The organism is Tenacibaculum profundicola (assembly GCF_057220795.1).
In genome coordinates this window covers 4,105,659-4,221,001 of the sequence record NZ_CM170137.1, presented here as the reverse complement: position 1 = coordinate 4,221,001, position 115,343 = coordinate 4,105,659, and the positions used below count along the sequence as shown (strand labels likewise).

General features: G+C 32.8%; 83 protein-coding genes and 1 pseudogene (2 of these 84 cut by a window edge). 53 read left to right on the top strand and 31 right to left on the bottom strand.

Features of this window, described 5'->3' with window-relative positions:
* The 10 genes and pseudogenes from trkA to AC2TDS_RS17250 all read left to right on the top strand — a co-directional run.
* Positions 1-1,151, top strand: partial view of a Trk system potassium transporter TrkA gene (trkA, locus tag AC2TDS_RS17295; protein ID WP_484736823.1) — the 3' portion only. It extends 196 nt beyond the left edge of the window; the window shows 1,151 of its 1,347 coding nt (coding positions 197-1,347); its start codon lies beyond the left edge, outside the window; it ends in the stop codon at positions 1,149-1,151.
* A complete protein-coding gene (locus AC2TDS_RS17290; RefSeq protein ID WP_484736822.1) occupies positions 1,151-2,650 on the top strand; it encodes a TrkH family potassium uptake protein in 1,500 nt (499 codons plus the stop codon). Before trkA ends, AC2TDS_RS17290 begins: the two co-directional genes overlap by 1 nt.
* A gap of 710 nt (positions 2,651-3,360) precedes the next feature.
* Complete coding sequence (locus AC2TDS_RS17285; RefSeq protein WP_484736821.1) at positions 3,361-3,915, top strand: phage tail protein; 555 nt, start codon at positions 3,361-3,363, stop codon at positions 3,913-3,915.
* A 181-nt stretch (positions 3,916-4,096) separates the two neighbouring features.
* Positions 4,097-8,815 carry a beta strand repeat-containing protein gene (locus AC2TDS_RS17280; protein WP_484736820.1) on the top strand — a complete coding sequence of 1,573 codons (4,719 nt, stop codon included), beginning with the start codon at positions 4,097-4,099 and terminating at the stop codon, positions 8,813-8,815.
* 17 nt (positions 8,816-8,832) lie between these two features.
* Positions 8,833-8,997 carry a hypothetical protein gene (locus tag AC2TDS_RS17275; RefSeq protein WP_484736813.1) on the top strand — a complete coding sequence of 55 codons (165 nt, stop codon included), beginning with the start codon at positions 8,833-8,835 and terminating at the stop codon, positions 8,995-8,997.
* A 373-nt stretch (positions 8,998-9,370) separates the two neighbouring features.
* Positions 9,371-9,868, top strand: coding sequence for a COG3415 family protein (locus AC2TDS_RS17270; RefSeq protein ID WP_484736819.1), 498 nt, complete (start codon positions 9,371-9,373; stop codon positions 9,866-9,868).
* 13 nt (positions 9,869-9,881) lie between these two features.
* Positions 9,882-10,442 carry a transposase gene (locus tag AC2TDS_RS17265; RefSeq protein ID WP_484738972.1) on the top strand — a complete coding sequence of 187 codons (561 nt, stop codon included), beginning with the start codon at positions 9,882-9,884 and terminating at the stop codon, positions 10,440-10,442.
* 38 nt (positions 10,443-10,480) lie between these two features.
* Positions 10,481-10,963, top strand: a pseudogene (locus AC2TDS_RS17260) (phage tail protein); the annotation flags it as partial.
* A gap of 531 nt (positions 10,964-11,494) precedes the next feature.
* Complete coding sequence (locus AC2TDS_RS17255) at positions 11,495-12,049, top strand: phage tail protein (protein ID WP_484736818.1); 555 nt, start codon at positions 11,495-11,497, stop codon at positions 12,047-12,049.
* A 652-nt stretch (positions 12,050-12,701) separates the two neighbouring features.
* Positions 12,702-13,256 (top strand): phage tail protein, encoded by a 555-nt coding sequence (locus AC2TDS_RS17250; protein WP_484736817.1) that lies wholly within the window; start codon positions 12,702-12,704, stop codon positions 13,254-13,256.
* 487 nt (positions 13,257-13,743) lie between these two features.
* Here AC2TDS_RS17250 and AC2TDS_RS17245 read toward each other — a convergent pair whose 3' ends face one another.
* Entirely contained in the window at positions 13,744-14,733 is a 990-nt protein-coding gene (locus tag AC2TDS_RS17245) for an SAM-dependent methyltransferase (RefSeq protein WP_484736816.1), read from the bottom strand.
* A gap of 440 nt (positions 14,734-15,173) precedes the next feature.
* On the opposite strand from AC2TDS_RS17245, the gene AC2TDS_RS17240 reads away from it, so the two are divergent.
* The 4 genes from AC2TDS_RS17240 to AC2TDS_RS17225 all read left to right on the top strand — a co-directional run bounded on the left by AC2TDS_RS17240 (position 15,174) and on the right by AC2TDS_RS17225 (position 21,477).
* Positions 15,174-15,728 (top strand): phage tail protein, encoded by a 555-nt coding sequence (locus AC2TDS_RS17240; RefSeq protein WP_484736815.1) that lies wholly within the window; start codon positions 15,174-15,176, stop codon positions 15,726-15,728.
* A gap of 182 nt (positions 15,729-15,910) precedes the next feature.
* A complete protein-coding gene (locus AC2TDS_RS17235) occupies positions 15,911-20,842 on the top strand; it encodes a beta strand repeat-containing protein (protein WP_484736814.1) in 4,932 nt (1,643 codons plus the stop codon).
* Between the two features lie 17 nt (positions 20,843-20,859).
* On the top strand, positions 20,860-21,024 hold the full coding sequence (locus tag AC2TDS_RS17230; RefSeq protein WP_484736813.1) for a hypothetical protein: 165 nt from the start codon (positions 20,860-20,862) through the stop codon (positions 21,022-21,024).
* Between the two features lie 234 nt (positions 21,025-21,258).
* Positions 21,259-21,477, top strand: a complete 219-nt coding sequence (locus AC2TDS_RS17225) for a hypothetical protein (RefSeq protein ID WP_484736812.1) — start codon at positions 21,259-21,261, stop codon at positions 21,475-21,477.
* A 524-nt stretch (positions 21,478-22,001) separates the two neighbouring features.
* On the opposite strand, the gene AC2TDS_RS17220 is transcribed toward AC2TDS_RS17225, so the two are convergent.
* From AC2TDS_RS17220 to AC2TDS_RS17180, 9 genes are all read right to left on the bottom strand, one after another.
* Positions 22,002-25,655: an ABC transporter permease/M1 family aminopeptidase gene (locus AC2TDS_RS17220; RefSeq protein ID WP_484736811.1), complete on the bottom strand. Its 3,654-nt coding sequence runs from the start codon at positions 25,653-25,655 to the stop codon at positions 22,002-22,004.
* A 30-nt stretch (positions 25,656-25,685) separates the two neighbouring features.
* Positions 25,686-26,573, bottom strand: coding sequence for an ABC transporter ATP-binding protein (locus AC2TDS_RS17215; protein ID WP_484736810.1), 888 nt, complete (start codon positions 26,571-26,573; stop codon positions 25,686-25,688).
* Positions 26,574-26,947: 374 nt separating this feature from the next.
* Complete coding sequence (locus AC2TDS_RS17210) at positions 26,948-27,478, bottom strand: DUF4136 domain-containing protein (RefSeq protein WP_484736809.1); 531 nt, start codon at positions 27,476-27,478, stop codon at positions 26,948-26,950.
* Positions 27,479-27,922: 444 nt separating this feature from the next.
* Entirely contained in the window at positions 27,923-29,797 is a 1,875-nt protein-coding gene (locus AC2TDS_RS17205; protein WP_484736808.1) for a tetratricopeptide repeat-containing sensor histidine kinase, read from the bottom strand.
* A 5-nt stretch (positions 29,798-29,802) separates the two neighbouring features.
* Positions 29,803-30,438, bottom strand: coding sequence for a DNA-binding response regulator (locus AC2TDS_RS17200; RefSeq protein ID WP_484736807.1), 636 nt, complete (start codon positions 30,436-30,438; stop codon positions 29,803-29,805).
* A gap of 339 nt (positions 30,439-30,777) precedes the next feature.
* The gene (locus AC2TDS_RS17195) at positions 30,778-33,705 is read right to left on the bottom strand and encodes a DUF8740 domain-containing protein (protein WP_484736806.1); all 2,928 of its coding nucleotides are present in this window, start codon (positions 33,703-33,705) and stop codon (positions 30,778-30,780) included.
* A gap of 13 nt (positions 33,706-33,718) precedes the next feature.
* A complete protein-coding gene (locus AC2TDS_RS17190) occupies positions 33,719-34,195 on the bottom strand; it encodes a T9SS type A sorting domain-containing protein (RefSeq protein ID WP_484736805.1) in 477 nt (158 codons plus the stop codon).
* A gap of 63 nt (positions 34,196-34,258) precedes the next feature.
* Positions 34,259-36,115, bottom strand: a complete 1,857-nt coding sequence (locus AC2TDS_RS17185) for a DUF262 domain-containing protein (RefSeq protein ID WP_484736804.1) — start codon at positions 36,113-36,115, stop codon at positions 34,259-34,261.
* Positions 36,116-36,153: 38 nt separating this feature from the next.
* A complete protein-coding gene (locus AC2TDS_RS17180; protein WP_484736803.1) occupies positions 36,154-36,456 on the bottom strand; it encodes a hypothetical protein in 303 nt (100 codons plus the stop codon).
* An 841-nt stretch (positions 36,457-37,297) separates the two neighbouring features.
* Here AC2TDS_RS17180 and AC2TDS_RS17175 point away from each other — a divergent pair.
* Both AC2TDS_RS17175 and AC2TDS_RS17170 read left to right on the top strand, forming a co-directional pair.
* Positions 37,298-37,621: a hypothetical protein gene (locus tag AC2TDS_RS17175; protein WP_484736802.1), complete on the top strand. Its 324-nt coding sequence runs from the start codon at positions 37,298-37,300 to the stop codon at positions 37,619-37,621.
* Positions 37,622-37,691: 70 nt separating this feature from the next.
* Entirely contained in the window at positions 37,692-41,117 is a 3,426-nt protein-coding gene (locus tag AC2TDS_RS17170) for a methylmalonyl-CoA mutase family protein (RefSeq protein WP_484736801.1), read from the top strand.
* Between the two features lie 159 nt (positions 41,118-41,276).
* Here AC2TDS_RS17170 and AC2TDS_RS17165 read toward each other — a convergent pair whose 3' ends face one another.
* Positions 41,277-41,888 carry a TetR/AcrR family transcriptional regulator gene (locus AC2TDS_RS17165; RefSeq protein ID WP_484736800.1) on the bottom strand — a complete coding sequence of 204 codons (612 nt, stop codon included), beginning with the start codon at positions 41,886-41,888 and terminating at the stop codon, positions 41,277-41,279.
* A gap of 91 nt (positions 41,889-41,979) precedes the next feature.
* On the opposite strand from AC2TDS_RS17165, the gene AC2TDS_RS17160 reads away from it, so the two are divergent.
* The 11 genes from AC2TDS_RS17160 (at position 41,980) to AC2TDS_RS17110 (ending at position 57,792) form a co-directional block, all read left to right on the top strand.
* The gene (locus tag AC2TDS_RS17160; protein WP_484736799.1) at positions 41,980-43,095 is read left to right on the top strand and encodes an FAD-dependent monooxygenase; all 1,116 of its coding nucleotides are present in this window, start codon (positions 41,980-41,982) and stop codon (positions 43,093-43,095) included.
* A 54-nt stretch (positions 43,096-43,149) separates the two neighbouring features.
* A complete protein-coding gene (locus AC2TDS_RS17155) occupies positions 43,150-43,290 on the top strand; it encodes a hypothetical protein (RefSeq protein ID WP_484736798.1) in 141 nt (46 codons plus the stop codon).
* 11 nt (positions 43,291-43,301) lie between these two features.
* Complete coding sequence (locus AC2TDS_RS17150; RefSeq protein WP_484736797.1) at positions 43,302-43,718, top strand: DUF4345 domain-containing protein; 417 nt, start codon at positions 43,302-43,304, stop codon at positions 43,716-43,718.
* Positions 43,719-44,274: 556 nt separating this feature from the next.
* Positions 44,275-45,255 carry a TolB-like translocation protein gene (locus AC2TDS_RS17145; protein ID WP_484736796.1) on the top strand — a complete coding sequence of 327 codons (981 nt, stop codon included), beginning with the start codon at positions 44,275-44,277 and terminating at the stop codon, positions 45,253-45,255.
* Positions 45,256-45,913: 658 nt separating this feature from the next.
* On the top strand, positions 45,914-47,395 hold the full coding sequence (locus AC2TDS_RS17140; RefSeq protein ID WP_484736795.1) for a T9SS type A sorting domain-containing protein: 1,482 nt from the start codon (positions 45,914-45,916) through the stop codon (positions 47,393-47,395).
* Positions 47,396-48,007: 612 nt separating this feature from the next.
* Entirely contained in the window at positions 48,008-49,915 is a 1,908-nt protein-coding gene (locus AC2TDS_RS17135; RefSeq protein WP_484736794.1) for a M1 family aminopeptidase, read from the top strand.
* Positions 49,916-50,398: 483 nt separating this feature from the next.
* Positions 50,399-50,908, top strand: coding sequence for a hypothetical protein (locus AC2TDS_RS17130; RefSeq protein ID WP_484736793.1), 510 nt, complete (start codon positions 50,399-50,401; stop codon positions 50,906-50,908).
* A gap of 622 nt (positions 50,909-51,530) precedes the next feature.
* On the top strand, positions 51,531-52,796 hold the full coding sequence (locus AC2TDS_RS17125; RefSeq protein WP_484736792.1) for a glycosyltransferase: 1,266 nt from the start codon (positions 51,531-51,533) through the stop codon (positions 52,794-52,796).
* Positions 52,797-53,764: 968 nt separating this feature from the next.
* Positions 53,765-54,601 (top strand): hypothetical protein, encoded by an 837-nt coding sequence (locus AC2TDS_RS17120; protein ID WP_484736791.1) that lies wholly within the window; start codon positions 53,765-53,767, stop codon positions 54,599-54,601.
* Positions 54,598-56,613, top strand: coding sequence for a serine hydrolase domain-containing protein (locus AC2TDS_RS17115; RefSeq protein ID WP_484736790.1), 2,016 nt, complete (start codon positions 54,598-54,600; stop codon positions 56,611-56,613). The genes AC2TDS_RS17120 and AC2TDS_RS17115 overlap by 4 nt, the downstream gene beginning before the upstream one ends.
* 555 nt (positions 56,614-57,168) lie before the next feature.
* Positions 57,169-57,792, top strand: a complete 624-nt coding sequence (locus AC2TDS_RS17110) for a TonB-dependent receptor plug domain-containing protein (RefSeq protein ID WP_484736789.1) — start codon at positions 57,169-57,171, stop codon at positions 57,790-57,792.
* A 325-nt stretch (positions 57,793-58,117) separates the two neighbouring features.
* Here AC2TDS_RS17110 and AC2TDS_RS17105 read toward each other — a convergent pair whose 3' ends face one another.
* The 6 genes from AC2TDS_RS17105 to recQ all read right to left on the bottom strand — a co-directional run bounded on the left by AC2TDS_RS17105 (position 58,118) and on the right by recQ (position 63,407).
* Positions 58,118-58,276 (bottom strand): hypothetical protein, encoded by a 159-nt coding sequence (locus tag AC2TDS_RS17105; protein ID WP_484736788.1) that lies wholly within the window; start codon positions 58,274-58,276, stop codon positions 58,118-58,120.
* Positions 58,277-58,336: 60 nt separating this feature from the next.
* Positions 58,337-59,335, bottom strand: a complete 999-nt coding sequence (locus AC2TDS_RS17100; RefSeq protein ID WP_484736787.1) for a transposase — start codon at positions 59,333-59,335, stop codon at positions 58,337-58,339.
* A 603-nt stretch (positions 59,336-59,938) separates the two neighbouring features.
* Positions 59,939-60,325, bottom strand: a complete 387-nt coding sequence (locus tag AC2TDS_RS17095) for a hypothetical protein (RefSeq protein WP_484736786.1) — start codon at positions 60,323-60,325, stop codon at positions 59,939-59,941.
* Positions 60,326-60,329: 4 nt separating this feature from the next.
* On the bottom strand, positions 60,330-60,671 hold the full coding sequence (locus AC2TDS_RS17090; RefSeq protein WP_484736785.1) for a hypothetical protein: 342 nt from the start codon (positions 60,669-60,671) through the stop codon (positions 60,330-60,332).
* Positions 60,672-60,736: 65 nt separating this feature from the next.
* On the bottom strand, positions 60,737-61,243 hold the full coding sequence (locus AC2TDS_RS17085) for a GbsR/MarR family transcriptional regulator (protein WP_484736784.1): 507 nt from the start codon (positions 61,241-61,243) through the stop codon (positions 60,737-60,739).
* Positions 61,244-61,298: 55 nt separating this feature from the next.
* Positions 61,299-63,407 (bottom strand): DNA helicase RecQ, encoded by a 2,109-nt coding sequence (gene recQ, locus AC2TDS_RS17080; protein ID WP_484736783.1) that lies wholly within the window; start codon positions 63,405-63,407, stop codon positions 61,299-61,301.
* Positions 63,408-64,055: 648 nt separating this feature from the next.
* Between recQ and AC2TDS_RS17075 the strand changes: the two genes are divergently transcribed.
* A complete protein-coding gene (locus AC2TDS_RS17075) occupies positions 64,056-64,475 on the top strand; it encodes a VOC family protein (RefSeq protein ID WP_484736782.1) in 420 nt (139 codons plus the stop codon).
* A gap of 126 nt (positions 64,476-64,601) precedes the next feature.
* Here AC2TDS_RS17075 and AC2TDS_RS17070 read toward each other — a convergent pair whose 3' ends face one another.
* The 8 genes from AC2TDS_RS17070 to AC2TDS_RS17035 form a co-directional block, all read right to left on the bottom strand.
* Positions 64,602-67,766 (bottom strand): S41 family peptidase, encoded by a 3,165-nt coding sequence (locus AC2TDS_RS17070; protein ID WP_484736781.1) that lies wholly within the window; start codon positions 67,764-67,766, stop codon positions 64,602-64,604.
* 237 nt (positions 67,767-68,003) lie between these two features.
* The gene (gene trpA, locus AC2TDS_RS17065; RefSeq protein ID WP_484736780.1) at positions 68,004-68,783 is read right to left on the bottom strand and encodes a tryptophan synthase subunit alpha; all 780 of its coding nucleotides are present in this window, start codon (positions 68,781-68,783) and stop codon (positions 68,004-68,006) included.
* A gap of 23 nt (positions 68,784-68,806) precedes the next feature.
* The gene (trpB, locus tag AC2TDS_RS17060; protein WP_484738971.1) at positions 68,807-69,988 is read right to left on the bottom strand and encodes a tryptophan synthase subunit beta; all 1,182 of its coding nucleotides are present in this window, start codon (positions 69,986-69,988) and stop codon (positions 68,807-68,809) included.
* 37 nt (positions 69,989-70,025) lie between these two features.
* Positions 70,026-70,655 (bottom strand): phosphoribosylanthranilate isomerase, encoded by a 630-nt coding sequence (locus AC2TDS_RS17055; protein ID WP_484736779.1) that lies wholly within the window; start codon positions 70,653-70,655, stop codon positions 70,026-70,028.
* Between the two features lies 1 nt (position 70,656).
* Positions 70,657-71,445, bottom strand: coding sequence for an indole-3-glycerol phosphate synthase TrpC (gene trpC / locus AC2TDS_RS17050; RefSeq protein ID WP_484736778.1), 789 nt, complete (start codon positions 71,443-71,445; stop codon positions 70,657-70,659).
* Positions 71,446-71,478: 33 nt separating this feature from the next.
* Entirely contained in the window at positions 71,479-72,468 is a 990-nt protein-coding gene (gene trpD / locus AC2TDS_RS17045; RefSeq protein WP_484736777.1) for an anthranilate phosphoribosyltransferase, read from the bottom strand.
* Positions 72,469-72,615: 147 nt separating this feature from the next.
* Positions 72,616-73,212 (bottom strand): anthranilate synthase component II, encoded by a 597-nt coding sequence (locus AC2TDS_RS17040; protein ID WP_484736776.1) that lies wholly within the window; start codon positions 73,210-73,212, stop codon positions 72,616-72,618.
* A 70-nt stretch (positions 73,213-73,282) separates the two neighbouring features.
* A complete protein-coding gene (locus AC2TDS_RS17035) occupies positions 73,283-74,674 on the bottom strand; it encodes an anthranilate synthase component I family protein (RefSeq protein ID WP_484736775.1) in 1,392 nt (463 codons plus the stop codon).
* Positions 74,675-75,229: 555 nt separating this feature from the next.
* On the opposite strand from AC2TDS_RS17035, the gene asnB reads away from it, so the two are divergent.
* Positions 75,230-76,891 (top strand): asparagine synthase B, encoded by a 1,662-nt coding sequence (gene asnB / locus AC2TDS_RS17030; protein WP_484736774.1) that lies wholly within the window; start codon positions 75,230-75,232, stop codon positions 76,889-76,891.
* Between the two features lie 518 nt (positions 76,892-77,409).
* Here the strand turns inward: asnB and AC2TDS_RS17025 are convergent.
* On the bottom strand, positions 77,410-78,585 hold the full coding sequence (locus AC2TDS_RS17025) for a DUF3103 family protein (RefSeq protein ID WP_484736773.1): 1,176 nt from the start codon (positions 78,583-78,585) through the stop codon (positions 77,410-77,412).
* 564 nt (positions 78,586-79,149) lie between these two features.
* Between AC2TDS_RS17025 and gyrB the strand changes: the two genes are divergently transcribed.
* Both gyrB and AC2TDS_RS17015 read left to right on the top strand, forming a co-directional pair.
* A complete protein-coding gene (gene gyrB / locus AC2TDS_RS17020) occupies positions 79,150-81,087 on the top strand; it encodes a DNA topoisomerase (ATP-hydrolyzing) subunit B (protein WP_484736772.1) in 1,938 nt (645 codons plus the stop codon).
* A gap of 148 nt (positions 81,088-81,235) precedes the next feature.
* Complete coding sequence (locus AC2TDS_RS17015) at positions 81,236-82,273, top strand: DUF6588 family protein (RefSeq protein ID WP_484736771.1); 1,038 nt, start codon at positions 81,236-81,238, stop codon at positions 82,271-82,273.
* A 22-nt stretch (positions 82,274-82,295) separates the two neighbouring features.
* Here the strand turns inward: AC2TDS_RS17015 and AC2TDS_RS17010 are convergent, their stop codons facing one another.
* The gene (locus AC2TDS_RS17010; RefSeq protein ID WP_484736770.1) at positions 82,296-82,508 is read right to left on the bottom strand and encodes a hypothetical protein; all 213 of its coding nucleotides are present in this window, start codon (positions 82,506-82,508) and stop codon (positions 82,296-82,298) included.
* A 381-nt stretch (positions 82,509-82,889) separates the two neighbouring features.
* Between AC2TDS_RS17010 and mdh the strand changes: the two genes are divergently transcribed.
* Positions 82,890-83,819: a malate dehydrogenase gene (gene mdh, locus AC2TDS_RS17005; RefSeq protein WP_484736769.1), complete on the top strand. Its 930-nt coding sequence runs from the start codon at positions 82,890-82,892 to the stop codon at positions 83,817-83,819.
* Positions 83,820-84,139: 320 nt separating this feature from the next.
* The gene (gene lepB / locus AC2TDS_RS17000; RefSeq protein WP_484736768.1) at positions 84,140-85,168 is read left to right on the top strand and encodes a signal peptidase I; all 1,029 of its coding nucleotides are present in this window, start codon (positions 84,140-84,142) and stop codon (positions 85,166-85,168) included.
* Here the strand turns inward: lepB and AC2TDS_RS16995 are convergent.
* Entirely contained in the window at positions 85,157-88,315 is a 3,159-nt protein-coding gene (locus AC2TDS_RS16995; protein ID WP_484736767.1) for an efflux RND transporter permease subunit, read from the bottom strand. The genes lepB and AC2TDS_RS16995 overlap by 12 nt on opposite strands.
* A 293-nt stretch (positions 88,316-88,608) precedes the next feature.
* On the opposite strand from AC2TDS_RS16995, the gene AC2TDS_RS16990 reads away from it, so the two are divergent.
* The 13 genes from AC2TDS_RS16990 to AC2TDS_RS16930 all read left to right on the top strand — a co-directional run bounded on the left by AC2TDS_RS16990 (position 88,609) and on the right by AC2TDS_RS16930 (position 102,932).
* Positions 88,609-88,830 carry a hypothetical protein gene (locus AC2TDS_RS16990; protein ID WP_484736766.1) on the top strand — a complete coding sequence of 74 codons (222 nt, stop codon included), beginning with the start codon at positions 88,609-88,611 and terminating at the stop codon, positions 88,828-88,830.
* A 74-nt stretch (positions 88,831-88,904) separates the two neighbouring features.
* A complete protein-coding gene (locus AC2TDS_RS16985; RefSeq protein WP_484736765.1) occupies positions 88,905-90,071 on the top strand; it encodes a hypothetical protein in 1,167 nt (388 codons plus the stop codon).
* A complete protein-coding gene (locus AC2TDS_RS16980) occupies positions 90,064-90,498 on the top strand; it encodes a hypothetical protein (protein ID WP_484736764.1) in 435 nt (144 codons plus the stop codon). Before AC2TDS_RS16985 ends, AC2TDS_RS16980 begins: the two co-directional genes overlap by 8 nt.
* Positions 90,499-91,010: 512 nt before the next feature.
* Positions 91,011-91,331 (top strand): hypothetical protein, encoded by a 321-nt coding sequence (locus AC2TDS_RS16975; RefSeq protein ID WP_484736763.1) that lies wholly within the window; start codon positions 91,011-91,013, stop codon positions 91,329-91,331.
* Between the two features lie 115 nt (positions 91,332-91,446).
* Positions 91,447-92,037 (top strand): hypothetical protein, encoded by a 591-nt coding sequence (locus AC2TDS_RS16970; RefSeq protein ID WP_484736762.1) that lies wholly within the window; start codon positions 91,447-91,449, stop codon positions 92,035-92,037.
* A gap of 31 nt (positions 92,038-92,068) precedes the next feature.
* Complete coding sequence (locus AC2TDS_RS16965) at positions 92,069-93,229, top strand: DUF4934 domain-containing protein (RefSeq protein WP_484736761.1); 1,161 nt, start codon at positions 92,069-92,071, stop codon at positions 93,227-93,229.
* Positions 93,230-94,014: 785 nt separating this feature from the next.
* A complete protein-coding gene (locus AC2TDS_RS16960; RefSeq protein WP_484736760.1) occupies positions 94,015-95,049 on the top strand; it encodes an efflux RND transporter periplasmic adaptor subunit in 1,035 nt (344 codons plus the stop codon).
* A 145-nt stretch (positions 95,050-95,194) separates the two neighbouring features.
* Positions 95,195-95,467: a hypothetical protein gene (locus AC2TDS_RS16955; RefSeq protein ID WP_484736759.1), complete on the top strand. Its 273-nt coding sequence runs from the start codon at positions 95,195-95,197 to the stop codon at positions 95,465-95,467.
* Positions 95,468-95,528: 61 nt separating this feature from the next.
* Positions 95,529-96,698 (top strand): hypothetical protein, encoded by a 1,170-nt coding sequence (locus AC2TDS_RS16950; protein ID WP_484736758.1) that lies wholly within the window; start codon positions 95,529-95,531, stop codon positions 96,696-96,698.
* Positions 96,699-97,106, top strand: a complete 408-nt coding sequence (locus AC2TDS_RS16945) for a DUF1573 domain-containing protein (protein ID WP_484736757.1) — start codon at positions 96,699-96,701, stop codon at positions 97,104-97,106.
* On the top strand, positions 97,099-100,122 hold the full coding sequence (locus tag AC2TDS_RS16940) for an efflux RND transporter permease subunit (RefSeq protein ID WP_484736756.1): 3,024 nt from the start codon (positions 97,099-97,101) through the stop codon (positions 100,120-100,122). The genes AC2TDS_RS16945 and AC2TDS_RS16940 overlap by 8 nt, the downstream gene beginning before the upstream one ends.
* 41 nt (positions 100,123-100,163) lie before the next feature.
* The gene (locus AC2TDS_RS16935) at positions 100,164-101,537 is read left to right on the top strand and encodes a TolC family protein (protein ID WP_484736755.1); all 1,374 of its coding nucleotides are present in this window, start codon (positions 100,164-100,166) and stop codon (positions 101,535-101,537) included.
* A 306-nt stretch (positions 101,538-101,843) separates the two neighbouring features.
* Positions 101,844-102,932 carry a glycosyltransferase gene (locus AC2TDS_RS16930; protein ID WP_484736754.1) on the top strand — a complete coding sequence of 363 codons (1,089 nt, stop codon included), beginning with the start codon at positions 101,844-101,846 and terminating at the stop codon, positions 102,930-102,932.
* On the opposite strand, the gene AC2TDS_RS16925 is transcribed toward AC2TDS_RS16930, so the two are convergent.
* Positions 102,933-103,745 (bottom strand): 2OG-Fe(II) oxygenase, encoded by an 813-nt coding sequence (locus AC2TDS_RS16925; RefSeq protein WP_484736753.1) that lies wholly within the window; start codon positions 103,743-103,745, stop codon positions 102,933-102,935.
* Positions 103,746-103,807: 62 nt separating this feature from the next.
* On the opposite strand from AC2TDS_RS16925, the gene AC2TDS_RS16920 reads away from it, so the two are divergent.
* Positions 103,808-104,923 (top strand): hypothetical protein, encoded by a 1,116-nt coding sequence (locus tag AC2TDS_RS16920; protein ID WP_484736752.1) that lies wholly within the window; start codon positions 103,808-103,810, stop codon positions 104,921-104,923.
* Here the strand turns inward: AC2TDS_RS16920 and AC2TDS_RS16915 are convergent.
* Positions 104,916-105,602 (bottom strand): cell division ATP-binding protein FtsE, encoded by a 687-nt coding sequence (locus AC2TDS_RS16915; RefSeq protein ID WP_484736751.1) that lies wholly within the window; start codon positions 105,600-105,602, stop codon positions 104,916-104,918. The genes AC2TDS_RS16920 and AC2TDS_RS16915 overlap by 8 nt on opposite strands.
* A 127-nt stretch (positions 105,603-105,729) precedes the next feature.
* On the opposite strand from AC2TDS_RS16915, the gene AC2TDS_RS16910 reads away from it, so the two are divergent.
* From AC2TDS_RS16910 to AC2TDS_RS16900, 3 genes are all read left to right on the top strand, one after another.
* A complete protein-coding gene (locus AC2TDS_RS16910; RefSeq protein ID WP_484736750.1) occupies positions 105,730-108,747 on the top strand; it encodes a tetratricopeptide repeat protein in 3,018 nt (1,005 codons plus the stop codon).
* A 35-nt stretch (positions 108,748-108,782) separates the two neighbouring features.
* Entirely contained in the window at positions 108,783-110,555 is a 1,773-nt protein-coding gene (locus tag AC2TDS_RS16905; RefSeq protein WP_484736749.1) for a TonB-dependent receptor, read from the top strand.
* A gap of 398 nt (positions 110,556-110,953) precedes the next feature.
* A complete protein-coding gene (locus tag AC2TDS_RS16900) occupies positions 110,954-111,577 on the top strand; it encodes a hypothetical protein (protein ID WP_484736748.1) in 624 nt (207 codons plus the stop codon).
* Positions 111,578-111,613: 36 nt separating this feature from the next.
* Here the strand turns inward: AC2TDS_RS16900 and AC2TDS_RS16895 are convergent, their stop codons facing one another.
* Complete coding sequence (locus tag AC2TDS_RS16895) at positions 111,614-112,717, bottom strand: serine hydrolase domain-containing protein (protein WP_484736747.1); 1,104 nt, start codon at positions 112,715-112,717, stop codon at positions 111,614-111,616.
* Between the two features lie 394 nt (positions 112,718-113,111).
* Here AC2TDS_RS16895 and AC2TDS_RS16890 point away from each other — a divergent pair, with 394 nt between their 5' ends.
* The 3 genes in view from AC2TDS_RS16890 to AC2TDS_RS16880 are tightly spaced (at most 55 nt apart) and all read left to right on the top strand, a layout consistent with a single transcriptional unit that may run on beyond the window.
* Positions 113,112-114,554, top strand: coding sequence for a M20/M25/M40 family metallo-hydrolase (locus AC2TDS_RS16890; RefSeq protein ID WP_484736746.1), 1,443 nt, complete (start codon positions 113,112-113,114; stop codon positions 114,552-114,554).
* A 55-nt stretch (positions 114,555-114,609) separates the two neighbouring features.
* Entirely contained in the window at positions 114,610-114,978 is a 369-nt protein-coding gene (locus tag AC2TDS_RS16885; protein WP_484736745.1) for a DoxX-related protein, read from the top strand.
* Positions 114,975-115,343 carry the beginning of an amidohydrolase gene (locus tag AC2TDS_RS16880; RefSeq protein WP_484736744.1) on the top strand. Its footprint extends 1,254 nt past the window's final position, so only the first 369 of its 1,623 coding nucleotides appear in the window; its start codon is at positions 114,975-114,977; its stop codon lies off the right edge, out of view. The genes AC2TDS_RS16885 and AC2TDS_RS16880 overlap by 4 nt, the downstream gene beginning before the upstream one ends.

The window sequence follows — 115,343 nt, the reverse complement described above, 5'->3', positions numbered from 1 at the left end:
CCGATTTGTTGCTGGCTGTTACCGAAAGTCAAAACACCAACTTTACGATTTCCGTAATAGGCAAAGCGTTAGGCGTAAAAAAAACAATTGCTAGAATTAATAATCCTGAGTTTTTACAGAACGATACCATTGACTTTAAAGATTACGGAGTAGATTTTATGATTTCACCGGAAGAATTAGCTGCCGAGGAAATAAAACTTCTTTTAAATCAATCTTCTTTCAATGATACCGTGGCTTTTGAAAACGGTGTTTTTAATATTATGGGGACTACTTTAGGTTACAAATCGCCCATTTTAAATTTAACCGTAAAGCAAGCAAAAGACAAATTTTGCATGGTTGATTTTATTACCATAGCGATAAAACGAGAAGGAGTTGCTCAAACCATTATTCCAAGAGGAGATATCGTTTATAAGTTAAATGATCAAGTTTATTTTTCCGTTCCTAGTTACAGCATAGATAAGTTGTACCCCATTATTGGTAAAGAACATATCGACATTAAAAACGTAATGATTCTGGGAGGAAGTAGTATCGGTAGAAAAACTGCTAGAAACTTATGTAAAGCCAATTTTAAAGTAAAATTAGTTGAACGTAATAAAGAAAAAGCCTTAGAACTGGCTGAAGATCTTAGAAATACACTGGTTATTTATGGTGATGGTCGAGATTTAGAATTGCTTGAAGGAGAAAATATTAGAGAAATGGATGCTTTTGTTGCAGTTACTGGCGATTCAGAAACGAATATCATGTCTTGTTTGGTTGCGAAGTCAAAAGGTGTTAAGAAAACAGTTGCGCTCGTTGAAAACATGGACTATATTAATATTTCTCAAACCATTGGTATTGATACCTTAATCAATAAAAAACTAATTGCTGCGAGTAATATTTTTCGACATATACGTAAGGGAGAAATTTTGGCATTAGCCAATTTACATAATATAGATGCCGAAGTTTTTGAATTTGAAGTACAACCAACAGCCAAAGTTACACTTAAAGTAGTTAAAGAATTGCGTTTCCCTAGAGAAGCCGTAATTGGAGGTGTTATTAGAGATGGAAAAGCGTTAATGTCTTTTGGAGATTTTCAATTGCAAAGTGGCGATAAGGCAATCGTATTTTGTTTACCTGAAGCAATACCAATCGTAGAAGATTTATTCAACTAATGGAAAATCTCAATTTTAAACTTGTTTATCGCTTTCTTGGAATTACAGCTACTTTAAATGGCTTATTTATGTGGATGGCCATTCCTTTCAGCCTACATTATAATGAAAATGCGGTTCTAGGGATATTGAATGCTGGTATCATTACGGTGACTCTCGGACTTCTTTTATTCTATTTTAACAAACCAACTACTAAAAATATTCAAAAAAAAGAGGGCTACTTAATTGTTACTTTAGGATGGTTAATCCTTTCTTTTACGGGTATGCTACCTTATTTATTATCTGGAACTATACCCAATTTTTCTGATGCCTTTTTTGAAACTATTTCTGGATACTCAACAACCGGCTCATCTATTTTAACCGATATAGAATCAATGCCAAAAGGAATTTTATTTTGGCGAAGTGCTACGCACTGGATTGGTGGAATGGGAATTATTGTGCTTACCATTGCTATACTTCCGTTATTAGGAATCGGAGGAATGCAATTGTTTATGGCGGAAGCTCCTGGTCCTTCAGCTGATAAATTACATCCCAGAATAACCGATACAGCAAAACGCTTGTGGTTAATTTATGTACTACTTACTTTTGTTGAATTCTTTTTATTAAAATGGGCGGGTATGACTTGGTTTGATGCCATAAACCATGCTATGTCGACTGTTAGTACTGGTGGCTTTTCAACAAAAAATGCCAGTATTGCTCATTGGAATCATATGCCTGCAATTCAATATATCATCATTTCATTTATGTTTATTGCAGGAACCAACTTTGTTTTAACCTATTTTGTTTTAAAAGGAAAAATTCAAAGAGTTTTTCAAAGTGAAGAATTCAAATATTACTTCTTTAGTGTTATCGGAATTTCACTCATTGTTGCGATTGCTATTATTTTCTTTCAAGATGTTAGCTTAACAACCAGTATTGAACATCCAATGGTATTAGGAGGAACAGAAAGCGCGATGCGTCATGCTCTTTTTTCAGTAATCTCAGTGATTACTACCACAGGTTTTGTTACCGCTGATTTTACGATGTGGAACTATTCTATTACCGCCATTTTCTTTGCCCTTTTTTTCTTAGGAGGATCTGCTGGTTCCACCTCTGGAGGCGTGAAAATTGTACGACATATAATCATGCTTAAAAACAGTTTTTTAGAGTTTAAAAAATCGTTGCACCCTAACGCTATTATTCCTGTTAGGTACGATGGTAAAGCTGTAAAGCAAACTATTGTTTTTAATATCCTTTCTTTCTTTGTTTTATACATGCTAATTTTTATACTAGGTACCGTAGTTTTAGCCTTACTAGGGTTAGATATTAAATCTGCTTTAGGAGCATGTGCTTCGTCTTTAGGAAATATAGGTCCAGCGATTGGTAGTGTTAGTCCTGTTGATAATTTTGCCCATTTATCTGTTGGGGCAAAATGGTTTTGTTCTTTTTTAATGTTAATTGGACGTTTAGAATTATTCACTGTTTTAATCTTATTAACTCCTTTTTTCTGGAGAAAAAATTAGCAAACACACCTTATTAAAAACTTTAAATATTCGCATCCAATTACCCTTCCCAGTATAAAAAATCATTAGTTAAATAGTGTTTCTAATACCGCTTCTGATGTTAATTTGCCGACCATAATTGTTTATGGTCAAAGCGTCTATAAATGATACAATTTTAACGTTGAATTTCCTCTATTATACCAGTTATACGATTTACAGATAACTATTTCGCACATCTATTATTTCTTTTGTAGCTATTTTTGCGTTATAAAACTCAACCATAGCTTGGCTATGCTAAAGTTTTATGCCTTAAACTAACTTAAAATAATTCAATACCCACATACGAAATATGTATCTGTAAATCGCACTATTGTTTGAATTTACCTAAGATACGGTATGATTGTGCAACTTAACCTAAAGATCGATATTACTGTTGAAAACACCAATTACAACTAGCATATAGATAACAAAGCACCATATATACCCATGAATTATGGCATTCCTTTGTAAGGAAATTTACCCAAAGACCTTAATAGCTCCATTAAACTTTAGTACGTGATATAAATACAAAATATGGTTTCCTTGTAACATTTAATTTTGGTTAGTTTTTAACGCTTAAGGAATAATTACTAACGCTTAATAAATAAATTAAAACGCTTAAGGAATGTATAATCTTAAAAAAACAGATATTGTGTATTTTGAGCTTCGTTAACCTATATAAACCTACTACTATGGATCCATTTATCGGACAAATTATTTTATTTGCAGGTAATTTCGCCCCAAGAGATTGGGCACTCTGCCAAGGGCAATTACTTGCTATTGCACAAAACTCAGCCTTATTTTCAATTTTAGGAACCACCTATGGTGGCGATGGCAGAACCACTTTTGCTTTACCAGATTTACGCGGTAGAGCACCTATTTGCCCAGGTGCGGGACCAGGTTTATCTTCTTACGCATTAGGTCAAAGAGGTGGAACTGAATACAACATCCTGAACACAAACCAACTACCAAGTCATACACATACCAATGTAGTAAGAGTTAGCTCAGGGAATTCTACGATACAGTCTCCAACTCCTGGATCGTCTATTGCAACCCCTGGACAACCTGGTGGTAGAGGCTTTGACGCTACCTATGGATTTAATGAAAGCACGCCTGATGTCTCTTTAAACTCACAATCACTAACCATTGGAAATACAGGTGGTAATCAATCTGTAGAGAATAGAGCTCCTTACTTGGCGATAAATTATATTATTGCTTTGTTTGGTACTTATCCTTCAAGGAATTAAATCACAAGTCAACCGAAATATTCATAATTCTTAAATTATTACGTGTTTTCAGCTTCTTGCATGGGCACGTTCTGATACTAGAATATATTTTTTAAATACTTATTTAAGTGGGTACCTATAAATGCTTAAAAATAGTGTATCAACTAACAATTAATTACACCATTATTTCAAAAAAAACACCATGAAACAAAACATTACTCGAACTACAAACCTTCGATATTACTGTTTTCTTTGGGCATTTGGTTTTTTAAGTTTATGTAGCTTAAAAACTCATGCGCAAACCACAGAAGCATTCGAAGATGAATCTGGATCTTCCACCACTTTCACAGACAATGGTCAAAACTTTACCATTCTTAACGGACCTGGTGAAACGACGTATGATGTAGAAACCTTTACTGGAGGTGGATGGAATGGAACTACAACAGATAATCAATTTATTGATAATAGTGACGGAACCCCGCCTAAGGGAGATGGTTCTTCTTTTACTATTAAAACAACCGACGGAGCCGATATTACCATTAAAAGTTTGTATCTCTTTGTTTCTAATAGGAATCCTTTATATACACCAGCAGGTATAACACTTACAATCACTGGTAAAAAAGATGGTTTAGTGTCTAGTGAATATACCATAACCAAAACCTCTGGCTTTGCTAATACAGCCACTTTTACCCCGAATAATGGATTTACATTTATCGATTTTTCTTCAGAAGGAGGAAGTGACAATTCAAACACGAGCATTGACGAAATCATAATAACCACAACCGGAGATGCTGACTATCTTGCCCTTGATGCATTTAGATGGGACGTTATTCGTTGCAACGATCCCGATATACCAACTGTAACCGCGAGTAGTCCTACTATTTGTGAAGGAGGAAATACTAACTTAAATATTACAGGTAACCTTAATGATGCCACTAATTGGCATATCTATAAAGGTTCATGTGGAGGTACTGCAATTGGAACTACTTTTACTGGTACTTTTAATGTAAGCCCTACAACAACTACAACCTATTATATCCGAGGAGAGGGTGACTGTGTTACCCCTGGAAGTTGTAGCCCAGTAACGGTTAATGTAACTAACTTAATCGATGCTTCTTTTAACTACAGTGCTTCAACGTATTGCAAAAACGATTCTGATCCAACACCAACTATTACGGAGTATGGAGGATTTTTTACTTCCTCACCTGCTGGTATTGCTATGAATATTACCACAGGAAAAATAAACCTTACTACCTCTGACCCAGGAACCTATACCATGACGTATACCACTACTAATGGATCGTGTTCTGACGCTACCAGTTCAACCATAACCATCAATGACTTAGACGATGCCTCTTTTAGTTATGGAGCTACAGCGTATTGTAGCAATGCTTCTGACCCTTCTCCAACCATTACAGGTTTAACGGGAGGTTCATTCTCATCAACTCCTGGTTTAGTGATTGCTTCGAACGGAACTATTGATGTTTCGGCATCTACTCCTAATACATATACTGTAACCTATACAACAGCTGGAACATGTCCTAATTCATCCACTACGAGTGTTACTATTAATGCTTTAGACGACGCTTCTTTTAGTTATGCTTCTGCAACTTATTGCTCGAATAATTACAGTCCATTCCCGAACAGTATTGCAACTCCTGGTGGAACTTTTTCTTCTTCAGGAGGTTTAAGTATAGATTCAACCACAGGTAGAATTAATACTTACGCTTCTGCACCTGGAACCCATACGGTTACTTATACAACAGCCGGTAACTGCCCTAATTCAGCAACAACATCTGTGACCATGAATACTGCAGAAGACGCTTCTTTTGTCTATCCCGCTTATGCTTACTGCGTAGATGCGCCGGACCCATCGCCTAGTCTTATTGCTTCTCCTGGTGGAACTTTTTCGTCTACTCCTGGGTTGGCGATTGCTGCGAATGGAACTATCGATGTTTCCGCTTCCACTCCTGGAACCTATACTATTACGTATACAAAAACTGGAACATGTCCGAATTCCGCTATAGTTTACATGACTATTAATGCTTTAGACGACGCTTCTTTTAGTTATGGAGCTGCAGCGTATTGTAGTAATGCTTCTGACCCTTCTCCAACCATTACTGGTTTAACAGGAGGTTCATTCTCATCAACTCCTGGTTTAGTGATTGCTTCGAACGGAACTATTGATGTTTCGGCATCTACTCCTAATACATATACTGTAACCTATACAACAGCTGGAACCTGTCCTAATTCATCGACTACAAGTGTAACCATAAATGCTGCAGATGATGCGTCTTTTAGTTATGGAGCTTCAGCGTATTGTAGTAATGCTTCTGACCCTTCTCCAACCATTACAGGTTTAACGGGAGGTTCATTCTCATCAACTCCTGGTTTAGTGATTGCTTCGAACGGAACTATTGATGTTTCGGCATCTACTCCTAATACATATACTGTAACCTATACAACAGCTGGAACATGTCCTAATTCATCCACTACGAGTGTTACTATTAATGCTTTAGACGACGCTTCTTTTAGTTATGCTTCTGCAACTTATTGCTCGAATAATTACAGTCCATTCCCGAACAGTATTGCAACTCCTGGTGGAACTTTTTCTTCTTCAGGAGGTTTAAGTATAGATTCAACCACAGGTAGAATTAATACTTACGCTTCTGCACCTGGAACCCATACGGTTACTTATACAACAGCCGGTAACTGCCCTAATTCAGCAACAACATCTGTGACCATGAATACTGCAGAAGACGCTTCTTTTGTCTATCCCGCTTATGCTTACTGCGTAGATGCGCCGGACCCATCGCCTAGTCTTATTGCTTCTCCTGGTGGAACTTTTTCGTCTACTCCTGGGTTGGCGATTGCTGCGAATGGAACTATCGATGTTTCCGCTTCCACTCCTGGAACCTATACTATTACGTATACAAAAACTGGAACATGTCCGAATTCCGCTATAGTTTACATGACTATTAATGCTTTAGACGACGCTTCTTTTAGCTATCCCGCTTCGGCTTACTGCGTTGATTCGTCTGACCCATCACCAAATAGCATTGTTACTCCTGGTGGAACATTCTCTTCTACCAATGGTTTGGTGATTGCCTCAAACGGAACTATTGATGTGTCTGCTTCAACTCCTGGAACCTATGCTATTACGTATACAACCGCTGGAACATGTCCGAATTCAGCTTCGGCTAATCTTACCATTAATGCTTTAGATGACGCTTCTTTTAACTATGGGGCTTCCTCATACACTACAGAAGACAACGACCCTTCTCCCACCATTACTGGATTAACGGGAGGATCCTTTTCAGCAGCAGGAGGTTTAGATATAAATGCTTCTACAGGACTAATTGATGTTTCGACATCTACACCTGGAAATTATACAGTTACATATACAACTGCCGAAACATGTCCAAATTCGTCTACTTTTAACATAGACATATATTACAACACATATACTTGGACTGGAAATACTGACAATAATTGGAATAATACTTCTAACTGGAACAATAATATTGTTCCTCATAGTGGTGGAAATGTAACTATCCCTAATGGGTTAACCAATTACCCTACAGCTACATCTGGTATAACAGTTAACAGTATAACATTGAATAATGGTGCTTCTTTTATCGCTCAAGCTTCAGTAAATGGAACTATTACTTATAACAGAAACCTACCAACTACCAATTGGCATTTGGTTTCTGCTCCTGTTTATGGAGAAACTCTAGACGATGTAATTGCCAATAATGATCTTGCTTCTGGTACAGGAGGAAATTTAGGATTGGGATATTACTTAAATAATACTGGTCCTGCCTGGATATATGCGCAAGCAAGTTCTAATATTCGTATCGCTAATGGACTTGGTATATCGGTGAAGTTGGCAAATCCTGGTAATTTATCTATCTCAGGAAGTATGAATACTTCTAATATTATTATTCCAATCTCACCTGGGACTCGAACCAATTTTAACTTATTAGGAAATCCATTTACATCGTATGTGAATTCTGCTACCTTTACTTCTAACAACTCAGGAGCATTAACAGAAGAAACACTATGGTTATGGGATGGTAGTCAATATGTAACTTATAATGCTGCTTCTCCTATTGAATTAGCTCCTGGTCAGGGGTTCTTTGTTGAAGCCTCAGGAAACAATAATGTAACTTTTGAAACTTCTAACCAAAGTCATCAAACGACAGATACATTTATGAAAGGCTCTGGAACATCTCATACTACCTTTGAAATATTCGTTGACAGTAAAGACGAGAAAAAATCTACTAAAGTATTTTATATAAATGGAAAAACTACTGATTTCGACAATGGATACGATTCTAAAATTTTTAATGATGCTGGGTCTGATTTAAACATATTTACTGAATTAATCACCAATAATAAGGGTAAAAAATTAGCAATTCAAACATTACCTAATAGTGGTTTTGAAAAAATGGTAGTTCCTGTTGGACTTCAAGCTAAAGCGGGAAAATCAATAGAAATATCTGTCAAGGGTGCTAACTTACCAGAAGGTATTAACATATACTTAGAAGACAGGATAAATAATGTTTTCACTAATTTATCTAAGGAAAACTATACTATTACTCTTGATAAAGATACTAACGGTATAGGTCAATTCTATATTCATACATCTTCTGAAAGATTTAATACGGATAACGTAAATCAATTATTAGAAAATGTAAGTATCTATACATCTTCTAAAAATGAATTAACTGTTGCTGGTTTGCAAACCGAAAAAGCTGAATTAGTAGTGTACTCAATTCTAGGTAAGAAAGCTGTCACTACATCTTTTACATCTAGTGGAGTAACAACCATAAACATTCCTCAATTAGCTTCAGGAGTTTACATTGCAAAAGTTACATCAGACTTAGGTATTATTAGTAAAAAGTTTATTGTTAAATAATTAAAATGACTAGCGACATGAAAAAACAAGATAAGCATACAGATATAACTCGTAAAGAGGCACTAAAAAAAATAGGAAATTACGGTAAATATACGGCCTTAACAGCCATAGGAACTTACCTACTTCTCAATCCTAAAAAAGCACAGGCACAAAGCCCTGAGGATCCAGGAGATGGATTTTAATTTTAAATAAATAATAGCATAAAGCCTCAAGAAAAATCTTGAGGCTTTTTATTTGCTAAAACATCTCAATATCTTTTATGATTTAAAATTCAGGTAAAAAATTAACACCCTTAAAAACTAAATAAATATCACTTAAGTTTTACTAAATTATGTATTTAAAAAATTATTATTATTTTTGATTTAAGGGAAACAAATAACTCACTTTATACTAAACTCATAATATTCATACTTTTTTTATAGATAGTGATTAGCAGGTCATTTTCATGATTTGTCTGTGTGTGTATTACAAATTTAAATTAAATATTAACTTCTAAACTTTATTATTGTGGATCCACTTATACAGGTTATCCATAAATATTTCGTATATTTATGAATGCCAAAAAAATCAACATTAGAAGTTAAAGAAAGTGTTTTAGAGCTTCGATCTCTGCTTCGTAAACAAATTAATTCAAGGAATATTCTTCGCATCCAATCTTTAATTCATATAAAGGAAGAACGGTTTGAAAAACGTTCAGAACTTGCCAATCATTTGGGATATAGTGTTCGAGCTATGGAATTATGGCTTAAGGTTTATAAAGACAAAGGACTAGCACACATGCTTATCGTAAGTAAGTCAAAACAAAAGCGCAAGCGTTACATTACGCAAGATATTCATGAAGGTTTATCAGAAAGGTTAAATGATCCAAGAAAAGGATTCACAAGTTATAGGGAAGCACTTAAATGGGTAAAAGAAACATATAATCCAGATATTCAATATCAAGGGCTACGCAATTACATGATAGAGGTTTTCGGAACTAAAATTAAACAGCCTCGAAAATCTCATGCTAATAAATCGAAGGAAGCCAAAGCTGATTATTTAAAACTTACCTAATCGCCTAAATGAAATTATACTTAGTCTAAATAGAGATAAATATACTTCGGCAACCCTTTATTTTCAAGATGAAGCTAGGTATGGTTTGATGACCTATTTAGGAAGTATGATTACTGTAAAAGGAGTTGCTCCTATTGTTAATTTTAAACAAGCTTTTAAAAACACTTACCTCTATGGAAGTTATTCTCCAATAGATGGTGATTCCTTTGTATACGAAATAGATCATGTGAGTTGTGAGGTTTTTGAAAAATATTTATATGAATTCTCCAAACACAAACCCAATCAATACAAAATAGTAGTCATTGATAATACAGGGTTTCATTCAACAACAAACATAATTCTCCCAGAGAATATATTTCTACTAAGAATACCTCCACACACTCCTGAGCTTAACCCATGCGAACAGGTCGGGAAATATATAAAAGCTCGTTATAAGAATATAGCATTCCAATCTATTAAAGAAGTAAAAAACTGGTTACATAATTTTGTTATAGACATGGATGCCGAAATTATAAAATCAATTACCAGTAACCATCATTATACAAATGCTTTTATGCGAAATTATAATAAATAAACTGTATTATAGGTCAAATCGTTTAATTCGGAGGAAATTTTGCTCCAAGAGGTTGGGCATTATGTCAAGGGCAACTATTGCCAATTGCACAATACTCAGCTTTATTTTGTTTTATGTACAATTTACGTGGTAGAACCGCAGTTAGTTCAGGTCGTGGGCCAGGGCTATCTGATAGAATATTAGGAGAAAGAAGTAGACAGGAATTTCATACGCTAAGTACACTTGAAATACCTTCACATGACCACCAAACACAAAATACTATGAAAGTAAGCTCAGCAAATTCAACACAATCAGCTGCTACTTCTGGATCATCTATAGCTACTCCTAGATCACCTGGTGATAGAGGCTCTGATGCTTCTTTGGGCTTTAATCAAGCAACTCCTGACGTTTCTCTAAACACTGCTTCTACTAGTGTTACCGTTTCAAATAATGGAGGAAATCAGCCTCACAATAATATGCAACCCTACTTAGTAACTAATTATATTATTGCCTTAATAGGTACATATCCTTCTAGAAATTAATCCTCAATAAAAATGCTAGTCTAAATTTTTACAACAATGTACCAGCTATAGGGTGTATAATTTTTATATTTAACTTTATCTCTGGTACTAATTTTGTTCTTACTTATTTTGATTTAAAAGGCAAGGCTCAAAAGGTATTACGAAATGAAGAATTTAGATATTATCTATTCAGTGTACTAGGAATTTCAACAATTATTCCCTTTACCATCATCTTTTTTAAAGACCCTAATTTAAAAACTAACATTGAACAACCAATGTTACTAGGTAGTCCAAACCATATATACCCATGAATTATGGCATTCCTTTGTAAGGAAATTTACCCAAAGACCTTAATAGGTCCATTAAACTTTAGTACGTGATATAAATACAAAATATGGTTTCCTTGTAACATTTAATTTTGGTTAGTTTTTAACGCTTAAGGAATAATTACTAACGCTTAGGGAATAATTACTAACGTTTAGGGAATGTATAATCTTAAAAAAATAGATATTGTGTATTTTGAGCTTCATTAACCAATATAAATCTACTACTATGGAGCCATTTTTAGGACAAATTACAATATTTGCAGGTAATTTCGCCCCAAGAGGTTGGGCACTCTGCCAAGGGCAATTACTCCCTATCTCACAATACTCAGCCTTATTTTCAATTTTAGGAACCATCTATGGAGGAGACGGAAGAACTACTTTTGCTTTACCAGATTTACGCGGTAGAACACCTATTAGCCCAGGTACGGGACCAGGTTTATCTTCTTACCAATTGGGTCAAAGAGGTGGAACTGAATACAACATCCTGAACACAAACCAACTACCAAGTCATACACATACCAATGTAGTAAGAGTTAGCTCAGGGAATTCTACGATACAGTCTCCAACTTCTGGATCGTCTATTGCAACCCCTGGTCAACCAGGTGGTAGAGGCTTTGACGCTACCTATGGTTTTAATGAAAGCACGCCTGACGTTCCTTTAAACTCACAATCAGTTACCATTGGAAACACCGGTGGTAATCAATCTGTAGAGAATAGAGCCCCTTATTTGGCTACGAATTATATTATTGCTTTACAAGGCACTTTTCCTTCTAGGAATTAATCCATACATAAAGCTTTAGTGCATAACAAAAATTCATCAAATCCTTTTTCAACTCGAATTATCCAATAGAACTTCGTCATGAAAGAGGTACCCACAATAAAAGCAAGTGCTTTCTCAATTTTAGCATAGCATTGCTATGCTAAAATTTAAAAGTACAACGAAGTAGTTGATTTTACCGTGATTTCATCTTGTAATAAATTTTCTATTGCATGCTTTGAGTTCAATGCTCAGTCCAGTCTCTATTATCGTGGATGATTTCATTAAAAACAACCGCTCGACTGTGCTTAAGCAAACACAGGGCACAACCCTTAATAATACGATTTACACATTTATTATTGATTTTTGTCATGCATTTAAAATGTAAACAACTACATTCAATACCATTTTTGATGTTAATATACCTATCATTTATGCCCATCTACGCGTAAAACACAGGCATCTAAAAAAATGACTGGATAATTATTTATACCATTTGAATTTACCGTAATAAAACAATAACTGGTATTACAATGTATTTTTGACTTTTCCTTAAACGCTTAGGAAATAATTACTAACGCTTAGGGAATAATTACTAACGTTTAGGGAATGTATAATCTTAAAAAAATAGATATTGTGTATTTTGAGCTTCATTAACCAATATAAACCTACTACTATGGAGCCATTTTTAGGACAAATTACAATATTTGCAGGTAATTTCGCCCCAAGAGGTTGGGCACTCTGCCAAGGGCAATTACTCCCTATCTCACAATACTCAGCCTTATTTTCAATTTTAGGAACCACCTATGGAGGAGACGGAAGAACCACTTTTGCTTTACCAGATTTACGCGGTAGAGCACCTATTTGCCCAGGTACGGGACCAGGTTTATCTTCTTACCAATTGGGTCAAAGAGGTGGAACTGAATACAACATCTTGAACATCACTCAAATACCAAGTCATACACATACCAATGTAGTAAGAGTTAGCTCAGGGAATTCTACGATACAGTCTCCAACTTCTGGATCGTCTATTGCAACCCCTGGTCAACCAGGTGGTAGAGGCTTTGACGCTACCTATGGTTTTAATGAAAGCACGCCTGACGTTCCTTTAAACGCACAATCAGTTACCATTGGAAATACCGGTGGTAATCAATCTGTAGAGAATAGAGCCCCTTATTTGGCTACGAATTATATTATTGCTTTACAAGGCACTTTTCCTTCTAGGAATTAACCCATACATAAAGCTTTAGTGCATAACAAAAATTCATCAAATCCTTTTTCAACTCGAATTATCCAATAGAACTTCGTCATGAAAGAGGTACCCACAATAAAAGCAAGTGCTTTCTCAATTTTAGCATAGCACAGTCTATGCTAAAATTTAAAAGTACAACGAAGTAGTTGATTTTACAGTGTTTTCATCTTGTAATAAATTTTCTATTGCATACTTTGAGTTCAATACTCAGTCAAGAGCAATAGAGTCCCTATTATCACTGATAATTTTGGTAAAAACAACCGCTCGGCTGTACTTCAGGAAACATCATCTACTCGTTTTAATAAGCAAGTGAATTAAAATTGTTTTTAAATAGTATTATTGCTTTTTGCTACGTACTTTCAAATGCAAACAATATAGATTCAATACTATTTTGATGTCAATTTACCCATCATATATGCCCATCTACGCGTAAAATATTAAAATATAAAGAAATAACTGGGCAATTTTACCTACGAATCGCTCTAACATCCCAAGTAGGAACTCCCTCAACGATAGAATAACACAACGTATACGCATTCGAATCTATTGAATGCAATGATTTAACGCAATACGGATTGGTTATTAGCGATTTCCCTTTCTCAATATATACATCTTCAAACACTTTAATTTCTGTATAAATACAAATATCAGGAGTATTTTGAAAATCTTCATTCAAATAAATGTTATCTGACTCGAAACAAAACTCTTCCGCTTGCTCTCCAATCTGTTTTTTTATTGAAAATAAACAGTCGTAGCTGTTATTATTTATATACGCTTCATGGTATTCTTTTTTATTAAAAAAAGATTCTTTCACCCAAAAAGAATTCCTAGTTGTTAATATAATCTCTTCCGGAACCAAAACTCCTCCTTCAATAAGTTGAGCTGCTAAGTTTTGAGTTATTGAAACTTGGGGTTCTTTACTTAAAGCAGTATCCATCGTTTCACTAATCACCATATGCAGTAAATCATTGTGTATGTATGTTGTTGCATCAACTGCACAATACTGTTTAATATATTCTTGATACGTTAAATGGGCTACTATGCTTTTTACAGATGACAATGAAGCCTCGTGTATATCAATTAATGTAACCGAAATATCTTTTGAACTATACAATGAAAGTATAGGTATCATTAAGGTAGCCAAAGGACCGGTACCGGCATACACTATCTCTATAACCTGATTTGGAAATATCTCTTTGGCACGAGTTATAGCCCTATAAACCCCCTTAATAAAACGTGCTGTTCTATGGTAATCAGTCAAACATTCTTTTGCGTGTATAGGCGACAAAGCAATGCCTCCACTTGTTTCCGAGCTTGTTCTATTTAACTCTTGCAGCGAAATTTTTTCTAGTACCTCCTCATAAAAACCTGAAAGCAATTTAACTGCCTCAATCTCTTTATTTTCCGTTTTTGACTCCAATAATTGCTGAGTAATTTTTTGTAAAGACGTTCCCATTTTCTATTATTTATGCTATTGATCTACCTACCCTATTTTTTCTCTATTACTGCGCTGGTATAATGCTGACCTACCAGTGAAACACAAGTATTTTTTGTGTAATTTCACTTAAGTATCCGTGTTCATTATAAAAACTTGCTAAAACTAACACTTTTAAATCAAGTTCTACAAACATTATTATGTCCTTTAACAATATAAAGGATATCCCCATCAAAACAAAAATGACGTTAAACACAAAATATGATAACACTATAGTATCTATAACACTCCATTCTACCAAAAACAGTATCATTTACAGTGTATTTTTGACGTTTCCTTAAACGCTTAGGAAATAAATTCAAACGCTTAAGAAATAAATTCAAACGCTTAAGGAATGTATAATCTTAAAAAAACAGATATTGTGTATTTTGAGCTTAGTTAACCTATATAAATCTACTACTATGGATCCATTTATCGGACAAATTATTTTATTTGCAGGTAATTTCGCCCCAAGAAGTTGGGCACTCTGCCAAGGGCAATTACTTGCTATTGCACAATATCAAGCCTTATTTTCAATTTTAGGAACCATCTATGGAGGCGATGGCAGAACCACTTTTGCTTTACCAGATTTACGCGGTAGAGCACCTATTTGCCCAGGTGCGGGACCAGGTTTATCTTCTTACATCGTAGGTCAAAGAGGTGGAACTGAAAGCAACACATTGAATATCCTTCAACTACCAAGTCATACACATACCAATGTAGTAAGAGTTAGCTCAGGGAATTCTACGATACAGTCTCCAACTTCTGGATCGTCTATTGCAACCCCTGGACAACCTGGTGGTAGAGGCTTTGACGCTACCTATGGATTTAATGAAAGCACGCCTGATGTCTCTTTAAACTCACAATCACTAACCATTGGAAATACAGGTGGTAATCAATCTGTAGAGAATAGAGCTCCTTACTTGGCGATAAATTATATTATTGCTTTGTTTGGTACTTATCCTTCAAGGAATTAAATCACAAGTCAACCGAAATATTCATAATTCTTAAATTATTACGTGTTTTCAGCTTCTTGCATGGGCACGTTCTGATACTAGAATATATTTTTTAAATACTTATTTAAGTGGGTACCTATAAATGCTTAAAAATAGTGTATCAACTAACAATTAATTACACCATTATTTCAAAAAAAAACACCATGAAACAAAACATTACTCGAACTACAAACCTTCGATATTACTGTTTTCTTTGGGTATTTGGTTTTTTAAGTTTATGTAGCTTAAAAACTCATGCGCAAACCACAGAAGCATTCGAAGATGAATCTGGATCTTCCACCACTTTCACAGACAATGGTCAAAACTTTACCATTCTTAACGGACCTGGTGAAACGACGTATGATGTAGAAACCTTTACTGGAGGTGGATGGAATGGAACTACAACAGATAATCAATTTATTGATAATAGTGACGGAACCCCGCCTAAGGGAGATGGTTCTTCTTTTACTATTAAAACAACCGACGGAGCCGATATTACCATTAAAAGTTTGTATCTCTTTGTTTCTAATAGGAATCCTTTATATACACCAGCAGGTATAACACTTACAATCACTGGTAAAAAAGATGGTTTAGTGTCTAGTGAATATACCATAACCAAAACCTCTGGCTTTGCTAATACAGCCACTTTTACCCCGAATAATGGATTTACATTTATCGATTTTTCTTCAGAAGGAGGTAGCGATAATTCTAATATCCAAATAGATGAATTAATTATCCAAACTACAGGTGATGCTGATTATTTAGCTTTAGACGGTTTTACTTGGCAAACTACACCTTTTAACAATCCTGCTTCGGTAACCAGTGTTTCTGTTCCTTCTGACGGAACCTATAATACTGCACAAAACCTAGATTTTACGGTTAATTTTGACGAAAATGTTACCGTAAATACCGCTGGAGGCACACCAAATATAGATATTACCATAGGTACCGAAACACGTCAGGCAACGTATGTAAGCGGTAGCGGAACAAGTGCTTTGTTATTTAGATACACTATACAAGCAGGTGATGCAGATAATGATGGAATTGCCGTAGTTTCGTTACTTACGAATGGCGGTACCATAAGAGATTCTGGAACAGCAACGGCGAATACCACACTAATTAACATAAGTGCCACCACTGCTATCTTAGTAGACACTTCAGCACCTACTGTAACTAGTGTTTCTGTTCCTTCTAATGCCACCTATATTGCTTCAGAAAACTTAGATTTTACGGTTAACTTTAGCACCAACGTAAATGTGGTTATTGTCGGTGGAACACCACAATTAGACATTACTGTTGGCTCACAAACAAGGCAAGCAACGTATGTGAGTGGTCATGGAACAAGTGCTTTATTATTTAGATACACTACACAAGCAGGTGATCTAGATACTGATGGTATTGCTGTTGGAGCTTTAACGGCTAACGGGGGAACTATTAAAGACACGGCTACCAATGCCGACGCTAACTTAACACTCAATAGCATTGGATCAACAACAGCTGTTTTAGTAGATGCTGTCGTTCCTGCCGATCCAGTTCTTACTATACCAGCATCAGCTATAACTGTGAATGCTGCTTCTCAATTAATTTCTGGAACTCATTCTGAAAATGGAGTTACTGTTCATGCCTATGCTGATGATAATAATGATGGTGTGGCTGACAATACAACTTCTCTAGGATCTTCAACAGTTTCTGGAAATGGATGGTCTTTTTCTGTTAATCTAACGGCTGACAGTGCTAATAATTTTGTAATACAAGCTGAAGATACTGCTGGAAACACTTCTAATTACGTTGATGTTCCTACTATTACTGAAGATTCAACCAGCCCTACTGATCCAGTACTTTCTGCTCCAGCATCAGCTATAACTGTGAATGCTGCTTCTCAAGGAATCTCTGGAACTCATTCTGAAGATGGAGTTACTGTTCATGCCTATGCCGATGATAATAATGATGGTGTGGCTGACAATACAACTTCTCTAGGGTCTTCAACAGTAGCTGGAAATGCATGGTCTTTTTCTGTTAATCTAACTGCTGACAGTACTAATAATTTTGTAGTTCAAGCTGAAGATACTGCTGGAAATACTTCTAGTCAAATTGATGTTCCTACTATTACTGAAGACTCGACCAGCCCTACTGATCCAGTTGTTACTGTACCAGCATCAGCTATAACTGTGAATGCTGCTTCTCAATTAATTTCTGGAACTCATTCTGAAAATGGAGTAACTGTTCATGCCTATGCTGATGATAATAATGATGGTGTGGCTGACAATACAACTTCTCTAGGATCTTCAACAGTAGCTGGAAATGCATGGGGATTTTCTGTTAATCTAACTGCTGACAGTGCTAATAATTTTGTAATACAAGCTGAAGATGCTGCTGGAAATACTTCTAATGAAATTGATGTTCCTACTATTACTGAAGACTCGACTAGCCCTACTAATCCAGTAGTTACCACTCCATGGTTCACTATGACTGTGAATGCTACTTCTCAAGTAATCGCTGGAAATCATTCTGAAAATGGAGTAACTATTCATGCCTATGCTGATGATAATAATGATGGTGTGGCTGATAATACAACTTCTCTAGGATCTTCAACAGTAGCTCATAATACATGGTCTTTCCCTGCTAACCTAACTGCTAACAGTGCTAATAATTTTGTAGTACAAGCTGAAGATGCTGCTGGAAACACTTCTAATCAGATTGATGTTCCTACCATTACAGAAGACTCGATCAGTCCTGCTGACCCGGTACTTCTAAACCCAGTAACAGCTATAACTGTGAATGCTGATTCGAGATTAGTAGCTGGAAATCAAGCCGAAAACGGAATAACTATTCATACCTATGCTGATGATAATAATGATGGTGTGGCTGATAACGCAATCTCACTAAGTTCCACAACTGTAGTTGCAAATATTTGGGCACTACTTCCTGCACTGACTGCTAACAGTGCTAATAATTTTGTAGTTCAAGCTGAAGATGCTGCTGGAAATACTTCTAATTATGTTGATGTTTCTACTATTACTGAAGATTCAACCAGCCCTACTGATCCAGTACTTTCTGCTCCAGCATCAGCTATAACTGTGAATGCTGCTTCTCAAGGAATCTCTGGAACTCATTCTGAAGATGGAGTTACTGTTCATGCCTATGCCGATGATAATAATGATGGTGTAGCTGACAATACAACTTCTCTAGGATCTTCAACAGTAGCTGGAAATGCATGGTCTTTTTCTGTTAATCTAACTGCTGACAGTGCTAATAATTTTGTAGTTCAAGCTGAAGATGCTGCTGGAAATACTTCTAGTCAAATTGATGTTCCTACTATTACTGAAGACTCGACCAGCCCTACTGATCCAGTTGTTACTGTACCAGCATCAGCTATAACTGTGAATGCTGCTTCTCAAGGAATCTCTGGAACTCATTCTGAAAATGGAGTAACTGTTCATGCCTATGCTGATGATAATAATGATGGTGTGGCTGATAATACAACTTCTCTAGGATCTTCAACAGTAGCTGGAAATGCATGGTCTTTTTCTGTTAATCTAACTGCTGACAGTGCTAATAATTTTGTAGTTCAAGCTGAAGATGCTGCTGGAAATACTTCTAATGAGATTGATGTTCCTACCATTACTGTATCACCCTTAATATCATGGACAGGAGCAACAAATAGTGACTGGGCAACTGCCTCTAACTGGAATACTAATAATGTTCCTGTAGTTAGTTCTGATGTAACTATCCCTAATGGGTTAACCAATTACCCTACAGCTACATCTGGTATAACAGTTAACAGTATAACATTGAATAATGGTGCTTCTTTTATCGCTCAAGCTTCAGTAAATGGAACTATTACTTATAACAGAAACCTACCAACTACCAATTGGCATTTGGTTTCTGCTCCTGTTTATGGAGAAACTCTAGACGATGTAATTGCCAATAATGATCTTGCTTCTGGTACAGGAGGAAATTTAGGATTGGGATATTACTTAAATAATACTGGTCCTGCCTGGATATATGCGCAAGCAAGTTCTAATATTCGTATCGCTAATGGACTTGGTATATCGGTGAAGTTGGCAAATCCTGGTAATTTATCTATCTCAGGAAGTATGAATACTTCTAATATTATTATTCCAATCTCACCTGGGACTCGAACCAATTTTAACTTATTAGGAAATCCATTTACATCGTATGTGAATTCTGCTACCTTTACTTCTAACAACTCAGGAGCATTAACAGAAGAAACACTATGGTTATGGGATGGTAGTCAATATGTAACTTATAATGCTGCTTCTCCTATTGAATTAGCTCCTGGTCAGGGGTTCTTTGTTGAAGCCTCAGGAAACAATAATGTAACTTTTGAAACTTCTAACCAAAGTCATCAAACGACAGATACATTTATGAAAGGCTCTGGAACATCTCATACTACCTTTGAAATATTCGTTGACAGTAAAGACGAGAAAAAATCTACTAAAGTATTTTATATAAATGGAAAAACTACTGATTTCGACAATGGATACGATTCTAAAATTTTTAATGATGCTGGGTCTGATTTAAACATATTTACTGAATTAATCACCAATAATAAGGGTAAAAAATTAGCAATTCAAACATTACCTAATAGTGGTTTTGAAAAAATGGTAGTTCCTGTTGGACTTCAAGCTAAAGCGGGAAAATCAATAGAAATATCTGTCAAGGGTACTAACTTACCAGAAGGTATTAACATATACTTAGAAGACAGGATAAATAATGTTTTCACTAATTTATCTAAGGAAAACTATACTATTACTCTTGATAAAGATACTAACGGTATAGGTCAATTCTATATTCATACATCTTCTGAAAGATTTAATACGGATAACGTAAATCAATTATTAGAAAATGTAAGTATCTATACATCTTCTAATAATGAATTAACTGTTGCTGGTTTGCAAACCGAAAAAGCTGAATTAGTAGTGTATTCAATTCTAGGTAAGAAAGCTGTCACTACATCTTTTACATCTAGTGGAGTAACAACCATAAACATTCCTCAATTAGCTTCAGGAGTTTACATTGCAAAAGTTACATCAGACTTAGGTATTATTAGTAAAAAGTTTATTGTTAAATAATTAAAATGACTAGCGACATGAAAAAACAAGATAAGCATACAGATATAACTCGTAAAGAGGCACTAAAAAAAATAGGAAATTACGGTAAATATACGGCCTTAACAGCCATAGGAACTTACCTACTTCTCAATCCTAAAAAAGCACAGGCACAAAGCCCTGAGGATCCAGGAGATGGATTTTAAAAAGCAAAGAGGTTATAGAATTTCTATAACCTCTTTTTTTTTATCTATTTCTAAAAGATGATTCGTCTACATTCTACTTGCATTAAACTACATTTTCTAATACTTCAACTAATCTTCATAGAAACACTATTTAATCTCGCCTAATTTTGTACTATGTTTTTTTTGATAACACAAGCATTGGTATACAAATTGCTATAGGAATCAATAATTATTAACTCATAATTCTAGAAATATATGATTACTGATCTCACTCTTAAAAAATTATGTTTTGAATACATATCCTACGATACGCTCCTAAACGGAATTCACTATGCATATAACCATCCAAAGAAAGGGCTGTTTAACGCTTTAATGCCCGATAAATACTCAAAAGTTGAAATTAATTCCATAGACGGCACTACGAATTTAATTTTCAACAACCTAAATGATTTAATGGAGTGGATCAATGGTTAGTACAACTATAATACGATTTACAGATACATATTTCATATATAGGTATTGAATTATTTTAAGTTAGTTTAAGGCATAAAACGTTAGCATAGCCAAGCTATGGTTACGTTTTATAACGCAAAAATAGCTACAAAAGAAATAATAGATATGCGAAATATTTATTTCTAAATCGTATAACTACACCTGTACCGACTCTTAGGTATCTACCATAAAAAATTATGTCATTTATTAATATCAGAAATGATATTGTTCCCTTGCAGTGATACTTGTGTTTTATACCATTTGAAATTTGAAGTTACCTATTGCTATTACTTTCGCTTCACTCATTAAAAAATTCCAAGTCATAAATGATATACTTATCGGCATTATACCAGTGAAGTAATAGATAAAAATAAGCGATAAAGTTATATCACCTATCAGTCAGCATGTGCCATAAATAACTATGGTTTGGAAATTATGATTATAAAAAAAGGAGATGACGATAAAGTCACCTCCTATAACAAAGGAATTTTAATAATTATGTATCCTTATAATTTTCTTCTGTTGTCATTTGATTTCGTGTCAATCAATTTATTATAAGGATCAACACCTACCTCCACTGGCTTTTTATCAACAATAATGGAAATTGTATTGTTTATCTGAGTTATTTTGTGCTTTCTTAAATAAAGTTCTACTTCTTTCTTCTCTCCATTGATCTCTTCTTCTCCAAAAACACCAATATCGATATAATCTCTCAAAGGAACCGAAAGAACAGGCTTTTTCATTTCGGCAGTCTTATAAGAGATGGTATCTCCTATTTGCTCACCATAATACCTTTTTCCTTTATCATCATTTCTATACTTGCTAACGTTAAACTCAATATCTACCTGATATTTTCCATTATCTAACTTTTTAGAAGATACATCAGTTACTCTATTTCTATATAAGGTTACCGTTTCAAACATATCTTTAATGGTATACTGTAAACTATCAGGTACTACCTTTCGGATATAATTTACCATTTCAATAGAAGTTGTATATGGTGCCTCTTGGAACTTTACTTTTTCTACATACTCTTTTAATGCTCCATTCAATTTCTCTTCACCTATGTAATCACTTAAGGCATAAAAAACCAGCGATCCCTTTTGGTAACGAATGTAAGTTTGTCCGTCGTTATACATCAGTGATTTTTCACGTTTTCGTTCTAATGTTCTCCGTGTTAGATAACCATCTAATGCCTTTTTTAAGAATTTACGCATTTCCGATTTTCCTTCTTGATGCTCAAGTACTTTTAAAGCTACATACTCCGACAAACTTTCTGACAACATCGTGGCACCTAGCACGTCTGCCCCTATTACTTGATGAGCCCACCATTGATGTGCTAACTCATGCACTGTTACGGCAAACGGATAATCAACGCCTTCATCAGCTTTATCTACATCCGCAATAAAACCAATAGATTCTGAAAACGGGATCGTATTCGGAAAAGACTGTGCAAATCCACCACTTGTTTTAGGAAATTCAATGATACGAACTTGCTTATGTTGATAAGGGCTAAAGTTCTTGGAATTGTAGTCTAATGACGCTTTTATTCCCTTCATCATTCTATCTAAATTGTATTCATGCCCTTTATGATAATAAATCTCAAGAACTACATCTTTCCATTGATCTTTTTTCACTTCGTATTTAGCTGAATTAAACGCATAAAAATTCAATATTTTACTATCCATTTTATACTGGAAATATTTACGTCCTTTTTCAGTCCATTCTTTCTGTAAATACCCAGGTGCAATTGCTATTTGATCTTCGTCTGTACTCACAGTTGCTTCAAAATCAATCCAATCACTATCTCTAGAGATATAATGATTACCTAATGCTGTACTATCTGAAGGATGCGGTTTTAATTCATTATCAGCTAAGCCATATTTCTTTCTGGTTTTATTATCTGTTAGCTCTCCATTGTCTGAATATCCAAAAGAAGGGTATATAAAATTATTTATAAAAGTCCCATTTCTTCTAACCGGAGAGTTTTTTCTAAAAAAGTTATTAGGTTTATTCTTTATAGTGAATGTCAATTCTAAACTATCTCCTGGTTGTAAAGGTGAATTTAACTGATAAATATCAAAGTTGTGTATCGAATCTTTTGATACCAGAGAAGCTGATTTATCAAATTCAACTGTACTCGGATACCTATTATAATTTAAAAATAAGCTATCAATTACTTCATCTGTTTTGTTTACCATTTTATAGGTTCCTGATGAATTAAAATCATATGTTTTTGGAAAAAGATGCATCGCTACGTTCACCGCAACAATTCTAGGCTGCGCTTTTCCTTGATATTTTTTATATTTCTTTTCCCTTTCTACACTTAATTCTTCTCGCTCCTTTCTTGATATTCTCTTATTATTGATATTATCCTCATAATAGATCCTTGCTCCTAAAGCTAAAAAACCAACCAATAAAATTCCTAAAACCACCACTTGACTAAATGTTAATCGTTGTTTTAGTATAGCTAACCTTTCTTTAAAGGAGTTAGGAATACCACGAACCCAAAATAACCCAGTGAGCCCTAACAATATGAAACCTCCTAAAGCCCAATAGCCCTTATAGGTTAAGTAATCTTTTAAAGACCAACCATAGCCGTTCATATCAGAATAACTAAAATTAGGCCCTTGATTATATTTGAATATATCTTGCTCAATTCCTACAAAAGTCAAAAATGGAAGTCCCCAGTTTATAATAATAAGCACAAATAATCCGACATAAGGATTGCGAATTAAGGTCTGAACGAACAAGGCCAACAGCGCCCAAACAGCAAAATGACTAAATTGTAATACGTATAATTCATATAAATAATGAAGTATCTCAAAATTATAAAAACCTTTATACGTTTGATAAGTAATCCCTGCAAACATTACTACCGTTAATAGCACCAATTGAATCTTTAACAATGCTATTAATTTGGATAGCCATAGTACCCAATTAGGTGTAGGAGTTACATCTATTAAGTGATTCACTTTTGCTATATCTCCTCTATGCACCAACATTCCGGCATATAAAAATGTAATAATATTAATTGACAATGTGAATGCATTTACACCACTCTGGAGCATTTTCCAGGTCACTGGCAACGTTTTGGTTCCTAATACTAGTCCAACGTTTGAGTAGGATATTACAATCAAAATCAATCCCACCAAAATAATTGCAATAAATGGCAATGCAGTTACGATGTATTTAAAATCAACATTCGAAAGTCTCCATGTATTTTTTACATTTTGTAAAAACGAAAAACTATAGTCAACTTCTGGAAGTTTTACTCGTGTTATACCTCCAAAATTCTTTTTAATTACTCTTGCTCCTGTTTCCTTTTTAAAGAAGGAAAAAGAAATAGCGTTTTGACTAAACGAAAACCTTTTGTAGAACACTCCAAAAATTAAGGCAGATACTGCTAACCAAATCAACCTATTATAAATGATAATACTTTTTAAGGGTAGTGCTGCTTCATTTTGCTCTGCAAGGGTCCAATAACGTGTATAATAGTTCAGCGAAGCATTCCCATAGGGATCTACTAAACCAGCGAGTAATCGATTCCCTTCTTCAGATAGCATACTTTCCATCAAGCCTTGTAAAAACATTAAAAGAACCACGGTAATAAAACCAGCAGCAATATTTCTGGTAAACGTAACTACAGCAAAGACAATGGTTCCAAATAACAAGGAATTCGGAATAACATATACCAAATAAGAATGTACATACGCCCCAAAATCGAACGTATTAACAATTTCAGGATTCGTTCCTGGTAACCTGAAACCTAAGGTGATCCCTAAACCAATAACAATTACAATTAACATTACAATTAACAAGCCGCTAAACAACTTAGCAAACAAGTAACTGGCTTTCGTAAACGGGTAGGAATATAAAATAGAGTGCATTTCACTTTTATAATCCCGGTAAATAGTAACCCCAATGATAGAGGGAAATAAAAAGAATATTAATTGTGCGAAACCATTAAACATCCCATGTACACCAATAGGTGAATTGACAATCTTGCTACCTCCAACGATAACTGTAACACCATCAAAAAGCCCAGCAGCGGCCGCCGCAAATAATAGAGGTATTAAGAAAAAAATAGCCAAATAAATATAAAGAGCTGGCTTTTTAAACCAATAATTTATTTCGTGTTTCAATATTGTAAAGAACATATATTCTATATTTTAAATTGATGAAAATAATTAAGCTGTAACAGGCTTATCCTGTCCTAATGTGATAAAATACACATCGTCTAACTGCGGAATTGCCGGAGCAAAGTCTTCTGCAGGTTTTTCATCAGCGTACACACGAATATTTAAGGTATGATCTTGATTGTAATTTGATGATAAAACATGGAAGGTAGCTTCATGTTGTTCCAAATCATCTCTATTGATTATTTTTGTCCACACCTTGCCTTCTATCTCTTTGGTGCTTTCATTGGGTGTAGTGTGCTTTAGAATACGTCCACCATTTAAAATTGCCATTTCATTGCATAGTTCTTTCACGTCATCAACAATATGTGTTGAAAAGATTACGGTTGAATTAGTACCAACTTCTCTAAGCACGTTTAAAAAGCGAACTCGTTCTGCTGGATCTAATCCTGCCGTTGGCTCGTCAACAATGATTAGTTTAGGATTATTTAATAGCAATTGAGCAATTCCGAAGCGTTGTTTCATTCCGCCTGAATACCCAGCTACATACTTTTTTCTAACATCATATAAGTTGGTTATTTCAAGAACCTCTTTTATAATTTTTTGCCTATCAGACTTTGAACCAATACCTTTTAATGTGGCAAAATAATCCAATAAATCTTCTGCCGACATTTTTGGATATACTCCAAATGACTGTGGCAAATACCCCAATATTCTTCTAAAAGTCATTTGATTTTCTAAAACATTAACATCGTCAAAAGTTATAGTCCCCGAATCTGGGCTTTGCAACGTTGCAATCGTTCTCATCAGCGATGATTTTCCTGCCCCGTTAGGTCCTAACAGTCCGAACATACCCGTTCCAATTGTTAAACTTAGATCATCAATAGCTCTTACTCCGTTTTTATATGTTTTGGTTAAATTTTCAATGACTAATCTCATAATTAATTTGGTGTTTTTGATTTATTAGTTTGATTATTAGAAGATTTAACCTCTCTTTTGTTACAAAAAAACACTGTTAATTTCATTTTTAAGTGCAATTAAGCAATTAGATCCTTGTCCATATGTCAATATTTTATATATAAAATATTAGAAAAAATGAAGTTTAAATAGCACTACTTATAAATCGGCATTTACTATATAAAAGCTGTCATCGGTAAATAAGCATCCAGAATAGTATAATTAACCAGAAACCTCCCATTCGTGATTTTAGCAGCAAAACAATGGTAATACCATTTACAAAACCCTTATAAAATCAAAAAGAGGAGTTTGAACTATTTCAAAACTCCTCTCTTATCCCCTTAAAAAAAAACACATTATCTCTGTTGTCTTTCAGGCGGGTATTCAGCCATTATATTTTTCACAAATTCATTAATACGATCTTCTTTACGCTCCATTGTTCCCATTCGTAGCGCACCTGTTCCAACACCCTGCCATATCAATTCCTTCTTATTTGCATCTAGTAAATCAATGAATAATGTTCCTTCAGTATATCTCGAAACAGTTACTGGATTAGGACCGTAATACCAAGGGTACCAATAACCACCAAAACGATTATCATTAATATTTATTCTTTCTTTTGATTTGGTAAATAAGCTTACTAAAACATCTGGAGAAGATGATTTGGTCATTCCTTTAGCCATAAGCTCTCTTTCAACTGCACGCATAATACGTTTCTTATCTAGATCTGAAATAGGAGCTTTATCGATTCCTGTTTTATAGAAGGCAAAAGTTGTATACTGAGAAAAATCTACTTCGGTATCATAATCTGTAACTACTCTCACAGAGGTACACGAAGTAATAAGTAGTATTGCAATTGGTAAGAATAGTAATTTCAATAGTTTCATTTTATATAGATTTAAAGTCGCAAGGATTGCTTGTACACTTTACAACAACCAACTCTTGAAACAATTTCACATTCAACAATTAAATATGTTTACTTTCCAAACTCATTCAATAGCTCACTTCCTCCTAAAAACCTATGAATCTCATTTTTAAAATTTTAGACTATCATTTGTAAACATCATTTGCTAAAACTGCAACAATAAGTATGCCAAATAACTTGATATTTTTTAAAACTTCCTATCTAGAATCATTTCCTAACATTCATTGCTTTAATTTTATCATTCCCGTGGTATGTACATACTTGCCTCAGGTATTGGCTGTTAAAAAAAAATGATTCTTGACCAAATATACTTTCGTGCCTCAAAAAAGTTAACCACCCTAATACTCATGAACTTGATCTTCACTTCTTAAACCAATTCTTAGGTAAGTGAACACCAACCATAGTATTATTTTCTACTAGGAAAGGTTATTTTATAGTGAGTTCCATTGTTTACATAACAGCTGAAAGTACCCTTTATTTGGGTGGTGAAATCTTTTGCTAATTGCAATCCAATACTGTTTTTTCTGCTTTTATCAAGATCGATTCCCGAGCCATTATCACTGATTAAAAGCGTAATGTCTTCTCCTTCTGACTGAAGTGCAATAATTATTCGCCCCTCTTTCACAACAGTGAACGCATACTTAAAAGCATTGGTAATCAATTCATTTAAAATCATACCCAAAGGAAGCGCAATACTTAAATTCAGTTCAATATCATCCATATTAATATCGACGGCAATATTTTTATCAACGTTTTGCTGAGAACTTGTAATGGAATCAATAATATCATTGAAATAACTATGTGCATCAATTGTTTCATTACTATCATCGGTATACAATTGTTCATGCACCAAGGCCATAGAAAATATCCTATCGATACTCGATTGCAATTTTTCTTTCAGATTTAAACTTCCACTAGCATCTATTTGCATTTCAAGAATGCTACAAATAATTTGTAAATTATTTTTTACCCTATGATGTACCTCTTTCAATAAAACATTCTTGTAATTAACGGTTTCCTCTAAGGTTACATTTATATTTTGAATTTCTTCTTTTTTCATGAAAAGCATCTTATTGCTTTTTCGAAGTTTTAATTGATAGATAATTAAAACAACAATTAAAACTAGAAATATAAGTAAGAAAACAACAATTAAATTTCGTTGTTTTTGGGCCGTAATTTTCTCTTTTTCAGTTTGAATTAACGCATTGTTTTTCTTCTCTACCTCATGCTTAGCTTCCATTTCTGCACTGTAAAGGTTCCGTTCTTTCTGCTGCACTTCATTGTCCACTTCTCTGTACGACTTATAAAACTCAAGTGCACTCTCGTATAGCCCTAGTTTTTCATCTATTTTTGATGAAATAAGATAGGCCATTCTAATTTTTATTTTATGTCCATACGAAAGGGCCATTGACAAGCCTTTCTTAGCATATTCCTTAGCCAAAGTATACTTTTTGTCTTTATAAGACATTTTAGCCAATAAAATATTGCCATAAGCAATGCCGTCTAAAATATTCTTCTTTTGCACGATTTTAAGCGCTCTTTTAAAAATGGTATCACGCTTCGCTAAGTGAACACTATCTATGTATAGCTTACCAACTTCAAAAAGAATGTAGGCTTCCTGTCTAGTAGAATGCACTTTTTCTTCATTTAAATGTAGTGCTTTGTTAAAATTAGTTAATCCTTTTTGATGCTTTCCTTGAAAAACAAAAATTTCGCCTATATTAGAAACACACGAAACTACGAAATTCCAGTTTTTTTCTTTGGTATAAAGAGCTATTGCTCGCTCATAATGGCTTTTCGATAATTCATAGTTCTTTTGATCGAGTAATAAATCACCTATTCGATGTAAACAGGTAGCTCTTTTGTTATTGTTATTTAATTGACGGTAGAGCTTTTCGGCTTGGTTATAGTTTTTGGAGGCAATAATTACATTTTGAAGAAAACGCCCAGCGTCTCCTATGCCTTCATAGCACCTTGCTCTTTCTAAAACATGTGTTGGTTTCGAGATTTTCAACCCTTTTTTAAAAAAACTGATAGCCTTGTTATAATCACTGTACACAGAGTTCCTATCGTTATAAAAAGTTCCTATAGCAATATAGGCTTCAATGAGTTCAGTAATATTGGTACTTTTCTCAGCAAGTTGAATCGCATTAAGGTGAATTTTATGCTTGTTATTCCATAAAATTTGCTCTTGATCTACAACTTTTCTTTGCCCCAAAGCGACTGTAAAGCAAAAAACGCTATAGAAGAGTATCATTGCATTTTTAAGGATGCGTTTCATTTTTTTTAAAATTTATTAAAATAAGCCCTATTTTTGATAGACCAAATAAGCAGTGAGTTATTGGTATTAGGGAGTTCTAATTTTTTCACAATATTACTTCTGTGATTCAATACTGTTTTCGAAGATTTTTTCAATTCTAAAGCAATTGACTTTGACGATAGCCCGAGGCTTACCAAATGTAAAATCTTCTTTTCTTCTGAGGTCAATTTATTTAGATATACATCGATAAAAGCGATTTTATCCTCTTCCCTTTCTGCTAGTTGCATAATAATTAGTTTGACCGCAATTTCTATCTGTGATTTTTTAAAAGGCTTCACAATGTAATTTAAAGGATTTACATTACTCGCATTTGAAAAAGTAGCCCCATCAAAATAAGCAGTAATAAAGATCACTTCAAACTGGTATTCTTCTTTATGTGCTAAGGCGAAATCAATACCATTTTTTTCACTGTCTTCCAAATTGATATCTAGCAATACCAAAGAAGGTTTAAAGGTAGCCAAGCTATTCACTGCTGTCTCATAATCGTGTACAATCTTAGTATAAGCATATTGCGTAACAATACTCTCTAACGTTTTAGCAATAATAACTTCGTCTTCTACAATTAAGACATTAAAAAGGTTCGTTTCTTTGGTTAGATTCATAAATTCTCTTCAAACTTATTATAAATTACTAATATCTCCAAGTATTAAAAAGTAAAATTTCACTATTTAAGTACATAACAAAAAACAACACCTTGGAAAAAGAACTCATAAAAACAATATCCTCACAAGTGCAATCGAGAGGATATTTTTATCAAAATCATCGTAAAAAATGGGCTATACTCTGCCTAATATTCAAAATAGATTTGACGAGTTTTTGTCAGGCACTAAAAACACATTGAATAATTACCCCTCACAATCAACCTAATGGAGTAAAAAAAAGGAGGGTTTACACCCTCCCCAAACTAAAGGGCGCTTCTTTGTAGTTTAAGCAGAATAAAATTAAAAAGAACGAACAGCCCTAACCCGATGTAACATATTTTTTGTTGAACTTCCACTAGAAGGAGAAGACAAGCTCCATATGTAACTACCTCTATCATTGATTTCTCTAGAAGACCAATAAAAGTCATTTGAAAATGCAGTGCCTCCATTAGCTACCGCTGTTGCGTTTATTACTGTTCTATTCGAATACATTTCTATTAACTCATCATTACTAGGTAAATACCAATCTCCATAAAATTTACTTCCTACTCGAATCCTTAACTCGTTACAAAGGCGTGCAGCGTACGTATTATTATCATCTCCAATAGCTACATGAGCCGCAATTATAATAGATGTATTTGCTTTTCCTGCATATATCCCATCTCCTTTAGCTCTAGTATGACCACTTGTTCCAGCATACCAACGAATTCCTGAGCTTTGATCCAATATTGCACAAACTAACCCATGTTGCCCTGTTTCATCAACATAAAAAACAACACCTCCTTGCGCATAGTCGCCAACACTATACTTTTTACCTATTGGATCAACCCATTCGTAGCTACCTGAGTCATCTATTTTTAACACCTGACCGGCGGTTCCTCCTGTAGGTAATTCTATCTCGTTAGTCGGGTCAAAATCTCCATCTTTCGGATCCGTGATATAGCCGTTATTCGATACCATAGTATCAACCTCTGTTTCCGTAAGCTGAGTATTGGTATCCGTATCCACCGTTTGATCAACCCATTCGTAGCTACCCAAACCATCTGTTTTTAACACCTGACCATCAGTTCCTCCTGTGGGTAATTCTATCTCGTTAGTCGCGTCAAAATCTCCATCTTTCGGATCCGTGATATAGCCGTTATTCGATACCATAGTATCAACCTCTGTTTCCGTAAGCTGAGTATTGGTGTCCGTATCCACCGTTTGATCAACCCATTCGTAGCTACCCAAACCATCTGTTTTTAACACCTGACCATCAGTTCCTCCTGTGGGTAATTCTATCTCGTTAGTCGCGTCAAAATCTCCATCTTTCGGATCCATGATATAGCCGTTATTCGATACCATAGTATCAACCTCTGTTTCCGTAAGCTGAGTATTGGTGTCCGTATCCACCGTTTGATCAACCCATTCGTAGCTACCCAAACCATCTGTTTTTAACACCTGACCATCAGTTCCTCCTGTGGGTAATTCTATCTCGTTAGTCGCGTCAAAATCTCCATCTTTCGGATCCGTGATATAGCCGTTATTCGATACCATAGTATCAACCTCTGTTTCCGTAAGCTGAGTATTGGTATCCGTATCCACCGTTTGATCAACCCATTCGTAGCTACCCAAACCATCTGTTTTTAACACCTGACCATCAGTTCCTCCTGTAGGTAATTCTATCTCGTTAGTCGCGTCATAATCTCCATCTTTCGGATCTGTGATATAGCCGTTATTCGATACCATAGCATCAACCTCTGTTTCCGTAAGCTGAGTGTTTGCATCCGTATCCACCGTTTGATCAACCCATTCGTAGCTACCCAAACCATCTGTTTTTAATACTTGTCCGTTAGTTCCTCCCCTGGGTAATTCTATCTCGTTAGTCGGATCAAAATCTCCATCTTTCGGATCCGTGATATAGCCGTTATTCGATACCATAGCATCAACCTCTGTTTCCGTAAGCTGAGTGTTTACATCCGTATCCACCGTTTGATCAACCCAAACGTAGTTACCCAAACCATCTGTTTTTAACACCTGACCATCAGTTCCTCCTGTAGGTAATTCTATCTCGTTGGTCGCGTCAAAATCTCCATCTTTCGGATCCGTGATATAGCCGTTATTCGATACCATAGCATCAACCTCTGTTTCCGTAAGCTGAGTATTGGTATCCGTATCCACCGTTTGATCAACCCAAACGTAGTTACCCAAACCATCTGTTTTTAACACCTGACCGGCTGTTCCTCCTGTAGGTAATTCTATCTCGTTAGTCGCGTCAAAATCTCCATCTTTCGGATCCGTGATATAGCCGTTATTCGATACCATAGCATCAACCTCTGTTTCCGTAAGCTGAGTATTGGTATCCGTATCCACCGTTTGATCAACCCAAACGTAGTTACCCAAACCATCTGTTTTTAACACCTGACCGGCTGTTCCTCCTGTAGGTAATTCTATCTCGTTAGTCGCGTCAAAATCTCCATCTTTCGGATCCGTGATATAGCCGTTATTCGATACCATAGCATCAACCTCTGTTTCCGTAAGCTGAGTATTGGTATCCGTATCCACCGTTTGATCAACCCAAACGTAGTTACCCAAACCATCTGTTTTTAACACCTGACCGGCTGTTCCTCCTGTAGGTAATTCTATCTCGTTAGTCGGATCAAAATCTCCATCTTTCGGATCCGTGATATAGCCGTTATTCGATACCATAGCATCAACTTGCGTTTCCGTTAAATTGGTATCTTGTGTTAATGTTAAATCAGTAATTTGACTTTGGGTAATGTTAATTCCTGTACTTTTATCCCATGCCAAAAAGGTAGGATCGGTTTCAGTGATGCCCCCCGTGATATTTTCTGCTGTTTTAGCATGAAGAGCGTAGGGAACACTTAAGAGTTGACTCGTGCCGCTAATGCTATAATTAGAACCACCATTGGGGTCAGTTTCTATCAGTATAAAAAATGGTCCGTTTGCCCAATTGATAGAAGAAAAATCATCACTTGACGTTCCTGTACCAATCTCTAGTGTTAACAAACCATTGGCATTGGTTGTAAGGGTATGAGTTTCCGTATAGACAGCGTTATTAGTAGTACTTCCTTGTAAAACACTAATTTGTGTACCAACATTTTGACTGACTAATAACTCATTGCTTGTATCTCGAATAACAGCTTGATAGCCAATTTTCCCTGGACTTTGTGCCCATGTAGTCATCGCTACAAGAAAAAGTGAGAGAAGAATAATTAATTGTTTCATAATCAATGTATATTTATTTCTTTATAATTTTAAACTGTTTAATTTTTTCTTGTTCAGACGATATTTGGAGAATGTAAATCGCTTGAGGCAATTCACCGACATTAATCGTAGTAAGTTCAGGCAAAACTTCATTTGTTTTGATAAGCGACCCTTTGTAATCATACAAATGGTAACGTAATTTCTCATTTGTGTTTTCTACAGTAAGTTGAAGTGCCTCTGAAGCAGGATTTGGGTAAACGCTCAAATTAATATCCATATTGGTTTTACCATTAGAGAACGCAATGATCTCATACGCTTGCTGCACCCCAGCAGAAACTTCCCCGGTACTTCCAACATTTGTAGTGTACACAGGTTCCCCTATAGTGTAACTTGTTAAACCTCCAGAACCAGAGGCTTCACCTCCAGCAGGAATTGATGCTTGTTGGGCATAACTGACTGTTAAGGTCAGCATACCTATTGCACAATGCAACAGTAGTTTTTGTTTATTCATATCTATATTCTATATATTTAAGGCCGTTCTTTGATAATACCCTGCAAAAAAATTACTTAACCGCTAAATAAAATGAGCTTTACCCTCCATAAATTCCAGGTACTTTGATACACGGACTTCTATATTGTGCATAGTTGCCCCGCAATTTGGTAGTGCGTCATTTACCTTTATTTCTGTTTTATCACTTAGCTCTTCCGTTACTTCTTTTTCAAGGTAAAAAGTATCCACATTGTCAAAACTCCATTTTTGGGAAGCGAAATCAACTAATACCTTATGTCGTTTCTCAATTGATGGTGTTTTCCAAACATTCAATTCATTTTCAGAAATCGCAAAATCTTTGATTTCTGCTTGTTGATTCAGAAGGGGGTTTGCTTTATATGAACTAAGTTTTTTGTTAAATGCTTTATTACCAATTGACGCATTATGAGAACCAGAAATGAGCATAAGGTTTCCAAGACTATTTAAATGTTTTGCAATAAAATCTTCTGAATACTCATTACTTTCATCAACGTCATATCCTGTTGATATTAACTCTCCGTCTGTTGGCGTTTGTGGTGAAATATGTTCTATTTGTTCATTTTCAAGACTAAAGTTTTTTATACTATATCCTTTATTTTGAATTGAATTTTCATATTCCCACAGTAAATAATTTAACACTTTGTTACCATACATTCCGCCGTTGAGATAGTTTTTTGTATTGGTATCGCTCCAATACCAAGACTCATTTAACTTGTTTCTGATATCAATTTTTAGTTTTAGTAAATCACCTTGAAAATTCAGAAGTATTGAATTTAAACGTTCTTGAATATTAGCTCTACTGTTTATTAATCTGGCTCTAAAGCTTACTACTTCTAATAAATTAAATAACGTATTTAATTGAGCTTGATCATCTCCAAAATATTTATACCCTTTAATGACAAAGGGATAGATAAAGGCAGGGGCATTTATCTTGGCTAGTTTTTTTGCATAAAAGTTATCAGAATTCTCAAACTTCTTCATATTTGAAAACGAAGTGTGTAATTCAGAAATATATCTTTTTATCCAATGAATTTTATCTTCTGATTTTTTAAAAACTTCTTTAACATCTTCTAAGGTTCTGTAATTATACCCTTTAACATATGCATTGTTGTGGTAAATAAGTACGCTATCTTCATTAAGCTTCTTAAAATCATTGATTATTAAATAGATTAATTTAAAAATGTTTGAGACATTTTCAATATTTGATTCTGTTTCTTCTGGATCACTGTACACATACATTTGATACATAAAATAAGATTTGATTTTCTCCATATTTGTCAAATCTTTGCCTCTGTTATTTTCTAATTCAAACATTAATGCTGAATCTTTCTTTCCTTCTAGCTCAATGATAGTTAAATCTGTTGTTTCAATCTTGGTTAATACTCTCAGTAAAATATCCGTTGATCGTTTCGCCAATTCAGTTGTGAAAAATGTTCTAGCTCCTTTTATTCTTTCCTGTGAAAGTGTGTTTGTTTCGAATTTCTCCTGATTATCAATAATCAAAGAATCAAAACAAGCTCTATCATATTCAACTGGGCGCAGTTTTATATTTCCACCATTCTTTAAGAAAATACTTTCTTTTGTTTGAAAATCGAAATTTTTAAGTTCAACTTCCTTTTCTCGTTCTTTAAGAACGTTTATCATTGATCTAATGAAAATTACCAATGTAGTTAATCGTTGTTGCCCATCTATTATTTCATATTTAACATCTTTCTTAACGGTTTCTAAAAGTACATTTCCGTAGAAGTAATTGTTTTCTCCTTCAATTTGCTCTAACAAATCATTAAGGAACGTTTGCCATTCGCCTTTCTCCCAAGAATAGGCTCTTTGATACACAGGAATTTCAAATGATTTTTGAGAACTATCAAAAAGACCTAATGTTGTTTTTCTGTAAAAGTCCATATTTAGTATTGTCTCGCTTTTTTTAAACTTAATCCTATTTAATTTTTAGTAATCCAGTTTACTAATCTCTTTATACTCTTGAAAGGCATTACTATTATATTCGTGTATGCCACGATCTTGTTTGAACCTGAAAATTTAGATTTATTTTCTAAATTTTGAACATTTATTTTTGTTGGATTAACTTTTACTCCGGGATAATGAAAAGCAAGTATTTCAGTAATGACTTCGTACTTTTCAGGGCCCAATAAGCCTTGTACTATCATGTCATCAAGATGTATTTCTTTATCAATTACTACAGGCCCGTTCGATTGTCCTATTCCCCTTACTTTTATTTTTTTCACCCCTCTTTTAAAATTATAATTATCTTTTTTACCTTATTCTAACATAATTCGTGCATAGTAACATGGTTACTAATAAACCTAATGTCACTTACAATTCTCTTTTGTCAAAGTTGTCACTTCCGCTTCTACAGAAACTTCAATTTCTATACTTACAACTTTTCATAATAACGCAAACAAACCCCTTAGCTATAAAACCCCCTGTTTTATCAAAAATAAAATTTGGCCCTGCTTTTAAACAATGTAAATTTATTAACTCAAAAGAATACGAGTCAATAGGATCCAGACCCTATTGACTCGTATTCTTTTTTTCACTATGTACAACCTAGACAAAAGCAGTCTAAAAACGACCTAAACCCTTTATTTAAAAGGTACACAAGGGTGTTTCTGTCTATTTTGAAAAGCTCAAAAAATGAGTTTTTCTAAAAAGGGGGTATTTTTATACTTTACACGAAAATGCATATTTTACTTTCTACTACTTCGAACACCCTCGAATACCGGTTATCATTTAAAATTACGATTGAATTGGTAAAACTTAATGGAAATTATCATACGATAAGAATAGGATAATTATAGACGTTTCATAAATAAAAGCTGTTTTAAAAAAGAAACCAAATCTCTATTTATATTAACTCACTTGTTTCTACGAAACAAGACTGATTATCAGTAAAATATATTTTAATTTCACCCCTAGTTAGTAAAAGACTGAAACCAATTTATTTTTCATTTTTTAAAAACCTACTAACTAAAAGTGAATATACTTGTGTTATGAATAGGTGCATACCCTAACATTTTACGTATTAAAAGGAATAACTATTTAGGTAAAAATGATTATTTTTGAACTGTGATACTCGTTTCAAAATATATAATTCCGAAAGGATTTGCTGGCTTAGCACTTTATCCTTTCATTTTTTTAAAAAGAAAAGACTTAAAAGACGATATTTTTCTCATAAACCATGAAAAAATTCATTTAAAACAACAGCAAGAAATGTTGATTATTTTTTTCTATCTTTTTTATGGTATTGAGTGGTTTATCAAGCTTTTAAAATATCAAAACACGTCATTAGCCTATAGCAATTTAAGCTTTGAAAAAGAAGCATACTTAAATGAAGGGAATATCAATTACCTTAATAACAGGGAATTTTGGGCTTTTTTAAACTATATATAATTTTTAAAAAATCTCGATTTTTTTTAAGATTTCCGTAAATTGCAAACCAATAATTCAAGTTAAATTACGAATGGAACAAATAACTCCTTATAAACCTACATATAAAGTACGAATTGTAACTGCTGCATCTTTATTCGATGGACATGATGCTGCGATTAATATTATGAGAAGAATTATTCAATCTACTGGGGTTGAAGTAATTCACTTGGGTCACGATCGAAGTGTTGAAGAAGTAGTGAACTGTGCTATCCAAGAAGATGCCAATGCTATTGCAATGACTTCTTACCAAGGTGGACATAATGAGTATTTCAAATACATGTACGATTTACTTAAAGAAAAGGGAGCTACTCATATCAAAATTTTTGGTGGCGGTGGCGGTGTCATCCTTCCTGAAGAGATTAAAGATTTGATGGATTATGGAATCACCCGTATTTATTCTCCTGATGATGGTCGTGAATTGGGATTACAAGGAATGATTAATGACTTAGTTCAACAAGCTGATTTTGCTATAGGAAATACCTTAAATGGTGAGGTAGATAGACTCGCAGATAAAGAAATTGGCAGTATCGCCCGCCTTATTTCTTCCGCTGAAAACTTCCCAGAAATAGCCAAAGAGCCCCTTGAAATAATCCATAAAAAAAATAAAACCTCTAAAACCCCTGTTTTAGGAATTACTGGTACTGGTGGAGCTGGTAAATCAAGTTTAGTTGATGAGCTGGTAAGGCGCTTTTTAGTTGATTTTCCTGAAAAGACAATTGGGTTAATTTCGGTTGATCCTTCCAAGCGTAAAACAGGAGGAGCTTTATTAGGTGACCGTATTCGTATGAATGCCATCAATAATGAACGTGTGTATATGCGTTCATTAGCTACTCGTCAATCTAATTTAGCGTTATCAAAATACGTAAATCAGGCTGTTGAAGTTTTAAAGGCAGCTGAGTTTGATTTAATCATATTAGAAACTTCAGGAATAGGACAATCTGATACCGAAATCATAGAACACTCTGATACATCTTTGTATGTCATGACTCCCGAATTTGGTGCTGCTACGCAATTAGAAAAAATTGATATGCTCGATTTTGCCGATTTAGTAGCTATTAACAAATTTGACAAACGCGGTTCTTTAGACGCTCTAAGAGATGTAAAGAAACAATATATGCGTAACAATAACTTGTGGGATATTCCTCAAGACAAGTTACCTGTATTCGGTACCATTGCATCACAATTCAACGATCCAGGCATGAATTCATTATACAAAGCTATCATGGATAAATTAGTTGAAAAAACAGGAGTTGATTTGCAATCTACTTTCGAAATTACAAAAGAAATGTCTGAAAAGATTTTTGTAATCCCTCCTGCTAGAACTCGCTATTTATCAGAGATCGCTGAAAATAACAGAGCGTATGATAAAAAGGTGGATGACCAAGAAATAGTAGCGCAAAAACTGTACGGAATTTATAAAACAATTGAAAGTGTTTCCGAATCAGAAATTCAAATAGATAAATCTGGAATTACCAGCGAATCAATAAATGTTACCGATGAGAACAAAGATTTCTTAAGGCTTTTACTCGCCGAGTTTGACCGCTTAAAAATGGATCTAGATCCTTACAATTGGGAAATTATTCTAAGTTGGAACACTAAAGTTCAAAAATATAAAAATCCTATTTATAGCTTTAAGGTACGCGATAAAGAAATTAAAATTGCCACTCATACTGAATCATTATCTCATTCTCAAATTCCTAAAGTAGCCTTACCAAAGTACAAAGCATGGGGCGATCTATTGCGTTGGAATTTACAAGAAAATGTTCCTGGTGAATTCCCTTATGCTTCAGGATTGTATCCTTTTAAACGTACTGGTGAAGACCCTACTCGTATGTTCGCTGGAGAAGGCGGCCCTGAACGTACCAATCGTCGCTTCCATTATGTAAGTTTAGGTATGCCAGCAAAACGACTTTCAACGGCATTTGATAGTGTTACGCTTTACGGAAATGACCCTGGGCACAGACCTGATATTTATGGTAAAATTGGAAATGCAGGTGTTTCTATTTGCTGTTTAGATGATGCTAAAAAATTATATTCTGGTTTCGATTTGAGTCACGCCATGACTTCTGTTTCTATGACGATCAATGGTCCTGCTCCAATGTTACTTGGTTTCTTTATGAACGCTGCTATTGATCAAAATTGTGAAAAATATATTAGAGAGCACGGTTTAGAAGCTAAGGTGGAAGCAAAACTAAAAGAATTATATGATGACAAGGAACTGGAACGTCCTAGCTATAATGGCGATTTACCAGAAGGAAACGATGGTTTAGGTTTATTGTTATTAGGAGTTACTGGTGATCAAATCTTACCTGCCGATGCGTATGCAGAGATTAAAGCCAGTACTTTAGCGCAAGTACGTGGTACGGTTCAAGCAGATATTTTAAAAGAAGATCAGGCGCAAAACACCTGTATATTCTCTACCGAATTTGCCTTGCGTTTAATGGGAGATGTTCAAGAATATTTTATCAATAAAAATGTTAGAAATTTCTACTCAGTATCTATTTCTGGGTACCATATCGCTGAAGCAGGAGCCAATCCTATTACCCAACTTGCACTAACATTAGCTAATGGTTTTACATATGTAGAGTATTACCTATCAAGAGGTATGGATATTAATAAGTTCGGACCTAACTTATCATTCTTCTTCTCGAATGGTATAGATCCGGAATATGCGGTTATTGGACGCGTTGCTCGTAAAATTTGGGCCAAAGCTTTAAAGTATAAATATGCTGCTAACCCTCGTGCTCAAATGTTAAAGTACCATATTCAAACATCAGGTCGTTCATTACATGCTCAGGAAATCGATTTTAATGATATCCGTACTACTTTACAAGCTCTTTATGCCATTTATGACAATTGTAATTCACTGCATACAAACGCCTATGATGAAGCAATAACCACACCAACGGAAGAAAGTGTGCGTAGAGCTATGGCTATCCAGTTAATTATAAATAAGGAATTAGGTTTAGCTAAAAATGAAAATCCTATTCAAGGGTCATTTATCATTGAAGAGTTAACCGACTTAGTTGAAGAAGCTGTATTAACTGAATTTGACCGAATTACAGAACGTGGCGGTGTTTTAGGTGCCATGGAAACGATGTATCAACGCTCTAAAATTCAAGAAGAAAGTTTATACTATGAAACCTTAAAGCACACTGGAGAATTTCCTATTATTGGAGTAAACACCTTTTTAAGTTCTAAAGGGTCACCTACGGTTACACCTCAAGAAGTTATTCGTGCAACAGAAGAAGAAAAGCAATTCCAAATCAACACAAAAGAAACGCTCACTCAAGCTCATAAAGAAAAGGTACTCGAAGAACTTGGTAAAATTCAGAATGCCGCTGTTCAAAATGATAATATCTTTGAAAAATTAATGGAGGCAACCAAAGTATGCTCTTTGGGTCAAATTACCTCAGCATTGTTTGAAGTTGGTGGTCAATACAGACGAAATATGTAGATAACTATTTTACGGCTACATAACATAAAACCTCGCAATACTATGCGAGGTTTTACTTTTTTATATTCCTTTTATATTCTCTTTTGGAAAATAGAGAAATCCTATCACATAATTTGAGCCGCACGATTACCAGCTTTAGTTGTTTTCAGCCTATGAAACTTAACATATCATTTTGTATTCTTCTTTACCTTTTTCCGTTAGGTATGGAAAAATAGATTGGGATATCATTTCTGTATATTTTAGAACCGTTTGTTCACTTAAAGCACCTTCTATATACGCAGAAGAAATCCAAAAATCTCCTACTATTTGCAATCGTTTATATAAAAAAAGATATTCATTCGGTAAGCTTTCTTGAACCATAAGGTCACTTTCTATTAAACTGTTAAATATTAAAAAAAACTGTTCTTCTCTTTGAATCATGAGGTTTCTATAATGCTCCTTAATCTTATCATTCTCTCTCATTATCTGAGTAAAGTCAAGCATAAAAAAACGAAACTCAAATAAACTCTTCATGACGGCTTTATTTACCTCTACTAATAATTTAATTCTTACTTCTTCATTAAGTACTTTCCATACTTCTTGATTTATTTTCTCCACTAAATTGAAGTACAGTTTTTCTATTAAATCATCTCTTTTTTTATAATGATAGTTTAAATTCCCCTGACTAATCCCCATCTCGTTAGCTATAGTTCTCAATGTTACTTTAGCTAATCCAAAATTATTAAATAATGATAAGGCAGTTTCTAAAATTCTGTCTTTCGTTTTCTTCATGCCGCAAAATAAAAAAACTAGTACAATTGACCTAATTTAAAATTAGAATTAGTACATTTGACCTAATTACGAATTTCACATGAGTTTACCTATGAATATAACCATTATTGGTGCAGGTATTGGTGGATTATCTGCTGCCTTAGCGCTGTCTAAAAAAGGATTTAAAATTGATATTTACGAACAGGCGGAGCGTATACGCCCTATAGGTGCGGGAATCATCTTGGCAAACAATGCAATGGAAGTGTATGACCAATTAGGGTTAAAAAAGGATTTAGAGCAAGTAGGTAATAAAATTGGATCCATGAATATCACAACGCCAAACTTAACTCCCATTTCAAAAATAGACGTAAACCATTCTAGTAACAAAAACACTCTTGCGATTCATAGAGGAAAATTACAGCAAATTTTAATTGACCATCTACAAAACACACAAATCCATCTAAATCATCAGTTAAAAGAGATCTCCAACATTGATGAAGAATACATTTTAAAATTCGAAAACGGAAACGTTGTTACCAGCAAAATTATCATTGCCGCCGATGGTATTCATTCAAAGGTTAGAGAATCACTATTTAAACCTACCACCATTAGAAAAGCTAATCAGATATGTTGGAGAGGTATTGTTAACTTCCATTTACCGATAAAACATCAACATGTATTGAATGAAGCCTGGGGTAAAGGAAATCGTTTTGGTTTTGTTCCGATTAGTAAGAACCACGTTTATTGGTATGCCCTGGCATCAACTAACCATGAAACTTCTAAGCTCCATAAAAGCGATATTAGTAACTATTTCGAAAACTATGATCCAATGGTTACATCTTTACTTTCAGATACCCCAACAAATAATATACACAGGGCTGAAATATACGATTTACAACCTATCAAGAATTGGTACCAAAAAAACCTATGTTTACTTGGTGATGCCGCTCATGCTACTACACCTAATATGGGCCAAGGAGCATGTCAGGCCATAGAAGATGCTTATGTACTTGCCGAATGCCTAAGTCAATATCCAGTTCAAACTGCTTTTAAAAAATACCAACAATTGCGAATACGAAAAGCACGTCAGGTTGTTCGATTTAGTTGGCTTATTGGAAAAATAGCTCATGTATCCAATCCAATTAGTGTTTTTATACGAAATTCAATTCTATGGTTAACCCCTACGACTATAAGTCAAAAACGATCTAAACGAATATCTACTTTGTAACTAGGTATACCACGGTATTGGTAGTATGAAAAAAACATAAACAATTCAATCATAATGAAAAAAGTAAAACAAGAGAATATTACATTGGCAACACGCCATATCGAAACACTAAGCACGATTGATTATACCGATACATTTTCTACAACAAACCATACCACAAAACGTTACCTTCAAGCACAAAAAAACTCAAACTAAACTATTAAAAAGTGGAAATCGGAACGAAAAATATGACGGATAAAATAAATTGGATTTTTAAGAACCTACATCTACTTATTTCTATATTAATTGTATTACCAACAGGAATAATTTACGGTTCACCATCGATTCTGCCCGAACAACTGGACATTCAAGTCAACACAATTGACCTTGCAAATATGTTGAAAGCTAATATGTGTCAATATATCGGAATTTCTGTAATATGGATTTTAGGGGTTTGGAAAACCGAATATTGGAAACGTGCCACCGAACTGAATATATTATTTATGTTAACTCTTGCTACAGGACGTGGGTTGAGTATGATAATGGACGGATTACCGACAGGAGGTTATATTTTCGGAATAATAGCGGAATTTGCTCTCGGAATTTATTCGATTTATCAACTTAAAAAATATAATACAAAGTGAATAGAATCGTAGAGAAAGCCAGACAGGTAATCGAGTAGACGGCTCTCCTCGTTAAAGAAGAGAGTGCGCCTCTCACACCACCGTACATACAAATCTCGTATACGACGGTTCATTATATCAAAACTTTGCTTTATGGTAATACCCTAACAAAACATATAATTCAACTTACCACAAAGCACCTTTTTTTAAGGTGTTTTTTTATGTCTAAGATTTACGTAAACGAATTATAAAATAAGAGTAGGATTTTAGATCTTAAAAATGGACAAATTCTTTGACATAATTGTGGTAAGTAAATTACAAAAACCGTTTTGTAAACATATTATCATCTTTTAACATGATACATTCTTTTGGATTATACTCATGTTTATTTCATATAGAAGCATAAGCACTGGGGAAATCAATGAAATTTCAGTAATTTAGATGTTATACTTAAAACTAGATATACAACCAACCTTAAAAATACTTTTAATCTCAGCCCTATTTATTTATATTTGAAAGGTAAATATGCGCAATTGCGCATACACACTAGTTGTGCAACATTATTTAAAAAAAACAAATGAAACTTAATATCCTATATTTCTTAGTGTTACTATTTTCTGCGGCTGGTTGTCAATCTAATAAAAGCCATACAAACACAAGTTATGTTGTTGATATTGAATCAACCTCTGACAGTTTAATTCTATTTGAGGAAAATTTGATTTCAACACCACTGTATGAAAGAGATTTAGCAATTAACCCACAGGGCAATGAAATAATCTATACTCTTGGCGACTACAAGCAATCAAGAAGAGCATTGGTAATATTGAGAAAAATCAATGAGGTATGGAGAAGGCCTGAAATAATGAATATCTCGGGTATATATCAGGATATTGAACCATTTTTTGCAAATAAAGGAAATAGATTGTTTTTTGCTTCGAATAGGCCTATTAATAAAGACAGCACAAGAAATGATTACAACATATGGTATAGTGACAAGATTCAAAATTTATGGACAGAACCCATAGCTTTAGACACGGTAATCAATACCCGAGGAAATGAATTTTTCCCTTCTTTAAGTGAAAAAGGAAACCTATTCTTTACCGCAACGAGGGAAAATGGAATAGGCAGAGAAGACATATTTATGTCTAAATTTAAAGGAGGGCAATTTGAATCACCAAAACCATTGCCAAAAGAAATCAACTCAACATTGTTTGAATTTAATGCCTATATAAGTCCCAAAGAGGATTTTATCGTTTTTAGTTCTTTTGGAAGAAATGATGGTTATGGTGGTGGAGACTTATATTTCAGTTACAAAGACAAAGCAGGTAACTGGAGCCCTTCTAAAAATATGGGGGAGCTAATTAATTCGAACAAATTGGATTACTGTCCCTTTATAGATTGGAAAAACCATAACTTCTACTTTTCGAGTGAACGTATAATTCAAAATAATAGCGAACTGAAAAGTATAGATGGAATAAAACACATAGCAAATGATGCAATGAATGGCTTTGGTAATATTTATAAAATCAGATTAGATAAAATACAAAATATGAACTAGGACGTTGCACAATCGAGTAGACAGCTCTCCTCGTTAAAGAAGAGAGTGCGCCTCTCACACCACCGTACATACGGTTCTCGTATACGGCGGTTCGTATATCAGAACTTTACTTTATGGTCATACCCTTTCTTGTGGACCTTAGTATGATGTGCTACCTTATCCAAATACTACTACCAATTTAATTTTTTGATAACGTAAAATTAAATTGAGTTATTTTTTTCAAGATTAAGGCAAAATAGTTTAGCATAGCCTTAGTTATGGTCAACTATTTTAACAAAAAGATGGAGAAAAAGAAACAATTTAATGCGTCATTAGAAAGTTAAATTGGTAGTAGCCTCTGTATACAATTTCTGTTCGTCAATACCGAGTTTTGCAGTTTCGCTTCCTTCAGATAAACCCTCACGGATTCCACCCTTGCAATTTGCTAATGGTTATGGGCGTTACCCCAACCCATAAGGGACTTGCACACCCTCTAGATTAATATTTTATTTTACGATAAAATAAAGATGCCCATGCTGGGCATACACGAGGGTATAGCTCATTGCGGTTTATGTACTTTTTTGAAAGTAATTACTTAAACAAAGTTTGAGCTTTATTTACTAACTTAGAGCCAAAATACCACAACAAACCATACCCCAAACGTTAGCACCAATTTGAAATGAAAAACAACAACTTATTTTTTTATTTACTACTTTTAAACTCTTACTTGATTTTTTCTCAAACACAAATAGGACAAGATATTGACGGAGTTTCTAACAATGAATTTTTTGGGTCATCATTATCAATATCATCAAATGGGAACATTACAGCTGTTGGAACTCCTTATAATAACGAAGTTGATTACGGTGCTGGACAAGTAAGAGTTTATACTTTTAATGGAAACCAATGGGTACAATTAGGGCAAGACATTAATGGAGCTGAAACAGGTGATAATTTTGGAGTATCCGTATCCTTATCTGCGAATGGAAATCGTTTAGCTATTGGAGCAATCGGTAATTTAGGAGCTCCAACAAATAAAAAGGGTAAAATAAGAGTATATGACTTAATAAATGGAATTTGGACGCAAGCTGGGATGGATATTTCAGGAAAGGCTGATGGTGACCGATTAGGAATCTCTGTCTCTTTATCAGAGAATGGCAATCGATTAACTGCAGGTGCTCAAAAAAATGATGATAATGGTCAAGATTCTGGACATGTCAGAACATATGAATTTATAAATGGTAACTGGTCTCAAATTGGCCAAGATTTAAATGGAGAAGATGCTTTTAATGATTTTGGATATTCAGTTTCACTATCTGGAAATGGAAATCGTTTAGCTGTAGGAGCTTTACATAACGATGATAATGGAATTGATGCGGGGCATGTTAAAGTCTTTGAATATAGCGGGAGTAATTGGGTACAAATAGGAGCTAATCTTGTAGGTCAAGGTAATTATGACTTTTTTGGAGTATCAGTTTCATTAAACAACGATGGGTCAAGATTAATTATAGGAGCTGATGAAGTTAATAATGGTTATGGTTATGCTAACGTTTATGACTATAGTGGCGACACTTGGGCTCAAGTTGGGAGTTCTATTATTGCTGAAAATGACCTAGACAGGTTTGGGCATTCTGTTTCTATAAATAGTAGTGGATCCAATATTGTAATTGGAGCTCCATGGAATGATGGAAATGGAAATAGTTCAGGACATACAAGAATATATTCTTACGATAATACTGATTGGATCCAATTAGGTAGCGATATTGATGGAGAATATGAAGGCGATTGGTCAGGACGCCATATATCACTCTCTAAAAATGCTAATATAGTTGTAATTTCAGGAGATTGGAATGACGATAATGGAAATAATTCTGGGCATGTTAGAGTTTATGATTTTAGTACAGTTTTATCAATTGATGATGCAAACAATAAGGTCATTAGCTTTTTTCCTAACCCTGTTAAAGAAAAGCTGAATATTAATTCATCGTTTTTTCAAATAGATCGAATTGAATTCCAAATTTTCGATGTTACTGGCAGAGTCATTAAAAAAGGACGCATGAAAGAAGATTACATTAATTTCTCAGACATTCCCATTGGTATATATATACTTAAAATATCAGTAAACAGTAAAAACATGACAAAATCTATAATAAAAATATAAACTGGTGCTAACAACTTAGTATATGGCGTGCCGATAAGCTAACGCTATATGCCCTGTTGACTGATCGGTTGATAGTAAGGGGTAAATTTTGTGTTGCTTTTGTATATTTGGTAAAACAGTAAAACAAAAATATAGAGATAGCTATCAGGCTCTACTCTACTGTATGACCGCTCCGATTGACTGTGAAAACAAATAAAGACAAGTTGTGGCGGATAAAATTGCTTACTCGGGCGAAAAGAAGATTGACTATGATAGCGAAAGCAACACGGTGATGGGTTTTTATAAAACCAACCTAAATAAAAATAATTCACTATCTTCGAGACGCTAAAGCCTTACATTTTAACATTTTAGACTTAACACAGTGTAGAGTTTTAATTGCAAATAAAAAGAAATTGACGTGTGTATTTACAGCAAAGTAGAACGTGTTGCTTTACATACATAACAACGTATAAAATTAATTACTAAATCCATTTTCTATTGCAGTTTTATGTTGTTTATATTAGATTAGTGATAACGCAACTAATACTATACGAAACGTTATAGCTAATTACTTTAGTGGTAGGGAAGGGAAAATAAAGAAAGATTAGTCTGAATTGAACAAAACATAAATTTATGAAAACTTTAAGTACATTTTTGTGTCTTTTACTTATTATATTATTAGGCGCTTGTAATAATCTCAAAGAGAAGGAAAGTAATAATTCAATCATGGACTATAAGCTATCATGGGATGGTACTTCCAATTTGCTAGACGTTAATCTTAGTTACACTTGTCAAAGCAAAGATCGTTCAATTTTTATTTATGGAAGACCCGATTTCGGAGGGCAAGAGGATATTTTTAATATCCTTAAAAACATTACTGTTGGTGCTGAAGATAGTTTAGAATTATATCCAGAGGAGCGCAAACTTGTAATTAGACACTATGGAAAGAGTAAGAATAAAAGCCTAAATTATTCAATAGATGGCACTTTGGTCTATGGCAAGGATAAAGCACAACCTTCTTGGGAAGTGGCCAAAGAGAGATTTCGACCTACCATAGTGCCAAATCATCTTTATGTATATGGAGGAAGTTATTTAATGCAATATCAATCTGATAAAGAGATACAACATCTGATACAGTGGAAAAACTACCCTAAAAACATGACTTCCTTTGACTCCTATGACCTAGATCAAGACCCTAGTACTATCTCAGAAACAACATATAACGAATTAGCTAATTCTATAAGCATTATTAGTAATGATATAAATATCAATATCAAAGTTATAGAAGGTATCCCACATTATTTTGTTACATCTAAACATAATAAAACTATTTCAGAAGCTTTTAATGAAGAGACATTTCAATATTTTTCAGATATCATGGGGTTTTGGGAAGACTATGAGCATAAGTACTATTGGGCTGCTATTCTTCCTATGCAAGGTAAGGTTATTGAAGGCCATTCTAGTAGTGGTGGGTATGCTTTAAATGATGGGTTTTATATGAATTACTCAGGCAACTTGGATACTAAAAGAGCAGTTTTTACAATTTGTCACGAGACTGTTCATAGGTGGATTGGTAATGATGTCAATATAGGGAATTCTAGTTTTGACCATCAATGGTTTGGAGAAGGTTTTACAGAGTATATAACCATGTATACAGCTATAAATTCTGATTTAATGAATCTAGATGAATTCTATAAGGAAATTAATATTTCTAAACTTGCAAATCATTATCAAAGTAGTGTTAAAGAAGTTCATAATGATTCTATTGGGAAACTATTTTGGACCAATAACCAAATACAAAAGATGCCTTACAGAAGAGGGTTCATTTTTGGTTTTTATTTAGATAATCAGATTCGACTGGCATCGAATAATACTAAAACAATTCGTGATTTCTTATTAGATTTAAAGGCCAAGGCTGATGCTAAAGAAAATGCATTGCTCGAAGTTGAAGGACCATTGACATTAGAAGAATTTATAGAAGTTGGAGGTCAGTATTTGAGTAAAGAGAAGTTGAAGATGGATGTAGAAAAATATATCATTAATGGAAAATTAATTGATTTTAATCAGGTAGAACTTTTGGATGCTTTCCAACTAAAGTATGATAGCCCTTATGCTGATGATAAATGCTCTACCATTAAAGAGGCTTTTGGAAGAGAGGGGTTTGTTAATGCAATAGGAAAAGAAGGTGCTGCAAAACAGGAAAAAGTATTTAATATTTTAAAAAAACTATTGCTAACCAAAGATATTACTCCCTTTGTAAAAAATACTGCAGATGGTTTTACCTTTTTGAATAGCCCTTTAGAATCATTGCAAATGGAAGTCAATAAAATTCAGGCAACCTCCATTTGTGTTAAAACTATATCCAGTAGCTCTGAAGGATGGAAAGTGATTTTTAATTGCAATGAATCAGATAAGAGTAGTCAAGAGATGGCACTTCTTTTAGATAACGATTACAGGTATGTTAAAGTCAGTAATGTTGAGAAAATTCCATCTATAAAACTAAAAGAAAATGTTAAACTTAAGGACATATATTCTTGGTAGAGAATAAAAAACTAGCTACAATCGAGTAGACGGCTCTTCCTCGTTAAAGAAGAGAGTGCGCCTTTCACACCACCGTACATACGGTTCTCGTATACGGCGGTTCATTATATCAGAACTGTACTTTATGGTAATACCCTTTCTTGTGGACATTAGTATAATGTGCTACCTTATCCTAATACTACTAGCCTCTGTATACGATTTCTGTTCGTCAGTACCGAGTTTTGCAGTCTCGCTTCCTTCAGATAAATCCTCACGGATTCCACCCTTGCGACTTGCTAATGGTTATGGTCGTTACCCCAACCCATAAGGGACTTGCACCCTCTAGGTTAATATTTTATCTTGCGATAAAATAAAGATGCCCATGCTGGGCACACACAACATGTAAAACCAATGCCTGCCTTTGCGCGCTAAGTTCCAGCCGCATTTTACGGCACTGTTATTACACAAACGTTGTGTTTAATAAAAAAACTTATCTCGAAAAAGATGATTAATCTAATTCTGTTTATTGTAACAAATATAATTCTTGCATTAGTAATCTGGTATTCTGAGAGGAAATCAAATGAAAAATTAAAAAAAGCGATTAGTGGAAGATATATACTAAAAGCTAATCTCAATTATAAAATTTTAGGAATTATTTTAATTATTATTGCCATTTTACTTACATATGCAATGATTCTAAATTGGAATCAAGAGATTCAGTTAATTGCTCCTATAGTATCTTCCTTATTTTTAATTCCTGGGATTTTTATGATGATGTATTATTATAACTACAGTGTTGAGTTTGATGATTCAAAAATTATTATTACAAATTGGAAAGGGACAAAAAAAGTTATTGGATGGAGTGATATAATCAAAATTAAATTTATTGATTCTATAAAATACCTCTATATTAAGTCTAATTCTGGTAAAACTCTAATTAATCAAGACTGCGTTGGATTCATTACTTTGATAGAAATGATAGAGTTAAAAACTGATTATAAATTTAAAAACTAAGCACAATCGAGTAGACGGCTCTCCTCGTTAAAGAAGAGAGTGCTCCTCTCACACCACCGTGCATACGAATCTCGTATACGGCGGTTCATTATATCAGAACTGTACTCTATGATAATACCCTTTCTTGTGGACATTAGTATAATGTGCTACCTTATCCAAATACTACTACCAATTTAATTTTTTGATAACGTAAAATTAAATTGAGTTATTTTTTTCAAGATTAAGGCAAAATAGTTTAGCATAGCCTTAGTTATGGTCAACTATTTTAACAAAAAGATGGAGAAAAAGAAACAATTTAATGCGTCATTAGAAAGTTAAATTGGTAGTAGCCTCTGTATACGATTCCTGTTCGTCAGTACCGAGTTTTACAGTCTCGCTTCCTTCAGGTAAACCCTCACGGATTCCATCCTTGCGACTTGCTAATGGTTATGGGCGTTACCCCAACCCATAAGGGACTTGCACCCTCTAGATTAATATTTTATCTTGCGATAAAATAAAGATGCCCATGCTGGGCACACACAATGTTTATAGTGCATAGCACCCTGCGGGATGCTACGTCACCGTACACGGAACGTTGGCATTCATTAAAAACCAATACTAAGATTTAGTAAGAGAAAAAAATATGAAAGCAGTACTATTTTCTTTGGGCAGTCGGGGAGATGTTGAACCTTTTTTAGCTTTAGGAGAAATACTTAAAGAAAAAAAATGGAACGTTGTTTATGTCTTTCCAGAGCAGTTTAGAGAACTTGTGGGAAATAATAATTTTTATGGCTTTACTGAAGAATTTATAGCTGTTTTACTTGCAGGCGAGCAATCAAAAATAATAACAAGTAGAAGCGGTTCAGTTCTTAAAAGATTAAAAACACTTTTTATACTCGCAAAAAAGTCAATTAGAATTAATAAAGAAGTTACTTTCAAACAAAAAGAAATCATTGATAAAGAACAACCTGACTATATTTTTTACAATCAAAAATGTGTTTATCCAATAATGTGGGAGTTTATAAATCCTAATAAAGGAATTTTAGTACACCCTTTCCCTTGTTTTCTTCATAAAGTTAATAATCATTCTATCATTGGGTTTGGAGGTGGCGGAAATTATGGTGAATTTATAAATAGATTAAGTTATTCATTTCAAAATGTGGCATTATCCTTAGCCACTTATTTTACTACAAAAAGATATCACAAAGAATTAATTGGAAAAACAATAAATCCACTACGGATTCGAGAAAGATTACTGAATAAAGCAAAATCATTTTATACTATCTCACCTACTCTCTTTCCACAACCAAAAGACTGGAAAAATAATGCAAATGTTGTAGGGTATTTTGAACGAAAAAAAACTAATAGTTGGGAAGCTGATAAAGATTTAGAACAATTTATTAAAAAATATGACAAAATTGTTTTTATCACTTTTGGGAGTATTTCAAATACAAATCCTACTCAAAAAACAGAAGCAATACTTAGTGTATTATCTAAACATAAAATACCTGCAATAATCAACACTTCTTGGGGAGGGTTGATAAAACCAGAAAAGTATTCTGAGCATATTTATTTTGTAAACACCATTCCATACGACTGGATTTTCCCTAAAATGTATGCCGTTATTCATCACGGAGGTTCAGGAACTACACATTTAGCGTTAAAATATGGATGTGCAAGTTTAATCATTCCGCACTTCATTGACCAATTCTATTGGAATACCATAATCCATAAATTGAAAGTGGGTAAAAAGGGAGTGTCAATAAAAAAATTGAATAAAAGTAATTTTGAAACACCTATTTTAGACTTATTAAGTAATGAAAATTACAAAAAGAATGCAGAGCAGATTGCAAAACAAATGCAAAAAGAAAACAATACAGAAAAATTAATGAAACTAATATTAGAATAACGAAATCCCAATCGAGTAAACGACCCTCCTCGTTAAAGAAGAGAGTGCGCCTCTCACACCACCGTACATACGGTTCTCGTATACGGCGGTTCGCATATCATCACATTAAAGCTCTTTTCACCTTTAACGTTATCCTTTAATGTAAGCATAGACTACACAAGATGGTCCTATGCGAATTTCAAGGAAATATACGTTCCGTCCTTCCTTATACCGATTCTTAGGTAAAATTACACAACCGTTTCCTTCCAGTCATGCTTGTGTTTTTCCGATAGATCGGCATTTACTATAAAAGTTTTAGTGAATAAATTAACATCAGAAGTGGTATAACTTCTGAGACCTCTTTGTTTTTATCAAAGCTCATTTGCTGTAAGTACTATGACTTCTGCTGACTTCTCCATAGAGTCACACGTGACTTTGGAGACCTCCCCAGGTAATGGCATCTTCTTTCCCTCAACTCCTGCCGTATCTACTAATAATACCCTTTCTTGTGGACGTTAGTGATGTGCTACCTTATCCAAATACTACTACCAATTTAATTTTTTGATAACGTAAAATTAAATTGAGTTAATCTTTTCAAGATTAAGGCAAAATAGTTTAGCATAGCCTTAGTTATGGTCAACTATTTTAACAAAAAGATGGAGAAAAAGAAACAATTTAATGCGTCATTAGAAAGTTAAATTGGTAGTAGCCTCTGTATACGATTTCTGTTCGTCAGTACCGAGTTTTGTCGTCTCGTTTCCTTCAGGTAAATCATCACGGATTCCACCCTTGCGACTTGCTAATGGTTATGGGCGTTACCCCAACCCATAAGGGACTTGCACCCTCTAGATTAATATTTTATCTTGCGATAAAATAAAGATGCCCATGCTGGGCACATACAATATGTAAAACCAATGCCTGCCTTTGCGCGCTAAGTTCCAGCCGCATTTCACGGCACTGTTATTACACAAACGTTACCACACATTTGAATGAACATAAGAAATCACATAATAATTTTAGCTTTAATTTTGGGAATTTACTCTTGCAAAGAGGAGAGAAAAATCAATGTTAACACTAATGAAAGTGTTGAATATATCTCGTTTGATTTAAAGGTCGACCATTTCAATATTTGGATTGAAAATCCTAAAAAAGCAAAAGAAAAATTAATTGATATTGGATTCACTTCCGTACCCGACTCACTTTCTGAAATTCATAAAGGACAAGGAACATCAGGCAGGTATTTCCGTTTTTTAAACAGTTATCTCGAATTGATTTTTGTTTTTGATCAAGAAGAATTTGATAAGAACAATGAAATCAATAAAAATTTAGATTTTTCGGAAAGAGCCAACTTTGAAAATAATGAAGCTTCCCCTTTTAGCATAGCTCTTAAAGTAAAAGATTACAATATAGGAAAAATTCCATTTGAAACTATAAGTTACCATCAAGACTGGATGGAGCAAGATGCGAATATATATTCAGCTAAAAATTCAAAAACATACCTAAAAGAGCCTTCAATTTTTATTGTTTATCCCGAGATTGAATCAGGAACATTTGAATCATTATCTGAACTGGAGAACTTTCCTGCCGAAGATGATTATTGGAAGGCGTTTTTCAAACATCCAAACGGAGCAAAAAAGATTACAAATATTATTATTACATCAACTGATTTAGATTTAAAAACCGAAACCATTAAAGCTGTAAATAGTATTGAAAATGTTGAAATCAAAAATGGCTCTGAACATTTAATGGAATTATATTTTGATAATAATATCCAGAAAAAACATTTTGATTTAAGACCAGAATTACCGCTAATTATTTACTTATGATAAAAGTTAACAACAAGCAGTTATTATATTTTCTAATTGGCTTTCTATTCTTTAGTTGTAAAAATCCTAAAGAAACAAAAACGATTGCTGAAGGAAGCCCCAAAATTGAAGTTCAACAATTTCAAAAGATTATCGATTCAATATATAAAGCAAATCCACAATCGATAGGAATCATAGCACATATCGAATCGCCAAAAAACGGAATATCTTGGAGCGGAAGTGCAGGCTACTCAAATAAAGATACTAAAGCAAAGTTATGGCCAGACCAACCTGCATTAATCGCTAGTAATGTCAAGACGTATGTTTCAGCTGCAATATTAAGATTACAAGAAGAAGGAAAATTAAATATTGAAGACCCGATTGGACAGCATTTATCTTTAAAAACTGCCGAACTTTTTAAAAACGATGGTTACGATATCAATCAAATTAAAATCAAACATTTATTGTCGCATACCAGCGGAATTGCCGATTATGTAAATACCGATTACTTTGAATTTATCAATAAAAACCAAAAACATAGATGGACGAGAGATGAGCAATTACAAGTTGCTGTAAATGTTGGCGACCCTTTAGCTAAACCACAAGAAGCTTTCAAATATGCAGATGTCAACTATTTACTTGCCACAGAAATCATAGAACAAAAAACGCAAAAACCTTTTTACACATCGATTAGAGAGTTGCTTAAATATGACGATTTAGGCCTAACCAATACTTGGTTTCCAACCTTGGAAGAAAAACCCAAGCAAACAAAAAAACTTATACACCAATACTGGAAGGAAGAAAATTGGGGTGAACATAAATTAAATTTCGATTGGGATTCTTACGACCACGATATTTCTTGGGACTTATATGGTGGAGGCGGAATTGCAACAAATATGAAAGAATTAGCCCAATTTTCATATCATCTATTCAATGAAAGAATTATTCAGGACAAGGACGTTTTTACTCTAATCAAAACCGATATAAAAACAACAGACGGAATACCAAAAACATACAGGCTTGGTGTTGCAGATGCAACCATAAAGGGGTTACAAAGTTTAGGTCACGGCGGTTTTTGGGGAACCCAAGTATTTCATTTACCGCAATTGGATGCTTCAATCTCCGTTTGTGTATTAGAGCGAAATGGTAAGATGAAGATTATTAAAGATGTACTAAACACCGTAATAACTGAATTAACCAATCAATTATATCCCATTGAACCGATCGTTCACGAGAATTATGAGTTATATAAGGCAAAAGATTCAAAGGCAACTTTAATTCTTTTCCCGGGCGGAGCTTCGTCTGCAAAAGAAACAAAAGAAGAATTTGACATAATTACAACAGTAACTGCCAATAACGTTTCTATTCTGTTTATGAATTTTAATCGACATCTATGGGTTGATGAAACGACTACTAAACAATTATCAAAAGAACTTGAAACCATCTTTACTGAAAACGACCTCAAAACTGCAAATGTGTACATTGGCGGAATGTCGATTGGTGGAAATGTAGCTCTTACCTTATCTGACTATTTAACAAAAAAGAAATCCATTATTGCACCAATTGGAGTTTTTATAGTTGATTCGCCAATAGACCTTTATGCACTTTATGAAAGCTCTATCAAAGATACTAAAAACCCGAATTTCGATGAAGAAAGACTTGCCGAACCAGAGTGGATTATTAACTATTTTGAAGAAAATTTTAGCAAAAATTCGCTATTAGAAAACATACAAAAGGTTTCACCATTTACTTTGGTGAATAAATATACGAGTGTCTCTAATTTGAAAAACACCAAGTTAAGGTTTTATACAGAACCCGACAGTCTATGGTGGAGAGAAAATAGACAAACTGACTTTGAAAGCACCAATGCTTATTCAATAGAGAAAATTGCAAAAGACTTAAAAGCCAAAAACTGGAATCAATTTGAATTAATTGAAACAGAAAACAAAGGATATCGAGCTAATGGAGAAAGACATCCACACAGTTGGTCTATTGTTGATTCAAGAAAACTGATGGATTGGATGAAGGAATAAAAACGTGTGGTAATCGAGTAGACGGCTCCCCTCGTTAAAGAAGAGAGTGCGCCTCTCACACCACCATACATACGGATCTCGTATACGGCGGTTCATTATATCAGAACTTTACTTTATGGTAATACCCTTTCTTCTGGACGTTAGTATGATGTACTACCTTATCAAATAGTAATACCAATTTAATACGTCATTTGAAAGATAATTGATACTAGCCTCTGTATACGATTCCTGTTCGTCAGTACCGAGTTTTGCAATCTCGCTTCCTTCAGATAAATCCTCACGGATTCCACCCTTGCGACTTGCTAATGGTTATGGGCGTTACCCCAACCCTTAAGGGACTTGCACCCTCTAGATTAATATTTTATCTTGCGATAAAATAAAGATGCCCATGCTGGGCAAACATAAAAACAGCATCATCTATTTGTGTAAAAGAAAATTCAAACAATAACTGGTATTACTCAGAAAGAAACAACTTTACTAAGGTGTTGCACAGCCATACAGATAACAAGAAATAATTATTTTGTATCTTAGTAACTTACTAAAACCATTATTATTATGAAAAAGTACTTCTTACTACTAGTTCTTTTAACATTTACTTTTAATATCAGCATTTCGCAAGCACAGGCTACAGAAGACCTAAAAATTTCAATATTAGTCAAGGGTTCTGACAACAAACCTATTCCCAAAGCAATTATTCTTTTTGACAATGTGAAGCAAAAAAGATGGACTAATTCCAAAGGGGTATTCAAAACCAAAGTAGCAAAAGCACCAAAAGAAATAAGTGCTTTTTACCCAGGTATCGGGATTCAAAAAGTTACCTACAATGGTAAAAAAAACATCACTATAATAATTAAAGAAAGAAATGATTTATACCTAGAGAGTACAGGAATGAAAAAAACAATCAGTACCATTCAATACAGGAATATCTATGATTACTTGCGAGGAAAAGTTCCAGGTGTCAATATAAGTCCTGGTAATAATATCAATATACGAGGATTTAATAGTGTAAATGGAAGTACCACTCCGTTATTTGTTGTGAATAATACAGCTGTGGATCAATCTGTCTTCGGCGATATTGTTCCTTCTACTATAAAATCTATAACGGTTCTTAAAGGTCCGGAATCAGCTCAATATGGTTCCAGAGGTGCGAACGGTGTTATTATAGTCAAAACATTATAAGAATACTTTACTTTTTTTTAAACTTTTATTCAATTCCTATTGCATAGGAATGCCGCAAGTTATATTGGTTGTTAGATAAAAGTTTGCAATCATTAACTGGTACTTGCGTTTACTAATAGCTCGGCATTGACCATAAATAGGTTAGGTAGGTCTAAATGAGTAATAGACGTAGTTCATATGAAGTATTTTAATCCATGAGGCGAAATTAACGGATAATTCCAGATCAAAAATCATATAAAAATAGTGCTCGATATTTTAAAATATACATCTAAAAAAGAGGGGTATAAACTACAGTCATGGTCGGAAGAAATTCCGGCCATTTTTTTTAAGTTTCAAAATGGTCTAAATTTCCTTCACAGTCTACAACAATCATAGCTATAGCTAAATTTCTGAGTTCCATTTTAAATCTTCTTTTAGCAGTTTTATAACCTATTTGGTTTGCTTTTTTATAGATTAAAATTAACATGGCTACGATTAGAGTCATATATAGCATAACTTCTATTCCATTTTTATTCAATGAGACCAGATGACTTACATTGAGTTCTTATTTTATAAAACGAAAAAACACCTCAATATCCCATCGTCTTCGATAGGCTTGTGCTATTTGTTTAGCCGATAAATCAAAATCATTGGTAATAAACCAAAAGTCCTTTGGGGCTTCTGTTTTTGTTTTCGCTACAATTAAACGAAAAGGAGTTTCTATTAATTCTTCTCTATAATGTACATTTCCTTTTTTGTTATGGATTGGTTTTCCTGTGTAAAGTTGTACTTTACTATCTTTGACAAGGGTTAATTCTCCTAAATCTAAATCTTGAGCTTGCTTAACTAAAGATTGTAGTTCTACATGTTTTCGGTTTTCTTTTGCTCTAACAATAATAGTAACAGCCTCATTAGTAAATGAGTTCATTGTTCTTGTAGACTGAAGCCCTCTATCAATAACATAGATGTTTTGATGATGTGTTTCTTGCTTTACATGATTGCGTATAGCCTTGGGTAAAGCCATATCTTCACTAGCATACTTCGCCTTGGTAAACACCTCTGAATGACAAGGTAATAAACCATCAAAAGCCATACTGTATTTAACAGATTTCTTCCCATTTTTATGATCAATACCTTTTAATAGTTTGACAGAAGCCTCACTAACCATAGAACTATCTACATGTATTAAATGATGTTTTTCCTTATCCTTGTTAGGGTAGGCATCGTGAAATTGCTGGTAAACACATTGGTATATTTGACGGAAGTAATCAGAATCGATTTTAGATAACCTTTCTGAGATAGAACTTCGTCTTATAGTTTCGGATTTGTCTAAATCAAAAAGCGTTTTAAACAGAAAATCATTAAAAGTATCTTCTAAAGTACGCTGACTTAGCTTTTCATTCTCTAAAATACCATAGAGTAGCAAATAAAACATTTTTTTTCCATGAAGAACCTTTGCATAATAATCGACTTTGGTAGTTATCGATAATTTGGATAATAGTGCCTCTGGAATAACGCTTAATAATTGACTTACTGAAATTTTGTGATCTTTAAATACTGACATAATAGATTGATTATCAGGTATTAATACACGAGAATTACATCACAAAAACAAGATAACACCTTGACAACCAAATGATTAAACCAATGTTTTATACTCTATAAAACAAAAAAAAGTCGGAAGAAAAATCTTCCGACCATGACTGTAGTTTATACCCCTCTTTTTTAATAATCAGTTACTATACTGATCTTTACAATTTCAATTAACAGCGACATTTAATACCATTTGAATTTACCGTAATAAATTCAAACAATTACTGGTATTATATTCTAACAAAGAACTTAGTAATCACCAAAGGAAATCGGATAACCATCATGCATGATTTTTAATGTTGCTACTATTTAATATCAATTTTTAAGTAAAGTACACTATCTTTTCATTATACTCATATTTTCTATTTTGATAGGTATTCACCCTAGACAAATAATAACAGTACCTATCTCAAAATTCATCTAAGACCATTGTACACTTACACATTCTTCCTAAATCAATGAACGTCTTCCTTATTTAATTTAGGTTTTCTAATACAACCGTAATTTTCTTTTTCTTTTATAACTAATGTATACGCAAATTTCCCTACTATCCATTTCCTTTGGCAATGACTATTTATATGGCTATATTTTGTTTTTGCTTTCTATGGTACTCTATTTTACTAGCTCTCCTTCCTTTCAGAAAAAAGATGATAAAAAATATCATTACCACCCCTAAGTAAATTGAAAACCCACCAATTTTTGCACTTAAAACTTCTATCAAATCTTTGTAACTAGCTATGCTATATATTTCAATTATTCTCAACGCAAACCCAAGGTTCAGCAGATAAAAGCCAATCTTAAAAAGTTTATTAGTAGCAAATGCAATTTCTTCTTTCTGATTAAAAATATCAAGCATAAAAATCTTGCTATTTTTAAACAAATGCTCAGATACAAATGTTGTTAAACCAATACTAATTGGTAAATAAATTAAATACGCGATCAATTCTAAATTTCCATTCATAATGTTACTTTTTTAAATGTTTGTGAATTAAATGAATTAAATAAATATTAACAAAGTGTAAACAACCAACTATCAATAAGATATTGCTAAACCTATGGCAAACCTCAACTAGAGAAGCCTCTATTGTCTGAATCTTTTCAATTGATTTCAGACTCCATACAGACAAACCAATATTCAAACAATAATAAGCCACTAATAATGAATTGTTAATTGCATTACCTATATTGCTGTTTTCTGAAAAATAACTCAGTATGTATATCTTTCCGTTTTGATAACATTCTTTTCCTACGTATAAAACTACCAAAGTAGACAGAATGAGATAAGTACTATATGTTAGCTGTATCATAATTAATTAGTTAATAAAACTTCCAGTATTTTCAATAATTTTTGAAAGTTTAGTTTCAAATTTTTTTACTTCTTCATCATTTTAGTGATATTCGATAACAACCAATGCTCATCTGCCTTAATTGCTTTGTCTAAAATTCCATTTACAGTATTTGTCACAGAAGATAAATCACTCATTAATTTTTTAAATACCTCAGCCTCTTCAGATGGGTCATCAACTTCATTTTCTAATTCTTCTAATACCTTAAGTACAGGTTCAATCTCCCTTTTCTTTCGCTCCTTAGTTACTTGCTTGAACAATTCCCAGATATCTTTGTCAGCAACAAAAAACTCCTTTCTTTCTCCTATAACAAATTCCTTACGTACAATTCCCCAATCAATAAGCGCACGTACATTCATATTCACATTGCCTCTCGAAATTTTTAATGCCTCCATAATTTCATCTGCCGATAGTGGTTTTACTGAGCTTAATAAGAGCGCGTGCACTTGTGCCATTGTCTTATTGATTCCCCAACTAGTAGCCAAACTACCCCAAGTATGAATATATTTTATTTTAGCGTCTTCTAATTTCATAGGACAAATATACGATATATTTTTTAAACTTTCAAAAGTTTCTGAAAGTTAAATACTATAGGTTTTTCTTTTGAAGAATAGTCAATCCAATTCGGATTTGTTCATACGGAATTTTTTCTCCTAAAAATTCAAAATAGGGTTTTAAGGTTGTTTCATTTTTCAATACTTTTTTGGCGTTTGCGATAAGTTTTAACACATCAGGTGTAATGAACTCATCTAAACTGACGTCTTTTCCTTCCAGGTACAGCTTGGACACATGCGAAAAAATAGTTGTGCTTTTTAACCCACGATGATCTGCAATTTCTTCAATCGAAAATCCCTCTTTATACAATTTATAGGTTTCTAGGGTAGTATCTTTCTTATGCCTCTTTTTTTCTTTTAAAAAGGTTCTGATTTCTTCCATAAACTCCCCTCCATATACCTCTAGTTTTCTCTTCCCTACTCCACTAATCGCCAAAAACTCTTCGTCAGTTTCTGGTCTAAGTTTTTCTATTTCTCTTAACGTAGCATCATTGAACACCAAATAGGCAGCAATATTTTCTTCTTTAGCTATTTGGTATCGCAATTTCCTCAATCGTTCAAACAAAGAATCTTGGGTTGATTTTTTCTTGGTCTTTTCAGCTACCTTTTTCTCTTCTTTTTTGACCTCGACAGGTGCAGTTAACAGTACCTTTTCACCTTTAAAAAGTACCTTATTAGAGAAATCTGTTAGTTGCAACGCATTATTTAAATGAAAGGCTATTTGACAATAACCTTGATTTACCAATTGAATCATATAATGTTGCCAGTCTCTCCACGAAATATCGCTTCCCACCCCATAGGTTTTTAAGTTTTGGTAATTTTTATCAAGTACTCTGACATTTTTGGCTCCTCTTAACACATCAATCACTGTTCCCATAGCTTCCTTTCCGTCTAGTCTATAAATAGCGGATAACACTTTCTGAGCAATTACTGTACCTTCGAAAAATTGCGGTGGATTTTTGCAAACATCACAATTGCCACAATTTTCTTCAATTAATTCGCCAAAGTAACTCAGTAATATTTTTCGTCTACAAACAGTGGCTTCCGCAAACTGTTTCATCCGTTCTAACTTGGCTTCTTGAACTTCTTTATTTCCAGTTTTTTCAATAAACTGGCGTAATTGAATCACGTCTGCATAACTATGGAATAACAGTGCCTTAGCAGGCAACCCGTCACGCCCAGATCGTCCTATTTCCTGATAATATCCTTCTATATTTTTGGGCATATTATAATGAATTACCCAACGAACATTTGATTTGTCAATCCCCATTCCAAACGCTATCGTGGCACATACCACATCACAATCATCTTTAATAAACGCTTCTTGTGTTTGACTTCTTTCTTCAAAAGATAGTCCGGCGTGATACGCTTTCGCATTTATATTGTTTTGTTGTAATTTACTTGCTAATTGTTCGGTTGCTTTTCTACTTAAGCAATAAATTATACCCGCTTCATTGGGTCTTTTATCAATAAACTTGATAATTTGCTTTACTCGTTCATTCGCTGGTCTTACTTCTAAGGAGATATTTTCTCTGTTAAAAGAGCTAATAAAGCTAGTAGCATGCGGTATCGCTAACTGCTCTACTATATCTTTTTGAGTTGCCTTATCAGCAGTAGCTGTTAACGCTACAATCGGCACTTCTGGAAGTGATTTTTTTAAAAAAGCTAGTTGTTTATAAGATGGTCTAAAATCATGACCCCATGCAGAAATACAATGTGCTTCATCAATAGCGATGCAACTCACATAAGACTGATTGAGTATATTTTGTAATAGAGATAAGCTTTCAGGAGCCACATATAACAGTTTAATACTTTTAGTTGCTATCTGATCGAAAACCTTTGCCTGTTCTTCTGCAGATTGACTACTATTATAAAAAGTAGCAGGTATACCGTTCGCTTTTAAACTATCCACTTGATCTTTCATCAAAGCTATTAATGGAGAAATCACTAAAGTAATTCCTTCAAATAATAACGCGGGTAGTTGATAACATATAGATTTACCTCCACCAGTTGGCATTATTACTAAAGTATCGTTCTTTCTAAGTAAGTTTTCAATAATTTCTCGTTGTTCTAATCGAAAACTATCATACCCAAAATTAGTTTTTAATTTCTGCAATAAGTCTTTTTCTGCTATCTGTTCCATAAGACAAAAATAGGCATAAAAAAAAAGAAGGTTTCATTTCTTATACCATTATGATTTGAAATTACTCTAAAACAAAATGATGATTTTTTATACAAAATAGAAAAAGAAGCTATACCCTTCGTTTAAGGATAAAGGGTCTTCTATCTTTCTTATCTCCTAGCATGCAATCTTTAAGATGCCAATTTTATTAACAATTACAAGACTTTATTATCATTGATATCCCAAACCATATAAGTCATAGTTGAAGTAATTTAAAAGTCGATCTGTAAGTTATACGATTTACAAATACATATTTCGCATATCTATTATTTCTTTTGTAGCTGTTTTTACGTTATAAAACGTAACCATAGCTTGGTTATGCTAAAGTTTTATGCCTTAAACTAACTTAAAATAATTTAATACTTATATACGAAATATGTATCTGCAAATCGGATTAGAAAGGAAGAGACATTGCTAAAAACGCAATACTCTACTTGTAGACGCAACGAGTTGGGGCATACTTATTTTCATTATAAAGCAAAGAAAAACTCTGAACAATTTACTATTTTTGATGTTATTTGAGTTTGGAATATTAGCTCTTGGAATTCTATTACCTACTAGAAAAATATACAAAGACAACATACTAACGTAAAATAAAAATTAACAATTATGAATCCTTTTCATCTCGCAATACCCGTAAAAGATCTTAATCTCTGCAGAAAGTTTTATACGGAAATACTAGAATGTACAGAAGGTCGAAGCTCCGAAAAATGGGTTGATTTGAATTTCTTTGGTCATCAATTGGTAATTCATCAAAAACCTAACGATCCTGCGACAATTAAACCAATTCATAATGCTGTAGACGGACATAGTGTGCCCGTTCCTCATTTCGGTGTAGTATTAGACTGGGACAAATGGATTAAATTATCCAACAACTTACAACAGAAAAATATAAACTTCATTATTGAACCGCATATTAGGTTTGAAGGGGAAGTTGGAGAACAAGCAACCCTATTCTTTTTAGACCCAGAGAACAATGCGCTTGAATTCAAAGCGTTTAAAAACATAACTCAACTTTTCGAAAAATAACTGGTATAAATCAGCATTTACCATCAATAATTATGGTAGGAAAATTAACATCTGAAATAGCACTACAGCCACTATACAAAAAAACGAGAATCATAAATTCTCGTTTTCTATGGTGAGTAAATACAGTTATCGTATTTCTTCTAATAATATATCAACTGCCTTTTTTAATTGGGCATCTTCTTTTTTGTTTTTCCAACCGGGTTCATTTTTCACCAAATAATCTGGAGTAGCTGGTGCTTCGTTTTCCATATTTTTTCCTGAGTCTTTAACATACCAAGCCCTAAAAGGCATCCTTATAAAACCATTTTGCAGTCTTCTTCCTCCTGTTGAAATCACGGCTCCAAAAGTAGGTTGCCCCACCAATTTTCCGAGTCCCAAATTTTTAAATGCATGCGAAAATATTTCTGCATTTGAGTAACTATATTCATTACACAAAGCAACTACAGGTTTTGTATTGACAGATAAAATTGCGCGTTCATTAAAAGGATAATATCCTTTAAACTGTTGATGATTCTTTAAACTATTGGTGGCGCCTCTTGGAATTGTATACGCATGTTGTTTCACGTTTAACACAGCCATCAGTCTATCGGTGGTCCAACCTCCTCCATTATATCGCACATCAATAACAATACCTTTTTTACCATACCCACTTGCCTTTAATTCACGCTCAAAACGCTCAAAGCTAGGCATGTTCATACCCTGAATATGTATATACCCTAATTGTCCGTTTGAAAATTTTTCTACTAGATTTTTCCGCGAGTTTACCCATTCTTCATATTGTAATTTTTTCAATGACCTTTGTGGCCTAAAAACTATTTCTTTCGAGCTATCAAGTGTTAACAACAGCTCTTTATTTATACTATTTTTTAAAAGACTATAAAAATTAGTATTCTTTTTAATCTTTTGATTGTTCACTGCCACGATAACATCTCCTACTTCTAATTTACTTTTTGATTTATCTGCCACTGAATTTGGCAATATATAATCAACTCTCAACCCGAGCTTACTATTTGAAACTTCAAGTCCTAATAATCCGACGTCATCACTTTGTACCATTTCAGGGGTTCCTGATCGATACCCCATGTGGCTAGCGTTAAGTTGCCCCAAAAGCACATTAAACATGTATGAGAAATCTTGTTGCGTCGACGCAGCTAGAGCCCATGGTTTATATTTTTTGACTAATTTCTCCCAATTATACCCATGAAATTCTGGATCGTAAAAACCAGCTGTTAGTGCTCTAACTCCTTCATCAAACACCTGTTCTCTTTGTTCGTTGCGGTTTATCACATACTCTGCGGAATGCGGCAGATCACTAATTTTATCAGATTTTGTTTTTAGCTCTTTTAATCTACCTGATGCTGTAAAATAAATCTTCCCTTGAGCTTCAGAAAAATTATTAGCTCGTGACATTCCTTTTATTTCTTTAGGATCACTTCCATCCCATTTTACTTTATACAAGCTTCTTTTTGGTTTTCCTGTATTGCTTGTAGAAAAATAAATGAATTTACTATCGGGACTAAATATCACTCCATATTCATCATCTGATAACGACGTTACTTGTACCAAACGATCGTATATTTTGTCTTCATCTATGCTAACAACAACATTACTTTTCTTTCCCTTTTTCCTTTCTTTCTTAGTCTCTTTTTTCTCTTCTTTTTGGTTATAGTATGCACCTTCTTCGTGATCTGTTTTTGTCTTTTCCCAATCTTCTTTTTGTAACCATACCATCCAAACATCCGAATTGATTCCGCTACGATTTGATAAGAAGCTTAATTTTTTCCCATCTCCACTCCATACTGGATTGGTATCACTTCTCGGGTGCATGCTCACATTCATTTTTTTCGATTTGTCTGCTACTGATTGAATATAAATCTCGCTATCGAAATTTAAATCTTCCTGAGCGTAAGCAATATACTGACTATCTGGACTCCAAGACAATTCATCGGCTGCAGACCAAGAATCAGCATACACTTGAGGGTTTTCTATACGACCCTCCTTTATATCTGCTATCATTAAAACACCTCGACCTATTTGATAAGCTATTTTTTTTCTGTCGGGAGAAACATTAATATTATCAATATCATTTTTACTATGGGTTAATTGGGTTAGTTCAATTTTCAAACTTCTGTCCAAACCTACTAAGGTATCTACCGATGTTGCGCTATATATTTCAAATTGACCATCTCTATCAGAAATAAAACACACTGTTTTATCATCAATCCATTGTGGTTGTTTATCTCTAGATGCTTGTTTACTTATATTATTAGATCGTTTTTTTTCTTTATCATTTTGTTTTACAAAGATTTCTCCATGTATTTCCAAAGCTATGCGTTTCCCATCTGGTGAGATCGCATAATTTCTAATATCTGTGGTTATTTTTTTGGTTTCTTCAACATCAAAACGTTGATCTACTGCAATTTCCAGTGTTAGTTTTTTACTAGTATTTTCCTTTAGCAAATAGGTATCTATCCCTGACGCATACACGATATCGCTAGTATCACTTACCGAAAAATAACGAACTCCATCAATTTTGTGTTTTGTAAGCTGTTTTTGCGGACCACTATTTTTCCCGTCTTCTGATATTGCTTGTTTATAGATATTGTATCTACCACTTTCTGCCCCTATATAATATAGATTTCCATAAGTATCCCAAGCAGGTGAATGATCATTTTTACTACTTGTTGTTATTTGATGATATTTTTTAGTTTGGGTATTGTATATCCAAATATCTTTTTGTGCCGATCCATTATAATCTTCTCTTGAAATTCGACATGCTCCCTTAACAAAAGCGACCAACTTTCCATTCGGCGAAATTGAAGCCATACTACCGTATGCCGTTAATAAACGCTGAGGAGTTCCGCCATTTTCATTGACAGTATATATTTGAGGGTCCCATTCTGGTCCTTTATAGACTCTATTGGTTGTGAATATAATTGATTCATTATTCCAGCTTGTAGGAATATTTGATGTTGGATAATAGGTTAATTGATGTGGTATACCACCTGAAACAGGTATGGTAAAAACATTTTTATTTCCTTTTCTATTCGATGAGAAAGCCAATTCTGAACCATCAAATTTCCATACAGGATTACTTTCATAAGCTTGGTGGATTGTTAATCTCCTCACCTCTTTATTCAAAAATTTGTACACCCAAATATCACCTTGATAACTAAAAGCCATTTGAGATCCATCTGGACTAATTTTTGGTTCACGAATAAATGTTGTTTGTCCGAATATAAAAGCACTCATTAATAACGCTATCAGAGCAATAATTCTTTTTGTACGCATATGTTGAATTTTATAGAACTAAGTTACCTATTTGTTAATTGAGTACGCAATTTTTTTAAAAAATTTAACAATTTAACAAATCTACTAAATGATTAAACGGAATTTGGTGTTTTTTGGTACTAATAGACTATAAAGCCGACAGCGTACATCAATACTTTTTATACCATCCTTGAAATTATAAATCATATTATACCAGTTATTGTTTGAATTTACTGTAAAAGAAAATGATAAATGGTATTACTCCTGATCAACTGGTTTAATTGAATGAATAAAAGTCTTTATGCCATCTATTCCACTTTTTTCTAACTCTTTAATAAAAGCCGAACCTATAATAGCTCCATGTACATGTTCACAGGCAGCGGTAAAAGTTTGATAGTCCGAAATTCCAAACCCAGCAATTAATGTACTTTCTAACTTCATTGCTTTTATTCGATTAAAATAATCAATTTGTTCCTTTGATATCTCACCTTTAGCGCCTGTTATGGATGCAGATGCAACCACATAAATAAAGCTATTCGTTAAGCTGTCTATCTTTCTAATACGTTCTTCGGAAGTATGTGGTGTAATTAAAAACACATTTGTAATTCCATGTTTCTCAAATACCATTTGATACCTGTTTTCGTATTCTATCATGGGTAAATCAGGAATGATGATGGTATCAATACCGCTATCTATAACTCTTTTACAAAAAGACTCTTCTCCGTATTTAATAATCTGATTTACATACCCCATTAAAACCAGCGGTGTTCTGATATTCTGTTTAATAGCTTTTAACTGTTCAAAGACCACATCGAGATTCATTCCGTTTTTTAAGGCCACCGAACTACTATGCTGAATCGTAGGTCCGTCAGCTAACGGATCAGAGTACGGCAATCCTACTTCAATAAAGTCTGCACCATACGTGTCTAGCTCAGTTATAATTTTTGTTGTATCGTGTAAATTTGGAAACCCCGCAGTAAAAAAGATAGATAACAAATCATGTTTCTTTTTGTTGAAAATATTTTTTATTGAATTCATTTTTGTTTGTTTTAAAAAGGCATCTATTTTAAATGCTTTATATAAGTATCCAAATCTTTGTCTCCTCTTCCGGATAAGTTTATTACGATTGTTTGATTTTTATTGAGCTCTAATTTTGGCAAAACTGCCAACGCATGTGCTGATTCCAAGGCGGGTATTATCCCTTCTATTTTGGTTAGTTCATATGCTGCATCTAGAGCTTCTTGATCTGTAGCATTCATAAATTTAGCTCTTTTGCTTTCATGTAAAAAAGCATGTAAAGGTCCAACTCCTGGATAGTCTAAGCCTGCAGAAATAGAGTACGGTTCTGCTATTTGCCCATATTTATCTTGCATTAAAATGGTTTTACTTCCGTGAATCACCCCTACTTCTCCAAGTTGTGACGTTGCTGCACTTTCACCAGAATCCACTCCCAAACCCGCTGCTTCAACCGCTATTAACTCAACCTCATCATCATTTAAATAATGATAAAACGCCCCTGCTGCATTGCTACCTCCTCCAACACAAGCAATAATAGTATCTGGATTTTCTTTCCCTGTTTGTTCTTTCAATTGAATTTTCATCTCTTCAGAAATGACCGCCTGCAAACGTGCAACCATATCTGGATACGGGTGAGGTCCTACTACAGAACCAATAAGATAATATGTGTCTGGGTTTTGAATCCAGTACCGTATAGCTTCATTCGTTGCGTCTTTTAGCGTTTTACTACCACTAGTTGCTGGAACAACTTGGGCTCCTAACATTTTCATTCTAGCCACATTAGGTGCCTGGCGCTCTATATCTGTTTCTCCCATAAAGACCACACATTCAAGCCCCTTTAAGGCACAAACTGTTGCCGTTGCTACACCGTGCTGACCTGCTCCTGTTTCGGCAATAATTTTGGTTTTTCCAAGTTTTTTGGCTATCAATATTTGCCCTATAGTATTATTAATTTTATGCGCTCCCGTATGGTTTAGATCTTCTCTTTTCAAATAAATAGTAGCTCCATATTTTTTTGACAATCGCTTGGCCAAATATAATGGACTCGGTCTTCCTACGTAATCCTTTAATAAATCTTTATATTCTTTTTGAAATGCTTCAGAATTAATAATTTCAATATAATTATCTTCTAACTCTTTAACATTAGGATATAACAACTCTGGAATAAAAGCTCCTCCAAACTGTCCATAATATCCATTTTTATCTGGTTTAAACTCCATATTCATTGCGTTCTTTACGTTTATAGTTATTGGCACCTTATCACTAAACCTTTGATAAGGCATTTTTAAACTTCTCTAATTTTTCCACCGATTTTAACCCTGACTTCAATTCAAATTTACTGTTCACATCTATCGCTACGCAATATTTTCCTTGACGTGTTTTTAAAAATGATTTTATGAATTCAACTTCTTCCAATCCAATTCCTCCGCTCAGAAAAAAAGGCTTTGTAGAGTTATAGTTTTTTAACACTTCCCAATTAAACACAACACCATTCCCTCCCCTATTTTTTCCTTTAGTATCAAACAAAAAATAGTCCGCAACTTCTTCAAAAGGTTGCAATACGGTAAAATCAAACTCTTTTTCAATTCCAAAAACTTTAATAATTTCTACCGTAGGTAAATGTATTTTTAATTGCTGTATATAATCTGCTGTTTCATCACCGTGTAACTGAATTAATTTTAATTGGTATTCTTCCGCTAAGGAAACTACTATTTCTAAAAACTCATTAACAAAAACACCAACTTTTTTAATATTCTTAGAAACATCAGGTATGATTCCTTCAAAATTTCGTTTTGACTTTTCATAGAATATAAACCCTAAATAGTCGGGTTGCAAAGCAGCTATTTGTCGTATATTTTCGACCTGTTGCATGCCACAGATTTTTAACTTCATATTATCTAATTTGATTGATAAATTCTTGACAGGCTAATCCTGGATTTTGAGTTTTCATAAAATTTTCTCCAATTAAAAAACCTCGAAAACCATATTCCTTCAACCCGGTAACAATTCTAGGGTCCGAAATTCCACTTTCAGAAACTTTTACCGCGCTGCTTGGTATTTGATTGGCCAGTTCAATAGAGTTCTCCAAGTCTACTTCAAAAGTTTTTAAATTTCTATTGTTAATTCCTATAATCTTATCTTCTAAATCATTGATCTTATCTAAATCTTCTTGGGTATGCACTTCGTACAAAACTTCTAAACCTAAATCATTGGCTAGCTGGCCATAATTTTTTATTTCTTGTGTTGTTAGGCAGGTAGCTATTAACAAAATGGCGTCTGCTCCAATAGCTTTTGCTTCGACAATCTGAAATCCATCCACCACAAAATCTTTTCGTAAAATAGGTTTTTGTTGGTTAATGATTCTGGCCTCCATTAAATCTGCCATGGTTCCCCCAAAAAATGAGGTGTCTGTCAAAATAGACTGCGCAGCAACATCTGCCTCTAAATATCCTTCGGTTACTTCCGATACCGATACTTTATCATTAATTATACCTTTTGAAGGTGACTGACGCTTAAACTCAGCTATAATTCCAGTAGAAAATGGTTCGTTTAATGCGTTTTTTAACGAAAAGGGCTCGTTTTTAAAATTAGGGCTTTGAATCAACTTTTTTACAGGAACTTCTGCTTTTATTTTTGCGATTTCCTTCTTTTTAAATGCTACTATTTTATCTAATATGGTCATATTACTAGTACTTATTTTTAATATGAATTACTCTTAATTACTAACTAACTTATAAAAACACTTCTTTGCTTTTAATCCAAACAATGAAGTTTTTGCTTCTTCAAAAGCATCTTCAAATGACTTTGTTTCCTCTATAATGGTTAAGGCAAAGGCCGCATTGGTTAACACTACACTATTTTGTGCTTCTGTTCCTTCTCCATTTAAAATAGTCTTAAATATTTTTGCGGCAGCTTTTACTGAATCACCACCGTAAATATCTGATCTCAAAAACGTTTTTTGATGTAACTCTTGTGGTGTTATCAATTGCTCTCCTTGCTTCGTAAAAAACTTAAAACCACCTGTTAACGATATTTCATCGTATCCATCTAAGGCATGAACAATTCCATAATTGGCTTCTTCTTCCTGCAGTATATAATTATATAATCTAGCCACCTCCAAATTAAATGTTCCTAGCAGTTGATTTTGAGGAAAACTTGGGTTTACCAAAGGGCCTAACATATTAAAAAAAGTTTTCATTTTTAATGCTTTTCTCACGGGGCCAACTGCCTTCATTGCTGGATGAAACTTTGGGGCATGTAAAAAGCAAATATTGGCTTTTTCTAACTGTGATTTTAAAATAGATTCATCATTGGTAAACTGATATCCGAAACTTTCTAACATATCGGAAGAACCGGATTTTGAAGATACCGAATAATTTCCATGTTTGGCTACTTTTTGTCCTGTACCAGCGACTATAAAAGAAGTCAGTGTTGAGATATTAAATGTATCTTTTCCATCACCTCCCGTTCCAACGATATCTATGGTCTCATAATCAGACAGGTCCACTTTTATGGCTAGCTCCAATAATGCTTCTCTAAACCCAGCTAATTCATGGACTGTAATAGGACGCATCATAAATACTGTCAAAAAAGAGGTCAAATGCGCTTCGTTATATTTTTCTTGGGTAATCATTGTCAACATCTGTTTGGCTTCCTCTTTCGTTAACCTCTTATGTTGATATAGTTTTTCCAGTATTATTTTCATGTTTTTTCTATTAACTACGTTGTCTATCTTAACTTATAACAATTCTTAGGTTAGTTACTCAATCATCTCCTTTTACTATTGCTTGTGTTTATCTATCAGCATTCACAATAAGCCACTATGATCGGTACATTAATTCTTGAAATACTATTATCTGGTAACCATTTTCTTCTTAGACACACTATTAATAAAATTTCTTACCAATTGCTCTCCCACATCGGTCAAAATACTCTCTGGATGAAATTGCACGGCACTTATATGGTGTTCTTTATGACGAATTGCCATAATACCCCCATCTTCATCCACTGCTGTTACTTCTAAACTACTAGGAAAATCTTCATTTGTGGCGATCCATGAATGATATCTCGCTGCCAAAAAAGTAGCTGGAATATCTTTAAAAATTACAGCCTCTTTTTGTATAACTTTCATCTCAGTTGCGACCCCATGAAAAACTTCACTCATATTACTTATTTTGCCTCCAAAAACTTCTGTTATCGCTTGTAAGCCCAAACATACCCCGAAAATAGGTAGTTTGCCGGCATACATTTTAATTACCTCTTTTAAAATCCCTGCTTCATCTGGTATTCCAGGCCCTGGAGACAACATAATTAAATCATATTTACCGATGTCATCAATGTCTATTTCATCATTTCTAAACACATCAGGATGGTTCCCTGTAATCTTTTCAACCATGTGAACCAGATTATATGTAAATGAATCGTAATTATCAAATATTAAAATGTTCATGTCTGTAATCTTTTTACTTTTAATTTAGTGTATTTACCTCACATTAAAGCTTCCAAAACGATAGTCTGTTTTAAATATTCTCTGCTAGAATGAGTGCTTTTTTTAAAGCTGCTAATTTGTTATTCACTTCTTGTAGTTCATTTTCTTCACTTGAATGAATTACAATCCCTGCTCCTGCCTGATAGTATAATACATTTTTCTTACTCACAAATGAACGAATCGCTATGGCTAAATTAACAGACCCATCCAATCCGATAATCCCTACTGCTCCTCCATAAAACCCCCTCGATTGATTCTCGTAAGCATCTATTAAATGCATGGCTTTATATTTAGGTGCACCACTTAACGTTCCTGCTGGAAACGTATCTCCAACAATTTTGATGGGGGCTTCTTTTATTTCACCTTGAACCGTTGATACTAAATGAATAACATGACTAAAATATTGCACCTCCTTAAACACCTCTACATTGACATTATCGGCATGTTTACTAAGATCATTTCGCGCTAAATCAACCAACATCACATGTTCTGCTGTTTCTTTTTGATCTTCAGATAATTTTTTACCTAATTTAATATCTTCTGCCATATCTCCGGTTCTTCTAAAAGTTCCTGCGATTGGGTTAATAATAGCTTTCCCATTATTTATTTTTATTTGTGCTTCGGGCGATGATCCCATTAATTTAAAACTCCCATAATCAAAATAGAACAAATAAGGTGATGGATTAATTGATCTCAGGGCTCTATAAACATTAAATTCATCTCCTTTAAATTTCTGTTGGAACTGGCGTGATAATACCAATTGAAAAACATCTCCTCTTTTACAATGGGCTTTTGCTTTTCTCACATACCCTTTAAAATCTTCATTCGTACAATTCGAAGTTTCCTCTTCAACAATAGAGAATTTTTGGGTATTAAAAGTTTGTGCTTTTATAATGGTTTCTATTTCTTCTATCCTTGAATCTTCATCTTCTTCTATATTTTCTATTACTATCATTTCGTCATTGAAATGATTGATGGCAATAATAAACTTATAAAAACTGTACTGCATCATTGGTATTGCAGAAGGCGCTTCTTTTACTTGGAGTTTAATTGTTTCAAAATATTGCACACTATCATACGTTGTATAACCATATAACCCATTAAATGATTTGATATTCGGATCGCAATTCAAATCAATGGTTTCTGTAAACTCAGTGAACAGTTCATTAAAATTGGTAGTAATAGTCTGTTTACCCACCTCTTTTCCTTTCATCAAAATTGTGAACTCCTCTTTATCCGCTTTCATACTAATCAAAGGTTCAATACATATAAAAGAAAAACTTTCTTCTTTACTGTGATAATCAGAACTCTCTAACAACAACGTATTTGGGTATGTATCTCTTAACCTTAAATACAAACCTACCGGGGTAACAGTATCTGCTAATTGATTTTTTACAATAGTATTAAACGTAGTTTTTTTCATTTTTAGTTATATTATTGAAAACAAAAAAGGCTTATCGTGAGATAAGCCTTTTCTAAATTTATGTTTTTACATATACAGGATCTGCCCACTTAATTCGAGTTAAGAGAGTTCCACCACCATATGTTGTTTTGTATTGTCATGATATGGCAAATTTATAACAGATTTTTAATTAACCAAACTTTTAATTGTATTTATTTCAAAAAATAAATAAAACATGTACGTTATTTTACAAAATATGAACCCACTGATTATAACAATATTACTAAAGTTGTCTATTTTCATGAATATATTAGCTCTAGAACTATGGAAACTTTCATGTTTCTTGCTCCGCTACTTTCTGTAAATTACGATTTCATCAAATAGCCCCTATTTTAACCATCAATGGTATCAATAAACAACTAATATCTAATTTTTAGTTACAAACAACAATCAATATAGCTACATTGCATTAAATATATAAATAAAACCACGTTGTTTGTATCATCAATTAAAACAGTACTTTTTTAAAGTTACTTTATAAATTAAGAAAGATAATAACGTAAAAAATATAAGGATATGTGTGGAATTGTTTGTGCTTTTGACTTAAAAGAAAAATCTAAAACTTTAAGACCTCAGTTATTAGAAATGGCTAAAAAAGTGAGGCACCGTGGCCCAGATTGGAGTGGTATTTATAGTGATAATAAAGCGATAATGATGCATGAACGCTTGGCTATTATCGACCCAACCTCTGGTCAACAACCCTTGTTCAGTAGAGATCGAAGATTTGTTTTGGCTGCAAATGGCGAAATATATAACCATCAAGAAATTAGAAAACAATTAAAAGAGAACCATGAGTTTTTAACCCAATCTGACTGTGAAGTTATTCTCGCGCTGTACAAGGAAAAAGGCGAGCACTTTTTGGACGATTTGAACGGTATCTTTGGTTTTGCTGTATACGATACTGCAACCGATGAATATTTAATTGCTCGTGACCATATGGGAATAATCCCTCTATATATGGGCTGGGACAAAAAAGGAACCTTCTACGTAGCCTCAGAACTAAAGGCTTTAGAAGGATACTGCAACAAAATTGAAGTTTTCCCTCCGGGGCATTATCTCACTAAAGAAGGAGGACTGCAACGCTGGTATTCGCGTGATTGGATGGAATATCAAGCTGTAAAAGATAACCAAACAAGTATTGATGAACTTCGAGATGCCCTTGAAGCTGCCGTGCACAGACAACTTATGAGCGATGTTCCTTATGGGGTTTTACTTTCTGGCGGACTGGATTCTTCAATTACTTCTGCGATTGCGAAAAAATACGCCTCAAAACGAGTAGAATCTAATGACAAAGACGAAGCTTGGTACCCTCAATTACATTCTTTTTCGATTGGCCTAGAAGGATCACCAGACTTAATAGCTGCGAAAAAAGTATCAGAACATATCAGCACGATTCATCATGAAATTACTTTTACAATTCAAGAAGGCTTAGACGCCATTAAAGATGTTATATACAATCTTGAAACCTATGATATTACCACTATACGAGCCTCAACACCTATGTATTTAATGGCCAGAGTAATCAAATCAATGGGCATTAAAATGGTGCTTTCTGGAGAAGGCGCAGATGAAATTTTTGGAGGCTATTTATATTTCCATAAGGCACCTAATAGCGAAGAATTCCATAAAGAAACAGTTCGCAAGCTTGAAAAGCTATATCAATACGATTGTTTACGAGCGAACAAAAGTTTAATGGCCTGGGGAATTGAAGGAAGAGTTCCATTTCTAGATAAAGAATTTATGGATATCGCAATGAGAATTAATCCGGAAGATAAAATGATTAATGGTGAACGAATGGAAAAGTGGGTATTACGCAAAGCTTTTGAAAGTTACTTACCAGAAAGTGTTGCCTGGCGACAAAAAGAGCAGTTTTCAGATGGCGTAGGTTATAGCTGGATAGATACATTAAAGGAGGTTGTAGAAGAAGCTGTAACAGATGCTATGATGGAAAACGCTACCCATCGTTTCCCTACCCAAACCCCAAGAGCGAAAGAAGAATATTATTATCGATCAATTTTTGAAGAGCATTTCCCTAGCGAAACAGCTGCATTAACGGTACCTTCCGTTCCATCGATAGCCTGTAGCACACCAACTGCTTTAGCCTGGGACAAAAGCTTTCAAAATGTAAACGAACCAAGTGGTAGAGCTATCAAAGCAATACATGAAGATGCGTATTAAGAGCATTTTTTTAATTTTTAGTTGTGTAAAAAACCTCACTCATGTGAGGTTTTTGTTTTGAACGCTAATACATCATTGAATACTACTTTACAGTAATATTGATATAGATTGTATTACAACCTAAATTCGATTTATTTTACTTCCACAGAAGCCTTAGAAATAGTGAGGTTTGATTAAAAAAAAACGCAGTTAAAGTCTATAATCCACGACTTTTCCGAGTAAAAATCGCTGTTTATCCAGTTTTGTTCCATTAATTTTGTTTTCTCAATGACCTTTCTACAAGTAGAATACGATTTACAAATAAATATTTCGCATATCTATTATTTCTTTTGCAGCTATTTTTGCGTTATAAAACTTAGCCATAGCTTGGCTATGCTAAAGTTTTATACCTTAAACTAACTTAAAATATTTTAATACCTATACACGATATATATATCTGTAAATCGTATAAGTGAATAATCCATAAAAAAAACTCTCTAATAAATTAGAGAGTTTATTCTTTTTAATGCTTAGTCAGACTAATTAGTCGGCACATAGTATGGTGCTAAATTCACCTTTGCATTTCCTCTTGCTCCGTAATAGTTTGAATAACTCTTATTTTTTTCAATGGTATAAAAAGAATCCACATAATCATCACTATTAGAGTACCAATGACTTGGCATAGCTTCAAGAATTGCGTTTGCTACCTCTCCTAAAACAACGATCATTGGATCTTGATTAGCAACAGCAATTATTCTGAAAACACCATTAACAATAGTAGTAACTAGCTCTCTATAATTATGACTGTCGTCTTTTTCAAATAACTGAATATTCGCAGCTTGATAATTATAATCATCCCAAAAAAGTAAAATCTGATTAGGATAGTAATCTTTACCATCGTGATCTAAATAATACATAGGAATCACCTTAATCTCAATATCATTGTTTGAATCTTTAATACCCGATGTTACAGCATACACTTCAGCTGACCCACTTATCCACGGCTCTTCATCATCTTTTAATCTAATCTTATCTAATTTAGTTGTTTCTAAACCAGCATTTCTAGGAGAATAAGCATCTAAATCTAAACCAGATTTAACGAATCTGTTATTTTGAGCACCTTCTTGTCTTAGGTATTTATTCATATAGACAACCTCTTTCTTAAGCGCTTCAAAACCATCAGTTTCAATAACGATAACTGGGCGGTTTGGTACTATTTTCGGATCTAAATAAACCTCTTCTTTATCAATTGTATAGGCTTTAATTGAAGACCATTCTTTTTCATCTCCTTTAGGAGCATACGAAAATAAAAGATTAGAAAAATCCTCATTATTTTTAGGATTATGGATCCAAGCTTCTAAAATTTCTATTTTTTCAGGAGCATCCTCTAGGCTAGCCACTCTTTCTAGTTCCTGACTCATCTGGAAAAGGCTTTTAAACGACTCATGATGTCCTGCTACCTGAGAAGTATTCTCTAAAATTTCAGACATTGCTACACTTGGTATTTGTTTTTCCAATAAGCCAAGGGTAATTTCTTTGAATTGTTCATTTTTCATCAAATCAATAAACTGCAGCACTACCTTATTCTTGTCTACTGAGTTTACTTCAATTTGTTCAGGAGTCTCTTGTTGCACATCTAATTCTTCCGAATTATTACAGCCAATAAGAAATAAGGATACCAGAAGGGTTTTTAATAGAATTTTGGGGGTTCTCATTTGTTAAATTTTTTAAATTTTTAATTATTATTAATTCAGGCCAAACATACGAAAAATACATTTTTAATCATAAAAAATGTTAATTTATTAAACTATGTTAACAAAAACCATCAAAAGATAAAATTTTATTATTTTTTTTAACATTTTATTATAAAATTTCGTAATTGCATTTTTTTTTGACTTTTCCAACAAAAATCTGAGTTATTTTTAACTTCCAAAAGCTTAAAACTTCTTATTTAAGACACCTTTCCTTTTTACCAAAATTCAGAACATATTTCAAAAACTCATTTTTAAATTTAAAGCACTTTTTAAGCTCTTTAAGAGCTTTATGTCGATTAAATATTTTTTCCGTTTTTTTAAACAAAACCTCTTAAAAACTTTATTTTAAGGTTAAAAAACTGTAAATTTGTTAGAAGAGATAGTCGCTTGAGGCGATTATTTTTTTGGGGTTAGTTGATTAAAGTATTCGAATTAAAAAGAGCTTCTGTTTTTTTTAAAAAAAACGCGTTCATTTACTACTCCTAAAAACAATACATAACGTAATTAGAAACAATACTCAATAATATGAGCGAAGAAAAAAAGCACAATTATTCAGCCGATAGTATTCAGGCTTTAGAAGGTATGGAGCATGTTCGTATGCGTCCGTCAATGTATATTGGTGATATTGGTATTCGTGGTTTGCACCATCTAGTATACGAAGTTGTCGACAACTCTATTGATGAGGCCTTAGCAGGACACTGTGATGTAATTTCAGTAGACATTAACGAAGATAATTCTGTTACCGTTCGTGATAACGGACGTGGAATACCTGTAGACCTGCACAAGAAAGAAGGGGTATCTGCACTCGAAGTGGTTATGACCAAGATTGGTGCTGGAGGAAAATTTGACAAAGATTCATATAAAGTATCCGGAGGTCTCCATGGTGTTGGTGTATCGTGTGTGAACGCTCTTTCTGATCATTTAGTAGCCACTGTTTATAGAGACGGTAAAATTTGGCAACAAGAATATGAGCGTGGTAAAACGATGTACCCTGTTAAAACTATAGGAGAAACAGATAAAACAGGAACCGAAGTTACTTTTAGACCAGACACTTCTATCTTTATACAAACAATAGAGTACAATTACGATACCTTGGCTACACGAATGCGTGAATTAGCCTATCTTAACAAAGGAATTACAATTACCTTAAAAGATAAACGGAACAAAGATGATGAAGGAAACGATATTTCTGAAATATTTCACAGTACAGAGGGCTTATCTGAATTTGTACGATATCTAGACAATACTCGAGAGCAATTAATCGCTGGAGTAATTGCCATGGAAGGAGAAAAAAATGGAATACCTGTTGAAGTAGCAATGGTCTATAACACTTCTTATGCAGAAAACTTACATTCATATGTAAACAATATTAACACCCATGAAGGAGGTACACATTTATCTGGTTTTCGTCGTGGATTAACGCATACCTTAAAAAAATACGCCGACGAATCTGGCTTATTGAAAAATGTAAAATTCGAAATTTCTGGAGATGATTTTCGTGAAGGGCTAACAGCAATCATTTCTGTAAAAGTCGCTGAACCTCAATTTGAAGGACAAACCAAAACTAAACTAGGAAATCGAGATGTAACATCAGCTGTTTCGCAAGCAGTTGCTGAAATGCTAACCGATTACTTGGAAGAAAACCCAAATGATGCTAAAATAATCGTTCAAAAAGTTATTTTAGCTGCCCAAGCACGCCATGCTGCTCGTAAAGCACGTGAAATGGTGCAACGTAAAACAGTTATGAGTATTGGCGGTTTACCTGGTAAACTATCTGATTGCTCTGAAACCGATCCGGCGGTATGCGAAATATTCTTAGTAGAGGGTGATTCGGCAGGAGGTACTGCAAAACAGGGTAGAGATCGAAACTTCCAAGCAATTTTACCTTTACGTGGAAAAATTTTGAATGTTGAAAAGGCAATGCAGCACAAAGTTTTTGAGAATGAAGAAATTAAAAACATGTTTACCGCCTTGGGAATCTCTATTGGTACAGAAGAAGACCCAAGAGCTTTAAATTTATCCAAATTGCGTTATCACAAAGTAGTTATTATGTGTGATGCCGACGTAGATGGTTCTCACATTGCAACATTAATATTAACTTTCTTCTTCCGTTATATGAGAGAAATGGTTGAGCAAGGATATATTTATATTGCTACTCCACCTTTATACCTCGTTAAAAAAGGACAAAAGAGAGAATATGCATGGGATGATAATCAACGTGATTTAATCGTTCAAAAAATGGGTGGCGCTGCTAATATACAGCGCTATAAGGGTCTTGGAGAGATGAATGCAGAACAATTATGGGACACTACCATGAATCCTGAATTCAGAACGCTACGACAAGTTACTATTGACAATTTAACTGAAGCGGATAGAGTTTTCTCTATGTTAATGGGAGACGATGTTCCTCCTCGTAGAGAGTTTATCGAGAAGAACGCAAAATATGCGAATATAGACGCATAAAAAACTATAATTAAAAAATCCTTAACCTAGTTAAGGATTTTTTTTTAAGTGTTTATCCTTAGTTTTATGACATAAAAAACTTTTATATTTAGAGGTATAATTAAATGTGCAAAACAATTGTTCTGGTGCATTTCAAATGTAACTAAATATGAGAAAAACAAAATCTATTCTACTATTATTATCCATCTTTTACTTAACAAAAGTCAACTCTCAAGAACTAGAAACCATACTTTTAGCTAAAGAAGATGCTGAGAAAATAACCAACGCATATCTAGACCCTGCTTTTAAGGGGCTTATATACAGCATGAATAATGGATGGTATCATACCGCCAAAGTGCACAAGAAATTCGGATTTGACATTACCATCGGAGCTAGTGGATCTTTTATTCCTTCGAAAGACGAAATCTTTAACTTAGCTGCCATCAACTTATCTAGCAATACCACTATAACAAGCTCAAACACTAACACTCCCACTATCGGAGGAAGTAACTCAGTTACTCCTGCTGATGTTTCGTATACAACAACGATCTCTGGTCAATCAGTAACTGCCGATTTCACATTACCCGAAGGCATTCAAGAAGACCTCCCCGTTAGTTTAATACCGGCACCAGCCGTTCAAGTTGGTATAGGATTACCATTCAAGTTAGATGCCATAGTACGCTTCACACCAGAAATTGGTTCGGACGATGTAAAAGCAAAACTTTTTGGTATTGGATTAAAGAAAGAAATTACTAGCTGGTTTGGTCCTTTAGACAAAACACCATTACATGTATCACTCTTAGCTGGGTACTCAAATATGAATGTTGATTACACCATCGGTGATGTTACCGGTGCTGTTACCACACAAAATGCGCATACTGAATTCAAGTTATCCACCTATACTTTTCAAGCTATTGCTTCTTTGAACTTCCCTATCATCAACGTCTATGGAGGTGTTGGATATATAGGAGGTAGTTCAAAACTAAACATGCTCGGAAACTATACATTAACTTATGAATCAGGTATTCCTGCTACACCAACGATACAAGAATCGGTGTCTGATCCTTTATCAATGAAAACCAATGCTGGTGGTGTAAATGCTACCCTAGGTGCTCGTTTAAGCTTAGGGTTCTTTAAAATTTTTGGAAGTTATACATTACAAGAATACAATACCGTAAATGCCGGGATTGCATTTAGCTTTAGATAATATTTACTTTTCTGATAACACGTTAATCCCATTGAAATCTTTTCTCAGTGGGATTTCGTTTTATACTAGATTTATGATCAATATACATATTATACCATTTACCACTTGAATCTTCCATAATAAAACGTCCTTTTTCGTTTTCTATTTCAATACAAAAAGATATCATAGCTACTGCTGTTATTGATTTTTTTATCTTATATAAAACAGCACTCATTTTCTTTTCTAGTAAATTCAAACAATAACTGGTATTATTTTGACTAATAACAACCACTCGCCTTCGCTATAATACTCAACATTACTTTACTAATTCAATCACCTACTTACCGCTTATCATTATACCCCTGTAAGACAGTCAGTAAAAATCAAACAGCTACAAATTCATTAATTATTAGCATAACGCAACGATTTTAGAATAACAAAAAACATCATTTAAAAAGATCAAAAATGGCGGTATTTTAATAACACAGCATTAGCTCACCTAAAAACACTATTGACAAAGCATTAATTTTCAAACTTTATGCTTCTTAAAATTTCAATAGGTTTTTACTTTTTTATCCATAGGCAAATCGCTATTTTTGTGCATCTTATTAATAATTATCAAAAACATATATATAAAATGAAAGTAACAGTTGTAGGAGCAGGTGCCGTGGGCGCTAGTTGTGCTGAGTACATTGCAATAAAAGATTTCGCTTCAGAAGTTGTTTTAGTAGATATTAAAGAAGGCTTTGCTGAAGGGAAAGCTATGGATTTAATGCAAACTGCTTCTCTAAACGGTTTCGATACTAAAATTACAGGAACTACAGGAGACTACAGTAAGACTGCTGATTCTGACATTTGTGTTATTACCTCAGGTATAGCTCGTAAACCAGGTATGTCTCGAGACGAGTTATTAGGAATAAACGCAGGCATTGTTAAATCAGTTTCTACTAGTTTAATCGAACACTCTCCTAATACTATTATCATCGTAGTATCTAACCCAATGGACACGATGACCTATTTAGTACACAAAACTACTGGATTACCTAAAAACAGAATCATTGGTATGGGTGGAGCTCTAGACTCAGCTCGTTTTAAATATCGTTTAGCAGAGGCTTTAGAAGCACCTATTTCTGATGTTGATGGAATGGTGATTGGTGGACACTCAGACAAAGGAATGGTTCCATTAACACGTTTAGCAACGAGAAACTCAGTTCCTGTATCAGAATTTTTATCGGAAGAGAGACTAAATCAAGTAAAGGAAGACACTAAAGTTGGTGGTGCTACTTTAACCAAATTATTAGGCACTTCTGCTTGGTATGCACCAGGCGCTGCTGTATCAGGATTGGTACAAGCGATTGCTTGTGATCAAAAGAAAATATTCCCATGTTCAACTTTATTAGATGGAGAATATGGCTTAGCTGATTTATGTATCGGTGTACCTGTTGTTTTAGGTAGAAACGGTATCGAAAAAGTAGTTGAAATTAACTTAAGCGATGCGGAAAAAGAACATTTAACTGCCTCAGCAGAAGCAGTAATGAAAAACAATGAAGCATTGTTGTCATTCTAGTTTTCACCTCTATAAAACATAACATAAAAACCTGAGTAATAGAAACTACTCAGGTTTTTTTTATTTAAAACATTAAACATGATTCTTTAGTATATCATACCGCTTCTTTGGTAAAGGTACACAAGCATTCTATTGCAATCATTCTTATGTATTACCTATAGATCGGCGTTTACCATAAATAGTTGAGACCGGCAAACTTAACATTAGAAATGGTATCATCACTATGAACAACATTTATCCTGACGGAATTACACAAAAGTATTTTTGAAAAAAATTGTGGTTTTATCTAGTAACAATGATTAAAATTCTATTTTTATCCAATGAAAAAGTTACTTTTCACCATTGGATTAGCTGCCATTTTATCTTTTTATGTGTGGTCAAAATTAATAGCGGTTTCAATTGCATTATTTTTAATTTTAGATAGTTTTTCTACTAAAAAGATCCCAAACAAATTAAAAAAAGCACTACCCCAAAACATACACACAACACTAAAGTATAGTTACGTAGCCACACTCCCTATTGTATTCACAATCTTTTTTAGAACATTTTTTTTTGATATTTATTTTGTTCCTTCAAGCTCAATGAAAAAAACGCTTTTCCCAAATGATTATGTTATAATTAATAAAATAAGTTATGGTGTAAAAGTGCCAAAACATTTACGCAACATTCCAGTAATTGGCAGCTTTTTCAACCCTCCAGAAAATGAATACAACTTATATAAATCATTAGAGCCATTTAAAAAATTACAACGAAAGGACATTGTGGTATTTAAGGCGGTGGATAATTCCGATAAAATTTTAATTAAGCGTATTATTGGAATGCCAAACGACACAATATTACTAAAACAAAGTAAGGTTTTTATTAACTCTAAAGAGCTAAAGGAACTGAAAAGCTACTCCTATAACTACATCCACAAACAACAACACGCTATTGCTTTATTAGAAAACTATTCTAACAAAGAGTTTTCAGCGTTTTCTGAAGGCAAAAAAAAGAAATATGTAAAAGATATTAAAGAGAAGGCAAACTATAATTATTTCTTATATCCATTTACCAAACAAGCGATATGGACAAGGGATAATTATGGAAACTTGATCATTCCAAAAAAAGGAATGACAATACCATTAACCGAAGAAAATATAGACACCTACAAAAATGTTGTGTTAAAATTTGAAAATACAGATTTAAAAAAATCGTCAGAGAAATTGTACACATTCAAAAACAGTTACTATTTTATGCTAGGTGATAATCGACATAATTCAATAGATTCTCGAAGTTTTGGTTTTGTACCTGAAAACTACATTCTTGGAAAAATGGTACGTGTATTTTCTAAACAAAGGTTACTCAACTAATTCATTCTTCTTTAAAGTAAACAAGGGTAAATAAATCAAAATCCCTAAAAGAGAAAACAATAAACCACCAATTGTTCCAGCACCTAGCGCAAACCAAAACACTTCGTTTTGCCCATCCTTTACAAAGGGAATAAACCCAAGAATAGTAGATATTATTGTTAAAGTAATTGGAAATATCTTTTGCCTAAAGGCTTCTATGTAAAGATTTAAATAATTATTTTTTGGAAATTCTTTTCTCAACTTATTAAAGCCGTTAATAATAAAAATAGACGCATTTACCGTAATACCACTCAATAACACAAAACTAGCCAATCCACCTTGATCAAAGTTAAAATCAAACCAGTAAAAAGTTAAGAAAACACCAATAAAGGAAATAGGTATTACACTTAAAATAATAAATGGTTGTTTCAGACTTTCAAATAGGATAGAACAAATAAAATAAATAATACCCAATACCAAAATCAGTAAGAAAGCATAATTGTTATTCTTATCTTCATTTAAAAACCAGCGATTTTGAGAGTTTTCGAATTGATACCCAAGCGGTAATTTTGTTTTTAACTCTGCTAGCTTTTCTTTTAAATATTTTGTTCCAAACTTTGCTGAACCTGTATATTGAAACTGCACCAACCTTATATACTGTTGGTTCTCTTTGTAAATACTTTCTTCTTCACGTTCTTTATAAGTTGAAGCAATGTTTTTTAATACAATAGGAGCGTGCAAGCTATCCAAAGGCGTATTCGTTATACTCCACAAATCAAACTGTTTTGAATCGTTAGATTCTAAACGTACTGGTGAATATTTTCCTTTAATCTTTAATGAAACATCCGATTGTTTCGAAAGCGTCAAAGATTTTAATTCTTCAAAAATTTTAGACGGATTACTTTTACGCAAAGCCAATTGTTCTTTATCTAATACAAATCTATATTCGTAGGATGGTTTTCTTGACCAATAAGAATTTTCTTTAACCAATACATTTTGTATTCTAGGATGTTTTACTAAAGCTATTCTTAAAGTATCTGCCCAAGCATTTAAGTCATCATAATTATAACCTTTGGCTTCTACTGTGAAATTTATAGGCTCATTATTACCTCCACCATTACTAAAACCATTTCCTACTCCATAAATATCCCAGTCAATTCCTCCTAAATCGAATGCTTTTCTAACCAAACGAGCTTTTAACACAAACGGAAAAGAAGAGTCTTGAAACTCATCTTTAAAGTTAATTTCAATTCTTGCATAATCTCCACTATTCACCGTAGTTGTGTATTGTTTGATTTCTGAAAACTGTTGTAAGTAATTTTCAATTTCTAAAAATGCTTCGTTCATTTGATGTACGGTTGCTCCTTTTTGCATTGAGGCAACTACATATAATTTAGTCTCTTCATTTCTGCTGTAATACGCATTTTCAAAAACATACTCATTAAACAAACGGAAACTACCTCCAAGATATCTATCAATATAAGACCGCACATTTTCCCGGTACCATTCATTTCCAAGAGTAGTATTATACGTTCTTTCAAAAAAAGTTTCATTCTTTTCTAATTTCTGTGGAAGCATAAAAAATGGAATTCCAAAAATTAAAATAACACTAACAATAGCCAATTTTTTAAAACGTAATAAAGTTTTAAGTAACGCTTCATAAAAACCATAAAATTTAGTTTGAATCAATAACCCTATTTTTTTTGGCGTTGCTTTCTGTAAAGAAATCTTTTCCAATAAAGCAGGAATTAAAAATAACGCAACAAATAATGAAACACTTAAATTGATAATAACTACCAAAGCAAAATCAATTAAGTTTACCCTGTATTTTTCATCTAACAAATAAATGATTGTCAATGCACCAATCGTAGTTAAAGTAGACGCTAAAATGGGAATAAAAACATTAGTGTTTCCTTGTTTTTTAATGTGGTCAATCATTACGATACTACTGTCTATAATTAACCCAAACGAAATGGTAATACCAGCCAAAGAATATAATTGTATTTCTATTCCAAAAAGGTAATAGAGTAAAAAAGCTACACCTAAATTACAAGTTAAACTAATAACAGTTACCCATAAATAGTTAAAACTACCACTCACTAATACTATAAAAAGTAGTAAAATAGCAATTGTATATCCAGTTCTTTCATATATTTTATTAAGCTCGGTTTCTAAATATTCCGTGGCATTATAGGTTTCAATAATGGAATAATCGTTAGGCAACTGTTGTTGTATTTCTTGTAATTTGTTTGCTATTACTTTTGCTAAAACAATGGTATTCGCATTTTGAGTTGCAAATACTGAAAGTGTGATAGCATTTTTGCCATTTACCCTAAAATAACTTTGAGCTTCTTGTGCTTGTTCTTTAACCCGCGAAATGTCGTCTAAATAGATAAGTCTATCCTTAACTTTCTTTATAGGAATATGCCAATTAATTTCTTTATTTGAGTTAATAGCCAACGTAATAAATTCTTTTCTATAAAAGACACTTCCTAAACTTTCATTTGAGAAATTTTGTTGTAATGCTTTGACAATATCCTCCTTACTAATTAAAAGCTGTTTGAGTGTATTAAAATTATAACTAATAACATACTCTTTAGGTGTAGATCCGTAAACATTCGTTTTATCCACACCTTGTATAGCTCCAACAATAGGTTCTATTCGGTTCTTAACCGTTTCTTGTATTTCAAAAGGAGTTTGTGGTGCGTTTATTGTATATGATAAAAACGCACGTTGACTTTGCTTCTCATTGGTTTTATTTACATTTATAACAGGATAACTAACGTTCTCTGGAAGTTTTTTATAAAGTTGACGGATAATAGTAGCAATTTCAAAACGCACTTGGTCTATATCTGTGTATTTATCAAACTCTAAAGTAATACCTCCATTACCTTTTGAGGATTTCGAACTTAAACTGGTTAATCCTTTTACGGTACTAAATCCTCCTTCTAAAATACTAGTCACCTCTCTTTCCAAAGCATAAGGTGAGGCATTACTCCAACCATATCTTACAGAAACTGAAGGTAAAGAATCACTTGGGTTTAAGCGAACTGAGAGTTTAGGTATGATAAAAAAACCTAAAAAACCAAGTAGTACAAAAACAATTAGAACTTTAAATGACGATATGGTTGTATAACTTTTAATAGCAACATGTTTTATGAAGACCAAACTTAATAAGTAATATTTAAAGTACTACGTTTTTTTATGATTATCTCAGTTAAAGAAAAAGAGTTTTTACTTTTATATTAAAAATAAAAACTTGATATACTGTGAGTTATATTTTTTTATATACTTTTATACCGTTTTTAAAAAAGAATAGCTAACTTTTTTAAAAAAATTGTCCACAAAGAAAAAGGGTGTTTATAAAAAATTGCGCACCACTCTTTTTTAAATTTTACTATAAAAATTATACCTCATTTTTTATTAATACGGTATTATTTAACAATTTAAATTTAAAAAAAATGAAAAAAAGAATCATTGTACTAGCGGCTATAGGTGTATTTACTGTTTCTAATAGTTTCGCAGGCTATCATTGTACTGTAAGTTCTGACTCTTCTGAAAATGGAGGTAAATGTAGAGCATTATCTTCAGGTAATGGCGATATGTGTTTTACTTTTGGAGAAGGAACAGCTTGCAGTGGAACTGGAGGTAGTGCTTCGTTTACACATGAATATGACATTTAATAGAGATTAATTATCAAAACGAATAAACAGGTGTAAAAAAGAATTACACCTGTTTCATTATAATATACTGATAAATGAAAAATTATTTATTACTCATTCTTTTAATCTTTCTTGCGGCATCTTGTGAATTTGGCTTAAAAAAAGAAAAAGCCTCGAAAATCTTTTACGAATCTGAAATACAATCTTTCCCTATAGATAAAAAGACCTCTTTTTGGCACTTTTCTTGTCAATTTACTGAAAATAATAATGGAGAATTCTTTTCTTTCATAAATAATTATGACAACTCGATTAAATTTTACACTCTTTTGAACGGGAAAGTAAAAAGTAGTCAAAGTATTATTTTTTTAAAAGAAGGGGAGGACGGTATTGGAGCTCTTGATAATAACACTTCACACTGTTTTGTAAATAAAGATAGTATATTTATTTACAATTTAATGGCAGGAAGACTCTATTTAGTTAATAGTAAAAGTAAACTACTTAACAAATATGATATTGTAGACTATAAAACAAAAAAAGATGTCCCTTTTCCCGAGCCTACAATTCTTTCTCCTATTATAAAAATTAAAGACAAATTGTATTTCTCCTCAAGTATAAACCAGTTTCAAGAAAATTTCTCAAATTACCCTATGGTACTTGAATACGACATACAAAAAAAAATGAGCAGGTACTTATTTCCATTATCTAAAAAATATGATCAACGGTTTTGGGGTTCGCAATTTAAATATGTACCCTCTTTAACTTTTAATGAAAATAAAAACAAGTTCTACATTAACTATCCAGTAGATGACTATTTATATGAAGGAGATAAAAAAAACGGAAAAATAAAACATAAGAAGCAGGTTAAATCTGTTTTTTTTAATACTGTAAATTACATGTACTCTGATATTAAATATGGATTACGAAAAAATAGAGATTACAGAAAGGAGGATATTTTTAGTTTGTCAAATTCTGATTATGCCTCAATAATATATGATAAATATAGAGATGTATATTATAGAATAGTGTACATAAGACCCAAAAAAAATGAAGTGCTTAAAGGTAATAGACTTGCAAATTTTTCTATAATTGCTTTGGATTCTAATTTTAATATTTTAGGAGAGCAATATTTTAGTTCGAAGAAGTATAATAATTACATGATTTTGGTAAATAAAACAGGTTTAGCTATAGCTAGAAATGACTTATATGATAAGGATGATAATAAAATTCAATTTAGTGTTTTTAAATTAATTAATAATGAATAACAAATATTTCATGTTAATTTTATTAACTACTTTTTTCTCATGTAATTCAAAAGAAAAGAGTAAGGAGGCTTTATATAATTTAAGAATTCAACAATTATACGGAAAGGAAATAGATATAAATGTTAAATATATTATAGTTATACCAAATGCTGGTTGTGGAGGCTGTATTAGTGATGCAACAATTTTTGCAAAAGAAAATATAAATAAATTTAATTTTCAATTAATCTTTACAGGAGTTAAGGATAAAAAATTATTAAAACTAGAAGCAGGCGAGAATCTTTTAAATAATAAAAATGTTTTTATTGATAGTGATAACCTATTCAATAGTTATGATACTTCGGTAGCATACCCATTAATATTAAGGATCCAAAACAAAAAAGTAGTTAGTATTTCTGAATTTAATGAGTTTTTTTTTATTGATAATTAACTCTTTAAACCTTAAAAACTGTAAAACTTAGGGTTCTATACCGTAAAGGGTTAAGATAATGTAAAACAGCATTAAATGCAGTTCAATGTGATGGCGCAAACTAATTTTGTAAAACACAAATTAATTATAAACTAGCTACATCTAAAAACATAAGATGTAGCTTTAAATTTTAAGATAAAATGAGGAAATATATAATATTTTCAATATTAGAGTAACTACTTTTGTTGGTAGAGATTTAATAGAGGCTTATGCCTAAATTAAATATTATGTCAAGACCAAACTTAATAAGTAATATTTAAAGTACTACGTTTTTTTATCATTATCTCAGTTAAAGCAAGGAGTTTTTACTTTTATATTAAAAATAAAAACTTGATATATTGTGAGTTATATTTTTTTATATACTTTTATACCGTTTTTAAAAAAGAATAGCTAACTTTTTTAAAAAAATTGTCCACAAAGAAAAAGGGTGTTTATAAAAAATTGCGCACCACTCTTTTTTAAATTTTAAAAAGATGAAAAAATTAAGAATTTTGATTCCGGTGTTTTGTTTATGTTTTTTTAACACCATAATGACTTATCCTCAAGCAGCTTCTACTCAAGCAGTTTTCACTCATGTTCCACCCCAAACTGGTGGTGCTAATGGAGATGCACCTACATGCGAAAGTGGTGGGCCAGGCTCAACAACATGTACGGTAGAAATTACATTTGAAGCTCATGGTACTGTTATCACAAAGAAAGCCACAACCTCATGTGGTGAAGGATATTATGCGTGCTGCAATACTAAACAAGTAATATTACATATAGAAGCTACCGCAAAATGTTATTCCTATTAATAATTTAAAATGACTTTTATCTATGTACTACAAAACACTCTTTATTTTCTGTATTATTTTACCTCTTAATATTTTTTGTCAAAAAAATGAAAATTATATTAAATTGGAGATTGAAATGGCGGATAAAAGTCATAATTTATCTAAATCATCAGCTTCTGGTGAAAAACTCATCGAGTTCAATAATTATCGTTTTCTAGATGTTGTTTCTGATATTACAAACATTTCTTTAAACCATTTTTCATTAAAAGGTAACGCGATAAATCCAATAATAAATTTTAAAGCTACAGCAAAGAATAAAATAAAGAAAAAAGAATTGATAAATGTTTTTTTTCAGAAACTCAAAAGAGATTTTAATATTAATATTAATTTTCTCAAAGAAAACAAAATAGTGAAAGTACTAACTTGCAATGATATCGGAAAATTGTCTAAATGTTCTAAAAAAAACTCTTCAACCATAATAAGCACAGTAAATAGAACATTTAAAGGAGAATGTATACTTGGAGAAACCCTAGTGAAAAAAATTAATAACTGGTATGACATTGAGATACACAATGGCTTAGACAAAAATTACAAATATAATTTCAATATGCATCGTGCAAATAAACCCCAAGAACTCTTTGAAGAACTGGAATTTTATTATTCACTAAAATTAAAGGAAGAAAAGAAAGAAATAAAAACATTAATTATAGAATATAATGAAAACTAGGTTTATAGTGCACAAAGTTTATATATTACTTTTGATCATAGCTTTTAGTTGCAACAAAGAAAACCCTGATAAATTTAATAGTACTACTGAAATCCCAATAGATTCGAATTTAGAAATCGAGAAAAACATCTTTAACCTAATCGATGATATTGAAATTAAAGAAATCCACCCAAAAAAAAACTCAGAAGTACTGATTAATAAAATAATTAAAGCAGTACCTCTAGGAGAAAAAATATATTTTAGCACAAAAGATGATCAAATTTATCTAATCAACGATTCGGGATTAATAATTAATAAATTAAATTCAAAAGGGTATGGTCCAAACGAATACAGAGAAATTGAAGACTTTGATATACATCCTAGCAATAAAGAAGTGTTCATATATGATTTTAGCAAACAACGATTTATTGTTTACAGTTCTGATTTTAAATACATAAGAACCGACGATGTTGGGCTAAATTTTACTGCTTTTAAACTCTTCAATGATTTTATCGTATTATTTACGGCAAAACATAGAAATATGATAAACAATAAGTTTTTTGATTATGATTTATTTATAGTAGATAATAACTATAACATCATCAATAAATTTATCCCCTTTGATCATAGGAAATTTGAAACTGTTCGACTTTTAAATAAACACCCCTTTTTCTCTAGTCGGAATGAGAATTTATTTAACGACTTAATTTCGGATACAATTTACAAGATAACAAAAGATAAAATTTATAATTATAAAAATTTCAATTATCTTAATAAAACTGTCAGTCAAGATTTCAAATCACTTAGTCATGATAAAATATTAAATGAAATGCAATCATACCCTGAGAATTTTAAAAATATTGATTTTTTGGCAAACCTTAGTGGTGTAAACAAAGACGTATTTATATCAAACTTTTCAAATAATGAAGAGAATATTGTCACATTTTATTTTAAAACTGAACGAAAATTTAAAAACTATAAATTCCCAAAAGAATTTAATGATATTGATCACAAAGAAATATTCAGACCGTTTTTCAGTAATAAATCAAAATACATTACTTTTATATACCCCTATGTATTAAAATTTATTAAAAAAGAATATTTAATTAATAATAAAGAAGACTCGTTTATTAAAAAAATAGATAGTATTTTAAATAATTCATTTTTAGACGGGAATCAAGTAATGCTTACATATAGACTGAAAAAAATTTAAATACCCATCCCATTGCCACCTTAACTTTTAATCTGGTTTTATATAGATGAATTTTAGTACAATTAACTTGATAGTTCGCCTTTTCTCATTTGGCTTATAACAGGGAGACTTCTATAAAAAAACAATCGTAATTATAATAGTTATCAAGAGAGGAAAAACTATTGCATAGTAAAAAGGATTTGAAAAAGAGACCAAAGTGGCTAAAGAAAATGAGTGTTTTTTTTATATAAGATATAAAAATCAATAATAGCAGTAGCTATGATTTCTTTTCATCATATTGAAATAGACAGGAAAAAAGGACGTTTTATTACGGTAAATTCAAATGGTAAGTGGTAAGTGGTAATTAATAAGATCTCATATAGCTAATGAAAACTAACCACTATATTATTCTTTTGGAATAATTAGTTGTTTATTTAGTTACTTTTGCATGGAAAGTAAAAATAACAAAGAAGAAAAAGTTAGATACTGTTCTTGTTTATAAACAAAAAGATCAAATCTCACTTTTGGAGAATAGACAACTAAATTGCTTAAATCAAAAAAAACAGTTTCACTCTCATTTAAAACAAACACGTTATACTATTGGCAATCAAACCAATTACTATCAATAAAAAATGGAAAACAACTATTTTAATTATATATTTAATGACAAAAAAGAATTAAAATATGTATCAGATAATTTAAATATTATCAACTAATTGTTGAATTAGAGTTCCTCAATGTAAACGTGATTGTAATATAACTAGATCTTTAAAGGAGTTATTTAAAAAATAAAATGTCAAAAAATAATGTTTAAAAAAATTTGTATTTGTCTATTCTTATTATCCTACGCTTGTGAAAGGAAAAAACAGGTCTTTAGTAACCAAAATTTACAGTCAGATATTGATCTGAAGTCAATTTCTGTTACAGCTCAAATTCTAAAAACTACTATTTTTAATAATCAGTTAATTGTTAATGGTAAAGTCAATAGTGTCCAAAAAGCTGACTTAATCTTTAAAACATCTAATCAATTATTTTCTATAACAGTAAAAAATGGAGATTACGTTAAGCAAAATCACGTAATTGGTGTTTTGGAAAACGGTTTGCTAAAAAATAATATTCAAAAAACAACGATAGCACTTCAAAAAGCTAAAACCAAATTAGCTGAAGAAAAAATCAACTATGGTCAAGAAAATATTACAGCGCTCATACTCAAAAACTTGGAAATAAAAAGCGGTATTTTAGAAGCCAAAAACAATCTAAAAAGAACGCAAATAGAATACGAACAAACGTTATTAAAAGCCCCTTTTGCTGGTGTTATTGCTAATTTAGAAAAAAAACAAGGAGATTTTATTACTACATCCGATGTATTTTGTACCATCATTAACCCAAATGCTCTAGAAGTTTCTTTTTCAGTATTAGAAAATGAATTCGCTTTTGTTAGTAAAGGACAAGAAATAGAGATAAAGTCTTTTGCTAATACAGACAAAAAGCTTAAAGGAGTTATCACTGAAATAAACCCTATTGTAGACAAAAATGGCCTTATAAAAATTAAAGCAAAAGTTGCTTCAAAAAATACTGGCTTGCTAGATGGTATGAATGTAAAAGTGTTTATTAACAAACCACTAAAAGATGTTTTGATTATTCCAAAGACAGCATTGATATTACGTTCTAACCGAGAAGTAGTATTCACAGTAGAAAACGGTTTAGCTAAGTGGAATTACGTAGAAGTTGTTGGAGAAAACAATGACTGTTATGCCATTAAAAAAGGATTAAAGGCAACAGACACCATAATTATATCAGGTAATTTAAATTTAGCGCATGACACAAAAGTAAAGCTTTAGTTTTAAAAGTTTTAATTTTTCATTAACTTAGCCGATGTTATGAAAGAAGTGTTTTTAAAAAAAATTGCATACCATTTCTTCCTTTCTTATTATAATTACTATTAATTTATGTATTTGTATGCAGTACATGTTAACTAAACATATTATGAAAAAAGTTTTATTTACTGCTGTATTGATAACTAGTTTTGTTATTAGTGCCCTTACCATTCAAAATTCTGAAGCCCAAGAGCAAGTATTTACACATGTTCCACCTGAAACCGGAGGAGCCGGTAACGAGGTAATTAAATGTTATTGTAAACGTATAGTCCGAAATGGAAGTTGGATAGACGTTTGTAAAGTGAGTTCTAGTGGAACACTTTGCGCACAAAGCCAACCTGGTGAGAATGTGCAATGTTCTCAATATGATGGTAATTGTTAAAATAAAAAACAATCCCCTATTTTAAGTGATATTAAAATAGGGGATATTAATATATGTACAAATGAAAAAAATACTTTTGTTATTAACACTAGTGATTGTTAACTGCAGTAAAAAGAAATTTACAGAAAAAAATACTGACTTATTTAATAGTAAGAATGTTTCAAAAAAGAGCATTCTTATAAATTCAATAAAAATAGACACACTCATTTTTGATCCTATTGAATCTTCGTATGACGGATTTTTTGATGTTTATAAAGACAAGATAAATTTTATAGATAGACGTTTTGGCTGGTTTTTTACCTTTGACAAAAACGGAAAATTAATTTCTAAAAACTTAGGGCAAGGTGGTGGTCCTGAAGAGATAAATACCGGTTATATTGATGCTTATAAAAGGTTACCTAATGGAAAACATCTATTTATCGGCTCAACTTATGACGTACATATCCATAAGGATGATTTTGAAAGAGAAAAAACTTTTATTATGAAATGGGATTTGGCAACCAAAGAACATGAAATAAAACCCGATAATTTAGACCCTCTAAATCACAGACTTTATTCACCGCATTATTGGAATTTTAAACTTCAATCTCCAACGAGTAATGAAATCTATTTCCCCATTGAAGCGGAGCATCAGCTTTTCAACAGATTAAATTCAAGAAAATACTACGAAGAGGGCAGGATTTTAGCTAGGCTAAACCTAAAAAACGGTAAGATTGAAAATTTGTTTGGAAAAAAATCTAGAGAGTATTTAAAGTATAAATATTTAGGGTTTTATGATACTTTTGATTATGTAATTGACTCTAAGGATCAGTTTTATGTTAGTTTTGAAGCCGATTCGTTAATTTATCTTTATGATAAAAATTATGTTAATCTTCATACATTTGGTAATTCAGGTAGATTTAAAACTAAGTTTGTTGAATTTAATAGCAAAAAAAGGAAAGAGTTCACAAAGGAAATAAACAAAGAAAAAAATAAGACAGGATACTATACAAAAATTAAACTATTTGAAAATCAAGGATTATTATTTAGGGGCTATAACAAACCTAATTCTAAAGTTATTGATGGTTTACAAATTTATAAAGGGACTACACTTATCGCCGATGTAGACGTACCAAAATGGTTTGAAGTGGTTGGTTATATTAAACCTTATTTCTATTCTCAAGCTGTTTTATCAGAAGATAAATTATCTTTAAAAAGTTATAGATTTACTTTACCTAATTTATTAGAATAAATGAAAAACAGTATAATTTTATTACCTTTATTTTGGGCTTTCACCATAATAACCTCTTGTGAAGCAAAAAAAAAGACAATAGATAAAGACATTACATATCCAGAATTAAAGCTATCTTCCAGAATAGTTGATTTTAAAGATGTAAAACAAGGAGAAGTACTAAATGCTAAATACGAATTTGTAAATCCCAGCAAGGACACCTTAAAGATTAAATATGTTAACCCTGATTGTGTTTGCACTGGTTATAATATTAGTTCAAAAATCATCCCTCCAAAGGAGAAAGGTGTAATAATGTTAACTCTTGACACAAAAGAAAAATCGGGTAAAAACATTTTACATGCTGTGATTAAAGCTAATACAGAAACTAAATTTTATAAAATTACATTAAAAGCTAATATTATTGATTAAATTCATAATCAAAAGACCAATAGCTGTTTTTATGGCCTCTATGGCATTAATGCTTCTAGGTACTGTGGCTTCTACCCGAATACCTACTTCTTTAATGCCCGATATTCCTATACCAGAAATCACGGTACAAGTTAGCTACCCTAACAATACGGCAAGAGAATTAGAAACCAATGTGATTCGTCCTTTACGAAATCAATTACTACAGGTTGGGAATTTAAAAGATATTTCTTCAAAAACCAGAGACGGTTTTGCTACCTTAAAACTCTCTTTTGAATATGGTACCAACACCAATTTAGCTTTTGTAGAAACTAATGAAAAAGTAGATGCCTCATTAAATTATTTACCAAGAGATTTAGAGCGCCCAAAAGTTATTAAAGCATCCGCCACTGACATTCCCATTGTAAACTTAACAGTTTCTTTAAAAGAAGGTTTTTCATCAGAAAATTTTTTAGAGTTAAGTGATTTTACTGAAACTGTTTTAAAAAAACGTATAGAGCAATTACCAGATATTGCATTAGCAGACATTAGCGGGCTCACCAAACCCGAAATTGTGGTAACACCCAATATCCAAAAATTGCAAAGCATTGGAATAAGTGGTAACGAACTCATAAGTGCCATAAGGCAAAACAACTTTGAATTAGGTAATTTATTGGTACAAAACGGAGTTTATCAATATAACTTTAAGTTTGCCAATCCTTTAAAAAACAAAAAAGATATTGAAAATATTTATCTGAATATTCATGATAAATTATTTCAATTAAAAGATTTAGCAGAAGTTAAATTACAATCAGAACAAGATAGAGGTTCGGTCTATCTAAATGGTAAAAGAGCCATTGTATTGGCTATTATTAAACAAGCAGATGCACGGGTATATGAATTGAAAGAATCACTTGAAAAAGTTACGCAATCTTTTGTAAAAGACTATCCTAATCTAGAGTTTTCTACCAATCAAGATCAAACAAAGCTATTAAAACTATCCATTGATAATTTAAAATCAAGTTTATGGATAGGAAGTTTTCTCGCAATCTTAATAATGTTCTTCTTTTTACAAGACATAAAATCACCCTTAATTATTGCCATTAGTATTCCTGTCTCTTTGATAGTAAGTCTATTGTTTATGTATTTGTTTGGATTATCCATCAATATTATCTCACTTTCAGGCCTTATTTTGGGTGTTGGTATGATGATAGACAATGCCATTATTGTTATTGATAATATCACTCAAAAATTAGAAGCAGGAAACAATGTAATCAGTGCTTGTGTAAAAGGAACCAATGAAATTATTACACCACTCATAAGTTCGGTTTTAACAACATGTTCAGTATTTTTACCGTTACTATTTTTAAGCGGAATTACAGGCGCATTATTTTATGATCAAGCATTGGCAGTTGCTATTGGTTTGTTTTCTTCGTTGTTAGTTTCAATTTTGTTAATTCCCGTTATTTATAAACAACTAAACAATAAAAACTTTAAAATTGAAAAATGGTTACAGTTTGATGTGAAAACACAACATATCGAAAACTGGTATGGAAAAGGATATGATTTTTTCTTTAAAAGAAAAGGAATTGTATTTGGTATATCAATTCTTTTTACAATTTTAGCTATTTTTCTATTAATGATAATGCCATACTCTCAACTACCAAAAATCAATCAAAATGAAGTGATTTTAAGTATTGATTGGAACGAGAACATAACGGTTGATGAAAATCAAAAAAGGCTAGAAACTTTATTCAATAAACAGGCTAGAGTAGAAACAGTTTTTTCACAGATAGGAGAACAACAATTTTTACTACAACAAGAGAATGCTAAAAGTTTTTCGGAAGCCTCTATTTATCTTAAAACGAATACAGTTGATGGAATTAAAAATTTAAAAAACACGACTCAAAACAACCTTCAAAACACATTCCCAAACGCTACTTATACTCTTAAAGAGCCCAAAAATATTTTCCAATATCTATTTGGAAATCAAAAGAATGAATTAATTACCCAAATATTCTCAAAAAGTTCTTTAGAAGTGCCTTCAGAAAAAAAATTATCTAGCATTCAGAATTTATTAAAAGATTACTCACCAACTGAAATCCCATTAAAACAAACAGCCTTTATAGAAGTATTACAAGAAAAAGTGCTGTTGTATGATGTTTCTTATGATGATTTGTTAAATGAATTAAAATCAGCATTTAATCAAAATTTTATCGATAATTTAAAAACTGCACAAAAATTTATTCCTATCAAACTCAATTATCATAAAGAATCCTTTGAAACAATGATTACTGAACTGTTTGTAAAAAACAAGAACAACGAATTAATAGCTGTTCGTAATTTAATTAAAACTTATCCTGCGCAACGATATAAAACTATAACTGCAAACCGAAGTGGAGAGTATTTAGCATTTGATATAAAAACAAATAACAATGTTGAAAAAAAACTAAATGAAATTCAAAACACTTTTAACAATCAACAACATTATAACATCCGTTTTGATGGTAGTTTCTTTGATGTAAAGACATTGGGTAATGAATTATTGATTGTCATTTTAGTTGCCGTACTACTACTCTACTTTATAATGGCTGCTCAATTTGAATCATTATGGCAACCTTTAATAATATTATTGGAAATTCCAATTGACGTAGGAGGTGCATTGTTATTGCTGTGGCTTTTTGGAGGAACAATTAATGTAATGTCTGCTATCGGTATTGTAGTGATGAGTGGAGTTATTATTAACGATAGTATTTTAAAATTGCATACCATTAACTTATTGCGAAAAGAAGGAAAACCAATAGAAAAAGCCATTAAGCTAGGTGGTAAATTACGCTTAAAACCCATTTTAATGACCTCTTTAACTACTATTTTAGCTTTATTACCATTTCTTTTTATAGACGGTTTAGGAGCTAAATTACAAAAGCCATTAGCTTTAACAGTTATTGGAGGAATGTTAATAGGGACTTTTATAAGTTTGTATTTTATACCTTTAATGTACGCACTATTAAGTAAAAAAGAAACAAATGAACCCTCATAGAGGGTTTTCGGTTAACAAACTAAATACCTCAACAAAAGAAAATGATTAAATTAAAGCAATTAACTAAGCTTAAACCTGTGATCACTAAATTTAAACCTTTAGTACTTGTAGTTTTTTGTTTTTCAGCGGCTAGTTTATTTTCACAAAAAAAATGGTCATTAGAAGATTGTATCGAACATGCTAAACAACATAATATTGATATAATAAAACAAAAAATACAAACAGAGGTACTTAATAGTGATATTAGAATTGCGAAAGGAAATTATTTGCCTGATGCCAATTTTAATGCTTCACAAAGCTTTTCTTTGGGTAATTCATTCAATATTTCTACGGGTGTTGGTCAGCTTGAAAGTAGTTCAAATAATTTCAGTTTGTCTTCGTCTTTAATTGTCTTTAATGGTTTTAAGAATAGATATGCGCTTCAAAAATCTAAATTATCAAAAGAGAAATCAGAATCAGATATAAATAGAATACAATTTGATTTGGCTCTAAATATTACTAATAACTATTTACAAGTTTTATTCAATAAGGAAATCTTAAAACTTGCAAAAGTACAGGTAGAAATAAGTAAACAGAACTACAATCGTCTTAAAAAACTATATACTAATGCACTAACTGGGAAAAGAGAGTTACTAGAACTTGAGTCAACTTTAGCTTATGATACTAAAGAAAAAGTGGTTGCTGAAAATAATGTGGAAAATAGCCTAATTGAATTACAGGAACTATTAGATATTAAACACATTGAAAATTTTGATGTCAAAGAAATTTCTGTCGATAATTTCTCGTTAATACCCAATGAAATTACTGAAGAAGTTATTGAAAACAATCCGCAAATAAACAGTTCAAAATTAGATATTGAACTTAAGAATAAAGATATGCAACTTTTAAAAGTTAATTTTTATCCTAGAGTGACTTTAAACTACTCCTACGGTAGTAATTATTTCCATATATTAGGGCAAAAAGATGTTGTTTTTAATCAGCAAACACAACAAAACGAACCTAATGGATTCTGGACACAATTAAACAATAACAGAACTCATTTTATTAGTCTTTCCACAACAATTCCAATATTCAATAGGTTTCTAACTAAAGAAAATTATAAAAAAGCTCAAGAACAATTAAAAACATCAGCAGTAACCTTAGAAAACAACAAACAGGTTTTACGAAATAAAATTAAGATAGCGACAAATGATATGATAACCTCTAAAGAATCTTTAGAGGCTTCGAAAATAGCTTTAGACACCCAAAAACAAGCCTTTGAAATTCTACAAAACCAATATAACAAGGGAAATGTCGGTAATTATGAGTTTTTGGAAAGCAAAAGTAAATTTATCAGAAATTCTTCTGAATACATTAAGACCAAATATGAATATTATTTCAAATCAAAGATCTTAGCTTACTATATTAATCCATAATATCAGAAAGTGAAGCTTACACAATAGCACGGTAGTCGCTTTTGTTTATTTCTAGGAAACTAAAAGCTGTGGCTATTAGGAACCATTTTCCTTTATATCTTTTTCATAGTTTATCATGGCAACTTCAACTATATTCTGAAATTGGGTTTTCTTTGCTATCTTTCCAGCAATTAATTTTCTTAACAATAAATGTATATACAGATTCTATAGGAACCTCCTCTAACTGCTTCATGGAAAACGTAAATAATAATGTATTTTAGCGGGTTTTATTAGTCATCTAGTATTAAATAATTTAATCCAATTTAAATGAAAAAAATAATCGTATCCGTCACAAACGACATCACTACAGATCAAAGAGTGAGTAAAGTATGTAACACATTACTTAACAACGGATATGAAGTTTTATTAGTAGGAAGAAAACTTAGGAATAGTACTGAATTAAATAGAGCATATAAAACTAAACGATTTAAGCTGTTATTCAATGAAGGTTTTTTGTTTTATGCGGAATACAATATCCGTTTATTTTTCTTTATTTTGTTCTCCCGAAAAAAATATCTATTAGCGAATGACCTTGATACATTATTCCCTAATTTTATTGTTAGTAAACTACAAGGTATTCCTTTAATTTATGACAGTCACGAACTATTTCCTGAAATTCCTGAATTGATCCATCGACCTGTTATCAAAAGAATCTGGGAGCTAATGGAACGAATCACTCTTACCAAATTACAAAACTGTTATACAGTTAGTGAAAGCATCGCCGATTTTTATAATCATAAATACAAATCACAGTTTAAAACCATTAGAAACCTTCCTCACAAAACAGCAATTGAAAAAGGGATATTACCTTTTGAAACCGGTAATCAAAAAATAATACTATATCAAGGAGCTGTTAATATTGGTAGAGGTTTAGAGTTAATGATTAATACCATTAAGCTTCTTGACAACACTATTTTTATTATCCTTGGAAGTGGTGACATTATTGATTCTTTAAAAGAAAAAGTAATTCACGAACAATTAGAACGTAAAGTTCATTTCTTAGGAAAACTAAGTCCAGCAGATTTAAAAAAAATAACTCCCTTAGCAAATATTGGCATCAGTTTAGAAGAAGACTTAGGATTAAGTTATCGATACGCTCTTCCAAACAAACTATTTGATTATATACAAGCTGAAATTCCTGTTATTGTGTCAAACCTACCTGAAATGAAAAAAATTATCACCCAATTTTCGGTAGGAGAAATCCTAATAAAAAGAACTCCACAAGAACTGGCAAATCTTATACATTTGACATTAAAAAAGAAGTATCTCAACCAATTAAAAAAAGCTAAAGAGGAATTAACATGGGAAAACGAAGAAACTCGTTTAGTTGAAATTTTAGATAAGGTAACTCGATAGCTACTCATAATAATGAGGATTTTCACGTATTCCTTTTTTAAATACTTTTCGAATACGTCCTCTTATAAACGAATCTAATTTCAAAACACAATTAAGAACGTACTTATCAGGGCTTGACCGGAATGACGTCACATGAAATTTATCATCTGATAATAAAGGGGTCTTACTAAAATAGTAGTTAGAAATACAACACCTAACTTTATCCACTTTTACTGTACTCACAGAATGCCATGATGTATTATGTGTTGACATAATCACCAATCTATTGAATTTACTTATAATAGTAAGTGGGTTTCCTTGCACTCCATCTGGCCAAAGCTCTAGGTTACCACCATTTTCAGACATCCAATCAGGGGTTACATAATACAACAGATTGAATACTCTCCAACGCTCTATATCTTTATCATGCGAATTATCGAGATGAGGGCGTAAATAATTTCCTTTTTTCATAAAAGATAAACCTCCTGCATAAAGCTGCTTGTCTCCTTCAAGAGACATCTTTCCACATATTTCTCCAATTTTATTTACAACACATTCTTCCTGAAATGCATAAATAACCTCTTCTAATAATTCATCATAGGCATTCATCTTAAAGGCAACAAACTTATGTTCTCGTATATTCTTTCTTAAAACAACATTTTTATTTGAAACAGGAAATTTTTTGTAAATATCATTAGCTAAACCTAGGGGTAGTAGGTCATCTAAAACAAAATAACCTATACTTTGTTTTGTTGAATTAAACTGTTCAGTCAAAATGATTTCAGCTTCTTCTAATCTTTGGCATATGAGCAATGCGATATTTTTTCTATTCAAAACACAGGCTTTAAAAAGTAAATATATTTTTTTTTCGTTAATTAAAACTTACTTTTGTTTAATTGGTTAAAAAAAATCTACATATTGTTTCTTTTGACACCCCTTTCCCTCCAAAATATGGAGGAGTTATAGATGTCTATTTTAAAATCAAAGAACTATTTCATTTAGGTGTAGATATCCATTTGCATATATTTGATGAGGAATCTAACTTCTCTGATATAGAATTGAAAAAAATCTGTTCTAAAATAACGTATTACAAAAGAAACTCAACCTTACAATCTCTATTTTCCTTTTTACCGTTTCGTGTAAAAACACGTTCTAACAAAAGCTTGGTGAAATCACTATCAGCCACGAAATATCCAATACTATTTGAAGGGCTACACTCTTGTTTTCCCCTCACTAAATTAAGAAATAAAAACATGTATGTTAGAGCTCATAACATAGAGCATATCTACTTCTTTTATTTGGCGAAAAGTGAAAAAAACATCTTTAAGAAACTCTCCTTTTATCTAGAAAGTTATAAACTATCAAAATTCGAAAAAAACCTCAAATACGCTTCAGGAATCTTTTCTATTTCTCCTTTTGAGCAAAAATATTTTGCAAATAAGTATGGGGAAAAAGCCACATACATTCCTGTTTTTCATGATACCCATACCCAATCTACTAATACTGACAAAGAAAAATTTGTTCTCTATCATGGAGACTTAAGAGTTTCAGATAATATAAAATCAGCTCTATTTTTAATAAACACCTATAAAAATTCACCTTTTAAATTAGTCGTTGCAAGTAGTTGTAAAAACAAATCAATTCTAGAAAGTATCGGCAAATATAATAATATCAGTTTTAACGAAATACCTACGCAAAAGTCTCTAGACATATTACTATCTAAAGCTCATATTAATACGCTTTTTAGTTTCCAAAAAACAGGAATTAAACTAAAGCTACTAAATGCTTTATATAAAGGAAAATTTGTTATCGCTAACGATTTGATGCTGGAGGATACAGGACTAGAAACTACATGTACTCAAGCCAATACTACAGAGGAAATATTGGCTACAACTAAAATACTATTTTCAAAAGAATTTACTCTTAATAATGTAACTTTACGCAACAAGAAACTGACTTCTTTTTCCCCAAAAATATCGGCTCAAAAATTAATTAATGAAGTCTTTAATTAGTTTTCTGTTGCACAACTTCAAACAATTCACCTCCTTCACATTTAACAGTATTCTGTTTGAACTTAACTATCAATTGGTAATCGTGAGTTGCCATAAGAATAGTTTTCCCACTTTGGTGAATATCATTAAGTAATTCCATAACTTCTAACGAGGTTTTAGGATCTAAATTACCGGTTGGTTCATCTGCCAGAATTAATTCAGGATCGTTCAACAAAGCTCGTGCAATGGCTACACGTTGTTGTTCACCACCCGAAAGTTCAAATGTTTGTTTATAATATTTCTCTTTCATCCCAACTTTATCTAACACCTCATAAATTTTATCTTTCATTTCAACTTTGTTTTTCCACCCTGTGGCCTTTAAAACAAACTCTAAATTTTCAAAAACATTTCTGTCATTTAACAATTTAAAATCTTGAAAAACAATCCCGAGTTTTCTTCTTAAAAATGGAATATCCTTTTCTTTCATTTTCTTCAAATCAAACCCCACAATGCTCCCTAAGCCGCGCTGTAACCTTAAATCTCCATACAAAGTTTTCAACAAACTACTCTTACCACTACCTGTTTTTCCTATTAGATAATAGAAATCTCCTTTGTTTAAGGTAAAATTGATTTTAGATAACACTAAGTTATCTCTTTGATAAATATCAGCTTTTTCAAGATGTAAAACAGGTGTGCTCATATGTAAAAATTGTTTTTACAAAACTAAAATTTTTATTACGTAATTCTATAACATTTGTTACTTTTGATTATTATCTCTCCAACAAAAACAAAAAACTAACGTTATAGTTTTTAGATAACTAAAAAATATGAGGATTATTTATTTTAAAAAGAAGGTTTTCTTTTTAGTTTTTTTTACTTACACAGCTACTACCATTGCTCAAAAAACAGACTTAAACGCGAGTAATAATTCCGATTATTATAAGGGCATTGAACTGTATAATAACAAATCGTATGCTGCCGCTCAAAAGCTATTTATTGAAACTGCAAATACAGCTCAACCGCACAAAAATGTAAAAGCTGATGCCAGATATTACGATGCCATGTGTGCAATTAAGCTTAATCAAGACAACGCTAATACTAAAGTAATAGCTTTTGTTAAGGATCATCCATACAGTAACAAAAAAGAAAAAGCCTTTTTAAATGTAGGTAATTATTACTTTTCTAATAGGAAAGCCTCTCATGCATTAAGATGGTATCAAAAAGTGAATGAAAAGCTATTAAACCAAGAAGAAAAGAATGAGTTAAACTACAAAATGGGATACTCTCTTTTAGTTTCCAACTACTTAAAAGATGCGAAATCTCGTTTTAACATGCTCCTTGGTAATCCTATTTATGGTAATGATGCACGTTACTATTATGGCTACATCGCTTATAAACAAGAAAACTTTGGTGAAGCTGAAGACAACCTAAGTCAATTGGCTAACGACGCTACTTACCAAGCTAAAGCCAACTATTATATTTTAGATATTAGTTTCAAAGCAGGGCGCTTTGATAAATCAATACTAATTGGAGAAAAATTATTGGCAGATTCGAAAGATAAAAAGAAGACCTCACAAATATCTAAAATCATAGGAGAGAGTTATTTCTATCTTAAACAATACGATAAAGCAATTCCTTACCTAACCGCTTACAAAGGTAAAAACGGTAAGTGGAATAATACTGATTATTATTATTTGGGATATGCCTATTACCAACAAAAAAACTTCGAAGAAGCCATTAATAATTTCAATAAGATTATTGGGGGCACCAATAAAGTAGCTCAAAATGCATATTATCATTTAGGTGAATGTTATTTGGAACTTGATAAAAAGGTGGAAGCGTTAAATGCTTTTAAAAATGCAAGTGAGATGGACTTTGATTCAAAGATAACAGAAGGATCATGGTTAAATTACGCCAAATTAAGTTACGAACAGGGAAACCCTTATCAAAGTGTTCCGGAGGTATTAAAAGAATACCTAACAAAATACCCACTTTCTCCTGAAAGTACACAAATAAGTGAACTACTAATCACCTCATATTTACACCAACAAGATTATGTGGGAGCGCTTGATTTTTTAAATAGTAAAAAAGTAAATCCAGAAAATGTAAAATTGGTTAATGAGATTTCCTTGTATAGAGGGATTCAACTATTTAACGAACAAAAATTAAAGGAGGCAAAACCTTATTTTTTAAATGCCACTAAAGCAGCCAATATCATTGTTGTGAATAAGGCGAATTATTGGCTCGGTGAAATAGAATATTTACACCGTAATTACGCTAGCGCCTTGACTCACTTTCTGGAGGTAAATGACGATAAAACACAAGAATTCAATCAACTTGGTTACAACCTAGCTTACACATATTTTAAATTGAAAAAATATAACGAGGCAGCTAAGCATTTCCAGCAGTTTATTGAAAAGAAATTTGACGATACTGATTTAAATGATGATGCTTCTAATAGATTAGGAGATTCGTACTACGCAACCAAAAAATACAACAACGCTATTACCGCCTATAAAAAAGTAACTCAAGAAGGAGGCACAGGATCAGATTATGCGCAATATCAAACTGCTATGAGTTTTGGTTTTTTAGGAAAGAACAATGCTAAAATTGAAAACTTAAAAATTGTGGTAAATGATTATGCAGATTCTAAATTAAAAGACGATGCGTTATTTCAATTAGCAAACACCTATGCTACTGAAGATAATATTAATAGCGCACAAGCAGCATACAACCGCCTACTTACCAAATACCCTGAAAGCAATTATGCTTCAAGTGTTTTACTACGTCAAGGTTTGTTATTTTATAATAAGAACACGAACGATAAAGCGATAGAAAAATACAAAGAGGTAGTAACGAAATTTCCGAATTCAAATGAGGCTAGACAAGCGGTTACCAATCTTAAAAATGTATATATCGATATTGGTAAAGTAGATGAATACGCGGCATGGGTGAAAAATGTAAAGTTTGTGAACGTATCAAACGCTGAACTCGATAATGCCACCTATCAATCTGCAGAGAATAAATTCTTAGAAAACAATACCATCAAGGCCATTGACGGTTTTAAAAACTATTTACAGCGTTTTCCTAACGGAATTAACGCCTTAAAAGCTCATTTTTACCTAGCACAATCGTTGCCTAAAGCAACCAATGCAGAAGAAGCCGCTATGCATTATGAATTTGTAACTAAGCAATCTAAAAACGAATTTACTGAAGAGTCACTTGCTAAATTAGCTCAGATTTATTTAGATAAAGATGACTGGAATCTTGGAATCCCTATATTACTACAATTGGAAAAAGAAGCAAATTATCCCCAAAATTTAGTTTTTGCTCAGAGTAATTTGATGAAAGGCTATTATAACAAAGAAGAATACGAAAAAGCCATCTTATACGCAGAAAAGGTTTTAAGTACTGGTAAAGTTGATAGTATTCTAGCAGAAGATGCTAAAATCATCATAGCACGTTCTTCTTTTAACAAAGGCAATTATGAAACCGCTGAAGAATATTTTAACGAAGCAACGATAAAGGCGACAGGTAAACTTAAAGCCGAATGTCTTTATTATAATGCATTCTTTTTACACGATCATAAAGAATACTCCGAATCAAATAAAGCTATTCAAGATTTAATAGCCAATTATTCTAACTATAAATATTGGGGTGTAAAAAGCTATATTATCATGGCTAAAAATTACTATGCCTTAAAAGATGCTTATCAAGCGACTTACATTTTAGAAAACATCATTGAAAATTTTTCTGAATATGAAGATGTAAGTGAAGAAGCTCGCAATGAATTGCGCAGTATTAAAAATAAAGAAGCAAAAACCAACGAATCTGTAACAAAATAAACCGGTTACAAACTAAAGTTAAATACTTGAAAACAATGAAAAATCACGTATGGTTACTTGTTTTGTTCACAATGTCAATTGTAAACGCTCAAGAGAAAACAAAAAAAGCTAACGACTCAATAAAGACAGAAGTAGTAAAGGTAATTACTTCTTATGTTCCTAAAATCACAGATGCTTTTAAAATAAAGCAAAAGCCATCTATCACACACACCAAAGAAACCGAAAAGAAAAAGCTAGAATATCAGATATTTTCGGTTCCGGTAGCTTCTACTTTTATCCCCAAAAGCGGAACACTTAAAAAAATTGACTTAGGGAAACGTGAGCGCTTATACGCCAATTATATTTCTGTCGGTTTTGGTAATATCATTACCCCTTCCGTTGAAGGTTATTTTAGGCAGAGTATGAATCGCTATAGTGAACTTGGAATACATGCCAATTTTCTATTATCACTCGATCCAGTTCAAGACACCAAATTGAGCAGTACCTACTACAATCTGGACTTAGACGTTTACCACCGCCAAACAGAGCGCTATTTTACTTGGGAAGCAGGAATAAACCTAGAACGAAATAAATATAATTGGTACGGTTTACCAAGCCCTATTACTTTTACGGATAACGTCATTGGCGCTATTGAAGAAGGCCAAACATATGGCTACTATAACCTTTTTGGGAAAATTGATTTTGACGACTCTTATATTGATACGTCGGATCTATCTATCTCTTTTTTCTCTGATGCTTTTAGTAGTAGTGAATTTAATATCGCTCTAAAAGCAAAGTTTGATTTTCCATTAGATCGAATTCACAGAAATTTAAATGATGTATCACTCAACACCTCTATTAACTTTTTAGGTGGTAAGTTTTCTAATTCTTACGAAGATCAAAATGATTTTAAGTATAGTTTCTTTACTCTTAGAGCGAACCCGTATTACAATTTTAATGTAAGTAACATCGCCATAAAATTAGGAGGAAAAATCCATGTTGCACTAGATATTCAAAACAGTATCAACCATTTTTTGTTCTACCCTGATGTAGAAATCTCTTATCCTATTGTAAAAGACTTTGCCAATGTTTTTATTGGAGCAAGTGGGGGACTAAAAAACAATACTTACAGAAATTTTAGCGATGTAAATCCGTATGTCTCTCCAACATTAAACATAACCCAAACCAACGAAAAATACGATGTTTTTGCTGGTGTTAGAGGTAAAATGGGACAACAGTTTAGCTATAACCTAAAAGGAAGTTACACAGACATAGAAGACCAGCCTTTTTTTACCTTAAACTACTCCAAGTCAGACGGTAGCAAAACCACCGGAGACAATGGTTTTATTTTGTTTGGTTATGAGTTTGGCAACTCTTTTAGAACTGTATACGACGATGTAAAATTAGTGTCTGTTTTTGGTGAAGTTGCCTTTGAAGGGATCAAAAACTTAACGATAGGTGCCTCTGGAGAATTTAAAAATTTCACATTGAAAAACGAGCTACATCCATGGAATATACCTCAACTTAAAGGAGAATTATTTGGAGAATATAAAGTTGATAAATGGTATGCAGGGGCTAATTTTTTCTTGGTCGGAGAACGACAAGGAATACAATACGACGGCCCTAATCCTTCGCCTTATTCAGCAGTGCCTCTAGAAGCTTATGTAGACCTTAACTTTAATGCGGGATATCACTTTCACGATGACCTTTCTGTATTTTTAAACTTAAAAAACATAATGAATAACAACTACCAACGTTATACCAATTATAACGTACAAGGCTTTCAAGCCCTAGCGGGAGTTACGTGGAAATTTGACACGCTGTTTTAAGCAATATGACGTATTGAAACTTCGAAATAATACTCGAAATACCAAGAAAATATTTCGTTTTATTGGTATACCAATTCTTAGGTAAAGTTACACAACTATTTCCTTGCTAACATCCTTGTGTTTTACCTATAGCTCGGTAATTAGGTTAAACAATTATAGTCGGTAAATTAACATTATAAATGGTATCATTTAAGAACACATTAGATTTTCTAAGACATAATTCGGGTTTAATCGTAAAAATTGGTGTTCACTTAATTATATGTATTGCTCTTACAATAACTACACAGGTTGGCGGTATTGTTTATATTCTGACCTCTTTTTTGTGTAATCACTCCAACCATAAAAGGTTAAAAAAGTGTTTAGTTTTTACGGCGATTTATTTCTTAACTACATTTTTAGTGATACCTAAAATAGCTCCTATTTTCGGTAGAGAAAAAATCACTAACTCAAATTTCGTAGCACCCCGAAATGTCCTAACCGTCCTTCTTAATAGAAATTATGTAAAGCCATCTTTAAACATTACTTTACAAAACATAGGTACATCACTAAAAAACAAATATCCTACTTTAAAATTAATATACCTAGACGCTAATTTCCCCTTTTTAACCTACTTTCCATTATTACCACATTTAAGTCATCATGATGGTAAAAAAATTGATATTTCTTTTATTTATCGCGATTCAGAAGGTATGCTGACAAATGATAAACCCTCCAATTCTGGTTATGGCGTTTTCGAACAACCAAAAAACAACATGTTTAATACAACTCAACATTGTAAATCTAAAGGGTACTGGCAATATGATTTCACCAAATACCTAACCTTTGGTTCAACTCAAGAATTAAAATTTTCTATCATGGAAAATACTTTTCTCATCCAACAAATACTTCTTGAAAAAAGTGTAGAAAAAGTATTTATTGAACCACATTTAAAAAAAAGACTTTCATTGCATTCTAACAAAATTCGATTTCACGGATGCAAAGCGGTTCGCCATGATGATCATATTCATGTTCAAATTGAATAATTGTGCGATAAGATTAATTTGAATCGTATCGTTTCTTTATTCATTCATTACGAAGTTTAACTTTTCCCAAATTTCATTATGAAATTCAACAGGTACCAGCGAAGCATCAGGTCCTTCTCCCATTCTAACCATTACTAAATTTTTACTTGGAACGACAGCCACATACTGACCATTTTTTCCCATTCCACTAAATAGATCACTTGGAGCATGAGTGGATAACTCGATATTAAATGAAGTAGGCAGCCCTGGTAGAATAATAGCGTTTTTTCCATTCAACCACCATAAATACCCATAAGATGGATTGATTTCTTGGGAGGTATTTATCATTTCATTATAATAATTTTCATCTTGTAATACTTGGGTGCCATTCCAATTCCCTTTATTCAGAATAAACAAACCAAATCTTGCCATATCTCTAGCCGTACTCCAATAAACGTTGTTATACCCCATGGGTGCCCAATGCCCCTTCATTCCTACTATAGATTCTATTTTTTGATCGGTATATAAGTTGTAATCAATACCCGTGGCATTCCTTATCACTTGATCAAGTAACGTATAAGGTGCATTGTGATAATACCATTGTGTTCCTGCATCACTCGCATACTCCAAGCACGAGGGATCAGTACAATCTAAATCAGACACTTGATACTTCAACCCACTCGTCATCGTCAGTTGATTTTTAATAGTAATAAGATTCTCTTTTTCAGCACCTATAGACGTCCAGCCAACACCTAAATAATCTGAACTTTCATCATCTATTTTTAAGTAACCTTCTTGTTGCGCTATTCCAATAAGTGTAGCCGTTATCGTCTTTCCTGCAGAAGCCCAATACCATGAACTATTCTCATCAAATTCGGCTGTATTTAATAGGTTATTCCCCCAGTATTTTTCTATCGCTATTTTTCCGTTTTTAAGAACAATAAAAGCCCTTGTATTGTTATCTCTTAAGAAATTATACAAGTTTTCCTGTTTAGTTTCATCCCAATCCATTGCATCAAAACTAACGGTTTCCCATTGATTTGTATTGCTTGGTGGAAAATAGGTTCGATTCTCTACTGGTATAAATTCCAATTGCTCATCTTTACCACTACACGATAAAAACAAAACAAGACAGAGTAACGCTGAATGTACTAGTTTCATACTTCTACTTATGTTATACCATTTAAAATTGGCGCAAAAATGATGCTTTTTTAATATGCAAATTGAGCGTAGTATTAATTATGGTTTCTTTTCTTAATGAAGAAGAAAGGAAAAAAGGGCGATTTACTTCGGTAATTTTAATTTGTAAATGGCATTATTACAGTTGTTAGACCCTTTCTATCTTAAAAGGTTTAACGGTCCATAAATTCAAAAAAACCTAACACCAACTAAAAGCACACCTATAATCAATTTTACGCCTATAATTTTTATAGACCCCAAGGTTTAGGGCACCAGTATAAAACCCTAACAATGAATACCTCTCTAACGAATATTTTATTTTAATCAAATTATCTTAATTGTATTTTGTAGTTTTATAAGCTACAAAAACACAGAAATGAAAAAATCAACTATACTAATGCTTACAGTAATTACTGCTTTTGCATTAGCTTGTAAGAAAGATAAAAAAGAACCTCTAACATCTATTCATACACTTTCTAAAGAAGAAAAAAAAGATTCTACCCATATTAAACATCTTTTCAATACTGCTTTGACGGAAGGAAAATCCTATGAGTGGTTACGTGACTTAACAACGAACATCGGAGGAAGGCTGTCTGGTTCAAAGGAAGCAGCACAAGCTGTTCTATGGGGAGAGAAAGTGATGAAAGAAGTTGGGTTAGATAGTGTTTGGTTACAACCGATAATGGTGCCACACTGGGTTCGTGGCAAAAAAGAAGAAGCGAATTACATGATCCATGGAGAAAAAATTGAAGTTCCAATTTGTGCTTTGGGTTTTTCTATTGCTACGCCCTCAAACGGTATTACCGCTGAAGTTATTGAAGTAAAAAGTTTAAAAGAAGCTAAAAGTTTAGGAGAAAAAGCAAAAGGTAAAATCGTGTTTTACAATGGCGCTTTTGACAATACGTTAATCAATACCTTTAAAGCATATGGTGGCTGCGTGGGCCAACGTTTTGCCGGTGCCGCAGCTGTAGGCAAGTTCGGCGCAAAGGGAGTAATCGTACGCTCTATGACCAACGGTATAAACGATTATCCACATACCGGATCAATGGGATATGGTGACCTACCAAAACAACACTATATTCCTGCAGCGGCTATTAGCTCAAGAGCAGCAGAAAACCTGAGTAAACACTTAAAAGAAAACCCAGCATTAAAATTCCATTTTAAACAACACTGTAAAACACTACCTGATGCACCATCATTTAATGTTGTTGGTGAAATTAAAGGAAGTGAAAATCCTGAAAAAATAATGGTTGTTGGCGGTCATTTAGATTCTTGGGATTTAGGTGATGGCGCTCATGATGATGGTGCTGGAGTCGTACAGTCATTAGAAGTTGCTTATTTATTTAAAAAAAATGGTATCCAACCTAAAAACACCTTACGTATTGTTTTCTTTATGAATGAAGAGAATGGAACTAGAGGTGCCAAAGAATACGCACGTTTGGCGAAAATAAACGGTGAATTACATATTGGAGCACTTGAATCGGACGCTGGCGGACACACCCCTAGAGGGTTCTCTATTGATGCCAATAAAGAAAATTTGCATTTACTAAAAAGTTGGAAAAAATTATTGACTCCTTATGGACTTCACGACATTGTAAAAGGTGGCAGCGGCGCAGATATCGGCCCATTAAAAGACGAACATGTTACCTTAGTTGGATATAGACCCGACTCTCAACGTTATTTTGATTATCATCACACGGTAACAGACACCTTTGATAAAGTGAATAAACGTGAACTAGAATTAGGAAGTGCTTCTATGGCCAGTATCATTTATTTAATGGATACTTATTTATATAACGATGAAACATTAAAACCATAAACCCTTAAAAACGGAATAAAAAATGTAAATTTATTCCGTTTTTTAGTATTCTACTATGAAATATCTACCCCTATTCTCAAAAATATTATTAGCAATATTGTTAATTCTTGGAGGTTATAACCATTTCTACCAACCTTCTTTTTATCATAATTTTATTCCCAATTTCCTTCCTAACCTTCTGGTAAACTACAGTATTGGAATTATAGAGATTTTGTTGGGCTTAGGCCTATTTATTAAGGGTTTTCAAAAAAAATCAGCATACGGTATTTTTTTACTCATGATTGCGTTCCTTCCTGTCCATATTTGGGATGCTTGCAAAGACAACCCGGCCATAGGATCTACATCTGCTGCCTATGTAAGAATAGCGGTACAATTTATTTTTATTGCTTGGGCTTATTATACGTACAAAAAAGAATCAAAATGAAACAACCAACAAACTTAGTATTTCCGTTACTTATCGCACTATTACTAACCTCTTGTAAAAAACAGGAACCAGTAGATTTAATCATTACCAACGCCATTGCTTATACGGTAAACGCCAAGTTTGATACGGTAGAAAGTTTTGCCATTAAAGATGGAAAATTTGTAGCAATTGGAAACACAAAAGAAATTCAAGAAAAATACACTGCTTCACACATTATAGATGCAGATAACAAACCTATATACCCCGGGTTTATTGATGCTCATTGTCACTTTTATGGTTTAGGGCTACAACAACAAAAGGTAAATTTGGTAGGCACCAAAAGTTATGAGGAAGTTTTAGAAAAACTAATCGAATTCCAAAAGCAA

Coding starts and splice junctions, on each gene's coding strand:
- AC2TDS_RS16955 (WP_484736759.1), top strand. CDS start 95,195: ATGAAAAAAGTTTTATTTACTGCTGTATTGATAACTAGTTTTGTTATT.
- AC2TDS_RS16915 (WP_484736751.1), bottom strand. CDS start 105,602: ATGAGCACACCTGTTTTACATCTTGAAAAAGCTGATATTTATCAAAGA.
- AC2TDS_RS17140 (WP_484736795.1), top strand. CDS start 45,914: ATGAAAAACAACAACTTATTTTTTTATTTACTACTTTTAAACTCTTAC.
- mdh (WP_484736769.1), top strand. CDS start 82,890: ATGAAAGTAACAGTTGTAGGAGCAGGTGCCGTGGGCGCTAGTTGTGCT.
- AC2TDS_RS17075 (WP_484736782.1), top strand. CDS start 64,056: ATGAATCCTTTTCATCTCGCAATACCCGTAAAAGATCTTAATCTCTGC.
- AC2TDS_RS17290 (WP_484736822.1), top strand. CDS start 1,151: ATGGAAAATCTCAATTTTAAACTTGTTTATCGCTTTCTTGGAATTACA.
- AC2TDS_RS17215 (WP_484736810.1), bottom strand. CDS start 26,573: ATGAGATTAGTCATTGAAAATTTAACCAAAACATATAAAAACGGAGTA.
- AC2TDS_RS16960 (WP_484736760.1), top strand. CDS start 94,015: ATGTTTAAAAAAATTTGTATTTGTCTATTCTTATTATCCTACGCTTGT.
- AC2TDS_RS17095 (WP_484736786.1), bottom strand. CDS start 60,325: ATGAATGGAAATTTAGAATTGATCGCGTATTTAATTTATTTACCAATT.
- AC2TDS_RS17170 (WP_484736801.1), top strand. CDS start 37,692: ATGGAACAAATAACTCCTTATAAACCTACATATAAAGTACGAATTGTA.
- AC2TDS_RS17280 (WP_484736820.1), top strand. CDS start 4,097: ATGAAACAAAACATTACTCGAACTACAAACCTTCGATATTACTGTTTT.
- AC2TDS_RS17100 (WP_484736787.1), bottom strand. CDS start 59,335: ATGTCAGTATTTAAAGATCACAAAATTTCAGTAAGTCAATTATTAAGC.
- AC2TDS_RS16990 (WP_484736766.1), top strand. CDS start 88,609: ATGAAAAAAAGAATCATTGTACTAGCGGCTATAGGTGTATTTACTGTT.
- AC2TDS_RS17210 (WP_484736809.1), bottom strand. CDS start 27,478: ATGAAACTATTGAAATTACTATTCTTACCAATTGCAATACTACTTATT.
- AC2TDS_RS17270 (WP_484736819.1), top strand. CDS start 9,371: ATGCCAAAAAAATCAACATTAGAAGTTAAAGAAAGTGTTTTAGAGCTT.
- AC2TDS_RS17090 (WP_484736785.1), bottom strand. CDS start 60,671: ATGATACAGCTAACATATAGTACTTATCTCATTCTGTCTACTTTGGTA.
- AC2TDS_RS17155 (WP_484736798.1), top strand. CDS start 43,150: ATGAAAAAAGTAAAACAAGAGAATATTACATTGGCAACACGCCATATC.
- AC2TDS_RS16945 (WP_484736757.1), top strand. CDS start 96,699: ATGAAAAACAGTATAATTTTATTACCTTTATTTTGGGCTTTCACCATA.
- AC2TDS_RS17130 (WP_484736793.1), top strand. CDS start 50,399: ATGATTAATCTAATTCTGTTTATTGTAACAAATATAATTCTTGCATTA.
- AC2TDS_RS17235 (WP_484736814.1), top strand. CDS start 15,911: ATGAAACAAAACATTACTCGAACTACAAACCTTCGATATTACTGTTTT.
- AC2TDS_RS16970 (WP_484736762.1), top strand. CDS start 91,447: ATGGCGGATAAAAGTCATAATTTATCTAAATCATCAGCTTCTGGTGAA.
- AC2TDS_RS16885 (WP_484736745.1), top strand. CDS start 114,610: ATGAAATATCTACCCCTATTCTCAAAAATATTATTAGCAATATTGTTA.
- AC2TDS_RS16930 (WP_484736754.1), top strand. CDS start 101,844: ATGAAAAAAATAATCGTATCCGTCACAAACGACATCACTACAGATCAA.
- AC2TDS_RS17015 (WP_484736771.1), top strand. CDS start 81,236: ATGAGAAAAACAAAATCTATTCTACTATTATTATCCATCTTTTACTTA.
- AC2TDS_RS17185 (WP_484736804.1), bottom strand. CDS start 36,115: ATGGACTTTTACAGAAAAACAACATTAGGTCTTTTTGATAGTTCTCAA.
- AC2TDS_RS17115 (WP_484736790.1), top strand. CDS start 54,598: ATGATAAAAGTTAACAACAAGCAGTTATTATATTTTCTAATTGGCTTT.
- AC2TDS_RS17085 (WP_484736784.1), bottom strand. CDS start 61,243: ATGAAATTAGAAGACGCTAAAATAAAATATATTCATACTTGGGGTAGT.
- AC2TDS_RS17135 (WP_484736794.1), top strand. CDS start 48,008: ATGAAAACTTTAAGTACATTTTTGTGTCTTTTACTTATTATATTATTA.
- AC2TDS_RS17165 (WP_484736800.1), bottom strand. CDS start 41,888: ATGAAGAAAACGAAAGACAGAATTTTAGAAACTGCCTTATCATTATTT.
- AC2TDS_RS17275 (WP_484736813.1), top strand. CDS start 8,833: ATGAAAAAACAAGATAAGCATACAGATATAACTCGTAAAGAGGCACTA.
- AC2TDS_RS16895 (WP_484736747.1), bottom strand. CDS start 112,717: ATGAAACTAGTACATTCAGCGTTACTCTGTCTTGTTTTGTTTTTATCG.
- AC2TDS_RS17225 (WP_484736812.1), top strand. CDS start 21,259: ATGATTACTGATCTCACTCTTAAAAAATTATGTTTTGAATACATATCC.
- AC2TDS_RS17035 (WP_484736775.1), bottom strand. CDS start 74,674: ATGAAAAAAACTACGTTTAATACTATTGTAAAAAATCAATTAGCAGAT.
- trpA (WP_484736780.1), bottom strand. CDS start 68,783: ATGAATTCAATAAAAAATATTTTCAACAAAAAGAAACATGATTTGTTA.
- AC2TDS_RS16975 (WP_484736763.1), top strand. CDS start 91,011: ATGAAAAAATTAAGAATTTTGATTCCGGTGTTTTGTTTATGTTTTTTT.
- AC2TDS_RS17220 (WP_484736811.1), bottom strand. CDS start 25,655: ATGTTCTTTACAATATTGAAACACGAAATAAATTATTGGTTTAAAAAG.
- AC2TDS_RS16980 (WP_484736764.1), top strand. CDS start 90,064: ATGAATAACAAATATTTCATGTTAATTTTATTAACTACTTTTTTCTCA.
- AC2TDS_RS17250 (WP_484736817.1), top strand. CDS start 12,702: ATGGAGCCATTTTTAGGACAAATTACAATATTTGCAGGTAATTTCGCC.
- gyrB (WP_484736772.1), top strand. CDS start 79,150: ATGAGCGAAGAAAAAAAGCACAATTATTCAGCCGATAGTATTCAGGCT.
- AC2TDS_RS17125 (WP_484736792.1), top strand. CDS start 51,531: ATGAAAGCAGTACTATTTTCTTTGGGCAGTCGGGGAGATGTTGAACCT.
- lepB (WP_484736768.1), top strand. CDS start 84,140: ATGAAAAAGTTACTTTTCACCATTGGATTAGCTGCCATTTTATCTTTT.
- AC2TDS_RS16890 (WP_484736746.1), top strand. CDS start 113,112: ATGAAAAAATCAACTATACTAATGCTTACAGTAATTACTGCTTTTGCA.
- AC2TDS_RS17205 (WP_484736808.1), bottom strand. CDS start 29,797: ATGAAACGCATCCTTAAAAATGCAATGATACTCTTCTATAGCGTTTTT.
- AC2TDS_RS17230 (WP_484736813.1), top strand. CDS start 20,860: ATGAAAAAACAAGATAAGCATACAGATATAACTCGTAAAGAGGCACTA.
- AC2TDS_RS17145 (WP_484736796.1), top strand. CDS start 44,275: ATGAAACTTAATATCCTATATTTCTTAGTGTTACTATTTTCTGCGGCT.
- AC2TDS_RS17245 (WP_484736816.1), bottom strand. CDS start 14,733: ATGGGAACGTCTTTACAAAAAATTACTCAGCAATTATTGGAGTCAAAA.
- AC2TDS_RS17070 (WP_484736781.1), bottom strand. CDS start 67,766: ATGCGTACAAAAAGAATTATTGCTCTGATAGCGTTATTAATGAGTGCT.
- AC2TDS_RS17040 (WP_484736776.1), bottom strand. CDS start 73,212: ATGAACATTTTAATATTTGATAATTACGATTCATTTACATATAATCTG.
- AC2TDS_RS17055 (WP_484736779.1), bottom strand. CDS start 70,655: ATGAAGTTAAAAATCTGTGGCATGCAACAGGTCGAAAATATACGACAA.
- AC2TDS_RS16985 (WP_484736765.1), top strand. CDS start 88,905: ATGAAAAATTATTTATTACTCATTCTTTTAATCTTTCTTGCGGCATCT.
- AC2TDS_RS17160 (WP_484736799.1), top strand. CDS start 41,980: ATGAATATAACCATTATTGGTGCAGGTATTGGTGGATTATCTGCTGCC.
- AC2TDS_RS16935 (WP_484736755.1), top strand. CDS start 100,164: ATGATTAAATTAAAGCAATTAACTAAGCTTAAACCTGTGATCACTAAA.
- trpB (WP_484738971.1), bottom strand. CDS start 69,988: ATGAATATGGAGTTTAAACCAGATAAAAATGGATATTATGGACAGTTT.
- AC2TDS_RS17025 (WP_484736773.1), bottom strand. CDS start 78,585: ATGAGAACCCCCAAAATTCTATTAAAAACCCTTCTGGTATCCTTATTT.
- AC2TDS_RS17240 (WP_484736815.1), top strand. CDS start 15,174: ATGGATCCATTTATCGGACAAATTATTTTATTTGCAGGTAATTTCGCC.
- AC2TDS_RS17105 (WP_484736788.1), bottom strand. CDS start 58,276: ATGACTCTAATCGTAGCCATGTTAATTTTAATCTATAAAAAAGCAAAC.
- AC2TDS_RS17195 (WP_484736806.1), bottom strand. CDS start 33,705: ATGAAACAATTAATTATTCTTCTCTCACTTTTTCTTGTAGCGATGACT.
- trpC (WP_484736778.1), bottom strand. CDS start 71,445: ATGACCATATTAGATAAAATAGTAGCATTTAAAAAGAAGGAAATCGCA.
- AC2TDS_RS17285 (WP_484736821.1), top strand. CDS start 3,361: ATGGATCCATTTATCGGACAAATTATTTTATTTGCAGGTAATTTCGCC.
- AC2TDS_RS16905 (WP_484736749.1), top strand. CDS start 108,783: ATGAAAAATCACGTATGGTTACTTGTTTTGTTCACAATGTCAATTGTA.
- recQ (WP_484736783.1), bottom strand. CDS start 63,407: ATGGAACAGATAGCAGAAAAAGACTTATTGCAGAAATTAAAAACTAAT.
- AC2TDS_RS16910 (WP_484736750.1), top strand. CDS start 105,730: ATGAGGATTATTTATTTTAAAAAGAAGGTTTTCTTTTTAGTTTTTTTT.
- trpD (WP_484736777.1), bottom strand. CDS start 72,468: ATGAAAATAATACTGGAAAAACTATATCAACATAAGAGGTTAACGAAA.
- asnB (WP_484736774.1), top strand. CDS start 75,230: ATGTGTGGAATTGTTTGTGCTTTTGACTTAAAAGAAAAATCTAAAACT.
- AC2TDS_RS16950 (WP_484736758.1), top strand. CDS start 95,529: ATGAAAAAAATACTTTTGTTATTAACACTAGTGATTGTTAACTGCAGT.
- AC2TDS_RS17120 (WP_484736791.1), top strand. CDS start 53,765: ATGAACATAAGAAATCACATAATAATTTTAGCTTTAATTTTGGGAATT.
- AC2TDS_RS17190 (WP_484736805.1), bottom strand. CDS start 34,195: ATGAATAAACAAAAACTACTGTTGCATTGTGCAATAGGTATGCTGACC.
- AC2TDS_RS17255 (WP_484736818.1), top strand. CDS start 11,495: ATGGAGCCATTTTTAGGACAAATTACAATATTTGCAGGTAATTTCGCC.
- AC2TDS_RS17200 (WP_484736807.1), bottom strand. CDS start 30,438: ATGAATCTAACCAAAGAAACGAACCTTTTTAATGTCTTAATTGTAGAA.
- AC2TDS_RS17110 (WP_484736789.1), top strand. CDS start 57,169: ATGAAAAAGTACTTCTTACTACTAGTTCTTTTAACATTTACTTTTAAT.